Below are 113,593 nucleotides of genomic sequence, written 5' to 3'. Positions count from 1 at the left end.
GGCTCGACCGTGCGGCTCGGCCTCGGTGCCAGCCAGATCGCACAGGCCGCCAGCACAAAACCGCCCGCGATGATGAACATGATCTGATTGGTGGCCAGCATCACGCTCTGGCTGGTGATGAGCTGATCGAGCGCCGACAGCGCCGCATCGGGACTCATGCCCGACTGCTGCAGTCCGTGCAGCACCTCGCCGCTGGCATCGCTCAAACCCACCAGATCCGCATGCTTGCGCGTCGTGCCGTTCTCCCAGGCCGTGTTGACCACGGAGACCGCGGCCGCACCCGAGAGGGTGCGCAGAAAGTTCATCAGGCCGGCGGCGTTGTCCATCTCCTGCGGCTCCACGCTGGCCAGCGCCAGCCCGGTGGTCGGTATGAAGAAGAACGGCAGACCCAGCCCCATGAACATCAGCGGCAGGGCGATGTCCCAATAGCCCATGTCCGTCGTGGCGAACGCGCGCCAGCAGGTGATCACGCCCATCCAGAACACGCCGCCAAAGATCAGCCGACGCGGGTCCACCCGGGCCGCCAGCCCCGCGGCGGCCGGCGCCACAAACAGCGCGAACAGCCCCGTCCAGGCCGTGACCAGACCCGCCAGCGTGGCCGTGTAGCCCATGAAGCTCTGCAGCCACAGCGGCGTGAGCACATTGACGGCAAAGAAGGCCGCAAATGCCAGACTGATGGTCAGCACGGCCATGGAAAAGCCGCGGTGCCTGAAGACGCGCAAATCCACGATCGGGTGCTCGGCATGCAGCTCCCAGATCATGAAGGCCGCAAAGCCCACCACGGCCACCACGGCCAGCACCACGATCATGGGCGAGGCAAACCAGTCCAGGTTCTTGCCTTCGTCCAGCATCAGCTGCAGCGAACCCACCCAGACGATGAGCAACATCAGGCCCACGGTGTCTATGGGGTTCTTGAGCAGCGGCTGCTCGTAGCGCCTGACCAGATGCCAGACCGCAAACGCGCAGACCAGGGCCACCGGGATGTTGATCAGAAAGATCCAGTGCCAGGTGTACTCGTCGCAGATCCAGCCGCCCACGATGGGGCCCAGCACGGGCGCGATCAGCGTGGTCATGGACCACAGGCCGATGGCCGCGGGCGCCATGCGCGGCGGAAAGATACGCAGCAGCAGCGACTGGGACAGCGGCATCAGTGGGCCGCCGGCCAGACCCTGCAAGATGCGCGCAAACACCAGCATGCCCAGCGAATTGGCCAGGCCGCACAGCAGCGATGCCAGACCGAACAAGCCCATGGCCGTGGCAAACACGCGCACCGCACCGAAGCGCGCCGCCAGCCAGCCGGTCAGCGGCACGGTGATGGCCTCGGCCACCGCATAGCTGGTGATGACCCAGGTACCCTGGCTGGTGGTCGCGCCCAGGTTGCCGGCAATGCTGGGCACGGAGACATTGGCCACCGTCATGTCCAGCACGGCCATGAAATTGGCCGCGGCCAGCACCAGGGCCGCCAGCCACAGCGTGCCCCCCGTCAGCGGCACCATGCCAGCGGCCATGGGCACGGCAGGCGCATCGGCCGCCGTGGCCGCACTTGCGTTGTGATCGCTCATGAGACGCTCACTGCGCGGCCGTGGTCGCCACGCCGGCTGCGTCGGCAGGGCCGCTGCGGGTGTCCACCGTCACCTGCATGGACAGGCCCACGCGCAGCGGGTTCCTGGCCAGCTCGGCGGCATCGAGCTGAATGCGCACTGGCAGGCGCTGCACCACCTTGATCCAGTTGCCCGTGGCGTTCTGCGCGGGAATGGCCGCAAACGCCGATCCGGAGCCGCCGCTGAAGCCCACCACAGTGCCGCTGTACTTCACATCGCTGCCGTACAGATCGGACTGCAGCTGCACGCGCTGGCCCACGCGCACCTTGCCCAGCTGGCCTTCCTTGAAGTTGGCATCCACATAGATCTGCTGCACCGGCACCACCGTCATCAAGGGCGCGCCGGCCTGCACGCGCTGCCCGATCTGCACGCTGCGCCTGGCCACCACGCCATCGACGGGAGCGCGCACCGTGCTGCGATCCAGATCGACCTGAGCCTGATCGCGGCGCGCCTGCGCCAGCTGCACCTCGGGATTGGTTTCGGCATCCGCGCCCTCGATCAAGGTGGCGTTGACCTGCTTGGCGCCCACGGCGGCTTCGCGGTTGGCCCTGGCCTGTGCCTGCGCGGCCACGGCCGATGCCAGCTGCGCCTTGGCTGCGGCAAAAGCGTTCTGCGCCTGCGTCAGCTCCTCGCCCGAGACCGAACCGCTCTTGGCCAGGGCCTGGCGCCGCTGCAGGTCGATGGTGGCACGTTCCATATCGGCCTCGGCCGCCGACAACTGCGCGGCCGCGCGCTTTTCGTCGGCCTCGCGCGCCGTCACTTGGGCCTTGAGGCCGCCATCATTGGCCACATAGCCCTTGACGCGGCGCGTGGCACGGGCCAGCTCGGCCTCGGCCTGGGCCAGTGCCAGCCTGGCGTCCGTGGGATCGATGCGCACCAGCACATCGCCTTGCTTCACGGCCTGGGTGTCCCTGACCAGCACCTCCAGCACCGTGCCGCCTATGGAGGGCGTGACCTGCGCCACCTCGGCCGCCGCATAGGCGTTATCGGTGGAGACGAAGCGGGAGGCATGCAGCCACCAATAGGCGCCGGCAACCGCACCGCCAAGCAGCACCACGCCAGCCAGCCCGGCCAGCAACCGGTTGCGGCGCTGTTCGCGCGCAGCGGGATTCGCGCTCACGGAAGAAGCGTTTTCAGTCATACAAAAAAACCTCGGAAATATTCATGGGAGTCACGCAAACAAGACTGCAATCACAGCCTGCCTGCTGAGGCAGTCGTCTTGCCCGAACCTGTTTTGCGCAAGTCGTGATTCAGTTCTGGAAAGTGGCTCAGGCCTTTGGCGTGGCCGCAGCAAGGGCGCCGGCTGACTCGCTCCAGCCGCCGCCCAGTGCGCGATGCAGACTGATATCGAGCGTCAGCGCACGCGACTGCACATCGACCAGCTGGCGCACGCTGGCCAGCAACTGGTCTTCAGCCGACAGCACATCGAGATAGCGCGCCAGCCCGCCCTCATAGCGGTTGCGCGCCACGCGATGCGCCTCGGTCGCGGCCGTCACGGCCTGCTGCATGACCGTCATCTGCTGCTGCAGAGCTCGCTGGCTGACGGCGTTGTCCGCCACCTCCTGCAAGGCCCGGTTGAGCGTGCTGCGGTACTGGGCCACCGCCTCGTCATAACGGGCACGCGCTGCCCCCAGTTGCGAGCGCAAGCGGCCGCCATTGAAGATCGGCAGGCTGACGGCCGGGCCCAGGCTGGCGATGCCGGAGCCGCTGCGGCTCAGCATGTCCAGGCCCAGCGACTGCACGCCGACAAAGGCGCTGAGATTCACATCGGGATAGAACTCGGCCTGCTGCGATGCCACGCGCGACTCCAGCGCCTGTGCCTGCAGGCGGGCCGCCACCACATCGGGGCGACGGCCCAGCAGATGCGCCGGCAACTGCTCGGGCAAGGCCCATTGCTGCTGCCACGGCGATTGCAGGCGCCCGGCATCGAGCACGATGGCAGCACCACGATCGGGCGCGGCTCCGATCAGCGCAGCAATGCTGTTGCGCTGCAACGCGACCTGCTCCTGCACCTGCGCCAGCTCGGCCTGCGCGGCTGCCAGACGCGCCTTGGCGCTGTGCACGCTGCCCTGGTTTTCGAGCCCGTTGGCATAGCGCTGCTCAAACAACTCGGCCGTGGTCCGGCGCACCTGCACCGATTGCTCCAGCGTCTGCGCATTGGCGGCCAGGCGCAGCAGCTGCGCATAGGCCAGGGCCACATTGCTGGACAGCAAGAGACGCGCCTGGGCTGCATCGGCCTCGCGCGCTGCCAGCTCGCCGGCAGCGGCGGCCACGGCTGCGCGCTGCTTGCCCCACAGATCCAGCGACCAGCTCAGGTCCAGCGTGGCGCGGCCGTAGTCATTCATGCCGCGCGGCGCGAAGGCCTCTGGCGTCAGATGGTTGTAGCTGAGCTTGTCCTCGCTGACCGAGGCGCGGGCAGAAAGCTGCGGCGCCGAAGCTGCTTCGCTCACACCCAGCATGGCCCTGGCCTGCTGCACGCGGGCTGCGGCGGCCGCCATATCGGGAGCGCCCTCCAGAGCCTCGGCGATCAGCTGATCGAGCTGTGCGTCGCCATAGCGCAGCCACCATTGCTGGGTGGGCCAGTCCATGGGCGGGACATGGCTTGCAGCCTGCAGAGTCTCGGGCACGGGCTGCGCCAATACGGCCTTGCCCTCCCATTCGGGAATCTGGGCACAGGCTGCCAGAACCGCCGGCAAGCCCAGAACCCACCAGCCATGGCGCCCGCGCCGAATCCTCTGCGGCGCGGCGGCTATGCATTGAGTCATGAAATACTTTAATAATAAACTGTACGGTACAGTATATATTTCCAGCGTTTGAGATCGCAAGCGCTACACTGAAAGACATCACAACCGCCCCAGGACATTTCGCCCCATGCGCACCAAAACGGAAGAAAAGCGACAAGCCATCATTGACGTTGCAGCGGCCACCTTTGGCGAACTGGGCTTCGAGCGCACTTCCATGTCCGAGATCTGCACGCGGCTGGGCGGCTCCAAGGCCACGCTCTACAACTACTTCCCGTCCAAGGAAGCGCTGTTTCTGGAGGTGATGTTCCAGGCCTCCGAGGCCGACTTCCAGAACACCATGCTGGCGCTGCAGACCGGCAATGACGATGCGGCGCAGACGCTGTGCAACTTTGGCCAGCGTTTCCTGGGTCTGCTGTATTCGCCGGAGGTGATGGCCGTGCGCCGCCTGCTGGTTTCCGAAGGCGGGCGCGCCAATATCGGCCAACGCTGCTGGGACATGGGGCCGGCGCGCGGCAATGCTGCCATCAACGCCTTTTTACAGCAGGGCATAGAGCGCAGCCTGCTGCGCCGCGCCGATACCGAGGTCATGCGCCATCATCTGCTGGCGCTGCTGGAGGCCGAGCTGCTGCCGCGCTTCATGTTCCAGCACCTGCCCGCCCCTACTGCGCAGGAGATTGTCCTGTGCACCGAGCGCGCCGTGGATGCCTTCATGCGGGTCTATGGCACATCGGGTGAGACGCAGGACAAGAGCGACTCTATAAGAAAATCCTTATAACCCTCATAACGATGTCTGGACATACGATTTGCGCCAGCGCCGTATAGAATCAATCACCGGGCCCAAGTTTTTTGAGGTCCGGTTTTTTTTGCCTGCTGCATGCCGGCACCGCCAAAAACCGGGCTCCAAGCCAAGCGCCTATCCTTGAAAATTGAGGTGGGTGAGATTCCCGCCGTGACCTTTTCCGGAGCTTGGAACCATGGAAATCTTCGACTACGACAACATTCTTCTGCTGCCCCGCATGTGCCGCGTGGAAAGCCGTTCGGAATGTGACACCAGCGTCGTGCTGGGCAACCGCAGCTTCAAGCTGCCTGTGGTGCCCGCCAACATGAAGACGGTGGTGGACGAGAAGATCTGCACTTATCTGGCACAAAACGGTTTCTTCTATGTGATGCACCGTTTTGACATCGACAACGTGGCCTTCACCAAGGACATGCAGTCCAAGGGACTGTTTGCCTCCATCTCTCTGGGTGTCAAGCAGCCGGACTACGAGACGGTGGACCGTTTCGTGGCCGACGGCATCTGCCCCGAATACATCACCATCGACATTGCCCACGGCCATGCCGAGAGCGTGAAGAACATGATTGCCTACATCAAGGCCAAGATCCCTGCGGCCTTTGTGATTGCCGGCAACGTCGCCACGCCCGAGGCCGTGATCGACCTCGAAAACTGGGGTGCGGACGCAACCAAGGTCGGCGTGGGTCCCGGCAAGGTTTGCATCACCAAGCTCAAGACCGGCTTCGGCACGGGCGGCTGGCAGCTGTCGGCGCTCAAGTGGTGCGCCCGCGTGGCGACCAAGCCCATCATTGCCGACGGCGGCATCCGCAGCCACGGCGACATCGCCAAGAGCATCCGTTTCGGTGCCACCATGGTGATGATTGGCTCCCTGTTTGCGGGCCATGAAGAATCGCCCGGCAAGACCGTGGAAGTGGACGGCCAACTGTTCAAGGAATACTACGGCTCGGCCTCCGACTTCAACAAGGGCGAGTACAAGCATGTGGAAGGCAAGCGCATTCTGGAGCCCGTCAAGGGCCCGCTGATGAATACGCTGGTCGAGATGCAGCAGGACGTGCAGTCCTCCATCAGCTACGCAGGCGGCACCAAGCTCATGGACATCCGCAAGGTCAACTACGTCATCCTCGGCGGCGACAACGCCGGCGAGCATCTGCTGATGTAGGCCGTAAAGCGCGACTCACCAGCGCGAAGGTGAACCTCCAAAAAAAGCATCAAGGGCAGCTCAGGCTGCCCTTGTTGTTTTCAGCTGTCCCTTTTTCTGCATCCTGCGCGCACAACTGATCTGTGATCATGGCCGCGATTGCGGCCTTCACCAGGGCTTAGCATGTCGTCATTCATAAAAGCTCCAGGGAAACAACGCCATGAACACATTGAAGATCGCAGTTCTGGGCACGGGCATGATGGGCCTGCCCATGGCCCGCCGCCTGGCCCAGGCCGGCCATGAGGTCCACGTCTGGAACCGCACGCGCGCCAAGGCCGAGCCGCTGGCTGCCGATGGCGCGAGCATCCACGACAGCGCGGCAGATGCCGTGCGCGGTGTGGACTTCGCCGTGAGCCTGCTGGAGAGCGGCGCCATCGTGGGCGAAGTGCTGTTCACGCTGGGGGTTGCCGACGCCATGCCCAAGGGCTCGCTGTTCATCGACATGGCCTCCATCCAGCCACGCGAAGCGCGTGAACATGCCGGCAAGCTTGCCGCGCTGGGCCTGCGGCATCTGGATGCCCCCGTCTCGGGCGGCACGCTGGGTGCGCAAGCCGGCACCCTGGCCATCATGGCCGGTGGCGAGGCTGCGGATTTCGAACATGCCCTGCCTGTCTTTGCCGCGCTGGGCCGTGCCACCCATGTGGGCCCGCACGGCGCAGGCCAGCTCGCGAAACTGGCCAACCAGATGATCGTGGGCATCACCATCGGTGCCGTGGCCGAAGCCCTGCTGCTGGCCGAACGCGGCGGTGCCGACCCTGCCAAGGTGCGTGAAGCCATCTCCGGCGGCTTTGCCGACAGCCGCATCCTGCAAGTGCATGGCGAACGCATGGTCAAGCACGACTTTGCGCCACGTGGGCGCATGACGGTGCAGCTCAAGGACATGCGCAACGCCATCGCCACGGCCGAGGAAGTCGGCTTTGACGCGCCCATCACCGGCCTGCTGGAGCAGCTCTATGCCGAGGGCGTGAAAAACGGCCTGGGCGACCTGGATCAGGCGGGCCTGTTCGTGGAATTGCAACGCCGCAACGCACTGGATTAAAAAAACCCGCGGGTTTTCCTGCAAGCCCTCCAGAATTAGCGCATAATTGCGGTCTCGCTTGCAGCGCAGGCGTTGTGTGGGGCTCTTAGCTCAGCTGGTAGAGCAGCGGACTCTTAATCCGTTGGTCGAGTGTTCGAATCACTCAGGGCCCACCAAATTTCTTCAGTCTGATTCTTCAGATTGATCCTCCGGATTTACTCCGGCGGGCTCTTAGCTCAGTTGGTAGAGCAGCGGACTCTTAATCCGTTGGTCGAGTGTTCGAATCACTCAGGGCCCACCAAAAATTTCTTCAGTCTGATTCTTCAGGTTGATCCTCCGGTTTATCCGGCGGGCTCTTAGCTCAGTTGGTAGAGCAGCGGACTCTTAATCCGTTGGTCGAGTGTTCGAATCACTCAGGGCCCACCAAAAATTTATTCGGTCTGATTCTTCAGATTGATCCTCCGGTTTATCCGGCGGGCTCTTAGCTCAGTTGGTAGAGCAGCGGACTCTTAATCCGTTGGTCGAGTGTTCGAATCACTCAGGGCCCACCACAATTCAAAAGCCAAAGTTCTCAGGAACTTTGGCTTTTTTCTTGGCCGCGCCCAAGCGCCGCCGAATCTGCAAAAGCATGGGCGCCGACACCGGAGCCGCGCCATATCAGGCATCATGCAGGCATCCCCGGGCAGTATTTGCCCACCCAAGACTCACTATGCAAAACGACCTCTCCACGTTCTGGCGCGGACCGCGTTGGACTCTGGCCATGCTGCTTGCCATTCTCGGCATGCTCGGCCCGTTCTCGGTTGACACCTATATTCCCGCCTTCTCGGGCATTGCCAAGGCATTGGGCGCAACCCCCGTAGAAATGCAGCAGACCCTGTCTGCCTACCTGCTGGGCTTTGCCTTCATGAACCTGTTTCATGGCGCCCTGGCCGACAGCTTCGGACGCCGCCCCGTCATCCTCTGGGGACTGGTGATGTTCACCATCGCCTCGGCCGGCTGCGCGCTGTCGCAAAACATCACCCAGCTGGTGATCTTCCGCACGCTGCAGGGCCTATCCACCGGCGCCGGCATCGTGGTCTCGCGCGCCATCGTGCGCGACATATTTCCGCCGACCCAGGCCCAGGGCGTGATGGCGCAGATCACCATCTTCTTCGGCGTGGCGCCGGCGCTGGCTCCCGTGATTGGCGGCTGGCTGTTCGTGCACCTGAGCTGGCAGGCCGTGTTCTGGTTCCTGAGCATCGTGGGCGTGCTGCTCTGGCTCATCAACGCCAAGTTTCTGCCCGAATCGCTGCCGCCACAAAAACGCCAGCCCTTCCAGTTCAGACCGCTGATGCAGGGCTATGGCATCTTGCTCACCGATCCGCGCTTTCTGCTGCTGGCCCTGGCCAGCGGCATTCCGTTCAACGGCATGTTTCTCTATCTGCTGTCGGCACCGGCTTTTCTGGGCGATATCTTGCAGCTGGAGCCCACGCAGTTCTTCTGGTTCTTCATCGCCACCATCGGTGGCATCATGGCCGGCAGCTGGACCAGCGGACGCCTGGCCGGACGCATCCCGCCCAAGCGCCAGATCCGCCACGGCTTTCTGGTGATGTGCGTGACCTCCATCATCAATCTGGTGGCCAATCTGATCTGGCCCGCCCATGTGAGCTGGGCCTTGATTCCCATCAGCCTGTTCGCCTACGGCTGGGCGCTGATGGTGCCCGTGGTGACGCTGCTGGTGCTGGACATCCACCCTGCGCGGCGCGGCCTGGCCTCCTCGCTGCAGGCTGTGGTGGGCTCGGTGGCCAACGGCTTTGTGGCCGGCGTGATTGCACCGCTGGTCATGCATTCGGCCGCACTGCTGGCCACGGGCTCGATTCTGATGATGCTGATCGGTCTGGTCGCCTGGATCTATCTGCACCACCGCTGGCCGGACATCGGCCGCCATGCCTCCGAGCATTAAAAAAGGAGCTGCTACCGCACGTCATTCATAGACTTCAGATTGGAAAGTATCTGAAATCCTTGAATGACATGCGCCAGCAGCTCTCTTTTCAAGAGCTATCCCAGCCCTGCACGGGCAACAAAAAGCCGGCTTCAAGAGCCGGCTTTTTTCATGCTTCGGGCCGTAGCCCGAATCAGCGATCAACGCTCGTCGCGACGCGGTGCGCGGGGCTTGCGCTCGAAGCTGCGCTCACCACCACGTTCGCCATGGGGCTGATAAGGCTTGCCGGCACCCTGACCAAAGGCAGGACGACGATCGCCGCCGCCGAAGCCGCGCGATTCACCACCACGAAAGCCACCTTCGCGGGGAGCACCGGCATGAGCGCCTTCACGGCCACCGCCAAAGCTCTTGCGACCGAAATCGCCGCCTTCACGGCGCTGGGCACCACCACCGAAGCCGCCACGCGATTCGCCGCCGCCGAAGCTGCGCTCTTGACGCTCGCCACCACGGAAACCGCCGCGATCGCCACCAAAGCTGCCGCGATCATCACGACGCTCGAAGCTGCGCTCTTGACGCTCGCCACCGAAGCTGGGGCGGCCACCGCCGAAGCCGCGATCACCACCACGGTCGCCGCCGCGATCGGCAAAGCGATCACCGCGAGGTGCACCAAAACCGGCGCGATCGCCACCGAAACGGTCACCGCCACGGTCGCCACCGAAACCACCGCGATCATTGCCACGGCCGCCGCCGAAGCTGCCGAAGCCGGACTTGCGGCCGTAGCCTTCGCCATCGCGACGACCACCGAAGCCACCGCGACCACCGGCGCCGCCGCCACGACGACCGTCACGCTCGCCAGAGGCGGGGAAACGCTGCTGGGGTTCCATGCCGGGAATGGTCTCGGCCTTGAACTGCTGGCGGGTATAGCCTTCGATGTCGAACACGCGGCGACGGTCGCGGAATTCCGCAAACGTCACGGCCACGCCTTCGCGGCCCGCACGACCGGTACGACCGATACGGTGGGTGTAGTCTTCAGCCTTCATCGGCAGGCCGTAGTTGAAGACGTGGGTGATGGTGGGCACGTCGATACCGCGAGCAGCCACATCGGTGGCCACCAGGATCTGCACCTGGCCGTTGCGCAGCGCCATCAGGCGGCGGTTGCGCAGGCCCTGGCTCAGAGCACCGTGCAGGGCCACGGCAGAGAAACCGTCCTGCTGCAGATCGTTGGCCAGACCGTCACATTCCACCTGGGTGGACGCAAACACGATGGCCTGGTTGATGCTGCTGTCACGCAGCCAGTGGTCCAGCAGCTTGCGCTTGTGCTGCATGTTGTCGGCCCAGAACAGTGCCTGCTTGATGTTGGCGTGCTTCTCCTGGGGCGTGGCAATCGTGATCTTCTTCACGTTGGCGCCGCCGTCATGCATCACGCGCATGGCCAGTTGCTGAATGCGGGGAGCAAACGTGGCGCTGAACATCATGGTCTGCTTGCGCTCGGCCGTCAGCTGGTTGACTTCGGCCAGATCGTCGGAGAAGCCCAGGTCCAGCATGCGGTCGGCTTCGTCGACCACCAGGAACTGCACCTTGTCCAGCTTGATCTGCATGGAGCGCTGCAGGTCCAGCAGACGGCCGGGAGTGGCCACCACCAGATCGGCGTTCTGCAGCTTGGCGATTTGCAGCTGGTAAGGAATGCCGCCCACCACGTTGGCGATGCGGATGCCGCGGCAGTGCTTGACCAGCTCGATGGCGTCATGCGCCACCTGCTGGGCCAGCTCACGCGTGGGGCACAGCACCAGGGCGCCGGGCACGGCGGCCTTGAAGTTGCGGGCGTTGGTGGGGTCCTTGCGCTTGTTGCGCTTGGGAGCGGGCTCGCCCTTGGCCGCAGCTTCGGCGCACAGGCGCTCGAATTCAGCCTTGGCGGCCGCATCGGCCACGGCACGCTGCTTGATCAGGGTGTGCAGCACGGGCAGCAGGAAGGCGGCAGTCTTGCCGGAGCCGGTCTGGCTGGAGACCATCAGGTCGATGAAGCCGTCGGCATCGGCACCTTCGCCCATGGCCAGGGGAATCGCTTGCAGCTGCACAGCGGTAGGCTGGGTATAGCCCAGGTCGGTCACGGCCTGGATCAGTTCGGGGGCCAGACCCAGTTCTACAAAGCCATTGGGTTCGTCGGCGGCTTGGGTTTCTTCGACAGCGGCGTCTTCCGCGTCCATGTCGGCCAGCATGGCGTCCAGACGGGAATCGAGTTCGGGAGAAGACAAAGCAATATCAGCAGCGGCCACTTGGCCCTGCTCCAGGGAGTTTTCTGTCATGAATAGCTCACGCAAAAAGCGACGCAGTCAGCGTGCTGCTCGCTTCTTTGACGGTTGGTTATCAACATCCACCGTCAGACTTTGACTGGCCCGTTCGCAAAACGGGGCAGATGGGTGTTATGGCTTGTCGTGTCGGCGCTGGGCAGGCCGTTGCACGCAAGTAAGAACCCGGTGTGTGATGGAGATGCGCAAAAATTACCCATTGATCGGGTAAGCAGTGCATTGTCGCATGTACCGGGTTTTCCCGCAAGTGGCAGGGCTATACCGACCCGCCACCGCACCATCAGACGCTGAGCAGTTGCTGGCGGTAATGCTGCAGCTCGTCGATGGACTCGTGCACATCGGCCAGGGCCGTGTGGCGCTGCGCCTTCTTGAAGGAGGTATAGGCCTCGGGCTTCCAGCGCTTGGCCAGCTCCTTGAGCGTGCTCACGTCGATATTTCGATAGTGAAAGAAATTATTGAGCTTGGGCATGTAGCGCTCCATGAAGCGCCTGTCCTGACCAATGCTGTTGCCGCACAGCGGCGTCTTGCCCTTGGGCACGTATTTGCCCAGAAAGGCAATCAGCGCGGCCTCCGCCTCGGCTTCGCTGATGGTCGAAGCCTTGACCTTGTCGATCAGGCCGCTTTTTCCATGCGTGCCCTTGTTCCAGGCATCCATGCCGCCCAGCAGCTCGTCGGACTGATGAATGGCGAATACCGGGCCTTCGACGCGAATCTGCAGATCGGAGCTGCTGACCACCACGGCAATCTCGATGATGCGGTCGCGGTCGGGGTTCAGCCCCGTCATTTCGCAGTCCAGCCACACCATATTGAGATCGGATTTGGGCAGAACCGGTGGGGTAGCGGCCACGGGGGCGGCGCTGACGGAATTCGTACAGGAAGCTTCAGACATGGCGCAAATTGTCGCCTACACTGCCAATACATGGCTTCCAGACTAGATTTCACATTGGCACTTTCGCTGCTGTTTGCGACGGCCGTGGCCCTGCAATGGCTGCTGCGCGTGTGGCTTGTTTCGCGCCAGGTGCGCCATGTGGCCACCCACCGCGGCGCCGTGCCACCGGCATTTGCCCATCGCATCAGCCTGTCCGCCCATCAGAAGGCGGCCGACTACACGCTGGCCAAGGCCAGGGTGTCGCTGGTCGACATCACGCTGTCGGCCGCCGTGCTGCTGTGCTGGACGCTGCTGGGCGGGCTGGACTGGCTCAACCGCTGGCTGCTGGAATTCATCAGCCCCGGCCTGTGGCAGCAGCTGGCGCTGCTTGCCAGCTTTGCCGTGATCTCGGCGCTGATCGAGCTTCCCCTGTCGCTCTATCAGACCTTCAAACTGGAGCAGCGCTTTGGCTTCAACCAGATGACGCCAGGCCTGTGGCTGGCCGATCTGCTCAAGTCGACGCTGGTGGGCGCCATCATCGGCCTGCCGCTGGCGGCCCTGATTCTCTGGCTCATGGGCGGGGCCGGCCCGCTGTGGTGGCTCTGGGCATGGGGCGCCTGGACGGCTTTCAATCTGCTGCTGATGTGGATTTTCCCCAGCTTTATTGCACCGCTGTTCAACAAATTCGAGCCGCTGGCCGATGAAAGCCTCAAGAGCCGGGTGACCCGGCTGATGGAGCGCTGCGGCTTTGCGGCCAAGGGACTGTTCGTGATGGACGGAAGCCGCCGCTCGGCGCATGCCAACGCCTATTTCACGGGTTTCGGCAATTCCAAGCGCGTGGTGTTCTTTGACACCCTGCTCAGGCAGCTCAGCCCCGGCGAAGTCGAAGCCGTGCTGGCTCACGAGCTGGGCCACTTCAAGCACAAGCACATCAGCAAGCGCATGGTCCTGATGCTCGGCGTCTCGCTGCTGGGCTTTGCGCTGCTGGGCTGGCTCAGCCAGCAACTCTGGTTCTACACGGGACTCGGAGTCTCTGTGCTGCTGGGTCCGAACATCGGCGTGGCTGCCGAAAACAATGCGCTGGCCCTGCTGCTGTTCATGCTGGCGGTGCCGGTGTTCAGCTTCTTCGTCACGCCGCTGATGTCCGCCATGTCGCGCCGCGACGAGTTCGAGGCCGATGCCTATGCCATGCAGCAGGCCGATGGTGCACAACTGGCTTCGGCACTGCTCAAGCTTTACGAGGACAATGCCTCCACACTCACGCCAGACCCATGGTATGTGAGCTTTTACTATTCGCACCCTCCTGCCGTGGATCGCCTGGCGCGCATGCCGGCTCCTGCAGGCAGCTTGTAACACCACAACGATTTCAGACATGAGCACACCCACACTGCAACAGAAAGACTGGTCCCAACTCAAGCGCAGCGCCCTGAACACAGAGCAAGTGCAAGAGCAGTTGGCAACCCTTGAGGGCTGGGAGCTGCTGGCCGGCAACGCGGCCATCAGCAAGACCTTCCGTTTCGTGAATTTCTACGAAACCATGGCCTTTGTGAACGCGCTGGCCCTGGTTGCCCATCAGCAGGACCACCACCCCGATCTGGAGGTGGGCTACAACCGCTGCAAGGTCAGCCTCAACACCCATGATGTGGGCGGCATCTCCGAGACCGACATCGACTGCGCACGCCGCATCGAAGCACTGCTGAATCCGGCCTGATCCTTATGGCCAAACAAGGACGGCGCCCAGGCGCCCAAGCAACAGGCGACACCCAGACAGGCCTGGTGGTCGCCAGCTATGGCCGCCACTGCGTGGTCGAGACCCCGGACGGCGAGCGCCGCATCTGCCACCCGCGCGGCAAGAAAAGCCAGGCCGTGGTGGGCGACCATGTGCAATGGCTGGCTCCCCCACCCGGCCAGGGCGATGAGGGCACGATCGAAAAAATCGTGGAGCGCCGCAACGTCTTCTATCGCCAGGATGACATTCGCACCAAGACCTTTGCCGCCAACCTGGACCAGCTCCTGATTCTGATAGCCGCCGAGCCGGTATTCAGCGAAGTGCAGCTCGCCCGCGCGCTGATCGCCGCCGAAGCCGCACACATCAAGCCCATCATTGCGCTCAACAAGATGGACCTGGAAGAGCCCTTCCTGCGCGCCTGGCAGCGGCTGGAGCCTTACCGGACCATGCGCGATGCCGCGAACGCTGCACCGCACTACATGGTGCTGCCGCTGTCGCTGGAAGATGCAGACGACGAGGATCGCGACGCCATCATCGGTCTGCTGCAAGGCAAGACCACACTGGTCCTCGGTCCTTCGGGCGTAGGCAAGAGCACCTTGATCAACTTGCTGCTGCCCGACGCCAGGGTGGCGACCAACGAAATCTCGCAGGCGCTGAACACCGGCAAGCACACCACCACCAGCACCACCTTGTACTGGGTGGATGAGGCACGCACCACCGCCATCATCGACTCGCCAGGATTTCAGGAATTCGGCCTCTATCACATTGCCGCCACGCAACTGGCCGCCTGCATGCCCGACATCGGCGCGCTGGCGGACCAGTGCAAGTTCTACAACTGCACCCATCTGCATGAGCCTGGCTGCGCCGTCATGGCCCAGGTTGAAGCGCAGGACAGCCCCCACTCCATCAGTGCCAACCGCTACCGGATCTATGGCGAGCTGTTCGATGAACTGAGTCAGGAGCCCCGCTACTGAGCGCGAGGCCAGCCAAGCCGGAGGGCCGCGCCATATGAGAGCAATTTCAGCGTTTGCCACGCAGCCATTCCGAGCCCGATGAGCGCCGGCACGAGTGCTCCGCCTCCGGGATTGGCTGCCGGCCACAACCCGGTGTTCACGTCATGAAGCCCAGAGTTTTACAGCCCTGTTTGCAAGCCGCCCTCGCCGTCGCGCTATATGCAGGCATGAGCCTGGCCTGGGCCCAGGACACGGACTCCGCCCCCAGCTGGGAGGACGAGCCACCCACGCTGTCTCGCTGGATCGAAGAAGGCTACAAGGCCGAGCTGAGCCGGCAGCCATGGCGCGCAGCGCAGCGCTATTGCGCGGCAGCACGCTATGGCAGCCTCGAAGCCCAATACCGGCTGGGCCGGCTGCTGTTGCTGGGGCGAGGCTTGACTCCCGACCCTGCCACGGGCACGACGCTGCTGGCCCTGGCCGCCCAGCGCGGCCATGAGAAAGCCCGCTTGCTGCTGGCCGGCAAGCTCCCCGGCGACCGGCTGCCCGACTGCCTGACCCAGGGCGATGCGCCCGCACAGGAGTTTCTGGAGGCCAGCCAGGAGGCCGTCCCCCACGAGGTGGTAGCCAGCTATGTGAGCAGTCTGCCCAGGGAGAAGCGACGCATGGCCGAACTGGTGCAGCGCCTCGCGCCACGCTTCTCGATTGATCCGCGGCTGGCACTGGCCATTGTGCGTTCGGAGTCGAATTTCGAGGCGCAGGCGCTGTCGCCGCGCAATGCTCAGGGCCTCATGCAGCTCATTCCCGAGACGGCCGAGCGTTTTGGCGTGCGCGATGCCTGGAATCCCGAGCAGAACGTGCGTGGCGGCCTGGCCTACCTGCGCTGGCTGCTGGAGCGCTTCGAGGGCGATGTGGCACTGGTATCGGCAGCCTACAACGCGGGCGAGAGAACCGTGCAACAGTATGGCGGTGTGCCTCCTTATGCGGAGACGCGTGAATATGTGCGACGCATACTCAGCTTCTATCGCGCCAAGCACCACGAGCGCCCGGCTCGCTGATGGAACCTTGAACAGTGCCCGGCATGCCCGTCGCACCTGAGCCACCTTGGTATGTGGCACTGCGCAACACAGGACTTCTATGACCCGCTGCGGCTTGAGCGCTCATGCACCAAGCTGCTGCCACACGGAAGGCGATGTCCGGGTGCTCACCCGAGCAGACGAGCAAAGGTCAGCAAGGCCAGCAGCAGCAGCCAGACCACGACCGATCGCCAGACCAGCCCCACCACACTGCGCAAATGAGCCATTTCCGGCTCTCGCCCCGGAGTGACATCGCTGCCCGTCCACTGCGCATCGTCGCCCTCTTCGCCGTCAGCCGCATCGCGGCGGCGCAAGGCCTCCCCCCCCAGGCGTACATTGATGGCACCCGCAGTGGCAGCCAGAATCACGCCATCGTTGTCATTGGGAAAGCGCTGGGCATAGACGCGCCAGTTGTCTATGGCCTCCTCAAAGCTGCCCACCATGGCAAAGGACAGCGCCGTCAGCCGCGCCGGCAGCCAATCGATCACATACCAGGCCTTGGCTGCGGCAGACTGCAAACGCTCGCTGGTCGGTGCCCGAAGACCTTCCGCCCCCTTGCGCGACCAGGCACGCGACAGATATTCAGCCATGCGGTAGAGAATGGCACCCAGCGGTCCCAGCCCCAGAGCCGAGAGAATCGAAAACCAGAACAGCACGCCAAACACATGACGGTGTGCTGCCAGCACCGAGTACTCGATGACATGGCGCACTACTTCGCTGCGTGGCACCTCGCTGGCATCGACCTGCTGCCAGTCGGCCAGGGCCTGACGAGCGGCAAATTCATCACCGGCATCGAGCGCATCGCGAATCCGCGTAAAGTGGTGGCTGAACTGGCGAAAACCCAGCGTGACATAGAGCACCGCGACATTCCACAGCATGGCTGCAGGCCAGCCTATGAACTCCATCAGCGCCCAGAATATGCCCAACACGATAACGCTGGGCAGCAGCACGGCCATCGCCCAGGCAAGCCAGCCATGGAGGGGCTTGCCCGCATCAAAGTTGCTGCGCACGGTCACGGTCCAGGCGCGATAACCGGCCTGTACCAGATTGGATCGGGCCAGCGGGCGCGCCTGTTCCAGCAGCAGTGCGATCAGGATGGCAAAAAAGCTCATTGCTTCATCATAGCTGCGCTGTTTGTCGACTTGTTACAACTGCTGTCTCAAGCCGCCAAAAAACGGTAAAGATTGCGCAACATGCCCGCTGTCGCGCCCCAGATATAGCGCTGCTGCTCACCATCCTGATAAGGCATGGCAAACCATTCGCGATCCACCCCCTGCCACAGCATGGCATGACGTTCATGATGCGCGGGATTGAGCAGATAGGACAGGGGAACCTCAAACAGATCGGCCACCTCTCCCGGATTGGGGAAATAACTGGCCTGCGGATGGACCAGCGCCACCACAGGGGTGATGTGAAACGCCGTCCCCGTCACGTAAATGGGCAAGCGACCCAGCACCTCGACATTCTTCGGAGCCAGTCCCACTTCCTCATGCGCCTCGCGCAATGCCGTGGCCTCGGCCGAAACATCCTGCGGGTCACGCTTACCGCCCGGAAAAGCCACCTGACCCGAGTGTGTGGACAGCCTGGCCGAGCGCACGGTCAGCAACACGGTGGGCTGCTCACGCATGACGATGGGCACGAGCACGGCCGCATCGGAAGGCTGCCTGGCCGTGATGCGCTTTTCCTGCATGGCCTCGGGCAGCCACTGCGGTGGCTGGGCAAAGCGCGTGCGCAGAGCCTGCGGCGTCTGAGCAGCCAGCGGCACAGCCGGCAACTGGCTATCAATGCCCAGAAGGCGAGCCTTGCGCGGATCAACAATGCCCACCACGGGGAGCGAAGAATTATCAGATGCAGGCATGTATGTGTTCGGCCAAACCCCAAAGCAAGAATCACGAACCAAGGCAGACATAAAAAAAGCCGCCACAGCGAACTGTAGCGGCTTTTACGGAATCACTTCCGATGCGTGTATTACTCGGCTGCAACAGCAGTCTTGTTAACACGCTGGGGCAGCTTTTCCTTGATACGAGCAGACTTGCCGCTACGCTCACGCAGGTAGTACAGCTTGGCACGGCGCACATCACCGCGACGCTTGACTTCGATCTTGGCGATCAGAGGAGAGTAGGTCTGGAACGTACGTTCCACGCCTTCACCGCTGGAGATCTTGCGCACTGTGAAGCCGCTGTTCAGGCCGCGATTACGCTTGGCAATCACCACGCCTTCGTAAGCCTGCACGCGCTTACGGTTACCTTCCACCACGTTCACGCTCACGATGACGGTGTCACCGGGGGCGAATTCGGGGATGGTCTTGTTCAGGCGAGCGATTTCTTCTTGCTCGAGGGTCTGGATCAGATTCATGATTTAGTCCACCTTGATCTTGTCCGCGCCAGAATTGGCAAGCGCCGGGATTGGCGCTATTGCTGCATTACAAGAACAGCCCGAAAGCTGTCCCGCTATTTCCTTGCAGCGGCCGGATAGAGGATCAAAGAACCTGCAATTATAGCTTGGACGCTGTTTTTGCCAAAAAACCCTCATCCTTGGCATTGAGCAGCCCCTGTTCGCGGGCCTGCTCTATCAACTCGGGCCTGTGCTCGGCCGTAATGCGCAAGCGCTGATCGCGACGCCAGCGCTCGATATTGGAGTGATGGCCGGAGAGCAGCGCGGCTGGCACCTCCTGGTCATTCCAGACTTCTGGGCGAGTGTAGTGGGGGCAGTCCAGCAAACCGTCAAGCGCAGGATTGAAGCTGTCCTGCTGAAAGCTGCCCTCATCGTTAAGCACACCGGGCTGCAGACGCGCCAAAGAGTCCAGCAGCACCATGGCTGCCAGCTCGCCGCCCGAAAGGACAAAGTCACCCAGACTCAGTTGATGAGTGACGTTTCTATCAATGAAACGCTGGTCAATGCCCTCATAACGGCCGCAGAGCAGCACCGCCCCCCGGCTTTCGGCCCAATCGGCCACCACGGCATGCTTGAGGGTCGTACCTATGGGTGAGAACAACACCACAGGAGCAGGCTCCGCCTGTTCCTGTGCATCGACTTCGGCGCGTGCCGAGCGAATCGCTTCGAGGCAGCGCTGCAGCGGCTCGGCCATCATCACCATGCCGGGGCCTCCGCCAAATGGACGATCATCCACACGGCGGTAATTGCCTTCGGCCCAGTCACGCGGATTCCACAGATGCACTGCCACCTGGCCCGAGCTGTAGGCACGGCGCGTCACCCCGCTCTCAAGAAATGGAGCGAACAGCTCAGGAAACAGCGTAATAATGTCGAAACGCATTGATATAAAAGCGATTTAAGCTACAAACCAAATAGCAAAAAAAGCATTCCAGTTCAATAATCGGGCTGCCAGTCGGCCACGATCTTCTTGCCGGCCAGATCCACCGAATCCACATAGGCATCGACAAAGGGTATCAGACGCTCCTGCTCCTTGCCGTCCTGTTCATAGCCCAGCACCAGAACGGTCTGCGGGCCGGTGGCCATCAAGTCCTTGACCACCCCCAGGGTCACACCTTCGCGGTTGACCACGTTCAGCCCCATCAGATCCACCCAGTAGAACTCACCATCCTCGGTCTTGGGGAAATGCTCGCGCGCCACAAAGACGCGGGCACCGCGCAGAGCCTCGGCGGCGTTGCGGTCGGCGACTTCAAGCGAGGTTGCCACGATGGTGTCGGCATGGAAGCGGGCCTGCTTGACGGGCAGCACCACGGTACCCGTGAAATGCTTGGCACCTTTCTCGGCAGGCTGCAAAAACCAGTCCTTGGCGGCAAACAGGGCCTCTGGGGCGCTGCTGAAGGCATGCACCTTGAACCAGCCCTTGATTCCCCAGGCATCGGCAATGCGACCGACTTCAATGGCATCAGCAGGCAAGCTCGTGGCTTGAAGAACAGGCATGTGGCTCATGGGATCAGCAGAAAATGCAGAATTTCAATAAAAAACGGGTCCCGTCAGGCAAGCCAACGGAACCCGCTTTGGTAAAGGTGCCTAGAGAGCGACCGCCTAAATTAGGCAGCAACCTTCTTTGCAGCTTCCTTGATCAGGCGTTCAGCCGTATCGGAAGTTTGAGCACCAACGCTCTTCCAGTAGTTCACGCGGTCCAGAGCCAGACGCAGGCCTTCTTCGGCGCCACGAGCGCTAGGGTTGTAGAAACCCAGACGTTCGATGAAAGCACCGTCGCGACGCACGCGCTTGTCAGCTGCAACGATGTTGTAGAAAGGACGAGCCTTAGAGCCGCCGCGGGAGAGACGAATAACAACCATGATGTTTCCTTCGGGTGGTTACAGCCAGTGCCATCAAAAATTTGACCAGCTGCGCAGGTTTTCTTACAGCGTTTGAGACACGCGACATGACCACCCGGCCAGCGACACGCCGTAAAACCGGAAATTATATCGAGTTCTGTCAAATCTGCCTATAGCAGCGGCAAATGAGCATGGTCGGCACAGAGGACTTCCTGAAAATGAAGCGCAATTGCCCTGAGCCCCATAATTGACGCGAAGGGAATAATGGACGGGTTCTTTCGTTTTCTGCCCGCGCACCAGACCATGAACCAATTTGTTCCCGCCACCACCCCGGCCCCTCGCCCCAAAAACAAGACGATTGCCTCCTGGCTGGCCTTGATCGGCGGACCGCTGGGGCTGCATCGCTTCTACCTGCACGGCCTTGGGGACTGGCTGGGCTGGCTGCTGCCCATTCCCACTGCACTTGGCATCTACGGCATCGAGCGCGTGCAGCAGTTGGGGCAGGACGACAGGCTGAGCTGGCTGCTGATCCCCCTGCTCGGCTTCACGATAGCAGGCTGCGCCCTGCGCGCCATCCTTTACGGCCTGATGGAGCAAGGAAACTGGAACCGGCTCTTCAATCCATGGATGGATGCCGACGCGCCTGCAGGGCGCACCCAATGGACCACGATTTTTGCCGTAAGCCTGTCCCTGATGCTGGGTGCCACCGTGCTGATGGCCAGCATCGCCTACAGCTTCCAACACTACTTTGAATATCAGGTCGAAGAGGCGCGCAAGATTTCACAGTAGCTGCAGCTCTCCGAACCAGGGAGCTCTCACCCACTCCGAAGCGGCTTCGGCCTCGCCGCTTTTGTAAGCAAAAGTCTAATTTTTCACCTACTGGGCGCAAAGCAGCGCCTGCCGATTCCACAGAACTCACAATGCCCAACTGACGAACTTCTTGCAAAGACTGCATCCAAGCAGTTTTCGCACTACAACGGCTTTGCTGCACCAGTCCGAAGAGGTCTTATGTCTGCAACCAACGAAAAGTCTGCCAGATCCGAAGTGCATGGGCAAAATGCCTTTCCAGCTGCCACCAGCCTGGTGGGCGTGTACGGAGAACAGCTTTTCCGCATTCTTGAGCAAACCAGCAGCGGCTATGTGTTGCTGGATGCTCAGAACCGGGCACAACGCTGGAATGATGGTTATCTGCAGATATTCCCCTGGCTGGCTTCCACCCTCAAAGTAGGCATACCTCTGCAAGCCGCTCTGCAAGCTGCCGCAACAGCAGCCCCGGCCAACGCTGCACCAGCCCTGAACCATATCGCCGAAAGTCATCAAGCCCTGATTGCGCGCCAGCAAGCCAATGCCCAGTTTCAGCTGCCCAATGGACGCAAGCTCAATCTGTCGGCTCACGCCCTATCGGCCAATTACACCGTGCTCGCCTGCAAGGAACTGCTGCCTCATGGCAACGAGGCAGAAAGCCTTTCCTTCTTCGATGTGCTGACCAATCTGCCCAACCGGCGCCTGCTGCTGGACAGGCTGTCCCAAGCCATGATCCAGTCCGAGCGCACGGGCTGGCGCGGCGCATTGCTGACCATAGACATGGAGCCGGTGGCGGGCCCGGCCGCCAGCACGGGAGACAGCCAGTCCTGCCTGGCTCCGCACATCGCACAGCGCCTGCTCGGCTGCGTACGCTCCTGCGATACCGTGGCCAGACTGGATGCCGCGCACTTCGTCATCATGGTCTCGGATCTGTCCCCGGATATCGAAATGACCACGGTGCTGGTGGAACGTCTTGGAGAGCGTCTGCAGGAAAGCCTGAACGGCAGCTACCAGCTCGGCCACAAAAGCGTGATGCTGGAGGCCAATATAGGCGCCACCCTGTTCGGCCCGCACTCCCGCTCCGCCACCGAGTTGCTGCAGCAGGCAGAGGTCGCCATGTACCGTCTGCGCGATGAAGAGGCTCGCGGCCTGCACTTCTTCAGCCCCGAGCAGCAGGTTCCGGCCAACGACCGCAGCCGCATGGAGCATGATCTGCGGGAAGCCCTGCGCCTCGGCCAGTTCGAGCTGCATTACCAGGCCCAGTATTCCGCCAGCGGCGAAGTCAACGGCTTGGAGGCCCTGCTGCGCTGGCGTCATCCCAGGCGAGGTCTGGTACCCCCGAGCATCTTCCTGTCCGTGGCAGAAGAGACCGACATCATCGTTGCGCTTGGCCGCTGGAGCATTCAAGCCGCCTGTGAACAATTGGCCAGATGGAAAGCCGAGCCGCAACTGGACAGGCTGCCCATCTGCGTCAACATCAGCGCCAAACAGCTTCGGCAAGCGGACCTGGCCGAGCAAGTGCAGAGCATTCTCAGCCAGACAGGGGCCGATCCTGCATTGCTGCTGTTGGAACTTTCCGCCCAGACCCTGAGTCCTCTGGATGCGGATAGCGCGAGCAGCCTCAAGCGCATCGGCGCCATGGGTGTGCGGCTGTCACTCGACAATTTTGGTGGCAGCTCCAATATGCAGGAAGCGCTGCAGCAGCTCCCCCTGAACCAGCTCAAGCTCTCGCATTCCCTGGTGCAGCGCCTGGGCCCCAACAATGCCGCCGAGGCCGCCGTACAGGCAGCCATCGCGCTGGCTGCCCGCCATCAGATGACGATCGTCGGCGCAGGGGTGGAGACCCTGGAGCAGCGTGCCCTGCTGGCGCAGCATGGCTGCGAGCATTTCATGGGCTATCTGCTCAGCCCCCCAGCTCCGGTCAGCCAGCTCAAATCCCTGATGCAGCGGCAGGCCATGCTCGGTCTGCAGGAGGCTGCAGCTTGACCTCCATGTTTCAGCCATGAAAAAAGGCTTCGCAACGCGAAGCCTTTTTTCCATTAAGCCCTTGATCGACAAGCAGTTACAGCTATCAATCAAGGAGTGCACAAACTCAATACAGTTGCAGGCTGACCCAGTAGGCAATGGATGCCACAAAGGCGCTGGCCGGAATCGTCAGAATCCATGCCCAGACGATATTGCCTGCAACGCCCCAGCGCACGGCACTCGCGCGCTGCGTGGAACCCACGCCCACGATGGCACCGGTAATGGTGTGCGTGGTCGAGACCGGAACGCCCAGGAAGGTGGCAAAGAACAGAGTCAGAGCACCACCGGATTCGGCGCAGAAGCCACCGACAGGTTTGAGCTTGGTGATCTTCTGGCCCATGGTCTTGACGATGCGCCAGCCACCAAACATGGTACCCAGGCCGATGGCCAGGTAGCAGCTGACGATGGTCCACATGGGAGGCTCGGCATCACCGGCATTGGCATATCCCGTGGCAATCAGCAGCAACCAGATGATACCGATGGTCTTTTGCGCATCGTTGCCGCCGTGACCCAGGCTGTAGGCACCGGCAGAAACCAATTGCAGACGGCGGAACCACTTGTCCACGCGATTGGGACTGGCACGACGGAAAATCCAGGCCACCAGAACCATCATCAGCGAGCCCAGCAGAAAGCCCAGCACGGGAGAGACGAAGATGAAGGCCACCGTCTTCCAGATGCCGCTGGCGATCAGCGCACCTGCACCGGCCTTGGCAATCACCGCACCCACGATACCGCCAATCAGGGCATGCGAGGAGCTGCTGGGAATGCCGTAGATCCAGGTGATGACGTTCCAGGTGATGGCACCCACCAGAGCGCCGAACACGACATGAGTGTCAACAATGCCCGGCTGAACAATACCCTTGCCCACGGTTGCCGCCACACTGAGGTGGAAGACAAAAACCGCGACAACGTTGAAGAACGCGGCAAATGCCACGGCCTGAGTAGGCTTGAGAACCCCCGTGGAAACCACGGTGGCAATCGAATTGGCAGCGTCGTGAAAGCCGTTCATGAAATCGAACAGCAAGGCGAGCACCACCAGCAAAATCACAACCCAGAGGGCTGCCTGTACCGGCTCCATGATCGGGCTCCAGCGAGAATCAGGAATTCTCGAGGACGATGCCCTCGATCAGGTTCGCCACGTCTTCGCAGCGGTCCGTGATGGTTTCCAGCAGCTCATAGATGGCCTTGAGCTTGATCACCTCACGCACATCGGGCTCTTCACGGAACAGCTTGCTCATGGCCGCGCGCATCACGCGGTCGGCATCGCCTTCCAGGCGGTCGATCTCGTCGCAGGTCTTGCTCGCGGCGTCCACAATCGTGGGATCCGAGAGACGGTCCAGCAGCTTGACGGCATCACGCAGACGCTCACAGCAACGCACGCACAGATCGGTCAGACGTGTGATTTCGTCTGTCATGTGACGCACGTCATACAGGGCCATGGTCTCGGCCGAGTCCTGAATCAGGTCGGCCACGTCGTCCATGGTGTTGATCAGCGAGTGGATATGCTCGCGATCCAGGGGCGTGATGAAGGTCTTGTGCAGCAGCTTGGTGACATCATGGGTCACACGGTCGGCTGCGCGCTCGGCGTTGTCCACATCGGCGTTGTATTTTTCGCGCAGATGGGGATCGTTGTAATTTGCAACGAGTTGCGAGAAGGCATGAGCTGCTTCAACGATGCGGTCCGCATGTTGATTGAACATCTCGAAAAAATTGCCTTCGCGCGGCAATAGCTTGCCAAACAGCATGAATGCTCCTTACCGGGGAAAAGAAACCAGGCGACTCACTGCAAAAAAAGTGCATGGTTCCCGGCTTAAACGGGGCGGAGTTTACTCTTGAGTCATTGTGCGTTTCAGCGCGTCTTCAAGACACCCCTTCGGGCACCACGAAAAATAAAATACAAGCTCTTCGCCATGCTAGGCGCTGTCACAAAGCCAGTGATTCCTCCAGACAACACCGGAGAGCAGCAATCCGCCCACCCAACGCGCCGACTCCTTGAGCATGTCACTGAGCCACGCGAAAACGTTCCAAATACTTCTTTTTGTAATAAGCAAATTCTAGTCAATGACAAAAAAGAATTAAAAGGAACTAAAAAGAAATAAATAAAACAATCAAAGAGCCATGAAAAACGTCATTTTTTTGTCATTTTCTTGAATTTAAAGGGAATTAGGGTTCACCCTTGACTGCAGCAGAGCGTCACGGCGAGATAGCGCACGGCGATCGAAAGCGCCGGCAGTCTCGTCGGGGCTTACTCTCCCAGGTAAGCCGCACGCACGCGCGGATCGCTCAGCAAGGTCTGGCCCGGCCCCGTCATGGTGATGATGCCGGACTCCATGACATAGCCTCGATCGGCCAGCGCCAGCGCGCGACTGGCGTTCTGCTCCACCAGCACCATGGTCACGCCCAGCGCATAGACATCGCTGACCACCTCGAAGATCTTGTCCACCATGATGGGCGACAAACCCATGGACGGCTCATCCAGCAGCAGCACCTTGGGCTGACTCATGAGCGCGCGGGCCATGGCCAGCATCTGCTGCTCGCCCCCGGACATGGTGCCTGCCAGCTGATCCTTGCGCTCCTTCAGGCGCGGAAAGATGCCGAACATGCGCTCGATATCCGTCTGTATGCCAGCCTTGTCCTTGCGCGTGTAGGCCCCCATGAGCAGGTTTTCGGTAATCGTCATGCGTGCGAACACACCGCGCCCCTCGGGCACCATGACCAGGCCTTCGGCCACCAGATCCCAGGCACCCTTGCCCTTGATGCTTTGGCCCAGATAGAGAATTTCGCCATCGGCAATCGGCAGACCCCGCGTGACAGCCTTCATGGTCGTGGTTTTGCCCGCACCGTTGGAGCCGATCAGCGACACCAGTTCACCCTGATGCACCTGAAAATCCACGCCCTTGACAGCCTGAATACCGCCATAGCCCACCTTCAGGCCCTTCACCTGCAGCAATACCGGGGCTGTGGATTTGGAGGCCTGCGCCTGTTCCAGCACTTGATCCTGCATCTTCAATGGCCTCCCGTGCCCAGATAGGCTTCAATCACTTTTTCATTCTTCTGCACTTCGGCCGGCGTGCCTTCGGCAATCGGCTTGCCATAGTCCAGCACCGTCACGCGGTCGCACAGGCCCATGACCAGCTTCACATCATGCTCGATGAGCAGGATGGTGCGGTGGTCGTTGCGAATGCGGTCGATCAGCTCACGCAGCTGCAGCTTCTCGGTCGCGTTCATGCCGGCGGCCGGCTCATCCAGCGCAATCAGCTGCGGGTCCGTCGCCAATGCACGGGCAATCTCCAGGCGGCGCTGGTCGCCATAGGACAAGGTGCGCGCCTTGAAGTCCGCATATTTGCCGATACCGACATAGTCGAGCAGCTCACGGGAGCGGGCGCGAATTGCGGCCTCCTCGGCCTTGAAGCCCTTGGTGCGAAACACCGCACCAAGCAGACCGGAATGCGTGCGCACATGACGCCCGACCATGACGTTCTCCAGTGCCGTCATCTCGGCAAACAGCCGGATGTTCTGGAAAGTCCGTGCAATGCCGGCCCTGGCCACCTTGTGCACCGCCGTCGGCTCATAGGGCTTTCCGGCCAGCTCGAATTTGCCGGTGTCGGGCGTATAGAGGCCGGTGATCACGTTGAAAAATGTGGTCTTGCCTGCGCCATTGGGGCCGATCAGGCCATAGACCTGGCCTCTATCAATCTTCATGCTCACACCGGACAGTGCCTGCAAACCGCCAAAGCGCTTGGAGATGTCCGAGACATGAAGGACCGCTGAAGTCGTGCTCTCTGCCATATCAGTTCACATTCCTTGTCTGTGCAGTCATCAGGACTGACGGTCCAGGCTTTTGGCATGCTCGGGCGTGGGCCAGAGGCCGCGCGGACGCATCAGCATGATGACGATCATGGCCAGGGCAATCAGCAACTGACGCAGGATGGACGCGTCGAGGCGTCCATCGGTCATCTGCTGCAGCGGCCCGGCCACATAGCGCAGCACCTCGGGCAGGGCCGAGAGCAGCACGGCCCCCAGAATCACGCCGGGAATATGGCCCAGGCCGCCGAGCACGACCATGGCCACAATCATCACGGACTCCATGAGGCTGAAGGACTCGGGCGATACAAAGCCCTGGAAGGCACCGAACATGGAACCTGCCACACCGCCGAACGAAGCGCCCATGCCGAAGGCCAGCAGCTTCATATTGCGCACATTGATACCCATGGCCTTGGCGGCGATTTCATCCTCGCGAATCGCCATCCAGGCGCGGCCTATGCGCGAATCCTGCAAGCGGTAGCAGATCACGATGGTGGCCAGCACCAGCACCAGAAACAGGTAGTAGTACAGCGTGACGGAAGCGATGTCGTAGCCGAAGATCTCATGACGCTTGGCCAGGTCGAAGCCGAAGATCTTGACCGAGTCGATCTGGCCAATGCCCTTGGGGCCGTTGGTGATGTTGACTGGCTGGTCCAGGTTGTTCAGGAAGATGCGGATGATCTCGCCGAAGCCCAGTGTCACGATGGCCAGGTAATCACCGCGCAGCCGCAGCACCGGTAGGCCCAGCAGCACACCCGTACAGGCGGCCAGCAGCATTCCTAGCGGAATCACCAACCAGATCGAGGTGTGCAGTCCGTTGGGAAACATGGCCACAAAGCCTTCGAAGGTCTCGGCCAGATGCGGCGATGCCATGAGCGCAAACATATAGGCGCCCACGGCATAGAAGGCCACGTAGCCCAGATCCAGCAGGCCTGCGTAGCCGACCACGATGTTCAGGCCCAGCGCCAGCATCACGTAGAGCAGAGCCAGATCGGCGATGCGCACCCAGGCGTTGCCGAAATACTGCAGGATCAGCGGCAGCACCAGCAGGCCTATGCCGCCCAGAATCCAGTGGAGTGTCTTGTTGTTCTTCATGGGCACTCCTCAGGCACGGTCCGCCACACGCTCACCCAGCAGGCCCGAAGGGCGCAGCGTCAGGATGATGATGAGCACGATGAAGGCAAAGATGTCGGTGTACTGGCTGCCCAGCACGCCCCCCGTCAGGTCACCGATATAGCCGGACCCGATGGACTCGATCAGCCCCAGCAGCAGACCTCCCACCACGGCACCGGCCAGATTGCCGATGCCGCCGAAAACGGCGGCCGTGAAGGCCTTGAGACCCGGCAGAAAGCCCATGGTGTGATGGGCCGTGCCATAGTTGGAGGCGTACATGATGCCGGCAATCGCGGCCAGCACGGCACCGATGATGAAGGTCGCGGAAATCACCATGTCGGGCTTGACGCCCATCAGCGCCGCCACACGCGGATTCTCTGCCGTGGCCCGCATGGCGCGCCCCAGCCTGGTGTAGTTGACCAGATACATCAGCGTGGCAAGTGCAATCGCCGTGACCACCAGCACCAGAATCTGCGTGGGCGTGATCACCGCCGTGCCGATTTCATAGGGCGTGGACGACAGCAGTGTGGGATAAGCCTTGTAATTGGGCTTCCATATGATCATGGCCAGGCTCTGCAGCAGGATGGAGACACCGATGGCCGTGATCAGCGGCGCCAGACGCGGGCTGTTGCGCAGCGGCCGATAGGCCACCTTCTCGATCACGAAGTTCAGCGATGCGGCCACCACGCAGGCGATGATGGCGGCTATCAAAAGCATGAGCCAGCCCGGCAGATAGGGCATGGCCTCCTGCATCAGGCCGATGCAGCTCCAACTGGTCAAAGCCCCCACCATCAGCACCTCGCCATGCGCGAAGTTGATCAGCTGAATGATGCCGTACACCATGGTGTAGCCCAGGGCTATCAAGGCGTACATGCTGCCTAACACCAGACCATTGATGATCTGCTGCAGCAAGATATCCATAAGCGCGCTCCCCTTCCCTCGATCCAAGACGGAGACACTGCGAGCCTCTCATCCCGAACGACGGAGCCAGCGATGCCATGGTTCCCCTTCTGCAGTCCGCCGCTTTGTGGGCCGCTTGTCGCAAAAGAGTGAATCGATTCTAGGGAGCTGTTTTCAGGACTCAGGGCCGGGGTTTCCCGTGCGCAGACTCAAAATGCTGCATCGCAACAATTTCATCGGCAATGCAAGTCCAATAAATACAGGCACTTAGTCATGTGCTGCCACTCAATCTAGCGAAAAACCCTGAAAACACCGCAAAAAATGCAGCATTCAACTAGTGCCAGTCTTGCAACACCTGGGCAACTCGCTCTTTACAAGCCTGCCGGCTCGTCATCTTCCGCACGAGCAGCGTCGTTGAGCGCCTTGAGCTCCGCCAGTTTCTGGCCGATCTTGATTTCCAGCCCGCGCGCCACGGGCTGGTAGAAGCCCGGATCTTCCATTCCTTCAGGCAGATAGCGCTCGCCCGCCGCAAAGCCGCCCTCCTCGCTGTGGGCATAGCGGTAGTCCCGGCCATAGTCCAGCTGCTTCATCAGCTTGGTAGGTGCATTGCGCAGATGCAGCGGCACAGGCCTTGTAGTGTCTCCCTTCACAAAGGCCTTGGCCTTGTTGTAGGCCATGTAGCCGGCATTGCTCTTGGGCGCGACGGCCAGGTAGATCACTGCCTGAGCCAGGGCCAGTTCGCCCTCGGGGCTACCCAGGCGTTCATAAGTCGCAGCGGCATCGTTGCACATCTGCATGGCACGCGGGTCGGCAAGTCCTATGTCTTCCCATGCCATGCGCACGATGCGGCGCGCCAGATAGCGCGGGTCGGCACCGCCATCCAGCATGCGGCAAAACCAGTAAAGCGCCGCATCGGGGTCCGAGCCGCGCACGGATTTGTGCAGGGCGCTGATGGTGTCGTAGAACTGCTCGCCGCCCTTGTCATAGCGGCGCATGCGTTCGCCCAGCACCTTGAGCAGCCAGGCATCGGTGATGCTCTGCACCCCGGCCTGCTCGGCCGTGATGGACAGGGTCTCCAGCGTGTTCAGCAAGCGCCGTGCATCGCCGTCGGCATAAGCAATCAGGCGCTCCAGCGCTTCGTCCTCGATCGCAGGAATCGCCTGGATGGCCTGGGCCTTGGCCACAATCTGCTTCAAGTCGTCCGGAGTCAGGCTTTGCAGCACATAGACCGCCGCCCGCGAAAGCAGGGCCGAGTTGACCTCGAACGAGGGGTTTTCCGTGGTCGCTCCGATGAAGGTGAACAGCCCGCTTTCCACATGGGGCAAGAAAGCGTCCTGCTGGCTTTTGTTGAAGCGGTGCACCTCATCCACAAACACGATGGTGCGCTGCTGCAGCAGTCCGCTCTGGGCGGCCTGCGCCTGCTCCACGGCCTCGCGGATGTCCTTGACGCCGCCCAGCACGGCGCTGATGGAGATGAACTGCGCATCAAAGGCATCGGCCATCAGGCGCGCAATCGTGGTCTTGCCCACCCCCGGCGGGCCCCAGAGTATGCAGCTATGCGGGCGACCCGACTCGAAGGCCAGGCGCAACGGCATGCCCTCTCCCAACACATGTTGCTGGCCGATGACTTCGGCCAGAGTGTGCGGCCGCAGGCGCTCGGCCAGGGGCTGATGAGGAATGGCTGAAGATGAGGAGTTGTTGTGCGTAACCATGACCCCTCAAGTATCCAACTCTCCGGCCAGTTGCGCATCCAAATGGGTTGGGGCTGTTTGCACACCGAAGGCAGTCAATACTTATCCACCTTAACCCTTGCATCCTTATCAGAATTTTTCATAAGAGAAAATAGCGTTTCAACGGATTCAATCTCTCCATTAACGAGGCCACCCCTCGCCCCATGGAGGTACTGCCCCCATCCGGCCTGCCAAAAACCAGGCCAGCCAGGCTTGGCAGCGCGCTTAGATTCATTGCGGGCCGCCTCATCTGCGCCGCGCAATGCCTGTGCCTGATAGGGCTACCGCCATCAGCCAGAAATCAATCGAAAGCATCCGCAACTTTCCTTGGCTCCACACTGCTACAGGGCGTGCCAGCGCTGCACGTCTGAGTCTACGCGTATGAAAAAACTCAAGACCTGGGACATTTTTGCCCTCGGTTTCATGACCTTTGCCCTGTTCCTCGGGGCCGGCAACATCATCTTTCCACCCATGGTGGGCCTGGCAGCCGGTGAAAACCTGCTCGGCGCCTCGACCGGCTTTCTGCTGACGGGTGTCGGTCTGCCCCTTCTCGGCGTAGTCGCTCTCGCACGTGTGGGTGGCGGCCTGGACACCTTGACCAGCCCCATAGGCCGCATTGCCGGCCTGGTGCTGGCCGTGGCCATCTATCTGACCATCGGCCCTCTGTTTGCGACGCCGCGCACGGCCACCGTATCCTTCGAGATGGGTCTGGCTCCCTTTGTCGGCAACACACCTGCCATGCTGCTGGCCTTCACCATCGCTTACTTTGTGGCGGTGGCGCTGCTGTCGCTGTTCCCCGGCAAGCTCATGGACAACGTGGGCAAGATCATCACGCCCGTGCTTATTCTGGCGCTTGCCGTGCTCGGCGGCTCCGCCGTGCTGGCCCCTGTGGATGGATACAGTCTCAGCACCGAGGCCTATGCCACGCAGGCGGCCGCCTTTTCCGAAGGCTTTCTGCAGGGCTATCAGACCATGGACGCCCTGGCCTCGCTGATCTTCGGCATCGTCATCGTCAACGCGATCAAGGCTGCCGGCGTGAGCGACAGCAAGCTGCACACCCGATATTGCATCTACGCCGGCATCATTGCCGCGACCTGCCTGGGCCTGGTCTATGTCTCGCTGATGTATCTGGGCGCCACCAACAGCCAACTGGCTGCCAACGCCACCACCGGTGTGCAGATTCTCACAGCCTTTGTACAGCAAACCTTTGGCCCCGCAGGCCTGTGGCTGCTCGCCATCGTCATCATGCTGGCCTGCCTGACCACCGGCGTGGGCCTGATCACGGCCTGCAGCAGCTTCTTCAGTGAGCTGACCGGCATCTCCTACCGCACCATGGTCATCGGCCTGTCGGTCTTCAGTGCAGCCGTAGCCAACCAGGGCCTGGCCCAGCTGATCGCCGTGGCCGTGCCCGTGCTTGTGGGGCTGTATCCCGTGGCCATCGCCCTGATCGCCCTGAGCCTGCTGCATCGCTGGAATCAGCCATCGCGCGTCTACATCCCCGCGATGGGCACCGCCCTGGTCTTCGGCCTGTTTGACGCTGCCAAGGCTGCCAAGCTTGATGCACTGGTGCCCGCCTGGCTGGACAAGCTGCCCGGCGCCGCCCTGGGCATGGGCTGGGTCGCCCCAGTGGTCGGCGTGCTGGTGATTGCAGGCCTGCTGGACTTCGCCATCGGCAACAAGCAAAGTGCCGCAAACGCCACGCGCGCCTGATCACAACAGTCCCCACCAAAGCGCAGCTGGCTGCGCTCCACTCACAAGGGCTCAAACCCGATTCCTGCATAAAAAGGCCTGCGGACACAATCCGCAGGCCTTTTTTGCTGATGCGCGCCGCGATCTTTACTGCTTGAGCACATCGGCCCCCTTGGGCACCGTGAAGTGGAAGGTCGATGCCGGCAGCGAAGCCTGGGTTTGCAGGCCCTTGAACTGCATCAGCGAGCGCTGGCCAAAGCTGTCCTCGATATCCAGCGCAGCCAGCTTGCCTTCGGGTGTGAAGCCTATGCGCACGCTCTTGAGCTGACCGCCTTTCTGCCTGGGGCTGGCCAGCACCCATTCCAGGCCATCGGCGTCAGGCTGGTTGCCCAGCTCGAAATCGGCCTTCAAGGCCTTGAGGTCGGTGGCCGATGTCAGGATGGCCGCCGGTGTGCTGCCCAGCACCTGGGCCTGGGCACGCTCCGTCACCTGATTCAGGTCGGCGTCGTACAGCCACAGCGTCTTGCCGTCGGCCACGATGAGCTGCTCAAAAGGCTTGGTGTAGTTGAAACGGAACTTGCCGGGGCGCTGGAATTCGAAGCTGCCGCTGGACACCTTGGTACGCGCCTCCTGCCCGGACTTGGGTGGCGAGGTCACGGACTGGGTGAAGTCGGCCTTGCCCGCCTGGGCATTCTTCATGAAGGACTCAAGGCTTTTCAGACCATCAGCCATTGCAGCACTTGCACTGCCAGCTATCAAAATTGCAGTCAAAAGACGTTTCATGACTCTCTCTCTTGTGCGTGGCTCACTCGCTGCGGGCCGGAACTAGAACATCGCGCTGCCCACTGGATGTGAGCGAGCTGACCAGACCGGCCTTTTCCATCTGCTCGAGCAGATTGGCCGAGCGGTTGTAGCCGATACGCAGTTTGCGCTGAACGTAGGAAATGCTGGCCTTGCGGTCTTTCAGCACGATTTCTACCGCCTGATCGTAGAGCTCGTCCTTTTCGCCGCCGCCTTCGCCATCGTCATCACCACCCTCGCCATCGACAGAGCCGCCTTCCAGGATGCCTTCGATGTAGTCGGGCTCCCCCTGCTCCTTGAGATAGCTGACCACACGATGCACCTCGTCGTCGGAGACAAAAGCGCCATGCACACGGATCGGCAGGCCGGTACCGCTGGCCATGTACAGCATGTCGCCCATGCCCAGCAGGGTCTCGGCCCCCATCTGATCCAGCACGGTGCGGCTGTCGATCTTGCTGGAGACCTGGAAGGCAATACGCGTCGGAATATTGGCCTTGATCAGGCCGGTGATCACGTCCACGCTGGGGCGCTGGGTCGCAAGAATCAGATGAATGCCGGCCGCACGCGCCTTTTGCGCAAGGCGGGCGATGAGCTCTTCGATCTTCTTGCCCACCACCATCATCAGATCGGCCAGCTCGTCGATCACGATGACGACGTGCGGCAGGCGCTGCAGCGGCTCGGGCTCCTCGGGCGTCAGGCTGAAGGGGTTGGGAATCGACTCCTCGCGCGCCTTGGCCTCGTCGATCTTGCTGTTGTAGCCAGCCAGATTGCGCACACCGAGCTTGCTCATGAGCTTGTAGCGGCGCTCCATCTCGGCCACGCACCAGTTCAGACCGTTGGCCGCCTGCTTCATGTCGGTGACCACAGGGCACAGCAGATGGGGAATGCCTTCATAGACCGACATTTCCAGCATCTTGGGATCGATCATGAGCAGACGCACATCGCGCGCCTCTGCCTTGTAGAGCAGAGACAGAATCATGGCGTTGATACCCACGGACTTGCCCGAGCCGGTCGTGCCGGCCACCAGCACATGGGGCATCTTGGCCAGATCGGCCACCACGGGGTTGCCCACGATGTCCTTGCCCAGCCCCATGGTCAGCAGGCTCTTGGCGTCGTGGTAGACCTGCGAGCCCAGAACTTCGGACAAACGGATCGACTGGCGCTTGGCATTGGGCAGCTCGAGCGCCATGAAGTTCTTGCCGGGAATGGTCTCTATCACGCGAATCGACACCAGGGACAGCGAACGCGCCAGGTCCTTGGCCAGATTGACGATCTGCGAGCCCTTGACGCCCGTGGCAGGTTCAATCTCATAGCGAGTGATCACAGGACCGGGCATGGCCGCAACCACCCGCACTTCCACGCCAAAGTCCTTGAGGCGCTTTTCAATCAGCCGGCTGGTCATCTCCAGTGTCTCGGCAGACACCAGTTCCTGGCGCTGCTGGGCCTGGTCCAGCAGATCCACCTGCGGCAGCTTGCTGTCCGGATGATCGGTGAACAGCGGCTTCTGGCGCTCCTTCACAACCCGGGCGCTGGGCTGGCTGGCCTCCTGCAGCACTGGCTCGATAATCTGCACAGGCTGATGCACCGGTGCAGCAATCGCACCTTCTGTGCGGTCAAACACCACTTCCTCGCGTTCGCGGGCCGCTCTCTTGCCGACAGAGACATCCTTGGCAATTTCACGACGCTCGCGGCCAAACTGCACCATGCCGTCCAGGCGCGCGCCCAGGCCTTCCGCCAGCTTGCCCCAGGAAAAGCCGAACACCATGGCCGCGCCCAGCACGAACAGGCAGATGCCGATCAGGCCCGAGCCGGCAAAGCCCAGCCATTTGAGGGCGTTGAAGCCCATCATGTAACCAAACACGCCGCCAGCGGGGCCCGGCAGCAGGTTCTCGAAACGGTACAGACGCGTCCATTCCAGCGCGCAGCTGGCAATCATCAGAATGGCCAGACCGCCCCAGAACAGAAAGCGGCGGCGCCACAGCGGCATCAGTGCCAGAGGGCTGCCGTCCTTGTTCACCCCGCCACGCATCCAGCGCACCAGCGATGTCACCCAGGTCTGCACGGCGGCCAGCACCAGCCACCAGATGGACATGCCGAAGCCGAAGTAGCAGGCATCGGCCAGCCAGGCACCCACACGGCCCATCCAGTTGTGCACAAACGGCTTTTGCCCGGCGCCCGAAGTGGACCAGGCTGCGTCTTGCGGCGAGTAGGTGAACATGGCCATGAGCCAGAACACCAGCGCCAGCAGGCCGATCAACAGCAAAACCTCCTGACTGAAGCGAATCACTCCATAGCGCGGAGTCGCAGCGCGGGATTTTGATTTGCTGGAAGAAGACGCGTTCGAAGCGTTCAATGTGTATGTCATACGCAGGCGCAAGCTTACCTTAGGCCCTTATCCAAGCGGTGCATTCGGCCAAGACGATCGCTCAGCGTAATGCAAGCACATGCAACAAAACTGCCATACGGCAGCCGGATTCGCTTCATCACTATCATTTTTAACAATTCCGGTGATTAAAAACAGCTGCACGCGCAGACCTTGATCCGGAGCGATACTCCCACATCTTCCCAATGTTTTCATGACCGCGCGCCGGCTGTCGGCCTGCTTTTTTCAGAGTTCCGCTCCATGTCCTCTACCAAACACGCACAAGTTCTCATCCTCGGCTCCGGCCCTGCCGGCTATACCGCAGCCGTATACGCGGCCCGTGCCAACCTCAAGCCCCTGCTGATTACCGGCATGGCCCAGGGCGGCCAGTTGATGACCACCACCGAAGTGGACAACTGGCCTGCCGACGTCATGGGCGTGCAGGGCCCCGAGTTGATGCAGCGTTTTCAGGAACATGCCGAGCGCTTCAAGACCGAAATCGTTTTCGACCACATCAACCAGGTTGACCTCTCCAAGCGCCCCTTCACCCTGACCGGCGACAGCGGCGTCTACACCTGCGACTCGCTGATCATCGCCACCGGCGCATCGGCCAAGTACCTGGGCCTGCCTTCCGAGGAAGCCTTCATGGGCCGCGGTGTCTCCGCCTGCGCCACCTGCGACGGCTTCTTCTATCGCGAGCAGCCCGTCTGCGTGATCGGCGGCGGCAACACGGCCGTGGAAGAGGCCCTGTATCTGTCCAATATCGCCAGCAAGGTCACCCTGGTGCACCGCCGCGACAAGTTCAAGGCAGAGCCCATCCTCGTGGACAAGCTGATGGACAAGGTCAAGGAAGGCAAGATCGAGCTCAAGACCCACTTCACCCTAGATGAAGTGCTGGGCGACCAGAGCGGCGTGACCGGCATCCGCATCAAGAGCACGCAGGATGGCCACACGGAAGAGGTCAAGCTGCAAGGCGCCTTCATCGCCATCGGTCACCACCCCAACACCGACATCTTCCAGGGCCAGCTGGAGCTGGAAAACGGCTACATCGTCACTCAAGGCGGCCTCAAGGGCTTTGCCACACAGACCAGCGTGCCCGGCGTGTTCGCCGCCGGCGACTGCCAGGATCATGTCTACCGCCAGGCCATCACCAGCGCCGGCACCGGCTGCATGGCGGCCCTGGACGCCCAGCGCTTCCTGGAACAGGAATCCTGATGACGCCAAGGCGCTTCGGCGTTTGAGCGATTGTTAGCGCATGTTCGGCGCAAAAGCCCTTGGGTTTGGCCAGTTTTGGCCGGCACCAGGGGCTTTTTTGCGAAAACGCTATAATCGCAGACTTTGCTGAATTCCAGGTTCGCGCTTTACCGTGCTTCGGGACTTCCGCAATCGGGCTACCGCCACCCATTACAAACTGGCGAGGTGAGGTTGTCGGCACCTCCTGCTTCTGCAGGATTCCAGAGCCGGCGGCCGATTCAACTATCGGAGTGTCCCAATGGCACGCGTATGTGAAGTTACGGGCAAGAAGCCCATGGTGGGCAACAATGTTTCCCACGCCAACAACAAGACCAAGCGTCGTTTCCTCCCCAACCTGCAATACCGCCGCTTCTGGGTGGAGAGCGAAAACCGTTGGGTGCGCCTGCGCGTTTCCAGCGCTGCTCTGCGCCTGATCGACAAGAACGGTATCGACTCCGTGCTCGCAGACATGCGCGCTCGTGGCCAAGCTTAATTTCCTGAAGGAGAAACACCATGGCTGCTAAAGGCGGACGCGAAAAGATCAAGCTGGCTTCCACTGCTGGTACCGGTCACTTCTACACAACGACCAAGAACAAGAAGACGATGCCTGAAAAGATGTCGATCATCAAGTTCGACCCCAAGGCTCGCAAGCACGTCGAGTACAAGGAAACCAAGCTGAAGTAATTCGGCCTGTTTCTTGAAAAACCGCCTCACGCAAGTGCAGGCGGTTTTTTCATGCCTTTGCGACTCCTGTCGCGGCGCGAGAGCTGACGCAGCGACCCTCCCTATACTTGGCAGTTTGCAACGAACAGGGATGGATCACATGAATCACAGGACGCTGAGCACATTGCTTTTTTCGCTTGCCGTGTCGCCAGCCGTCTTCGGCCAGACCTTCATCTGCCCCACGGGCCCCGGCCCCGGCCAGCGCCAGGTCGGCATGACAGGCGGCTCACCGGGTCTGGCCTCGGTGCCCGTCTGCGAGCAGTTCAGCTCCGCGCCCGCCGCCACCCAACGCGCCGAACCGTCGCCCGCCGATGCCTTGGGCGGTCTGGCGCGCAGCCAGCTGGAGCTGCTGCGCGAGGGGCAGGAGCTGATCAAGGAAGGACAGAGAATTGCACAAGACCCGCAGTATCAGAAACTGCGCAAGGGCTACTGGATGTTCTCGCATGACGAGAAAAACCCGCGCTCCGGTCTTGAATGTGCGGCGATCTTTGGCAGCATGTCCGGTGCCGTTCAGCTTTCCGGCCCCACGGCCAAGCACAACGGTGCCCTGCTGACCTTTCTGGGCATGGACATTCCCCAGCCCGCCAGCCCGCGCAAGATCAGAACCACGCTGACCCAGAACCAGGACCGGCCCCAGGAGGTCGGCGCCATCAACTACACCATGTCCAATGGCAAATGGGGAGCCATCGTCTATGCGCTGGGCGGCCCCGAAGCACTGGTCAAGGAGCTTGGGGAAGAGGAAGAAGCCCGCTTCAAGGTCTCTGTGGAAGGCAAGGAGGTCATCAGCACCTTCTACAAGGAAGGCGGCAAGGCCCGTGAATTTCTGAGCAAGTGCATGGCCGGTCAGCCGACGAAGTAAAGGACCCCGGCCAGCGCTAGCTGCGCGGACTCTGCCCCAGTTGCCGGCAGGCCATCGCGCCCAGATCCTGCATCGCCCTCTCCATGAGTTCGTTGACCGGATGGGTGCAGGCCAGGCGCATGCAGTGCTCATACCTGCCGGAGTTGGAAAACATGCTGCCCGGCGCAATACGTATGCCGCGCGCCAGGGCTGCCGTGAACAGGTCCGATGTGGACATCTGCGCGGGGAACTCCAGCCACAGGCACAGGCCGCCGCCTGGCAGGCTCATGCGCGTGCCCAGCGGGAAATGACGTGCAACCAGTCTGGCCATGGCCTCGCGCTGTCGCTTGAGCTGCTGCCTGAGCTTTTCCAGACTGCGCTGATGGGTGGGTGACCCCAGCACCTCGGACACGACCAGTTGCCCCAGCGTCTGGGTATTGCGGCTTTGTGCAAATTTCAGCATCTGGATGCGGCCATGCCATTGGCCGCCATTCATCCAGCCCTGGCGCAGGCCCGGCGCCAGACTTTTGTTGAAGGCCTGGCAATAGATCACATGCCCGGATACGCTGTCCCAGGCCTTGAGCGGCTTCACCGGCAGTCCTTCGACAAATAGACCGTAGGAGTCGTCCTCGATCAGCGCCGCCCCATGGGCTGCACACAGGGCCACGAGTCTGGCCTTTTTCTCGTCCGGCATGCGCGCGCCCAGCGGCATCTGCAGATCCGGCACCACCACCACGGCCTTCAGGCGCGGCTGGGTCTGAAAAGCCAGCTCCAGCGCCTCGATGGACATGCCGGTGCGCGGGCTGCAGGGAATCTCCAGCGTTTTCAGCTGCAAGGACTCCACTACCTGCAGCAGGCCGTAATAGGTTGGCGATTCGACGGCCACCATGTCCCCGGGTGATGCCACGGCAGCCAGCGCCAGACTCACCGCTTCGGAATTGCCGGTGGTTGCCAGCACATCGGCAGGTGCAACACGGATACCGGAGGCCAGCGCCCGTCTGGCCATGGCCTGCTGAAACAGCGGATGATTGCCCTGATTGGCCAGCAGAGAGCGCCCCTGCGAGAGCAGCGTCGGATGCTCGCGCAGCAGCCTGGTGACGGTCTTGTTCAGATAGTGATGATCGAACAAGGAGGCAGGCGGCGTGCAGCCACCGATGTCCATATAGACCTCGGCCTGACGGCCGCGCTCGAGCAGCAGAGAAATATGCTCGTTGATGCCCACGAAATGCGCATGCGCGCCGGGAGACAGCGGCTGGCTCAGGTCCGGTTCGCTGGTCAGAGGAATATCGCCCGTCATCGTCGCGCACACGAAGTAGCCCACGCGAGGCCTGGCCTCCAGACAACCCTGCGCTTCCAGAAAACGCAGCACCTGCAAGGCCGTCGAGAGACTGATGTCATGCCGCGCCATCAGCTCGCGCACCGACGGCATGCGCTCCCCGGGCTTCAGGCTCCCCAGCTCCATGGCCTTGCTGTAGTGCGCGGCCAGCCGTTGATACAGCGGCAGCAGCACATCGCCTGTCGCATGATCGGCAGGCTGTGATTCGGAGGTAGTGGAAGTCAGCATGATGACAAAAACGCAGGACCGGACAGGCATCATGCCAGCAAGCCCTGTTCTGCAACAGATACAGATTGTCAGCAAACATACCGGAACAGATGCACCGAAATCCACGCTGCTACGCCTGCACGGAACGCTTGCTGTACCTGTTCTGCCAAGCCGTGCTTCCCTACGCTTGAGGGCCTGAATCAAAGACCTCCAGCCACCATGTCACAGCCGAACTTCCCCTCGAAAATACATAGCCTCAACAGCGACCAAGCTGCATCGCTGCTGTTTGAACCAGGCAGCGAACTGTTCTGCCAACAAGGGCCGCTGCGTCTGGCCATCGGGCCGCTGAGCTTTACCGACAATCACTTCGGTCAGGTCATGGTGCTGCAAACCGGGCAAAGCTGGCGTTGCCCCAGTCGCACCTGGGTGCAGCTGAGCACGCCGGCAGGTGCGGCCTGGATTCAATATCCGGCGGCACGGATACAGCAAAGCCGGGCAGCGCAGCGGCTTGAAGAGGGAAAAGGCCTGAGCTTCGCGCTTGCCAGAATCTGGCAGCAGCTTGGCAAGCTCGGCCTCAGACGTGGGCAGCGCGCAGCTTGACGGAGAAATCCTTGAGTGCCGCAATGCCGCTGGCCTCGGCGCGCTGGCACCAGGCCTGCAGTTGACCGGTCAGTTGCTCGCGACTCAGGCTGGTGTTGAGCCACAGCTGACGCAGCTCTTCGCGCATGACCAGCATCTGGTCAATCACCGGGTGCGCAGCGCGCGCCTGCGCCAGTTGGCTCTGGGCACGCTCGGGCACCTTGTCGGCATCGCGGTGCAGCCAGCGTTGCACGCCCTTGAGCAGGGAAACATCCGACTTCTGTGCCTGCTTCTGCTTGAGCAGGTCCAGCTCGTGCTGAACCGCCGTGCGCACGCCGCGCGCATAACGGGCCATAACCTCGTAGCGATTGGCAATGATGGCTTCCAGCGTCAGCTCGTCGGCCACAGGCTTGACGGCGCCCATGCGCAGGCGCGGCGGGGTTTTCTTGACCTTGGCCCAGCCCAGCTTCTGCATAAGGCTGATATAGACCCAGCCGATATCGAACTCGTAGGGCTTGACGGAGAACTTGGCCGAAGTGGGAAAGGTATGGTGGTTGTTGTGCAGCTCTTCGCCGCCGATGATGAGGCCCCAGGGCACCAGATTGGTGGAGGCATCCGTCGCCTCGTAGTTGCGATAGCCCCAGAAATGCCCCACGCCGTTGACCACGCCCGCAGCCCAGAATGGAATCCAGACCATCTGCACGGCCCAGATCGACAGGCCGATCACGCCGAACAGCGCCACATTGAGGATGAGCATCAGCGAGGGGCCCATCACCGAATGGCGGTAGACATTGCGCTCCATCCAGTCATCGGGCGTGCCGTGACCGTATTTCCTGAGCGTTTCCTCGTTCCTGGCCTCGGCACGGTACAGCTCGGCACCTTCACGCATCACCTTGCCCAGGCCGCGCGTCTGCGGGCTGTGCGGGTCATCTGCGGTCTCGCACTTGGCGTGGTGCTTGCGGTGGATGGCTACCCATTCCTTGGTCACCATGCCCGTGCCCAGCCAGAGCCAGAAGCGGAAGAAATGCGAGGGAACAGGCCCCAGATCCAGTGCCCGATGCGCCTGGCTGCGGTGCAGATAGATGGTGACACCCGCAATCGTGAAGTGGGTGGTGATCAGGGTGTAGAGCAGCAATTGCCACCACGTCAGATCCCACAGGCCATTGGCCATCCAATCCACGACGGCATTCCAGATCGAGGCTATATCCAGCGACATAAATAACAAAGCCTTTGGCAAAAAACCGCGCCCACTCGATAAGCACGGTCGTGCCATTTTATGTGAGCCGCCGACCGGTCTGTTGTCGATTCCCCGACAGCAGATACCGGATTTGCACCGAAGTTACGCCTTTTTCACCCAAACAGCGGCGAAAAACCCGTCTGTCTCGTGCTGATGTGGCCACAGACGCAGATAGCGTCGACCCTCGTCACCGCCGCTGCAAAGCTTGTCGCCGTCGGCAATCTTGAGCTGCTCAAGCACCTCGCCCGCGTCCATCGGAACGAACTCGGGGTGAGCGGCGCTGAAGGCTTCGGCAATGGCCTCGTTTTCCTCTGGCAGGATGGAGCAGGTGGCATAGATCAGACGGCCGCCGGCCTTGACCAGGCGCGCGCTGCTTTCCAGGATGGCTGCCTGTTTCTGCGTCAGCTCCTGCACGGCCTTGACGCTCTGGCGCCACTTGAGGTCGGGATTGCGGCGCAGCGTACCCAGGCCCGAGCAGGGAGCATCGACCAGCACGCGGTCGATCTTGCCGGCCAGGCGCTTGACGCGCTCGTCGCGCTCGTGGGCAATCGCGGCAGGGTGGACATTGGAAAGACCCGAACGCGCCAGACGAGGCTTGAGCGCATCCAGGCGATGACCCGAGACGTCGAAGGCATACAGGCGGCCGGTGTTGCGCATGGCCGCGCCAATGGCCAGGGTCTTGCCGCCGGCGCCAGCGCAAAAGTCCACCACCATTTCGCCACGCTTGGCATCCAGCATCAGTGCCAGCAGTTGCGAGCCTTCGTCCTGCACTTCGATGGCGCCGCGGTTGAAGGCATCAATCTTGGCCAGCGCAGGCTTGCCGTCCACACGCAGACCGATGGGCGAGAACGGCGTGGGCTCGGCCTTGATGCCGGCTTTTTCCAGTTCCTTGCGCAGATCGGAGCGCTTGTCGTTGAGCGTGTTGACACGCAGGTCCAATGGAGCTGCCTGCTCCATGCTGGCGGCCAGTGCCCAGAATCCATCGCCCAGCTGGGCCTTGAGCGGCTCGACCAGCCATTCGGGCAGATTGTGACGGTGCGCCTCCATCAGCTCTTCGGGCTTGACGCCGTCGCAGGCAGCCAGCCACTTGAGTTCCTGGGGCGTCAGCGCGGCCTTGATAAAGGTCTCGCTGTCCTGGCCGTCCTTGTTCTTGACCTTGCCTTCCTTCTTGGCCTGCTCGCGCAGCACGGCGGCAAAGCCCAGGATGGCCAGCCGGCGCTCACGTGCGCCGCTGCCCGAATGCGCCAGCGCTTCGAACAGCAGCTTCTTGCGCAGCACGGTGTAGACGGTTTCGGCCAGGGTGGCGCGCTCGCGCGGGCCCAGATAGCGGTTTTCGCGGAAAAAGCGGGACACCACGGCATCGGCCGGGTGTTCAAATGTCAGGGCGCGCTTGACGAGTTCAGAGCAAGCGTCGAGAAGGGCTTTGGGATGCATGGGCGCAATTGTCCCACTCTCGCCCTGGCCCTGGCTGGCACCAGAAATCTATGAGGCCGGCCTGCTCCAAACGATTCATAGTAAAAACAGGCTTCAGCCCTTTTCCTTCAAGCATTTACAGCTCATCTTTTTAAAGCATCATGTCCGACCACGATCTGCCTGCACTCATCACCACCGAGCCCGGTCTCTACGAACACTACAAAGGCATGCGCTATGAAGTCATAGGCACGGTGCGCCACAGCGAGACGCTGGAGCCCATGACGCTATACCGCGCGCTTTATGGCGAGCGTGGCCTGTGGGTGCGCCCGGCCGCCATGTTCAACGAGACGGTGGTAATCGACGGCGTGGAGCGGCCACGCTTTCGCCGCCTGCCCGCCGAGGAGCAGAAATCAGCATAAAGACAGGCTCTATCGCTTACCTATAAAGAAATAGAAGCTATCAAATCTGATCAAGCCTTGATCAGATTGAGCACGGCTTGCGGATAGATGATGTGCTCCTGCACCAGCACGCGTGCAGCCAGCAGCTCGGCCGTGTCACCCTGCAGCACGGGCACCACGGCCTGCTCCAGGATGGGGCCCACGTCGAGCTCGGCCGTCACGCGGTGCACGGTGCAGCCCGCAAACTTGCAGCCCGCATCGATCGCTCTCTGATGGGTGTGCAGACCGGTGAAGGCCGGCAGCAGCGAGGGATGGATGTTGATCAGCCGGCCCTCATAGTGCGCAACAAAGCCTGGCGTGAGAATGCGCATGAAGCCGGCCAGCACCACCAGATCAGGCGCATGGCGATCGATGACCTGCGTCAGCTCGGCATCAAAGGCCTCGCGGCTGTCGAACTGCTTGTGATCCAGAACCTCGGTGGCGATGCCGTTGTCCCGCGCGAACACCAGGCCCTTGGCCTCGGCCTTGTTGCTCACCACGGCGCTCACGCGGGCGTTGTACTGCTTTGCCCAGTTCTGCTGCTGGGATGCACGCACAATGGCAGCCATGTTCGAGCCGCCGCCCGAGATGAGGATCACGATGTTTTTCATGGGCGGCGATTGTCGCATTGACGGACAAACCCTATCGGGTTTGCACCAGTTCCTGTGCGCTGCCCTAAGACTTTCGAGGAGACCCCATGCCGTTTGACCCACGCAACACCCCTTTGAGCGCCATCGAAGCCCGCGTTCTGGCCACGCTGATGGAAAAGGCCCGCACCGTGCCCGACAGCTATCCGCTCACGCTCAACAGCCTGGTCACGGGCTGCAACCAGAAGTCCAGCCGCGACCCGGTGATGGAGGTCAGCGAGGGCGAGGCCCAGGAGGCACTGGACAGCCTGCGCCTCAAGACCCTGTCGGTGCAGATCAGCAGCGTGCGCTCCACGCGCTGGGAGCACAACTTCCCGCGCGGCATTGGCGTGCCCGACCAGTCGGCCGTGCTGCTGGCCCTGCTGATGCTGCGCGGCCCCCAGACCGCTGGCGAGCTGCGCATCAACTCCGAGCGCTGGCACCGCTTTGCCGACATCTCCTCGGTCGAAGCCTTTCTCGACGAACTGCGCGAGCGCAGCGAGGAAAAAGGCGGTCCGCTGGTCGTGCAACTGCCGCGCGCCCCCGGTGCCCGCGAACAGCGCTGGGCCCATCTGCTTTGCGGCCCGGTGGATGTCAACGCCCTGGCAAGCACCAGCAGCGCCAGCACAGGCGGCAATGCATCGGCCCTGCAGCAGCGTGTGGATGCGCTCGAAACCGAAGTCGCCCAGTTGCGCGCCACCGTGCAGATGCTGTGCGAATCGCTGGGCGTGGAACCGCCTGCAACCCCGGCTGAATGAATCCCGACAGAAACTGATAGCTGCCAGCGTTCATCCAATAATCGCTGGCGGCCTGTTTCATTACAAACGACCCGCCAGTGCCAAAAACTGGCGCACGCCAAGCAAAGGAAGGCCGGCACAGCCGCTCAGGAGGTGCTCATCCCTGGGGTTTCCCGCCATTTGTCGCAACCCGGACAGCCAGAAAAAGAACGTGCGTGCTACAAATCTCCAGCATTTGCAGGAGACAACGCATGGACTTGGCATTCACCCCTGAAGAACAGGCTTTTCGCGAAGAGATCCGCAGTTGGGTGCGGGCAAATCTGCCCGAGGATATTGCGCACAAGGTGCGCAACGATCTGCACCTGACGCGCGAGGACATGCAGCGCTGGGCCAAGATTCTGGGCAAAAAAGGCTGGCTCGGCTACGGCTGGCCCAAGGAATTCGGCGGCCCCGGCTGGAGCGCCGTACAAAAGCATTTGTTCGAGGAAGAATGCGCACTCGCCGGCACGCCGCGCATCGTGCCCTTCGGCCCCGTGATGGTGGCGCCGGTCATCATGGCCTATGGCACACCAGAGCAGCATCGGCGCTTTCTGCCCGGCATCGCCAGCGGCGAAGTCTGGTGGAGCCAGGGCTATTCCGAACCGGGCTCGGGCTCGGACCTGGCCAGCGTCAAGACCCGCGCCGAACGCGTGGGCGACAAATACATCGTCAACGGCCAGAAGACCTGGACCACGCTGGGCCAGTACGGCGAGTGGATCTTCTGCCTGGTGCGCACCAGCAACGAGGGCAAGCCCCAGACCGGCATCAGCTTCCTGCTGGTCGACATGAAGTCGCCGGGCGTGACCGTGCGCCCCATCAAGCTGCTGGACGGCTCGCACGAGGTCAACGAGGTCTTTTTCGACAATGTGCAAGTGCCTGCCGACCAGCTGATCGGCGAGGAAAACAAGGGCTGGACCTATGCCAAGCACCTGCTCAGCCACGAGCGCACGAATATCGCCGATGTGAACCGTGCCAAGCGCGAGCTGGAGCGCCTCAAGCGCATCGCCAAGACCGAAGGTGTCTGGGAAGACCAGCGCTTTCGCGATCAGATCGCCCTGCTGGAGATCGATGTGATCGCGCTGGAAATGCTGGTGCTGCGCGTGCTCTCGGCGATGAAGTCGGGCAAGAACCCGCTGGACATCGCCGGTCTGCTCAAGATCAAAGGCAGCGAGATTCAGCAGCGCTACTCCGAGCTGATGATGCTGGCCGCAGGCCCTTATGCCCTGCCCTATATCCAGGAAGCCATGGAAGCCGGCTACCAGGGCGATTTTCCTGGCGACGTGCTGGGCAATGCGCCGCTGGCCGCGACCTACTTCAATATGCGCAAGACCACCATCTATGGCGGCTCCAACGAGGTGCAGCGAAACATCGTCGCGCAGACGGTGCTGGGCTGATTCGGAACTGGCGGCAGCGCGGATATTTCGCTTGCGCGAACTCGCACTGCTCCCCCGCGCCCCCTCCGGGAGGGGGTTCTTGCTAGAGCTTCGCTGAATGTGATGGTGCGCAAAGCGCACTCGCTTCAGCAGCAGGAGACAAATATGGATTTCGATTTTTCCGACGACCAGCAGCAACTGCGCGATGCCGTGGCCCGCTGGGTGGACAAGGGCTATACCTTCGAGCGCCGCCAGAGCATTGCCAAGCAGGGCGGCTTCTCGCGCGAGGTCTGGAACGAACTGGCCGAACTGGGCCTGACGGCCCTCACGGTGCCCGAGCAATATGGCGGCCTGGGCCAGGGCGCGGTTGATGTGATGGTGGTCATGGAGGAGCTGGGCCGCGGTCTGGTGATGGAGCCGCTGACCCAGGCTTTTGTGGCTTCCGCCCTGCTCGGACAGTTCGGCGACGAAGCCGTCAAGCAAACCTGGCTGCCCCGTATCGCCAGCGGTGAAAAGCTGGTGGTGCTCGCATCGCAGGAGCGCAAAGCGCGCTACCAGATTGATGTTTGCGCGGCAAAAGCTTCCAAATCCGGCGATGGCTATACGGTAGATGCTAGAAAAAACATTGTTCCTGCAGGCGACCAGGCCGACGCCTTCATCGTGCCGGCACAGCTTGACGGCAAGATTGCGCTCTTCCTCGTCGAGAACGGCCGCGAGGGTGTGAGCAGCAAACCCTATGCCACCCAGGACGAAGGGCGCGCGGCCGACCTGGTCTGCCATGCCGCATCGGCCACCCTGATCACTACCAACGGCGTGGCAGCCCTCACCCTTGCACAGGACGTGGCCAATGCCGCGCTGTGCGCCGAAGGTGTGGGCGTGATGGAACAGACGCTCAAGCTCACGACCGAGTACATGAACCAGCGCAAGCAGTTCGGCGTGGTGATCTCCAGCTTCCAGGCCCTGCGCCACCGCGTGGCCGACATGAAGATGCAGCTGGAGCTGGCCCGCTCCATGAGCTACTACGGCACGCTCAAGCTGGTGGCGCCTGCCGAGGAGCGCCATGTCGCCATCGCCCGCGCCAAGGTGCAGCTGGGTCAGTCCATGCGGTATGTGGGCCAGCAGGCCGTGCAACTGCATGGCGGCATCGGCGTGACGGACGAATATGTGGGCAGCCACTACTTCAAGCGCCTGACCCAGATGGAGATGACGGGTGGCGACACCTTGCACCACCTGGGCACGGTATCGGCCCATATGCAGGACAGCGCTGGCGTCTTTGCCTAAAAGCCTGCATCAACATTCATCAAAATCACGGCAACTGCATTCAATCCAAAACTAAAAGTCAACAGCACGCTTCGGCGTGCTGTTTTGCTTCCTGCATGCACTATGGACCCTGCCGCTCTTCCTATGATTCTTGCGCCATTCACAAGAATCATAGGAGACATGCATGAGCAAGCAAGACAGCGAAAAGTATCTGCTGGAGTCCATCCGCCTGGCCATGGGCAATGTCAAGGGCCGCGAATCCGCGACCTGGCCTTTCGGTGCCGTGCTGGTGCGTGACGGCAAGGTCCTGGCGCGCGCCGTCAACCAGGTCGATGATCTGTGCGACCCCACGGCCCACGCCGAGATGCAGGCCCTGCGCATTGCCGCCAAGGCCCTGGGCAGCACGGATCTGTCCGGCTCGGTCATGTATGCCAGCGGCTATCCCTGCTCCATGTGCCACACCGCCATGCTGCTGGCCGGCGTGAAGCAGGTGTACTTCGCCTACTCCAACGAAGACGGCGAGCCCTACGACCTGTCGGCTGCACGCGGCTATGAGGAGCTGGCTCGCCCCGAAGGCCGGCGCGAACTGCCCGTCATCAGCCACCGCGTGCGCGATGCCGGCGAGGACCTGTACCAGGCCTGGCAAAAGGCCGTGGACGAAGATCGTGCCACGGTCTAGCCAGCACTGGCTCCAGCCGCCATCATGAACAAAGCCCTGAATGACGAGTTCAGGGCTTTTGCATTCTGGAGGACCTCAGGTCAGCAGATAGTCCACCGGCTTGAGCGGCGCCGGAACCTGGGGGTCGCCCAGCGACTGGCTGAGGCTGATCTCGATGCTGCGGCAGATGCTGTCCAGTGCCAGGTCGTTGCTTTCCATGCCGAATGGCTCTTCCAGCTCGTCACCCAGCACATCGAGACCGTAGAAGGTATAGGCCACGATGGCTACGACAAACGGCGTCATGAAGCCCGTGATGTCCACCAGGCCGAACGGCAGCAAAAAGCAGTACAGATGGGCCGTGCGGTGCAGCAGCAAGGTGTAGGAAAACGGAATCGGCGTATTGCGGATGCGCTCGCAGGAGGCAGCGGCCGTCGTGAAGCCATTGAGGGTGCGGTCCAGCTCCACGGCCAGGCAGGGGTCTATGCGCTGGTCGCGCACACACTGGCCCAGATCCTTGCCCATGGCCAGCATCAGCGCATCGGTGCGCTGATTCAGCGGCAGCAGTTGCAGGCGCTGCCACTCGGCATGAGTCAGCCACTGCTGGGCCGCCACATCGTCCTTGAGGCTGCGCAGCTGGGCCCGCAGCACATGAGAAAAAGCCACGGCCCGGTGCACCATGCGCACCCGCACATCGCTGGCCCGCTGGCGCGGGTCTATGGGGTGATCGAGCTCGATCAGACTCAGGCACTGGCGGGCCAGCGTGCGTGCATAGATCACGATCTCGCCCCAGAGCTTGCGTCCTTCCCAGTAGCGCGCATACGCGGTGTTGTTGCGAAAGCCCAGAAAAATCGCCAGCGGCAGGCCGATCAGGGTGAACGGAATCGGCGTGATGGGGATCTTTGTGTGGAACAGCGTGCCATGCGCCACGGTGACTATGATGGCCAGCACAATATTGACGGCAAGCACGCCTTTGATGCGTTGCAGCACCGAGCCCCGGACAATCCACAGCAGCTTGAAGCCCGACGGGCGATCTCTGACGATCATGAAAACGAGAAATAAGGTCTAAACCCGAATTCAATCACAAGCATCCGGGGATTTCAGCCAGCGCCGAGAACTCCCACTGCGGCAGTAGGCAGCCAGGGCCGCGCCAGCACGCTCCATGCGGCATCTGCTGCACATGGGCAGCGCCCCCGACATAGGGCTCCCCCTACAGCCAGCATAAGAAAAGCCCCGCATTGCGGGGCTTGGGCGGCGATAGGGGCTCAGGCGGCCTGCAGGCTGCCAGCACTCACGCGCTGCGCTAGGCGCAGGCGGCTGATGAAGCCGATCTGGCGCAGGGCTTCGGCAAACTCCTGCTCGGTGCCGCGCTCAGTGCGCGAGGCCAGTTCGGCAAACAGGCCGGCGCGCGTGTAGTGGCGCACGCAGGCGATGAAGGGAAAGCCATGGCGCGTGCGATAGGCCTGGTTCAGCTCGGCCAGGCGCTCGCCCTGCTCCTGCGCCAGATCCCCCAGGCCCGCGCTTTGCTGCTCCTGCTGGGAGTCAACGGTCAGCGTGCCGGAGCGCACGGCGCTGGCCGACAGCTCGGGGTGACCACAGAGAAAGTGCAGGGTCTGCTCACGTGGGCTGCCATGCACGGCGGCCAGCATGGCCTGGTGCAGTGCGTCCAGGCTGGCAAAGGGGCGCTGCTGCGCGGCTGCCTCGGCCACCCAGGAGGCGTATTCAAAAACCTCGCCGAGCGCGGCCGCAAAGTCTGCGTGCGTCATGACGTTGAGCTCGTCGAGCGTGGGGATGGAGGAGATAGTGGTGCTAGTCATGGGGCCAGTGTAGGAAGCGCGTTTCCCGCCTCACAGTGCTGGCTTGTTATAGCCCGTATAGCAGCCGGCTACGTCGATGCCGTCAGCACCTGCGAGGCCTGATTGAGCAGAGCGCGCAGCCAGATATGGGAGGCATCCCGATGCCGGGACGAATGCCAGAGCTGGTAGAAGCGCATGACGCGGTTGCCCATGGGCAGAGGCACCATGGCCAGCGGCAGCCGCCTTGCGTGATAGGCCGCGAAATGGCGGCTGGTGGTCAGCAGCAGATCGGTGCCCGCCAGCAAGTCCGGAGCCAGCGAGAAATGCGAGCATTGCACGCGGCCGTCACGGCTCACGCGCATAGTGCCCAGACTGCTCTCCACCACGCCGCGCTGATCGGGCGAGTAAGGCGTGAACACCACATGCGCGGCCTGCAGATAGTGCTCGGCCGTAAGCCGACCCGGCTGCGCCAGAGGATGCTTCTCGTCGAGCAGGCAGACCACCTCGTCCTCGAGCAGCGTGGACATGTGCAAATGCTCGGGCGGGCTCGGCCAGTTGCCGATGACGATATCCACCTCGCCGCTTTGCAGGGCCTGCTCGTAGTCGAAGTTCTGGCCCAGCGGCAGCAGGACCAGCCTCGCGCCCGGTGCTTGCGCACGCATGAGCTGGACCACACGCGCCATGAAGGGCGGTGCCAGATAGTCGGGCATGGCGATGGTGAAGCGCAGTTGCGTGGTCTCGGCCACAAATTCCTTGCCGACGCTCAGCAAACCGTCGATCAGCCCCAGCGCCGCACGTGCCTGCTCCACAACCTGGAGTGCACGCGCCGTCGGCACCATGCGGTTCTTGTCGCGCACCAGCAGCGGGTCGTTGAAGATGGCCCGCAATCGCCGCAGCGCCGCGCTGATGGCCGGCTGTGACTGATTGAGGCGTATTGCCGCGCGCGACACGCTTTTTTCGCTGATCAGGGTGCACAGCACGCGCAGCAAATAGGTATCGAACGGTTCTTCGCTGCGAGACACGTGTTTTCCCTAGAGATATGCATTTTGCTATGCGGCTCATAGCAGGCGCTTAGTTTCGCATATCGCCACAAGTCGCGACCATGCAAGTGTCCGCAAACCCAACAACAAATTTCCGAGACAAGGACTTGCCATGAGTGCTCACCATGTGCCGATCAGCGGCACTGCTGCGTCCGTCGATCAGGTCGACGCCACCTACTCCAAGATTTCCTGGCGCCTGCTGCCCTTTCTGGGCGTGCTGTGGGTGCTGGCCTGGCTGGACCGCGTCAACATCGGCTTCGCCAAGCTGCAGATGCTCGACGACCTGAAGTTCAGCGAAGCCGTCTACGGCCTGGGCGCCGGCATCTTCTTCATCGGCTACTTCCTGTTCGAAGTGCCCTCCAACATGCTGCTGCAGAAGATAGGCGCCAAGAAGACGGTGATGCGCATCACCATAGGCTGGGGGCTGATCTGCATCTTGCAGGCCTGGGTGACGACACCGACCCAGTTCTACATCCTGCGCTTTCTGATGGGCGTGTTCGAGGCTGGCTTCTACCCCGGCATCATCCTCTACCTGACCTACTGGTATCCGTCCAAACGCCGCGCCAAGGCCTTCGGAACCTTCATGTCGGCCTCGGCCATCGCCGGCGTCATCGGCGGCCCTCTGGCCGGCGGCATCATGACCTGGGCCGCAGGCGCACACGGCATGCACGGCTGGCAGTGGCTGTTCATCATCGAAGGCATCCCCTCGGTGCTGGCCGGCATCTTTGCCTACTTCTACATGACCGACCGCCCCGAGGAAGCCAGATGGCTCACCGACACGGACCGCGCCGTCGTGCGCCAGCAGCTCGAGATCGACCAGAAGGCCCAGGGCGAGCGCCACAGCGACTGGCGCACCCTGTTCGGCAACCCCATGGTGTGGCTGCTGATCGCCGTGTTCTTCTGCCTGCTGTGCGCCAACTCCACGCTGACCTTCTGGATTCCCACCGTGATCCGCGAAGCGGGCTTCACCTCGCCCATGGAGGTGGGCTGGATCGCCGGTGCAGCCTATCTGCTCGGCGCGGCCGGCATGATCATCAACGGTCGCCATTCCGACCACCGTGGCGAGGTGCGCTGGCACTTCGCGGGCTCGGTCCTGCTGGGCGCCGTGGGCATGCTGGCCCTGGCCGTCACCATGGGCATGGACAGCATCCCCGTGCTCGTGGCGCTGACGGCCATGGTCCTGGCACTGGTGGGCACCATGAGCGCGATCCCCGTGTTCTGGCAGATGCCCAATATGCTGCTCAGCGGCGGCGCTGCCGCAGTGGGCGTGGCGCTGATCAACTCGGTGGCCAATCTGGCCGGCTTCGGTGCCCCCTATCTGATGGGCGTGATCAAGGCCTCCACCGGCAAGGTCGCTCCGGGCCTGTACCTGGTGGCCATCGTGGAAGCCCTGGCAGCCGTTCTCGCCATCGCCTTCGTCGCCCGCATCCAGCGCCGCAAGAACGCCTGAAGGAGTCATCCCGCATGCACCCCACACCCACACCCACACCCACACCGACCCCGTCGCGCCGACAGTTCGCACTCTCGGGCCTCGTGCTCGGCGCCTCGGCCCTGACGGGCGCACACGGCGCGCTGGCCGCCGACACACACCCGGCAGCGCCGGCCCAGGCCACCGGCCCCATCGTGCTGCATGGTGTCAGCCCGCGCCTGACCATGCATGCCGTGGACACCTTCCATGGCTCTGCAGCCACGGGCTTGCGCATCGACTTTTCGCGCTTCGACGGCGAAACCTATGTGCCGATACGCAGCTTTGTCGTGAACGCCAACGGCCGGGCCGACGAGCCGCTGCTGATCGACGACAGCTACCGCAGCGGGCGCTACGAAATGCTGCTGCACGTGGACGAGTACTTTGCTGCCAAGGGCGCCAAGCTGCCGCGCCCGGCCTTTCTGTCCAAGGTGCCGGTGCGCTTCCAGATCGTGAACACGGCAGAGCGCATCCATCTGCCCATCCAGTTCGGCCCCTGGAGCTACACCTATTCGCGCGGCAGCTGAGCCGGCATATCCGCGTTCTATCGCAACCCATCGAAAGACCACTATGGCAGGCATCAGCACCCATGTACTCAACCTCACCACCGGTCGCCCCATAGCCGGCATGCGGGTGGAACTCTACGACGTGGCGCAGACCCCGGCGCAGCGTCTGAACAGCACCCGTACCAATGCCGATGGCCGCACCGACGCCCCCATGCTGCCCGCCACCGCGGCCCGCACCGGGGACTTCGAGCTGCGCTTTTACACAGGCGAGCATTTCAAGGAGCCCACGGCGCTGTCGGAAGAAGTGCTGGTGCGCTTTTCCATCTTCGACGCGGCCCAGCACTACCACGTGCCCATGCTGTGTTCGCCGTGGTTCTTCAACACCTACCGCGGCAGCTGATTTTTTACCAAGGAGAACGACTCGATGAACAACGAAAACGACAGCGGCAAATACCTGCTTGAGTCCATACGCCTGGCCATGGGCAATGTCAAGGGCCGCCAGCAGCCCACCTGGCCCTTCGGCGCCGTGCTGGTCAGGGACGGCCAGGTACTTGCCCGCGCCGTCAACCAGGTCGACGAGCTCTGCGACCCCTCGGCCCACGCCGAGATGCAGGCTCTGCGCATGGGCGCCAAGGCCCAGGGCAGCACCGATCTGTCGGGGGCCGTCATGTATGCCAGCGGCTACCCCTGCTCCATGTGCTATACGGCCATGCTGCTGGCCGGCGTGAAGCAGGTGTATTTCGCCTACTCCAACGAAGACGGCGAGCCCTACGACCTGTCGGCCGCGCGCGGCTATGTGGAACTGGCCAAGCCCGAAGATCAGCGCGAGATGGCCCTAATCGGCCAGCGCGTGCGCGACACGGGCGAAGACCTCTACGAGGCCTGGCAAAAAGCCGTCTCCGCCACCGTCTGAACGCGTTTCTGTCCTCTTGCTCCTGCCCCGCGGCGTCAGCCCGGGGCTTTTTTATGCCCTAGCTGCGCCAGCGCGATCCACGCGGCACATGGGCCACGAGAAACTCCATCTGGTCGGCCAGAATGCGGCGGTTTCTCAGGATGAAGTCCTCCCACAGCGTGGGCGTGTAGGGGGTGTAGAGCAAGGGCATGCGGGCCTGCTCCGGCGTTCTGGCCCCCTTGCGGTGGTTGCAGGCGCGGCAGGCCGTGACCAGATTCATCCAGCTGTGCTGCCCGCCGGTGCTCACGGGAACAATGTGCTCGCGCGTGAGATCGCTCTCATGGAAGCGCCGCCCGCAATAGGCGCAGACGCAGCGGTCACGAGCAAAGAGCTTGCCATTGGTCAGACCCGGCAGCAGCTCATGCGGGTTGATGTTCGGCATGCCCTTGGTGCCGATGATGGAGTTGATGTGAATGACTGACTGCTTGCCGGTCACCGCATTGTGGCCACCGCGAAAGCAGGCGATTTCGACACCGGCTTCCCAGCGCACATCTTCTGCTGCGTAATGCAGCGCCGCCTGCTCCAGCGTTACCCAGGACTGCGGCAGCCCCTGGGCTGTCAGCTTCAAGACTTTCACAACCAGCCTCCATACAGTCAAACATCGACCACGGAAAACGGACAAGCGTCTTGGCGCTTTTGCGCACAATCGTGCAGCCTGCACAGCTGCCTGATTTGAAGCAATATACTCTGAAACTATGTCAAATTGACGGCTTGTGTCGCATGCATCGGCGCCAGTTGCTACAAATAACAAAGCAGCCCATGAAGATTTTTCGCGGTATCAATCATCCCGGCCTGGCTCCGGCCTGCGCTGTGACCATTGGCAATTTTGATGGTGTACACCGGGGACATCAAGCCATGCTGGGCCTGCTCAAGGCCGAGGCGGCACAGCGCGGCATTCCCAGCTGCGCCATGACCTTCGAGCCGCACCCGCGCGACTACTTTGCCAAGAAGTTGGGCAAGCCTGAGCTGGCGCCGGCCCGCGTGGGCACGCTGCGTGACAAGCTCAGCCAGCTCGAGGTCTGCGGCGTCGATCAGGTCGTGATCCTGCCCTTCAACCAGGCCTTGGCCAGCCAAAGTCCCGAGGACTTCATTCAGGACGTGCTGATCTCGGGCCTGGGCGCCAAATACGTGCTGGTGGGCGACGACTTCCGCTTTGGCTCCAAGCGCGCCGGCGATTACGCCATGCTGGACAACGCCGGCCAGGCCCTGGGCTTTGATGTGGCCCGCATGAACAGCTATGAAGTCCATGGGCTGCGCGTCTCCAGCACGGCCGTGCGCGAGGCCCTGGCCGCCGGCGACATGCAGCAGGCCGCCAAGCTGCTGGGCCACCCCTACCGCATCTCGGGCCATGTGGTGCATGGCCGCAAGCTGGGCCGCAAGCTGGCCGAATCAATGAGCGGAGCCGAGGACGGCTTTCGCACGCTGAATCTGCGTTTCGACCACTGGAAACCTGCCGCCAGCGGCATTTTTGCCGTGCTGGTGCATGGGCTGACGGACCAACCGCTGCAGGGCGTGGCCAACCTGGGCGTGCGCCCCTCGCTGGACCCCAACGACATCAACGGCGGGCGGGTGCTGCTGGAGACCCACTGTTTCGATTGGCCCGCTCAACTGGGTGGAGAAGGTGCCTACGGTAAAATCATCCGCGTGGAACTTCTGCACAAACTGCACGACGAGCTGAAGTATGACAGTCTCGATGCCCTGACGGTCGGCATCGCCAAGGACTGCGATGACGCGCGCGCGTTTTTCGCCTCGGCCCACATACCGTCTCACACCTCGTCGCACACAGAGACCCGTCGCCAGACCACGCGCGACCGAATTTGAAGCTCGCTGCTCGCACGTCCCAGGCGCAGCAGCGCACTGGCGCTCACCTCACCATTCACGCCCAGGCAGAACTGCCCGGGCATTGCATTGCCTTCAAGGTTTCCCATGTCTGATTCGAAGTCCAACAAGCCCGAAGCGTCCGCTTACCGCGCCACGCTGAACATGCCCGACACCCCTTTCCCCATGCGCGGCGACCTGCCCAAGCGCGAGCCCGCCTGGGCCAAGGAATGGGACGACAAGGGCATCTACAAGAAGCTGCGCGACGCCCGCAGCGGCGCACCCAAGTTCATCCTGCACGACGGCCCTCCTTACGCCAACGGCAAGCTGCACATCGGCCATGCGGTGAACAAGATCCTCAAGGACATGATCGTCAAGAGCCGCCAGCTCGAAGGCTTCGACGCGCTCTACGCACCGGGCTGGGACTGCCATGGTCTGCCCATCGAGAATGCCATCGAGAAGCTGCATGGCCGCAATCTGCCGCGCGACGAGATGCAGGCCAAGAGCCGCGCCTTTGCCGCCGAGCAGATCGAGCAGCAGATGGTGGACTTCAAGCGCCTGGGCGTGCTCGGCGACTGGGATCACCCCTACAAGACCATGAACTACGCCAACGAGGCCGCCGAGCTGCGTGCCTTGAAGAAGGTGATGGAGCGTGGCTTTGTCTACCGCGGCCTCAAGCCCGTGTACTGGTGCTTTGACTGCGCCTCCTCGCTGGCCGAGTTCGAGATCGAATACGCCGACAAGCAAAGTCAGACCCTGGACGTGATGTTCCCCGCTGCCGAGCCGGCCAAGCTGGCCGCAGCATTCGGCCTGGACAAGCTCGACAAGGAAGCCTTCATCGTCATCTGGACGACGACAGCCTGGACCATCCCTGCCAACCAGGCGCTCAACGTCAACCCTGACCTGGAATACAGCCTGGTGGAGACCGAGCGCGGCCTGCTGATCGTGGCCTCCGCTCTGGTCGAGAAATGCCTGGCCCGCTGGAAGCTCGAAGGCCGCGTACTCGCCACCGCCAAGGGCGAGAAGCTCGACCACATGCCCTTCAAGCACCCTCTGGCCCATGTGGACAAGGGCTTTGACCGCATCTCGCCCGTCTACCTGGCCGAATACGCCACCGCCGACGACGGTACCGGCATCGTGCACTCGGCCCCTGCCTATGGCGTGGACGACTTCAACAGCTGCATGTCCAACGGCATGGACTACAAGCAGATCCTGAACCCCGTGCAGGGCAACGGCGTGTACGCAGCCGATCTGCCCATGTTCGGCGGCCAGCATATCTGGAAGGCCGTGCCCGTCATCCTCGACGCCCTGAAGGTCGCGGGCCGCCTGATGGACACCACCACCATCAGCCACAGCTATCCGCACTGCTGGCGCCACAAGACGCCCGTCATCTACCGCGCCGCCGCCCAGTGGTTCATCCGCATGGACGAAGGCGAAGGCGTGTTCACCGATCCCGCGCAAAAGCCCGAGAAGACCCTGCGCCAGATCGCGCTGGACGCCATCGAGCAAACCAACTTCTACCCGCAAAACGGTCAGGACCGCCTGCGCGCGATGATCGCCGGCCGTCCCGACTGGTGCATCTCGCGCCAGCGCTCGTGGGGCGTGCCCATCCCCTTCTTCCTGCATGTGGACACGGGCGCCCTGCACCCGCGCACCATGGAGATCATCGATCAGGCAGCGGCCATGATCGAGCAAGGCGGCATCGAGGCCTGGAGCCGCGTCAGCACCGAAGACATCCTGGGCGCCGAGGAAGCCAAGCACTACACCAAGAGCACCGACATTCTGGAAGTCTGGTTCGACTCGGGCTCCACCTTCTGGCATGTGCTGCGCGGCACCCATCCCGAGCACCACCACGACAAGGGCCCCGAGGCCGACCTGTACCTGGAAGGCCACGACCAGCATCGCGGCTGGTTCCACAGCTCGCTGCTGCTGGCGTCGGCCATCTTCGGCCGCGCGCCCTACCGCGGCCTGCTGACCCACGGCTTCACCGTGGACGGCCAGGGCAAGAAGATGTCCAAGTCGCTGGGCAACACCGTGGCCCCGCAGGACGTGTCCAGCAAGATGGGCGCGGAAATCATCCGCCTGTGGGTGGCCTCGACCGACTACTCGGGCGACCTGGGGATTGACGACAAGATCCTGGCCCGCGTGGTGGACGCCTATCGCCGCATCCGCAACACGCTGCGCTTCCTGCTGGCCAACACCAGCGACTTCGATGCGAGCAAGGATGCCGTGGCCTACGGCGAGATGCTGGAGATCGACCAGTTCGCGCTGGCCCGCTCGGCCCAGCTGCAGCAGGAAATCCTGGCCCACTACAAGGTCTACGAGTTCCACCCCGTCGTCGCCAAGATCCAGCTGTTCTGCTCCGAAGACCTGGGCGGCTTCTACCTGGACGTGCTCAAGGACCGCCTCTACACCAGCGCCCCCAAGAGCCTGGCACGCCGCTCGGCCCAGACCGCGCTCTACCAGATCACCCAGGCGCTGCTGCGCTGGATGTCGCCCTTCCTGTCCTTCACGGCCGAGGAAGCCTGGAAGATCGTGGGCCACAGCGAATCCATCTTCCTGGAGAAGTTCACCGAGCTGCCCGCCGGCGACGAAGGCCTGCTGGCCAAGTGGACGCGCCTGTGCGAGATCCGCAACCTGGTCAACAAGGACATCGAAGTGGTGCGCACCACTGGCGCCGTGGGCTCGTCCCTGCAGGCCGAAGTCACGCTCACGGCCGAGCCCGAGGACCTGGCCCTGCTGCAAAGCCTCAAGGACGATCTGAAGTTCGTCTTCATCACCTCGGCAGCGACTGCCGTGGCCGGCGATGCCCTGACCACCACCGTGAAGGCCAGCGAGCACGCCAAGTGCGAGCGCTGCTGGCACTACCGCGAAGACGTGGGCGTGAACCCCGAGCACCCCTCGATCTGCGGCCGCTGCGACAGCAATCTGCACGGCACGGGCGAAGTCCGCACCAAGGCTTGATCCATCAGAAAGTGAGCTGCCAGCGCATGCTGGCAGCCATTTTCAGCATTGAATAATGCTGAAATCCTTTTGAATCAAGTGCTAACCGCTATCAAAGAACCTTAGCAAAGAGCTGCCATGAGCAACACCCAGACCTCCTCCGCAGGCCTTGGCCGTATCTGGCCCTGGCTGCTGTGGGCGCTTGTCATCATCGGCGTGGATCAGGTCACCAAGCAGATGATTCTGAGTCACTACCAGTATGGGGACTGGACTCCCATCACCGGCTTCTTCAACATCGTGCGCGCGCACAACACGGGCGCTGCCTTCTCCTTCCTCGCGGGCGGCAGCGGCTGGCAGCGCTGGCTGTTCGTGGCCATAGGCGCAATTGCCACCGTGCTCATCGTCTGGCAGCTGCGCAAGCATCCCGGCGAGAAGATGTTCTGCCTGTCGCTGTCCAGCATTCTGGGCGGAGCCATCGGCAATGTGGTGGACCGCCTGCAGCACGGCTATGTGGTGGACTTTCTGGACTTCTACTGGGGCAGCAGCCATTTCCCGGCCTTCAACGTGGCCGATATGGGCATCACGCTAGGCGCCATACTGCTGATCCTGGATGAGTTCTTGCGCGCAAAACGCGCCAAGAACCAGAGCGTGTAAGCGCCAGCCGCTTTCCATCGGCAAGGCCCAAGGCCCGCTGTCTCTCTAGCAGACAGCGGGCCTTGCTCATTCCGCCCCGCTCCGGCCGGATTCGGCCGGCTCATAGGCGGGCTCGGCAGCACCTTCAGGCATATCGCGCTGAATATGGCTGCCCGCAGACAAGGTGATGCCGCCCCGGACCACGGACTGAACCAGCGTGATGTGCGTCAGCAGTTCCTGCTCGGCCATCTGCTGCGCCTGCCGCTGATCGATCCATGCAATCTGCGCCGGCCCGAGCAGCGTGGAGATGGACAGCAATACCGCCACCACCCATTGCCAGATGCGCAGCGGCCGCCTGGGCTTGCCGCGCCGCAAATGCCACAGCCCACAGCCGCCATGGCTGCCAGCAACATCAAAAGAAAGCTCACTGCAGCAGCACCGGACATGGCAGGAATCATGAACCCACCTTTTTAATAGCGTCGAACGCAATACAGATATACGGGAAACTCGGTCAGCTCTGAAATCTCATCCGTAGAAACGATGTTTCGAATAATTCGTTTTTGTTCTATTGTGTTCCTTATTCCGCACTTATTTGTGCGTGAAGAGTGAGGCATCCGGGCAGACCGACCTCACTCAGGGGTATATTAGGTCGCTCCTTCGCGGGCAGAACATGAAGCATTTATTGAATCTTTTAGCAGCCATTGCCCTGTTGATCTGGGGCTCTCAGATGGTTCGCACCGGCGTTCTGCAGGTCTTCGGCGCAAACCTGCGCAATATTCTCGCCCGCAGCATGAGCAACCGTTTCTCGGCAGCGCTTTCCGGCATGGGCGTCACGGCCCTGGTGCAATCAAGTACGGCCACCTCGCTGATGACCTCGTCCTTTGTAGGCCAGGGTCTGATCACCCTGCCCTCGGCCCTGGCCGTGATGCGCGGTGCCGATGTCGGAACGGCTCTGATGGCCGTGCTGTTCTCCACCGACCTTTCCTGGCTGTCGCCGCTGTTCATCTTTGTCGGCGTGGTGCTCTATATCTCGCGCAAGGACTCCAAGCCCGGTCGTATCGGCCGCGTGCTCATCGGCCTGGGCCTGATGCTGCTGGCCCTGCGCCTGGTGGTGGAAGCCACCGAGCCCCTGCTGCAGGCCCCTGCCGTGCGCACCCTGCTGGCCTCGGTCAGCAGCGATCTGTTCATGGAATTGCTGCTGGGCGCGGTACTGGCCGTGCTGGCCTACTCCAGCCTGGCCGTGGTGCTGCTGATTGCGGCCATGGCCAGCTCCGGCGCCATTCCGCTGGATGTGGCTCTGGGCCTGACCCTGGGCGCCAATCTGGGCAGCGGTCTGGTCGCGGCGCTCACCACCGCCAAATCGGCGGTAGAGGAGCGCCAGGTCACCATAGGCAATCTGCTGTTCAAGATCATGGGCGTGGCCATCGTCGCGCCCTTTATCGGGCTGTGGTCGCAGTACGCCCAGCCTTATCTGCCCAGCGCCGGCCAGAACGTGGTGATGTTCCATCTGGCGTTCAATGTCTTCAACAGCCTGTGCTTCATCGGCCTGACCCAGCTCGTGGCCCACTGGGTGACCGCCTTGCTGCCCAAGCCCGAGGAAGAAAGTGCGGCCAAGCTGCTGCGCCCACGCCACCTGGACCCCTCGGCCCTGTCCACCCCTTCACTGGCCATAACCTGTGCCGTGCGCGAGTCATTGCATCAGGCCGACGTGATTGAGTCCATGCTGATCGGCCTGCAAAAAGTGGCTGAAACCGACGATGCCAAGCTCTCCGAGGAAGTGCGTCACCTGGAAGGCACGGTGGACGATCTGTACTCGGCCATCAAGTACTACATGACCAAGATCTCGCGCGCCGAACTCGACGAACGCGAAGGTCAGCGCTGGACGGAAATCATCAGCTTCACCATCAATATGGAGCAGATCGGCGACATCATCGAGCGCGTGCTGCTGGATCTGGAAGACAAGAAGATCAAGAAGGGCCGCCAGTTCTCGGCTGCCGGAAAACAGGAAATTCACGAGCTGACCCAGCATCTGCTGGACAATCTGCGCCTGGCCATGAGCGTCTTCCTCAACGGCAATGTGCGCGAGGCGCAAAAGCTGCTTGAGGAAAAAGCGCGCTTTCGCGATCTGGAGCTGGCCTACTCGGCCACCCACCTGGAGCGCCTGTCCCAGCACACGGTCTCAAGCATAGAGACCAGCTCCCTGCATATCGACATGATCAGCGACCTCAAGCGCATCAACTCGCTGCTGTGCTCGGTGGCCTACCCGATTCTCGAGCAGGCCGGAGCCCTGGCACCCAGCCGGCTCAAGTCCACCGCACTGGAGAACCAGCGCTAGCTGCTCTGCCGCCCTACCAGCCCATGTAGGCGGCAAGCACCAGGGAGGCCTCGGGGGTGAAACGCCCCTGCAGCATCCAGCCCTGGACCTCGGTCCGCTCCAGCCGCTCGAAACGCTGTACCTCGCCATCCTGATTCACAGGCTGCAGCGCATCGGGCACCAGGGCCGAAAACCAGTCTATGCGCTCGACCATATAACCCTGTCCCTCTGCTTCGTCGCTGGGTCTGGCGAACATCACATTTCCGCCGTGCCGAAGCTCGCCGAGTTCTGCCACATGCAGACCGGCCTCCTCCCAGGTTTCACGCGCCAGCGCCTCGGCCAGACCATCTGCCGCCGAGACCATGCCGCCCATCAAGGTATCCCACATGCCGGGGTTGTTGGCCTTGTCCTCCGAGCGCTGCTGCACCCAGATCGAGCCATCCGCGCAAACGCCCACCAGATGCACGGCTCTGGTGGCAATGCCCAGCGGCCGCACAGCACCGCGCTCGACGGTGGCCAGTTGCCGACCATCGGCATTGCAGACCGCCAGTTGTTCGTTGCGCCAGGCACCGGCAAGACCGGCGCTGCGCATGGCCTGTGCCAGCCGATTCAGATTGTCCGTCGCCCCGCCCCGGCCTTCCAGGCGCCATTGCCCGGCCAGCAGCCTCAGCGCTATTCCGTGCGCTGCCAGCAGGTCGGGCCCCAGCTTGCGCGCAAAATCTTCCTCGATACTGCCGACCTGTTGATCATCGATGCACAGCGGCTGGCGCGGGCGCAGAGGCTGCCTGCTGGCCATGGCCTGCTGTGACTGCAGCCATTGCTGCTGGAGCGACGTGGTTTGCTGCTTCATGAAAAATCTCCCTGGCCTGCATTGTGCTCAGCTTCGCAAAACGGGAAGGCTTGCATCACTATTGATGGTCGCCAGTTTGCCGGCAACAGCCGCTGCCACACCGCGCTGAAGATCCGGAGGCCAGTTGCCGCGCGTTACAGTGACAACCCATGAATTCCCCCCTGAAACCCACCACGGTCGCCATGCTCAGCCTGGCTCCGGCACTGTGGGCCGGCAATGCCATCGTGGGCCGCCTCGCTCACGATCTGATCTCGCCCTTTGCACTCAACTTCCTGCGCTGGTGCATCGCCTTTGTGCTGCTGCTGCCGCTGGCATGGCGGGTGCTGCGCAAGGACAGTCCGATCTGGCCGCTGTGGCGGCAGTACATGCTGCTGGGGCTGCTGGGCATAGGCTGCTACAACGCATTGCTGTACTTGGCACTCAAGACCTCGACCCCGCTGAATGTGACGCTGGTGAGCTCCAGCATGCCGGTGTGGATGCTGGCCATAGGTCGGCTATGCTGGGGTATTCGTGTCAGCCGCCGGCAGATGGGCGGCGCCCTGCTGTCCGTGCTGGGTGTGGCGGTGGTAATGTCGCGCGGCGATTGGCAGACGCTGCTTGCTCTGCGCTTTGTGCCCGGCGACCTGTTCATGGTGCTGGCGACGATTGCCTGGGCCTTCTACACCTGGCTGCTGTCGCGCAGCACCGGCCCCCAGGAAGTGAAGTCGCACTGGGCCAGCTTTCTGCTCGCACAGATCGTTTTCGGCCTGCTCTGGTCCGGCCTTTTCACGGGCGGCGAAGCCTTGCTGGGCGAGTTCCGCCTGGTGCCGGGCTGGCCGCTGCTGGGCAGCCTGCTGTTCATCGCCGTGGGCCCGGCCATTCTGGCCTACCGCTTCTGGGGCATGGGCGTGCAGCGCTCCACGCCCGCCATTGCGGGCTTTTTCGGCAATCTGATTCCGCTGTTCACGGCCCTGCTGTCGATTCCCGTGCTCGGCGAAACCCCGCACCTCTACCACGCGCTTGCGTTTGCGCTGATCGTGACCGGCATCGTCGTGTCATCCCGCAAATAAACGGCTGCCCACCCAGACAAAAGCCCCGCATTGCGGGGCTTTTGTCGTTTCAGCACTCGATCACGGATCAGTAAGTGCCGGGATACAGGCCGCCGTCGGGCAGGATGTTCTGGCCCGTCATATAGCCGGCCTGGCGGCTGCACAGGAAGGCACAGATGGCGCCGAACTCTTCGGCCGTACCAAAGCGCTTGGCGGGGATCTGGGCAGCCTGGGCCTGGCGCACGGCATCCAGGTCCTGACCGGTCTTGTTGGCCGCCGCCTGATGGGTTGCCACCAGACGGTCGGTGTCGAACTTGCCGGGCAGTATGCTGTTGATGGTCACGCCCTTGGCGGCAATGCCCGAACGCGCCAGACCAGCCACAAAGCCCGTCAGACCGCTGCGCGCGCCGTTGGACAGGCCCAGGATGTCGATGGGCGCCTTCACCGCGCTCGAGGTGATGTTGACGATGCGACCGAAGCCGCGCTCGGCCATGCCATCCACCGTAGCCTTGATCAGCTCGATAGGGGTCAGCATATTGGCGTCCACCGCCTTGATCCAGGCCTCACGATCCCAGGTACGGAAGTCGCCAGGAGGCGGGCCACCGGCGTTGGTCACGACGATGTCGTAGTCCTTGCCCGGGCCGCCGGCGGCTTCGAACACTGCCGCGCGGCCTTCTGGCGTGGTGATGTCTGCAGCGACACCGATGACCTTGATCTGAGGAGCAATGGCTTGCAGCTTCTGCACGGCCAGCTGCAATGCCTCGGCGTTTCTGGCGTTGATGACCAGATTCACTCCCTCTTCGGCCAGAGCCTTGGCGCAGCCAAAACCCAGCCCCTTGCTGGCGCCGCAGACCAGAGCCCAGCGCCCGGCGATACCAAAGTCCATGTCAGTGTCCTTTCACACAGTTTCCAAGCCGGACAAACTGCCCGACGCTATCAAAATCAATAACTGCTAGAGCTTTATCAGAAAGCGCTGGCATCCAATGTCATGCTCAATGACTGCGACCATGAAACAGCTTGTGGTGCAGCCTGCGCAGCGACCACCAGACGCCCAGTGCCACAACCGGAATGGCCACGGCCGCCGTCGACTCGGGCGACCAGGGCCAGCCCAGCTTCTGCCCGCCCTTGGCCAGATAGCTGATCAGGCCGGTGATGTAGTAGGTGATGGCCGCGACCGACAGGCCTTCCACCGTGGACTGCAACTTGAGTTGGGTGCCCTGGCGGTCGTTCATCGTGCCCAGCAGCTGCTGGCTGCTTTGCTGCTGCTCGATCTCGACACGCGTGCGCAACAGACTGCTGACACGGGATACTCGCTCGGACAGCGCATTCTGGCGGCGTGTCGCCCATTCGCAGGTGGCACGCGCAGGTGTAAGTCGCCGGTCCATGAATTCACGGATGGTCTGAATGCCATCCACCCGCGTCTCCTGAATTTCCTGAATACGCCTATCTACCAGCTCGAAATAGGCGGAACTGGCCGAAAAGCGCGAATGCGTGGCCGCATATTCGCTCTCCACCTGCCCGGCCAAGCGGGTCAGTCGGTCCAGCAGCGCCGGTTCGGTGTCGCGGTCGGCAGCGCGGATGGCATTGGCCAGCTCGGCCAGTTCACGCTCGGCCGTGGCCAGCACGGCTGCTGCCTTGCGTGCGGCTGGCAAACCCAGCAACGCCGCCATGCGATAGGTTTCGATCTCCAGCACACGCTGCACCAGACGGCCCAGGCGGCGCGGAGACAGATCGGCGCCCGCAAGCAGCAACATTCGCGAGAAACCATCGGGGTGAATCGCAAAGTCGGTATAGATGGCCCCCGCACCGCCGGAGACGCGCGAGCCGACCAGGGTATCGGCCTGCAACATATGACGCATCAGATACTGCGGGTCCACATCCTGCTCGTTCAGCGCCCACAGGTGCAGGCTGCTCAGGCACTGCCCTGGCAGGGTTGCCAGCCAGTCGCGCGGAACGGCGTCGATGGCTGTCTCGGGCTCGCGCACATCGGCCACGCCGGCTTGGGCCATGGGCGTGGTGAAGGTCCAGGCCACGAACTCGGTGTGCTGCTCCCAACGCAGGCGAAATGCCCCCAGGTCGATCAGCACATGGGTGGTTGCCGCATCGGGCAGAGGGCGATGGTGGTTGCGCAGCAGGGCCGCCACATGCTCGCGGCTGGCTTCACGCTGTGCCGCATCGGTGAGCATCACGATATGCGTGATGGCCAGAGGGGCCTGCATGATTTCCGCAGGACGGGCATGAATTTCGTTGTGCAGCAAGACCCGCTGAGGGTGCTGCGCGGGCAATAAAGACAAGGCCATGCAATCTTTCGAATAACTGCAGCTATTTTGCCGCCCTAATCCATAGTCCCCGAAACAAAGGTCCTCATATAAAAAAAGCGGCCCCAGAAGGGCCGCTTTAACGATGATCAGCGATCAGGTTGACGATCAGTCTTCCACGAAAGCTTCTTCACGCTTGTTCTTCACTGCAGGCATCAGCACGATCACCAGCAGCACCACGGCGGCAGCCAGCAGGCAGGCGGAGATGGGACGCGTCACGAACACGGACCAGTCACCACGCGACAGCAGCAGGGCTCGACGCAGGTTTTCTTCCATCATCGGGCCCAGGATGAAGCCCAGCAGCAAAGGAGCAGGTTCGGTACCCAGCTTGTGGAACACATAGCCGATGAAGCCGAAGATACCGACCATCCACACGTCCCAGACGTTGTTGTTGGTACCGTACACGCCGATCGCGCAGAACAGCACGATGGACGGGAACAGCCAGCGATAAGGCACGGTCAGCAGCTTGATCCAGACGCCGATCAGCGGCAGGTTCAAGATGATCAGCATCAGGTTGCCAATCCACATGGAGGCGATCAGACCCCAGAACAGTTCGGGGTTGCTGGTCATCACCTGAGGACCGGGCTGGATGTTGTGGATAGTCATGGCACCCACCATCAGCGCCATCACGGCGTTGGGAGGAATACCCAGGGTCAGCAGAGGAATGAACGATGTCTGAGAGCCGGCGTTGTTGGCGGATTCAGGAGCGCACACACCACGGATATTGCCTTGACCGAAAGGAACTTCGCCGGGCTTCAGCTTGGTCTTCTTTTCGATGGTGTAGGCAGCGAAGGCCGACAGCATGGCACCGCCACCGGGCAAGATACCCAGGGCCGAACCCAGAGCCGTACCGCGCAGCATGGCTGGCAGCATGCGCTTGAAGTCTTCGCTTGTGGGCAGCAGACCCGTCACCTTGGCAGCGAACACTTCACGCTCGTCGTCGGGCTTGGACAGGTTGGCAATGATTTCGCCGTAGCCGAACACACCCATGGCGATCACGACGAAGTCGATGCCGTCGGTCAGTTCAGGAATGTCGAAGCTGTAACGAGCCACACCGGAGTTCACGTCGGTACCGACCATGCCCAGCAGCAGACCCAGCACGATCATGGCGATCGCCTTGAGCAGCGAACCGGAAGCCAGCACCACGGCACCGATCAGACCCAGGGTCATCAGCGAGAAGTATTCAGCGGGGCCGAACTTGAAAGCCACTTCGGTCAGGGGTGGAGCGAAGGCAGCCAGGATGACGGTGCCCACGCAGCCTGCGAAGAAGGAGCCGATACCGGCCGCTGCCAGCGCAGGGCCTGCTCGACCTTTTCGCGCCATCTGGTAGCCGTCGATCACGGTCACCACCGACGAGGATTCACCTGGCAGGTTCACCAAAATGGCAGTGGTGGAGCCACCGTACTGGGCGCCGTAGTAGATACCGGCCAGCATGATCAGCGCCGCCACGGGAGGCAGAGCGTAAGTGGCGGGCAGCAGCATGGCGATGGTCGCCACGGGGCCAATGCCGGGCAGCACGCCGATCAGCGTACCGAGCAAACAGCCCACAAAGCAGTAGATCAGGTTCTGGAACGTGAAAGCCACGCCAAAACCCGTCGACAAGTTCTGAATCAGATCCATGGACGATGCTCCTGATTAGCCTGCAATGAAGCTAGGCCACACGGGGAACTGCAGATTCAGCGCCCACACGAAAGCGAAATAGCTACCCACTGCCAGCACGGTGGCCAGGATTGCTGTTTCCTTGAAGTTGAAACTATGACCGCCCAGGCTGGCGATGAAGACCAGCGCATAGATAGCGATGATCAGACCGAACTGAGGGATACCCACAGCAGGCACGCCCACCAACAAGATGCCGAAGGCAAAGTTGGCTGCCAGGATGAAGAACACCTGCCTCCAGGCCCACTTGCCGATCTTGTCACCACCTTCGGGGCCCTTGGTCAGGCCGCCGACGCAGATGGCTGCACCCAGGATGGCCATGAGCACACCCAGGATCAGAGGGAAGTAACCTGGCCCCATACGGGCGCCGGTGCCAATGGTGTAGTTGGACGCGCCGATCGCAAATGCGAGACCGACGGCCAAGAACATCAGACCGGAGAAAAAGTCTTTTTGGCTCTTGATTTTCACAAAACGTCTCCTTACGGAAATCACGACTTGGCGATTCTCGTTTCATAGAAATGCCAAATTGATGTGGATTCCACCTACAGAGGGCATACCCTAATGCCGACGCTTTGTACACATTTACCGCATTCAACCCAGGCCAATGCCGGCCTGCACTTGCTACACCAACCAAGAAGCAAGCACTAGCACCCGAACTTTCAGATTTCGCTCATCAGCGGCGTGCAGGCCAGCACCTCGGGCAAGGTGGTCACGCCCTCGGCAACGCGCAAAGCCCCGGCCAGGCGCAGAGGGCGCATGCCGTCCTGCACGGCCTGACGGCGCAGAACGTCCATGGACGGGGCATCGTGAATCTGCTTCTTGAGGGCCTCGGTCACCATCAGCAACTCGTACAGACCCATGCGGCCGCGGTAGCCTGTCATGCGGCAGTCCTCACAACCCACGGGCTTGTAGGGCTGGTAACTGCCGGTCAGTTTCCAGGGCTTGACCGATTCGGCCAGATCCTCGGGCTTTGCGTCTTCATCGCGCACCTTGCAGCTGGAGCACAGCGTACGCACCAGACGCTGGGCCAGCACGCCCAGCAAGGTGGCGTTGATCAGATAGGAGGGCACGCCCAGCTCCATCAGGCGGCTGACGGCGCTGGGGGCATCATTGGTATGCAGCGTGGAGAAGACCAGGTGGCCGGTCAGTGCAGCCTGCACCGCCATCTCGGCAGTGGCCAGATCGCGAATCTCGCCCACCATGATGATGTCCGGGTCCTGACGCATCAGCGCACGCAGGCCTTCGGTGAAGCCGAAGTCGAGCTGGGGTTGAACCTGGGTCTGATTGAAGCTGGGCTCGATCATTTCGATGGGGTCTTCCACCGTGCTGACATTGACCTCCTCGGTCGCCACACGCTTGAGCGTGGAGTACAGCGTGGTGGTCTTGCCCGAGCCCGTGGGGCCGGTGACCAGGATGATGCCGTGCGGGCGCTTGACCAGGTCTTCCCAGCGCTGCGCGTCATGGGCACTGAAGCCCAGCGCATCCAGGTTCTTGACCGTGTTCTCCGGGTCGAAGATGCGCATCACCATCTTCTCGCCAAAAGCCGTGGGCAAGGTGGACAAGCGCATTTCCACTTCCTCGCCGCGCGGGTTGCGCGTCTTGATGCGGCCATCCAGCGGCCGGCGCTTTTCCACCACATCCATGCGCCCCAGCAACTTGACGCGCGCCACCATGGCATTCAGCACGCCCATGGGCATCTGGTAGACCGGATGCAGCACGCCGTCGATGCGAAAGCGGATCACGCCCTGCTCGCGCCTGGGCTCCAGATGAATGTCGCTGGCCCGCTGGTCGAAGGCATACTGCCACAGCCAGTCCACCACGCGCACCACGCCCTGGTCGTTGGCATCGAGCTGCTTGTTGCTTTTGCCCAGCTCCACCAGCTGTTCAAAACTGGCGCCGCCGGTCGCTCCACCGGCTTTCTCTGCCGCACGCACGGACTTGGCCAGGGCGAAGAACTCTGCCGTATAGCGCTTGATATCCTGCGGATTGGCCACCACGCAGCGCACGCTGCGGCGTGCCTGCCGCTCCACCTCGCTCACCCAGTCGCTGATGAAGGGCTCGGCCGTGGCAATCACCACCTCCTTGGCGGTCACCTGCACGGGCAGTACCTTGTGGCGCTCGGCATAGCTGGCGCTCATGACCTCACCCACGCGGCCCACATCCACACGCAGCGGATCGATGCGCAGATAGGCCAGACCGCTGCGCTGTGCCAGATACTGGGTCAGGGTCTCCAGATCCAGCGGCTGACGCGTCTGGGCGCCGACAACACCTACATTGGCAAGCCGCACCAGCGGCAGTTGCGCGCTCTCTGCGGCCGAGCAGCGCGCAATCGTGCGCTCGGCCTCCTGCGCCGTGATCACAGCGTCTTCCTGCAACCATTGCACCAGCTTGCGCCAGTCCAGCGGTCCCTGGTATTGAGCAGGCTTGATGGACTGTGGCAGAAGGGATTCAGTCAATGACATGGGCGGCAGTGGCAATAAAACTGCCTTGACTGTACCGCCATCGGCCCGCGCTTCTGACTAGGACGATACAAAGCAGGCGAACGATGGCATTCATCTCTGATGCAGCTCAGGCATATTCGTCCAGCAGTCCGCCCAGGCCGCCCTGGCCCGGATTGTCGCGACTTCTGCTCTGCATCTGCTCATCCTGCTTTTGCTGGACTGCCTCGGTCCCGCGCTGGGCAGCCTGCTGGGCTTGCTGTGCCTGCTGGTTCTGCAATGCCTCTATCTGGGCCTGCAACATCTGGATCTTGGTCTGCAGCAGTTGCGCCTGCTGCTCCTTGGTTTTGGCATCAGCGTCGCTGTTGGCAACTTCCTTGAGTTCGTTGGTGGCATCCTTGATCTGCTTTTGCAACTGCTGGATACGCGATGCAATGCCGCTCCCCGAAGTGACTGAACCGGCAGAACTGGAGGAGATGGCACTGATCGTCATGTCCACATCATCGGCAGAAAACCACCACCATCAATGCCGACACAATCACTTTACTCAGGCTTTGCAATTACACGGCAGCGCCCCGTCCGATGCGGCTGACTTTGGCTTTGGCCGTCTTGCTGCCTGCCTCTGCATCGCGTGCAGGCACAAATACCTTGGCCCAGCGGGTGGTGTTCAGGTCCCAACGGGCCTGCACCTGGTCACAGGCCAGATCCAGCTCCGCGCCCTGAAGCACGCGCGGCGTGCGCTGGGCCAGCACCACGGTATTGCCTTCGCGCGTGGGCCGAAAAGCCCAGAGCGCGTCCTCGCCAAAGGCCTGGGCCATCTGATCCAGGCTTTTGTCAAAGCTTGAGGAGCGACCAAAGAGGTTGACGGTCATGATGCCGTCCTCGGTCAGAAGATTGCGGCAATCGGCATAGAACTCTGCGCTGTCGAGCACGGGAGCCGCAGCCTCATGGTCATAGAGGTCGACTGCCAGTGCATCGACCGTGCCCTGCCATTCGGGCTTTTTGATTTCCTGGGCTGCATCGGCCAGCACCACCTGCAGCGTGCTGCTGTCAGGCGGCAGCTTGAACCAGCTGCGGCACACGGCCAGGACCTGAGGGTTCAGCTCGACCGCCGTGGTCTTCATGCGCAGCTTCTTGTGACAGAACTTGGTGATGGCGGCCGCTCCCAGACCCAGTTGCATGGCATGCATCCCGGGCACTTCGGCAGGCTCGGCAAACAGCAGCCAGCCCATCATGCGCTGCACATACTCCAGGTCGATATCAAAAGGATCGCGAATACGCATGGAGCCCTGGACCCAGGGCGTGCCCAGATGCAGATAGCGGATATCGCCGTCGTCGGAGACGCTGACTTCGGGCAGCTCCTGCACGCTGGCCACATTCTTGTCTTGCGCGGATTTGGCACCGCCACGGGTTTTACGGATCACGTTTCACACCAATCTTCAAAGCAGGCCATGGGCCGCCAGCGCATGGCGCCAGGCCTGCAGTTTTCTATCGAACGACCAGCCGGCATTGGCCGGGCTGGTGGATGGCAGCTTGAGGGCGATCAGCCCCAGTGCCTCTGTCTGACGGGCATGCTTGTAGCTCTCGCCGCCGTTGTGCAACGCCAGTTGCAGATCAGGGCAGCGCTGACACAGTCCGGCAAAGTCGTTGACCTGGGCAGCGCGAATGGAGCTATCCAGACTGCCTTCGCGCTCGCAGCTCGCATACACATCCCACAGACCCAGTCCGCGTGCCAGCAGCCATTCGCAGCGGCCCGCGTAATCACTACGTGGCGGCTGCAGGAGCTGGGGCCACAAGGCCTGCAGCAGCGGCCAGAACTGGTTTTGCGGATGGGCGTAGTACTGGGCCTGCTGCAGCGACTTCATGCCCGGAAAGCTGCCCAGAACCAGCGCACGCGTGCGCTCATCGGCCACGGCTGCCAGCCCCTGCCAGCGCAGGCCAGTCTCTGTTGGAGTGGCAGAAGAATCCTCGGTCATGCTCTATTGTCGCCCAGCCATCATCATCCTGGATCTTGGGCTGACATTCAAAAAGATGAGCATGAGCCTCTTTGCCTGCAAAGGATAGCTACTGCCCCATCTACGGCAGTGCCGGCAGCCCTTTGAGCGCCTTACGTGCATTGGCCGTGCAGACCTGCGCCAGCTGCTCAATGTCCATGCCGCGCAGCCGCGCGATCTCCGCCGCAATGCGCGGCAGCTCGGCGGAGCTGTTGCGCCCCTGGGGCTGGCCGGCCGCACGCTGTTCAGCCGTGGTGTAGAGCCAGTGCGGCGGAATATCGGGAGCATCGGTTTCCAGAACCAGCGCCTCCAGCGGCAAGCTGGCCGCCAGCTCACGCAGCTTGAGCGCGCGCTCATAGGTGATGGCACCGCCAAAGCCCAGCTTGAAGCCCATATCGATGAAGGCCTGCGCCTGCTGGGCGCTGCCGTTGAACGCATGGGCAATGCCACCCACAACCCTGTGCTGACGCAAGGTCTTGAGCAGACGATCGCTGCTCTTGCGCACATGCAGGATGACGGGCAGCTCGAATTCACGTGCCAGCCGGATCTGCTGCTCGTAGAACCAGATCTGGCGCTGCTCGTCCAGTCCGGGGACAAAAAAGTCGAGACCGATTTCGCCCACCGCCACCAGTTGCGGGTCGCCGCGCTGCTGATGCAGCAGCTCGCGCAGCGCCGCGATATCGGACTCCTGCGCGCCGGGCGTGTAGAGCGGATGAATGCCCAGCGCATAGCTGTCGCCATGGCGATGGGCAAGCGCAATCACATCCTGCCAGTGGCTGCGCTGTACGGCAGGAATGACCAGATGCGTGACGCCTGCGGCCTGCGCAGCGGCGCGCACGGCATCTCTGTCAGGTGCGAACTCGGGCGCATCCAGATGGCAATGAGTATCTATCCAGGTTGGCATCCACACATCATGCATCGGCTGGGCTGCTTGCGCAGCCCGGCCTCGGCCGATGACACGTCAAGTGACTACAGACAGTTTCCTGCCTTGTCCTACGATTCACATATTGAAACAAATAAAACATTAAGCAACTTTACCCCCTACCCTGCGCGACCGGCCAAAGGAGCAAGTTATGACGGGACTTCTGCAAAGCACGCTCTGGCAACGCCTGAGCCAAAGTCATCAGCGCGCCGACATGCAGGGCAAGCTGGCCGCGCTGGATCAGGTGCAGGCCGTGATCGAATTCGATCTGCAAGGTCATGTGCTGACGGCCAATGACAACTTTCTGCGCACCATGGGCTATAGCCCCGAACAGATCATCGGCCAGCATCACCGCATGTTCGTCGATGAGGAAACCCGCGGCTCTGTCGAGTACGCCCAGTTCTGGCAGCGCCTGGCAGCGGGTCTGCACGACAGCGGACGCTACCGCCGCATCAACAGCCAGGGCGAGGACGTGTGGCTGCAGGCCAGCTACAACCCGATCTTCGACAGCCAGGGCCAGCCGCGCAAAGTCATCAAGTACGCCACCGACATCACCGAGCAGCAGCAGCACGAAGACGATGCCCGCGGCCAGCTCCAGGCCATTGCCAAGGTACAGGCCATCATCGAGTTCGATCTGAACGGCAACATCCTCACGGCCAACGATCTGTTCCTGCAGACCATGGGCTACTCCCTCGCCGAAGTCGTGGGCAGGCACCACAGCATGTTCGTCCAGCCGCACGAGCGCCAGTCCCCGGCCTATCAGCATTTCTGGCACAAGCTGGCCCTGGGCCATCATGATGCCGGCCAGTACCTGCGCATAGGCAAGGCCGGTCGCCAGGTCTGGATCGAAGCCAGCTACAACCCCATACTCGACGCCGAAGGCCGCCCCTTCAAGGTTGTCAAGTTCGCTACCAACATCACGCGCCGCGTGACCGCAGCCCAAACCCTGCGTGCCACGGTGGAAGGTCTGACCGAAAGCGCCAACCATGCGCGCCAGGCCAACGAGCTGGCCCAGGACGCCTGCAGCGTGGCCGAGGCCGGCGGCCGCACCGTGCAGGATGTGGTGACCACCATGGAATCCATCAGCGCCAGCTCGCGCAAGATCAGCGACATCATCGGCATGATGGACTCCATCGCCTTCCAGACCAATCTGCTGGCGCTCAACGCCGCCGTGGAAGCGGCCCGCGCCGGCGACCAGGGGCGCGGCTTTGCCGTGGTGGCCAATGAGGTGCGCCAGCTGGCCCAGCACAGCGCCGAAGCCGCCAAGGAGATCAAGCAGCTGATCCAGACCTCCGTCACCCAGGTCACCCAGGGGGTGAACCAGGTGCGCGAGGCCGGCACCACCATGGCCGAGATCGTGAACTCCTCGCGCCAGGTCACGCAGATCATGGGCGAGGTGGTGCAGACCTCGCTGGCCCAGTCCGCCAGGCTGCGCGAGGTCACCGACGATCTGACGGCGCAGGATGTTTCGGCCAATCCAGGCTCGGTCAAGCCGCGCCCTGCCGTGCCGCTGCAGGCTTCGGCCCGCGAGCAGGCCACGATCGCCATCCGGAACGCGGCAGTCGGCGCTTATTGAAACAGGAAAAGCGCCCCAGGCACTTCATGAAAAAGGCCCGGCGCTGCAAAGGCAGCGACCGGGCCTTTGCCCGTCGGCAGGCAGGAGGTCAGGCCAGCTGTCCCTGCCCCAGCCTGACCATGCGATCGCAACGCGCTGCCAGTCCTTCGTCATGAGTGACCATCACAAACGCCGTGCCATGGCTGCGCGCCAGCTCCAGCATCAGCGCAAACACCGTATCGGCCGTGCCGCGATCCAGATTGCCCGTGGGCTCGTCGGCCAGCACGCAGGCCGGACGCGTAACCAGGGCACGTGCAATGGCCACGCGCTGACGCTCGCCGCCCGACAACTCGGCCGGGCGATGCGCCATGCGCTGGCCCAGGCCCACGGCGCGCAGCATCTCGGCCGCGCGATCCATGCAGTCCTCCTTGGCATCGCGGCGAATGCGCAGCGGCATGGCCACATTCTCCTGGGCCGAGAACTCGGCCAGCAGATGATGGAACTGGTAGATAAAGCCCAGATGCTGGTTGCGCAGCGCGCCCTGCTTTTGCGGGCTGAGCTGGTGCAAGGGCTGGCCCATGAGGCTGACGCTGCCGGTGGAGGGAGCATCCAGCCCGCCCAGCAAGTGCAGCAAGGTGGACTTGCCCGAACCCGAGGCGCCGACAATCGCCAGTGTCTCGCCCGCCTGAACCTGCAGATCCACGCCCTGCAGCACGGTCACATCCAGCTTGCCTTCGGCAAAGCGCTTGGTCAGGCCGCGTGCCTCCAGCACGCTCTGGCCCATCACAACATCATTCATAACGCAGTGCCTCCGCAGGGTTCACGCGGCTGGCACGCCAGCTGGGGTAAATCGTGGCCACAAAAGAAAGAATCAGGGAAATCACGGCGATCGGCACGATGTCCGTGGACTGCGGCTCGCTGGGCATCTTGCTGATCAGGTAGATGTCCTTGGGCAGGAAGTTGGCATGCAGCGCCTGCTCTATGGCCGGCACGATGACGTCGATATTGAAGGCAATCGCCAGCCCCAGCGCCAGACCGGCCAAGGTACCGATGACGCCGACCATGGCTCCCTGCACCATGAAGATGCCCATGATGGACGAGGGCGAGGCCCCCAGGGTACGCAGGATGGCAATATCGGCACGCTTGTCCTGCACGCTCATCACCAGGGTGGACACCAGATTGAAAGCCGCCACGGCCACGATCAGGGTCAGGATGATGAACATCATGCGTTTTTCGAGCTGCACGGCGGCAAACCAGGTCTTGTTCTGCTGCGTCCAGTCACGAATGAACAAACGGTCCGTCAAGGTGTCAGCGAGTTCATGCGCCACGCGCGGGGCCTCGTGCAAATCCTTGAGCTTGAGGCGAATGCCGGTCGGCCCTTCCAGGCGGAAGATGCGCTGGGCATCCTCGTAATGCATCATCACCAGCGCCGAGTCATATTCGTAGTGACCGGAATCGAAGGTGCCGGCCACCGTCATCTGCTTCATGCGCGGCAGCACGCCGGCCGGAGTGACCTGTCCGCTGGGAGCGATCAGCGTGATCACATCGCCTTCGCTCACACCGAGATTGCGCGCCAGCTCGATGCCAAGAACCACCTTGAACTCGCCAGGCACCAGACGCTTGAGCACCTCGCCGCTGGTGGCCGCCAGATCCGTCACCTCGCCCTCACGCGCCGGATCGATACCGCGCACCAAGGCGCCTTTCATATCCTCGCCGCGCGCCAGCAAGGCCTGAGCTGCCACAAAAGGCGCGGCCCCCACCACATCGGGGTTGGCTCTGGCCTCGCGCATGGTGCGCTCCACATCAGGCAGAGGCGCGCCCTGCGGGGCGTAGATTTCCACATGGGAGACGACGCTGAGCATGCGATCCCGCACTTCCTTCTGGAAGCCGTTCATCACGCTCAGCACAATGATCAGCGCCGCCACGCCCAGCGCAATGCCAAGCATGGAGACACCCGAGATAAAGGAGATGAAGCCATTGCGGCGTGTGGCGCGTCCTGCACGGGTATAGCGCCAGCCCACGGCCAGTTCGTAGGGAAATTGCATGTTGTCAGCATTGTGGCATTGCCGGCAATGCCCTGCCGGCGGCGCCAGCCTTATGCGATCTGGCTGCCCGCCGCCCCTCTATCGGGGCGGCCTGCTGCGCCCTATGCGCGGCAGGTCCGCGTATTGCGCCTGCTGCTCCAGCGTCACCGCATGGGCCTGAAGCTTGGCCAGCAGGCCGTCAAACAAGGCCAGCTCTTCATCGCTGAGGACGGACACGATGTCGGCATGAATCTTGACCATCTCGGGCAGGATAAGGCCGTACATGTGCCGCCCCTCATCGGTCAGATACATGGCCACGCGCCGACGGTCTCCATCCAGAGGTTTGCGCAGCACCCAGCCTTTTTCCTCCAGGCCACTGAGCGCCCGAGAGGTGCGCGCCCTGTCCAACTGCACCTTCTGTGCCAGCTCGGAGGACAGCAAACCCTCCTCGGTCGCCAGCGTCGCCATCACCCCCCATTCGCGGCGCGTCAGGCCGAAGCGGGCCTCGCACATGCGCATGGCCATGCCGCCCGCCACGCCAAAAAAGCGGCTGATGCGAAACAACAGCATCTGCTGAATGGAGGTGGGTTGTCGGGTATTCACGGGGATGAGTTGATTAGATCAATTGTGGATGTCACTTCTACAGTGGGCATTCCCAATACAGAGACAAAGGGGAGTGCTGGGGATTTTCGCAAATGCCGGCTCTTCCCTCAGACAAGAGAGTGATTCCATGGCTCGCCTGACTGCACCCCGCCGCCTTCTTCAAACCAGCCTGGCTCTGCTGCTGGGCTGCACCGCCTTCGCCTCCCAGGCCCAATCTGCCGATGGCGCAGCCGTCGCCGCCTGGCCTCACAAGCCGGTTCGGCTGATAGCCGCCTTCGCTCCCGGAGGGGCTGTGGACCTACTGGCGCGCGGCGTCGGAGAAGTGCTTCAGCGCGAAACCAAACAGCCCTTCGTTGTTGAAAACCGCATCGGCGCCGGCGGCAACATAGGAGCCGACTACGTCGCCAAGGCCTCCGCGGACGGATACACCATGCTGTTCGGCCTGGACACGAGCTTCACGGTCAACCCGCTGATCTACAAAAGCATGCCGTTCAAAAATGGCGACCTGCGTCCCGTCATGGTGTTCGCCTCGCAAGGCATGCTGATGGCTGTCAGTCCCAAGACAAATATCAAGACGCTGGAGCAGTTCATCGCCCGCGGCAAGGACAAGGGACTGACGCTGGGGTCCGCCGGCTATGGAACCCCCGGCCATCTGGCCTCCAGCATCCTGACTTACGCCACCGGGGCCAAGGTGAACCACGTACCCTACAAAGGCAATGCACCTGCCACGCTGGCCATGCTCTCGGGCGAAGTGGATGGCGGCGTCATCAGCTCCACCGCCATGCTGCCCCATGTGAGTTCCGCCAAGATCACCCCGCTGGCGGTAACCACTGCCCAGCGCAACCCCTTGCTGCCGGAAGTCCCGTCGGTGGCCGAACTGGGACACAAGGAGCTACAGCAGGAAGTGCTTTTCGCTGCCTGGGTACCCAGCAGCACACCCGAGCCGCTGGTGCAGAAAATCCAGGTCCAGTTCGAGAAGGCAATGAAGGATGGCACTTTGCGTGAACGCATGCGTGTCAACGACATGGTCTACGAAGGGCTGACAGGCGATGCGGCCGTCAAGCGCATTCAGGCCCTGGCCGACCGCTACCGGGTTCTGGCCCAGGCCACCGGCATGAAGATGGAATGAGCGCTTGCGCCAGCCATCAGCCCCATGACAACGACCCGCATTTCATGACTCGCCCCAACATCATCTTTATCGTCGCCGACGATCTCGGTTATGCCGATCTGGGCTGCTACGGCGGCCGCGATGCCGAGTTTGGCCCGGTATCCCCGGTGCTCGACCGCCTGGCGGCCAACGGCCTCAGGCTCACCCAGGGCTATGCCAATTCACCCGTGTGCTCGCCCACGCGTTTTGCCCTGGCCACGGCCCGCTATCAATACCGCTTGCGCGGCGCGGCCGAGGAGCCCATCAACAGCAAGACGCGCGGCACGCCGCTGGGCGCCAAGCTGGGCCTGCCGCCCGAAATCCCCACCGTTGCCTCGCTGCTCAAGGGCGCGGGCTATCGCACGGCACTGATAGGCAAATGGCATCTGGGCTACCCTCCCCACTTCGGCCCGCTGCGCTCGGGCTACGAGGAATACTTCGGTCCCATGTCGGGCGGCGTGGATTACTTCACCCATCTGAGCAGCTCGGGCCAGCACGATCTGTGGGTGGGCGAAGAGGAGCATCACGACGAAGGCTATCTGACCGACCTGCTGTCCCAGCGCAGCGTGGACTTCGTCAACCGCATGAGCGAGGGCAACGCCCCCTTCTTCCTGAGCCTTCACTACACGGCCCCGCACTGGCCCTGGGAAACCCGTGATGACCGTGAGACTGCCGAGCAGTTGGGGGCGGGCATCACGCATCTGGCGGGCGGCAATATTCACCAGTACCGCCGCATGATTCATCACATGGATGAAGGCATAGGCTGGATCGTCGAAGCCCTGCGCAAGAACGGCCAACTGGACAACACGCTGATCGTCTTCACCAGCGATAACGGCGGCGAGCGCTTCTCGGACAGCTGGCCTCTCGTGGGCGGCAAGATGGACCTGACCGAAGGCGGCATCCGCGTGCCCTGGATCGCCCACTGGCCTGCCGTGATCGCGGCCCGTCGCAGCAGCGCCCAACAATGCATGAGCATGGATTGGTCGGCCACGGTGCTGGATGCAGCCGGTGTGAGCGCCGATCCGGACTACCCGCTGGACGGCGTCTCCATCTTGCCCGTGCTGCGCACCGACGGTGCGGAGTTTGCCCGGCCTCTGTACTGGCGCATGCTCTACCGCAACCAGCGTGCGCTGCGCGAAGGCGAATGGAAATACCTGCGCGTGGAAGACAACGAATACCTGTTCAATCTGGCACAGGACGAACGCGAGCGTGCCAATCTGGCCGGACAGCACCCCGAGCGCCTGCAGGCCATGCGACAGCGCTGGGACGACTGGAATGCCAGCATGCCCGCCATTGCCGATGATGCGAGTTACAGCCTGGTCTACACCCTGAAAAATATGCCGGCGAGGTGACAAAGCACCCCGCACCATGCCCGGGCGGCGGCCATGCCCGACAATAGCGCCCATGTCTTTGACCGCGCCTTTGCTGCCTGCCGCCCAAGCCTTGGGCACAGGCGCCTCTGAAATCATTGTTGCCTATGCCAGCGGCCCTGCCGACATTCCCCAGGCATGGGACGGTTTGCAACTCCCTCACCTGCAGGCCTTGCTGGCAACGCTGGCCCCGACCACGCTGGTGCAGGGCGACGAGATGGACTTCTCCCCCCCGCATGAACGAGCCCTGGCCCGCAGCATGCAGCTGCCCGATACACCCGGGCTGATTCCCTGGGCAGCGCTGGCGGCCGGAGACAGCAGCCAGGCCTGTGCCTTCATCACTCCCTGCCACTGGCATATCACGCCGGACCAGGTCCACCAGACCGACCCGGCCAGCGCGCCACTGGACGAAGACGAATCCCGCCAGCTGCTGGCGCTGATCGCGCCCTGGTTCAGCGACGACGGCATCACGCTGGAATATCTGCGCACCGACCTCTGGCTGGCACGCGGGGCGGCCTTCAAGGACCTGGCTACCGCCTCGATGGACCGGGCACTGGGTCGCGACGTGCGCCCCTGGATGCCCGAGCCCATCCAGGGTGCCATCATCCAGCGTCTGCAGACCGAGCTGCAGATGCTGCTCTACACCCATGTCTTCAACGACCAGCGTGCAGCACGCGGTCTACCGCCCATCAACTCCTTCTGGGTACATGGCACGGGAAGCCTGAGCAGCCTGCCCGCAGCGAACCCTGCCGCAGTCTGTATCGATGATCTGCGCCACACCGCGCTGCAGGGCAATGTGCAAGGCTGGAAAAAAGCCTGGCAGGCGCTGGACAGCGGCCTGATCGCCGAGCTGCAGCAGCGGGCCGCCCGGGGCGAGCCCGTCAAGCTCACGCTCTGCGGCGAGCGCAATGCCGTGCAATGGCAAAGCCAGCCACGTGGCCTGATGGACAAGATCAAGAGTGTTTTTGGCACGAAACGCTTACCTGACCTGCGAGAGATGCTATGAAAATAATCCCCAGGTCCATTCCCGACGGCAGTGTCTCTGCACTGCTGCAGGCCAAGATTCATCCCTTGCTGGCCCAGCTCTATGCAGCGCGAGGCGTCTGCTCGGCCGACGAATTGGACGATGCCCCGGCGCGCCTGCTACCGCCCTCGGGCCTGCGCGGCATCGATGCTGCCGTGCAACTACTGGCCGATGCCATCACCGCGCAAAAGCGCCTGTGCATCGTCGCCGACTATGACTGCGATGGCGCCACGGCCTGCGCCGTGGGCCTGCGCGGCCTGCGCATGCTGGGCGCGGCTCATGCCGACTATCTGGTGCCCGACCGCGTGGTCGACGGCTATGGCCTGACGGCCCCCATCTCGCGCCGAGTCAAGGAGACCGGTGCCGACATGCTGATCACCGTGGACAACGGCATTGCCAGCGTCGAAGGCGTGGCCGTGGCCAAGGAGCTGGGCATGTCGGTCGTGGTGACCGACCACCATCTGCCCGGCGACCACCTGCCGCTGGCCGATGCCATCGTCAACCCCAACCAGCCCGGCTGCGAGTTCGCGAGCAAATCCATGGCCGGCGTGGGAGTCATGTTCTATGTGCTGCTGGCCCTGCGCACCGAGCTGCGCAATCGCGGCCGCTTTGACCGCCACAACCAGCCCCGTCTCGAGCAATTGCTGCCTCTGGTAGCACTGGGCACAGTGGCCGACGTGGTCAAGCTCGATGCCAACAACCGCCGCCTGGTGGCACTGGGTCTCAAGCAGATTCGCAAAGGCGTCATGCAGCCCGGCATACGCGCGCTGTTCGAGGCATCGGGCCGCCGCTTCGACATGGCCACCACCATCGACTTCGGCTTTGCCCTGGGCCCGCGCATCAATGCCGCCGGTCGTCTGGCAGACATGACCATAGGCATCGAGTGCCTGACCACGGAAGATGTCAGCCGCGCCGACAATCTGGCACGCATGCTGGACAGCATCAACCGCGAGCGCCGCGAGATCGAAGTCAGCATGCGCGAGCATGCCCTGCTCATGGCCGAAGGCCTTTGCGAGGACGGCATGACGCCGCCGCCTGCCATCAGCGTGTTCGACCCCGACTTTCACGAGGGCGTGGTCGGTGTAGTGGCCTCGCGCATCAAGGACAAGCTGCACCGGCCCACGTTTGTGTTTGCAGCCAGCGGCGCCCCGGGCAAGGAGCATGAGCTCAAGGGCTCGGGCCGCTCCATTCCAGGCTTTCACCTGCGCGATGCGCTGGATCTGGTCAGCAAGCGCCACCCCGGTCTGATACTGCGTTTTGGCGGCCACGCCATGGCAGCAGGCTGCACCATCGCGGAAGCGCACTTTGACGAGTTCGAAAAGGCTTTTGCCCAGGTCGCCAGGGAATGGCTGGATGCCGCCACGCTGACGCGCAGGCTGGAGACCGATGGCCCGCTGTCGCCCCAATGGCTGGACACCGGCCTGATCGAACAAATGCAGCTGGCCGTCTGGGGCCAGGGCTTTGCCGCGCCGACTTTCAGCGAAGAGCTGGAAATCACCTCGCAGCGCCTGGTCGGCGAAAAGCATCTGAAGCTGGAGCTGCTGCACCATGGCTCCAAGATCGACGGCATCTGGTTCAACCACACCGACCCGCTGCCCGCGCGCACCACCCTGGCCTATCGCCTGGACATCAACGAATGGCGCGGCGAGCGCAAGGTGCAGTTTCTCGTGGAAGCCGCGCAGGACTTCGAGGGCGGTGCCGGCAACATGGGCTTCTGATCCTCGCCCCAGCCAGGACCGCCGCCACAGCAAACGTGGCGGCTGTCCATTTCACGCTGTGCCCGACACTTAGAACTGCTCCCAGCTATCGTCCTCCGCAGTGCTTGCAAGGGACTGCTCCTTGGACCTGGACGCTACCGGCCTGGGAGCTGCAACGGCAGGATGAGCGGCCGGGTTGAGCGCCTTGATCGTCGCTAGCGGCTTTGGGAGCACTGCGGACACGGTCGTGAAAGCCTCGGCATTGCGTCCCAGCTTGAAGACAGAGACCACTTCGGCCAGGCGACGCGCCTGCTCCTGCATGGACAGCGCCGCCGCACTGGACTCCTCCACCAGCGCTGCGTTCTGCTGCGTCATCTGGTCCAGATTGCTCACAGCCTGATTGACCTGATTGATGCCGTCGCGCTGCTCGGTGGACGAGGCCGTGATCTCGCCGATCAGATCGCTGACGCGGCGCACGCTGGCCACGATCTCGCTCATGCTCTGGCCCGCCAGCTCCACCTGCTGCGAGCCCGACTGCACATTGTCCACGCTGGTGGTGATGAGCTGCTTGATCTCCTTGGCCGCCTCGGCGCTGCGCTGCGCCAGGCTGCGCACCTCGCCCGCCACCACGGCAAAACCTCGGCCCTGCTCGCCAGCGCGTGCTGCCTCCACGGCCGCATTCAGGGCCAGGATGTTGGTCTGGAAGGCAATGGAGTCGATCACGCCGATGATGTCGGCAATCTTGCGGCTGCTGTCGGTGATCTGGCCCATGCTCTGCACCACCTGCTGCACCACACGACCGCCTTGCTCGGCGGCCTGGGCGGCTGTCGATGCCAGCTGATTGGCCTGACGCGCAGTGTCGGCAGACTGAGTAACGGTGGCCGTCAGCTCTTCCATGCTGGCTGCGGTTTCCTCGAGATTGGCCGCAGTCTGCTCGGTGCGGGCCGACAGGTCCTGGTTGCCCGTGGCAATCTGGCCCGAGGCCGAAGAGACGGATTCCACGCCCGAGCGCACCTGGCCGACGACGGAGCGCAAGCGCTCGGCCATGGCGTTCAGGGACTTGAGCAGACGGCCCAGTTCGTCATGACGGTCATTGCGCACCGTTGCCGTCAAATCGCCGGCAGCGATGGAGTCGGCCAGAGTTACCGCCTCATTCAACGGAGCGATGATCGAGCGCAGGATCAGAGCCGCCATCGCCAGCCCCAGCAGAACGATCAGGCCGCAGACCAGACCGATAGCCACATAGGCCTGAGATTGGCTTGCTTCGCCATCGGCAACCGCACGTTGGCTGCGTTGCTCCTGCAACTGCACAAACTTGCGCTGCGCATCCACGTAGACCTTGGCGTTGGGACGCAGCTGTTTTTCAACCAGATCGAAGGCCGCCGCAAAATCATTGTCCTTGCGCGCGGTCTGCACGGCTGCATTGCTCTCAAGCGTCACGCGCCTGCGCTCGGCGACCTCGTCCAGCACCTTGCGCGATTCATCGTCAGTGACCAGTTCGTTGAGCTTTTTCTGCAGCTCGGTGATATGCGCAATCCCGTCACTCATCAGCTTGCGCTGCTGCTCCACCAGGTTTTCCTCGGAGGAAATGGCCGCGACGATGGAGCGATCCACACTTTGCTCGGTCAGATGACGCCACTCGCTGGCAATGTTGGCTGCCATTCGGGTACGCGTGGCCTCCTTGGAGATGCTCACGTACACGCGGTCCAGATAGATCAGGCTGCCTGCAGACACCAGCAGCAAGCCCGCCAGCAAGCCAATCACCAAAGCCCACAGCTTTTGTGACACAGAGAACTGATTCAATTTCATTTTTTATCCATCTCAATAGATCAAGCAACACCGTGGCAGCCTTAACGAATTCAGAAACTCACAAGCGCTGTAGCCAATCCTTAATCGGCATACTGGCGGGAGATTTGAGCTTTGTTACAAGCTACGACCGCAATAGCGCTCGTGTTATGACACAAATCATGATTGCGTACAGCCGCCTACAATCAAGCCGTGCCCAAAACCTATCTGAACGCCGATCTGCACTGCCACTCCGTCGTCTCCGACGGCACTCTGACGCCCGAGCAACTGGCTCTGCGTGCTGCCGAGCGAGGGGTTGAGCTCTGGGCGCTGACCGATCACGACGAGGTCGGCGGCCAGCACCGGGCAGCAGCCGCAGCCAGGTCAGCAGGGCTGGACTATCTGACAGGCACTGAAATTTCCGTCAGCTTCTCGGGCAGCGGCGTACATATCGTGGGCCTGGGCTTTGACGCCGATAACGCAGCGCTGACCCAAGGCCTGTACGACACTCGCAACGGTCGCGGCCCACGCGCCCGCGAAATGGCCAGGCAACTGGAACTGGCCGGCATTCCCGGCGCCTATGAAGGAGCACTGCGCCATGCAGGCAACCCCGAGCTGATCTCGCGCACCCACTTCGCGCGCTTTCTCGTGGAGAGCGGAGTCTGCAGCGACACCTATGAAGTCTTCAAACGCTATCTGACAGAAGGCAAACCCGGTTATGTCGCCCATGTCTGGGCGAATCTGGAGGACGCCGTGCGCTGGATCGTGGATGCCGGCGGCGTGGCCGTGATTGCCCACCCGGCACGTTACGACTTGAGCCATAACGAGGAATATGCGCTGTTTTCCAAGTTCAAGGAACTCGGCGGCCAGGGCGTGGAGGTCGTGACCGGCAGCCACCGTCCGCACGAATATGCGATCTATGCCGATCTGGCCCTGGAATTCGGCCTGGCCGCATCGCGCGGCAGCGACTTTCACAGCCCCGATGAATCGCAGATAGACCTGGGGAAGCTGCCCTATCTGCCCAGTCAGCTCACTCCCGTCTGGGAGCTGCTGCAGGACCGCATACAGCGTGCATAAATCACAGAGAGAGATTGCATGACCACCGTTTTTGAAGTCTATCCAGAGAACCCGCAACCCCGCATCATCAAGCAGGCGGCGGACATGCTGCGCAAGGGTGCCATTCTTGCCGTACCCACCGATTCCAGCTATGCCCTGGTCTGCCACCTGGACGACAAGAACGCCGTGGACCGCATGCGCCGCATCCGGCAGATCAACGACAAGCACCACCTCACGCTGCTGTGCCGCGACCTGTCCGAGCTGGCCAACTATGCCCGCGTGGACAACCGCCAGTACCGCTTGCTCAAGCTGGCAACGCCAGGCCCCTACACCTTTATTCTTGAAGCCAGCAAGGAAGTGCCCAAGCGCCTGAGCCACCCTTCGCGCAAGACCATCGGCCTGCGCGTGCCGGATCGCAAAGGTCTGCAACTGCTGCTGGAAGAACTGGGCGAGCCCTTGCTGGCCACCACCTTGATTGCGCCCGGCGAGACCGAGCCGCTCAATGATGCCGAGTCGATTCTGGAGCGCTTCCCCCATGAGCTGGACGCCGTGGTCGACTCCGGTGCCTGCCCGCAGCAACCCACCACGGTGCTGGACCTCACGCCCATGGCCTTGAACAATCCCCCCGTCGTGGTGCGCCAGGGCATGGGCGGCCTGAAAGACATAGGCCTTCAGCCCGAATAGGCGCGGCCTCATGCAGGAACAGCAGCTGCCGCAAGACTTTGTTCAGCGCCACTGGCCCTGGCTCATCGTCTCTTTGTGCGCTTACTCCTTGGTCGTGGCGCTGGTGTTTCGGCAGACATCCCAGCTATGGACGGTCTATGCCCTCGCGACCCTCTGGACGGCATGGACGATTCGGGCTTATGCGGGAGGCAAGTCATTCCATGTCTCGCCAGGGCTGTCGGCACAGGCCGATGACTCCATACTGCGCCGCAGAGTCCTGCTGGGAACGGCTATCTGCCTCCATTTCGGCTTTACCGTCGTGGCCATTTACGGCTATCTGCACGAAGCTCGCTGAATCAAAGCTCTTCATAGGCCAGCTCGCGGGCACGAGCTGGACGCGCCTGCGCGGCCCCGGCTCCGCGCGGAGCCGGCATGGCAGAAGGAGCCAGACAAGGTGACTCATCGTCATCGAGTTTGAAGGCCCCCACCGCCTGCTGCAGATCCTGCGTGCGCGCATTGAGCGCAGCAGCGGCTTGCGTGGCCTGCATGACCAGGGCGGCATTTTCCTGATTGGTGCTGTCCATGTGAGCCACGGCCGTATTCACATGGGCGATGCCCTCGCTTTGCTGCTGCAGCGCACCGGAGATTTCGCTCAGCAGACCTGTGACCTGACCTACGGACTGCATGATTTCCTTCATGGTGCTGCCGGCCTGGCCCACCAGGCCAGAGCCGCTTTCCACCTGAGTCACGCTGGCCGTGATCAGCTCCTTGATCTGTTTGGCCGCTTCGGCACTGCGCTGCGCCAGCGAGCGCACCTCGCTGGCCACCACGGCAAAGCCACGCCCCTGCTCTCCGGCACGGGCCGCTTCCACGGCCGCATTGAGGGCCAGGATATTGGTCTGGAAGGCGATGCCTTCAATGACCTGAATGATGTCCACAATCTTGCGCGAGCTGCCGCTGATGGCATCCATGGTGTGAACGACCTGGTCCACCACATCACCGCCACGTCCGGCCGTGGCCGATGCAGTGACTGCCAGAGAGCTGGCCGAATGAGCGCGCTCTGCGTTCTGGCGCACGGTGACGGTGAGCTGCTCCATGCTGGCTGCGGTTTCGGTCAGCGCGCTGACCTGCTGCTCGGTGCGGCTGGAGAGGTTGATGTTGCCCGCATCGATTTCATAGGCCGAAACGGCCAGCGAATCGGTGGACTGCTTGATGCGCCCCACCAACTCGGTCAGCGTGTCTTCCATGGTGCTCAGCGCGGTCAGAAGACGACCGAACTCGCCTTCGGCATTCGAAGAGAACTCCTTGCTCAAATCACCTGCTGCCACGGTCTCGGCAATCAGGATGGCTTCCTGCAATGGCGCCACGATGCGGCGGCGCAGGCTGATCCAGGACCAGGTGCAGGAAATGCAGACCCAGGCGCCCAGTGCCAGCAGCCACCAGCGCGAACGCTCGACCTCCGCCATCAAGTTCTGCGACTGCTGCGCCGTGAGCGATCCCGCCTTGAGCACCTCCAGCACATCAGACATCGCTGACCAGGCAATTCCCATCAAAGCCAGGACAAAAACACTGATGCTGACAAATGCAATCACCAGTCGCTTGCTTACCGTCATATTGATCCCCTTGCCCTGTCCTGCCGAACGCCGTGTTATGTATTGATTTCGTCAACCCGCACAAAACCTGTTCCGCTGTGCAGGCAGCAACCACGGATTTGCGCGAGTTGCATTTTGCAACATCTGGTTTACCACACAACTATGTGCAACCCGTATTTCTGCAACAGCAAACGGCTTGTCCCGGTACAAGACAGCAGCTTGGCGCGGCGTCTGAGACAATCAGTGCGTGGAACTCACCGAACTCATACAAACCGTACTGATTTATGCACTGCCCGTGCTGTTCGCCATCACCATTCATGAGGCGGCGCACGGCTATGCTGCGCGTCACTTTGGCGACAACACCGCAGCCATGATGGGTCGCATCACGCTCAACCCCATCAAGCATATCGACCCCATCGGCACCATCTTGATGCCGCTGCTGCTGTATTTCGCTACCTCGGGCGCGTTTCTTTTCGGCTATGCCAAGCCCGTGCCCGTGCGCTTTGACCATCTGCGCCACCCCAAGCGCGACATGATCTGGGTAGCGCTGGCCGGCCCTGCCTCCAATTTCGTGCAGGCCGTGTTCTGGGGCCTGCTGCTGATCGTCTTGGTAGGCACAGGTCTGCACGAGCGCTTTTTCCTAGAGATGTGCCGCGCCGGCATTCTGGTCAACCTGGTGATGTGGGCTTTCAATCTCTTTCCGCTGCCGCCTCTGGACGGTGGCCGCATTCTGGTCGGTCTGCTGCCCTGGAAACAGGCGCAACTGGTGGCGCGTGTCGAGCCCTATGGCTTTTTCATCGTCATGGCACTGGTGATTGCCGGCGTGGTCGGCAGCTACTGGCTGCGCCCGTTGATGAGCCTGGGCTACTCGGCCATCGATCTGATCCTCTACCCCTTCATGGCCTTGCTGCGCTGAACCCAGCGCCTGGTCTGCTACTGATATCTGTTGTTGATCCCTATGAGCACCACTCGTTTTCTGACCGGCATCACCCCCAGCGGAACCCCACACCTGGGCAACTACGCAGGCATGATGCGCCCCGCCATCGAAGCCAGTCGCGACAAGAATGTGGAGAACTTCTACTTTCTGGCCGACTACCACGCGCTCATCAAGTGCCAGGACCCCGAGCGCGTGCAGCGCTCGACCATCGAAATCGCCGCCAGTTGGCTGGCCGCTGGTCTCGACCCCGAGCATGTGACCTTCTACCGCCAGTCGGACATCCCCGAGATTCCGGAGCTGACCTGGTTCCTGACCTGCGTGACTGGCAAGGGCCTGCTCAACCGCGCCCACGCCTACAAGGCGGCGGTGGACAAGAACAATGCATCCGGCAGCGAACCTGACGACGGCGTGACCGCCGGTCTCTTCATGTACCCCGTGCTCATGGGTGCCGACATTCTGATCTTCAACGCCAACAAGGTTCCTGTGGGCCGCGATCAGGTGCAACACCTGGAGATGGCACGTGACATGGCGTCGAGCTTCAACCACATCTACGGCGGCGAGTACTTCACGCTGCCTGAGGCCGTGGTGGAGGAGTCCGTCGCCACCCTGCCCGGCCTTGACGGCCGCAAGATGAGCAAGAGCTACAACAACACGATTCCGCTGTTTGCGCCACGTGAACAACTCAGGAAGCTCATCAACAGCATCACCACCGACTCGCGCGCCCCCGGCGAGGCCAAGGAAGTCGAAGGCTCCGCCCTGTTCCAGATCTATCAAGGCTTTGCCAGCGAAGAGGAAAGTGCCGCCCTGCGCCAGCAATATGCCGAAGGCATTGCCTGGGGCGATGCCAAGCAGATCCTGTTCGAGCGCATCGACCGTGAAATCGCCCCCATGCGCGAGCGTTATGAATACCTGATTGCCCACCCGGCAGAGCTGGAAGAGATTCTTCAGGCGGGTGCCATCAAGGCACGCAAGCTGGCGACTCCTTTGCTGCAGCAACTGCGCGGCGCCGTCGGCATCCGCAACCTGGCGCAAGCCAGCAAGGCCAAGACCAAGGCTGCCAAGACTGCACTGCCCCAGTTCAAGCAGTATCGCGAATCCGATGGCCAGTTCTACTTCAAGCTGGTGGCCGCTGACGGTCAGCTGCTGCTGCAAAGCCTGGGCTTTACCGCCCCCAAGGAAGCGGGGCAGAACATCGCCCGGTTGCAGCGCGAAGGCGCGACGGCTCTGGCCGCCATCAAGCCGTGCCTGCAGACACTGGATGGTGTCAGCGATGACCTGGTGATCCAGGCTCTGGAACAACTGCGTGAGGCGGCCGAGCAATAGCTCCTCGCTGCCCGATGGACGCTGCCTCCGAATTCAAAGGACAGCGTGGATGTAATCCTTCGCACTAAAGGAACTACCGATGCGTATTGCTGCTCTGGATGACGATCCGCTACAACTGGAACTGTTGCAACAAGTCGCGACGGAAGCCGGACATAGCTGTCACTCTTACCTCAAGGGGGCCGCCCTGCAGCAAGCCCTGCGCCGCGAAAGCTTCGATTTGCTGCTGATTGACTGGGAGCTGCCCGATAGCAGCGGTCCGGATATCGTGCGCTGGGTGCGCGAGCAGATCAGCAAGGAAGTGCCGGTCATCTTCGTGACCCACCGCAGCGAAGAGGCCGACATTGTCGAAGGCCTGGCCAGCGGCGCCGATGACTTCATGATCAAGCCCATACGTGCGGGCGAGCTGCGTGCTCGCATCTCCGCCCTGCTGCGCCGCGCCTATCCGCTGACCGCACAAAGCGTGCTGGACTTCGGCCCCTACCGCTTTCTCACCACCACCAATGGCATAGAGATGGACGGCCAGCCCGTGGAGGTTACGCACCGTGAATACACTCTGGCACTGACGCTGTTCCAGAACCAGGGCCGTTTGCTCTCGCGCGATCATCTGCGCGAAGTCGTCTGGGGCCACAACGCCGAGGTGCAGTCGCGCTCGCTGGACACCCATGTCTCGCGCCTGCGCAATCTGCTGAACCTGCGCGCCGGTCAGCCCTATGCCATTTCAGCCGTTTATGGCTATGGTTACCGCCTGGATGTCCCCGAAGCTGCGCAGCCCGCAGCCCCAGCTGCCTGAGTTCGGCAGCCCCATAACCTAGCTTTAAAAATGCCTGATTTACGTCAAAACCTCTTTTCCGTCCACTCCCCGATGCCCATTCTTAGTGCAGGCATGTTGTGGGTGGCGTTTGGAGGGATGACGGCAACAGGTCTGGCCCATGCCCAGATCACTCCCCGCGGCAACGATGTCATTGCCCACCGCGTGGTGACTGGAGATACGCTGGAGATGCTGGCAGCACGCTATCTGGGCGACCACAAGCGCTGGACAGCGCTGCAAAGTCACAACAAGGTGGAAAACCCCCTGCGCCTGCGCCCCGGTTCGGTGCTGGAAATTCCCACGCGTCTGTTGCGCGCCGCGATGGCTTCGGTGGTGTTTGTGCAAGGCGATGTGCAAAGCACACGCTCTGCGAGCCATCTCGCAGACTCCGTCAACGCGCCGCCTCAGCCCGTGCAAAAAGGCCAGCTGCTGCAGGAAGGCGATTCGCTCCAGGTTCCGGCCAACGCCTTTGTCTCCGTGCGCCTGGCAGATGGCTCACTGGTGCGCGTGCAGTCCGAATCCGATGTCGAGCTGCGCCAGATGCGCCGCAAAGGCCGAGCCGGCAGTCTGCAGTCCATCATCGATCTGCGCGAGGGCGCAATTGAAGCAAAAGTGTCCAGGCAAGCCAATGGCGAGCGCCGCTTCGAGGTGCGCACCCCGGCGGCCTCGACCAGCGTGCGCGGCACCCAGTTTCTGGTGATGAGTGATGACGAGGGCCGCACGGCTGCTGCCGTCGACGAAGGCTCGGTCGCCGTGCAGACGGGCCAGCCCTCAGCCTTGCTCAGGCCAGGTCAAGGTCTGTCCGTCTCCGCAAACGGCCAGATCGGCAAGCCCACAACCATGCTGGGCGCTCCCGATATTTCGGCCTGGCCCGCTCTTGTCGAAGACGCCAACTGGGTCAGCCTGCCCCTGCCAGCCATGGCTGGTGCCGTGCGCTACCAAGTGCTGCTCGCTCAGGACAAGGAGCTGACCCAGATCGTGCGCGGCGGCATGTTCACAAGGTCACCAGCACGCCTGACGGGTGTCGAAGACGGCAGCTACATTGCGGCCATTCGCGCCATTGACGCCAACGGCATTCCTGGCAAACGCAGCCTGCAAGTGTTGCGCGTCAAAGCTCATCCGGTGCCGCCGCTCTATGAGTCTCCAGCACCTGAAGCCACCATCGGACAGGGCCAGCACGGCCTGCAATGCACCCAGGTAGCGGAAGCCTCGGCCTACCGCATCCAGGTAGCCACCGCCGACGGCAGCTTTGCCCAGCCGCTGATCGACGCCAACGACCTCAAGGACTGCGCCCTGCCTGCCAGTGCGCTGGCCAAGCTGCCTGTCGGCGAATATATGTGGCGCGTAGGCAGCATCCGTAAGCTCGGCAACGGCCAGCCGGATGCGGGTCCTTTCGCAGCCCCGCAAAAGATGAAACTGGCCCTGGCACCCAAATCGCCCGAGCTGGAGATCGGCGGCGCGCCCGGCGAAGGCAGCAGCCATATTCACTGGGCAGGTGAAGAGGGTCAACGCTACCGTATCGTGGTGGCCAGCGACGCCGGTTTCACTGCGCCCCTGATCGACACCTGGATAACCCAGCCTCAGTGGAGCACGCAGGATCTGCCCCCTGGCACCTACTATCTGCAGATGCAGGTCGAGGATGCCAACGGCCTGCGCAGCAATCTCTCTGTCGCGCGCCAATTCCAGACCGGCAACTGGGTGACCTCGTCCGAGGGGCAGGCGCTGACTTCCGGCGACGGTTCACGCCTGATGCGCCAGTAAAAACCATAGCTACCAGCGCTTGAATTCCATGAAGCTTCATAGGATTCATATCTTGATCACTTATATGACAAGCGCTGGAAGCTATTTTTTTATGAGCTTCTCACCGAGTCACCCACATGGTTGAAGCGCCCAACCTGCGTAAAAACCGCTTGCAGGACCTGCGCCTGAGCTGGCTGCTGCTCAGCGCTTTCCTGCTCGGCATGACCTGGTGGCTCAGCGGCCCGGGGCAGCTGGCACGTTTCAACGGCATTATTCAGGACACCTCGGCCTGGCTTCACCAGCGTCCAGCCTCGCCCGATGTTGTCATCGTGGCCATCGACGATGACAGCATCGACAGCATAGGCCGCTGGCCCTGGCGGCGTGCACTGCACGCCGCCGTGCTGGAGCGCATCACTCAAGGACAGCCCCGCGCCATCGGCATGGATGTGGTCTTCAGCGAGGAAGACTGGGACTACCCCGGCGACGATCTGCTGCTGCAACGAGCACTGCAAAAAAGCGGCAACGTAGTGCTGCCCGTCACGCGCGCCGCGCAAAGCGCCGCCACCGCCCCTTTACAGAGCCTTGCCAGCGAGGCTGCTGCTCTGGGGCACACCCAGATGCCTGTGGATGCCGACGGCGTGGTGCGACGCTTTTATGCGCAGGAAGGCAAGGCCGGCCAGCTCTGGTGGCATATGGCGCTGAGCCTGCACTGCGTGGGCCAGACCACCCGACCCTGCCAACCATCTGCCCCACCTCCAGCAGACTCGGTTGCAGCCAACTCCTGGCAAAAGCTGCAGCCCCAGTTCATCGCTTTTGCCCGGGCCTCGCGGGACCGCCAGAACAGCCCGGGCTCGCCGTTCACCACCTACTCCTATATCGACATCCTGCGCGGCAATATCCCAGCGGTCGCTTTTCGCGGCAAATACGTGCTGATTGGAGCCACTGCCGCTGGTCTTGGCGAAAAATTCACGGCCCCCATCGGCTTTGATGCGCGCCTGATCTCGAATGTGGAGATGCTGGGCCATGTGCTCAACGGCATCCTTGAGGACACACATCTGGAGCCAGCCACTGCCACGCTCAACCGCAGCCTCAATGTGCTGCCCGTGCTGCTGGGCCTGCTGGCTCTGGCCTGGCTCGGCCCTTCTGGCGGGCTGATTTCAAGCATCCTGCTGGCCTTGCTCAGTCTGTCGATAGCCGGTTTGGCGCCGCGTTGGGGTCATGTACAGACAGCCCCCGCGGCGGCACTGCTGGGCCTGTCGCTTGCCTACCCGCTCTGGAGCTGGCTGCGCCTGCGCGCCGCCACACGCTTTCTGGCGCTGGAGCTGCGCGATCTGCAAGGCCAGGGCCTGCCCGCCCCCTCGCTCAAGAGCGACGCACTCGATCAGCGGATCGACGCTGTGGAGCAAGCCTCGCGCCAGCTGCGCGCATTGCATCACTTTGTCAGCGAAAGCCTGCGCCAGCTGCCCTCGGCCACTTTTGTCTGCGACCGCGAAGGGCTGCTGCTGCTTGCCAACACGGCCGCGCACCGCTATATCGAAAGCCTGGAGCACAAACTCCAGCAAGGTGACGATCTGGTCGCCCTGCTCCACGGCCTGAACAGCGCCAGCAGCGACGGCGGCCGCGCTGCCAGCAGCACGCCACTGCTCACGCACAGTGCATTGCAGCAAGCCACTCTGTCACGCCAGAGCGAAGGGCGCGACACCCAGGGCCGCCATCTGATGCTGCTGAGCCAGAGCTTCGAGGCACCGCCCACCTCGGGCTGGCTCATCACCCTGGTCGATATCAGCGACCTGCGCAGCGCACAGGCCCAGCGCGACCAGGCCATGCAGTTCATCTCCCACGATATCCGTGCACCGATAGGCTCCATCATCACCTTGCTGGAGATGCAGCGCACAGGCAAGCGCATCGATTCGCAAGATGCACTGTTTGACCGCATTGAGGGCTATGCCCAGTCGTCTCTTCAGCTGGCAGACGATTTTGTGCATCTGGCCAGAGCCCAGCAGCAGCAATACCGCAGCGAAGTCCTGGACCTGGGCCTGCTGGCGGATCAGGCCGTCTCGGATTGCTGGACCCTTGCCCAGCAGCAGAACATGCAACTGGTATTCCAGCTGCCGGATGCCGAAGCCTGCGTGCATGGCGACCCCGGCCTGCTGCACCGCGCCGTCATCAACCTGTTGAGCAATGCCATCAAATACGGCAAGCCACAGACTGGGGATGGCGGTGCCCAAGTGGAAGTCGCCGTTGTCGAGCAAGACAGCCAATGGGGCATCGCCGTGCGCGATCACGGCTCAGGCATGGACGAGGCATCGCTGGCCAGACTCAGCCAGCCCTTCGAGCGCCTGCAGCAACACCAGCGCATGGATGGCGTGGGCCTGGGCCTGGCCTTCACGCGCACCGTGGCACAGCGTCATGGCGGCAGCCTGCAGATAAGCAGCCAGCTGGGCCAAGGCAGCAGCTTCACCTTGCTGATACCCAAAGCCTGAGCCCAGAAACGAAAAAGCCTCAGAACTTTTCAGTTCTGAGGCTTGACGTTTTGTGGTGCGGCTGGCAGGAATCGAACCCACGACCCCTTGGTTCGTAGCCAAGTACTCTATCCAGCTGAGCTACAGCCGCAACAGGGTTGTATTCTAGCAGTGCAAAAACGGCTCTCGGACCAAATCGACAACTTTTTCACGTTCATGCAAAGAAAAAGCCTGCCATCAATGAAGACGGCAGGCTTTCATGCAGCTTGGTAGGGCGTGGCGGACTTGAACCGACGACCAAAGGATTATGAGTCTCAACCAACATCCCGCAATAGGTCAGCTTTGTCTGCAAATTCAACAGCTTAGAGCTTCTAAGTTCCGCAATAACCCAGCATCGTCCCTCTATGTGGTTGACTACTCGTTGACACTGGCTTCAAGGTTGGGCTCGGTTCAGAGGCGTAGGAGAAGGGAACGGGTAGGCGTTCTCAGGAAGGCTTTGCAAGCGCTGCTCAGTCTCCGCTGACACCATCTTGATTAGCCCACACTGCGTACCTGCATAGCTGTGGAAATAAGGCTGGATCAGCTTAAAGCCCCGGTCATCGCCAGACTGAAAGTAACGAAAAATCCAGTACGCAACAAGATCGGCCAACTGAATTAGACGTGATGCCTTTGAATCCAGAAAGAGCGGAACTTCAGCGAAATTCCTCAACTTTCCATTCGTATGACCTTGATGTTTAAAAAAATGTGAAAGTGTTTGAAGCTTTTCCTCATATGAGGTCTTATCGAAGATGACAAGCCCACGTTGAGGATTCTTTTTCAAATACATGGAAGCCAAGTACTTATCAAACTCAGACGACACATTCTCAAAAGACTTACTCAGAATTTGGTCTTGGTGCAGCAATGATTTCTCAATTACTGAAGCAAAAACTCGGACCTTTAACTGAGGATTAGAAAGCAGTGCCAAGATATCAACCACTGCTTGAACTCGATCTGCGGGGGGAATGCCATGCCACATTTCCTTCCCAGCACGCATCACCGCGCCATGAAATTCAACAGCGCTCGGATTCTCCGCATTAAACCGAGTCGCAATTGGATCAATTGCTGACTCTAGCCAGTGTGTTTGTCTCTCAAAGACACTAAACCCAGCAAGCACGAAGAAATTCGAGCTAGGGTCATGCGAGTGCCCAGACTCATCAAGGTAAAGAAGATACACAAGAGACCTTTTGGACAAACAAAAACGGACCGCAATTGCGATCCGTCAATAGAAGGTAAGCCGGGTGGAACAATCGTCCAACGCACCGTAACAAGGACAGCACTCCCGACTAGGGAACAAATGTTATCTTAGGTCACTTTTCTTGTCAAGTGCTCCAGCAGAAAGGTTTGCCCAGCCTTCCACTCGCCGTGGAGGCAGCCCCGGGAGATGCTTAACGGCCTTCGGCCTACATCCCCCGGCGTTGCCGGTAGCGTGAGTCGTTGCAGGAGCGTCAAGAGCTTTCGCGGCATAAACGGTTTCCTCCCCGCATGCGGGTCCCCTCCATTTATTCCACGGTCTCTTGACACTCCTTCAACGAAAGACAACCTCAACGATTAACGTGGCAGGCTAGATGCACCAAGCTCAGGTCTCTCAAATCATGGATGTGCGCCGAAAGACGAATTTGGCGAAGTGAGGCCCCTCTCAAGAGCTAATAGTCCTAAAAAAGCCCACTACTTATAAGGTGCTGTGACCTTAAAACCCAATCTTTCGTCTTTCGGGGGCTTTTGTGCATCGCTCCCCATGGCATTTCGTCTTTCGCCGCGGTGAGCGGCATGCTGCGAGCGAAAGCGCAAGAGTTAAGCATGATGGTCTAATACTTAGATCAGTACATCGCTTGGAACATTGAGATGAAAACTGAACCTCAGCTCGATCCATATCTCAATCAATTCTTGAACCTCCTGGCTCAGGACATCGCTCAACATCCAGGAGCTGCTCAACCCATCGCCCCCAGCATGGCACTGCGCAGCCTGGCACTAATTGACGGTGTCGAAATTGACATAGATAAGCCATTGCCAGCGACTGACGAGTGAGCCGACCTTGATATGTCCGCAGTGGCGGACACCTAGCAAGGACTCGCCAGCAAGTGCGCAAGAATTTCGCACGCGAAAATTCATCGGCACACTTCTAGCTGCAGATCGCCTACCACCTCACGCCTTTTGGAATTGCAGGATCAGAAACAGCGTTGTTGCGCTGCGTGCGGAGGATCGCGACAACCTAGCACCAAAGATCCCAGAACGCGCATCACTGTCCTTGCGCTCGTCCAGGCCTCCCAAGAACACGATTTCGCCCCAATCAGCACTTAGTGATGTGGTGAACTCGCGCTTGAGCAGCGTGGGACTATCGATGTTGGAAGTCTTGGTGATAGCAAAGCTTGAAACTGTCTGGGTGACATCCGCAGCGATGCGCTCACCCTGGACATTGGGCTTAACGTCGAGTACCAGGCCCGATGTACGGTATTGCACCGCTTGAACCGGATTGCCCTTTGGGTCTGTAGTGAACTGGCTCAGCACAGGCACTTCCTGCCCAACCGTAAGGCGTCCACTTTTGCCACTAACGATCCGTAAGCTAGAAGTGTCCAGCACTGAAAAGCGGCTGTCCTGGCTAACGATAGAAAGCACCGCCTCTAGCGTTCCTGTCTTGATGTTGGCTAAGGGCTGCATGGTGTTCGTGCGCTCGCCAATGCTCACTGTGAGCCTGTCACCAAGCAAACGGAGCGCGCCAAAAAACCCAGCCCCATCATCATCGCTGCTGCTGTACTCCACAACAGTGGCCTTCACAACTACCTCAGCCAAGGGGCGATCAAACTGATCAATGAGGCTTCTGGCCAGGGCCAGCCGATTGGGTTCCCCCATGAGCAGCAGGCCATCATCACCGGCTGCAACGACAGAGCCACTGCGGCCCAACAGCGGTGTCAATACCTTGTGGATCTCTGCCGCAGGTCGATACACAGGACGGAGGTAATAAGCATGCTCAGATACACCCTTGGCATCCATGCTGGCCTGAACCACATCGGCTATGTCTTTGCTCGACTTCAACTCTTCGGGCAGCAAGGAAGATAGCCCTGGCTGTGCGCTGCCCTTTGGCATGAACATATTGACGCCTGCCTGCTGGACGCGCTCGATCCCCTTGGAACTTAAATAGGCATCAAGCACTGACCTAAACGTCTCCGGCATCGCATCCTTGTAATGGATCGACACAGCGACCTGCTTGATGCTTTCGTCCAGCATGTAAGGCTCTTTGAGGATCTCGCCGTAGACAACGGCAATGACACTAACCAAAGGCGTCTTATCCAAGGCTAGGCTGACTGGCCGCGCTGCCGCAGGCTCTGTAGCTTGCACGGTCAGGCTGGAAGCGATAGAGACCAGTGCAACACCGATGAATTGCCACACTTTCACTGCATTGCTCCTCGTGGAATAGACACCTCACCAGATGGCACTCGGGCCACCGTTCCCTCCTGGGTTGTCTTCCAGGAATGCGCGATTTCACGGCGGCCATCCGGGAGCACCACAAGCAAGGCATCGCTTCGGCGGATTACGCCAAGAGCAACAGGTAATGCCTGCACAGCTGGCGCGCTGGCCACTATGGGCTTGTCCTCGAAATGAAAATAGATTGAGGTGCCGATGACGCCTAGCGCAAGGCCGGCAAGCCAAGCTCCGCGAGCAGCGATTTTTGCCAGTTGAATTTTGGTCATGTGGCGTCCTTTTAGGTGCCAAGGTGAAAGCAAACAATAGAGTCCTTGGCCTTCGCCAAGTACGAGCTGGCGCGTCGAGTACGCTTTGTAGAAATCCGAGCCTCGAAAGAAGTCCCGATCAGCCAACATGGCTCTTGGCTGAGAGCCGTACCTAACCAACGCAAAGTGGATCTTTGGCAGCTTGAGCTTGATTCCGAGCCACGCTAGGCCTGGCACATTGAAGCGGTCAAAGCGGCGGCACACGACCAGGTATTCGACCAAACCATCCCTTATTTGCTTGTCAAGCATTGCGTGCGACTGGCTGATAAACATGATGTCCCAGCCCAGTTTGCGAGCATGCAGGAACCAGTCGATCACGTCCTTGCGATCGGCGTCGCGGTAGTTTCTGGCGTTGAGGATCGCACCGCATTCATCCAGGATGAGCAAGCCGTTCTTGGTCTCATCAGAAGTAGGATTACCCACCCCCAAAGCATCAAGGTCTGCGCGCGTTGGCAGGTCTGGAATCCGGTATGCCCGACATCTGGCTTCATCAAACCATGGAGGCAAAACAGCATCCACAAAAAGATCCACATTGCTGGCAACGATGCGGCCTGCACGCAATGCATCGAATGCTTTTTTTACTGCCCAAAGCGTCTTACCGCCGCCTAGCTTGCCTGTGACGTTGTAGACGGGCATCAGGCCTCCGCAGCGGGTGCAATGACATGCTCAAGCTGCCAGCGATAGAGATAGACCGCCACATCAGCTGAGAGCATTGCTGCCACACAGACTTCAAAGTTGCTTGGCAGCGCGAGATTGATCCCGATGTATAGCCATTCAAAGAGACCTCCAGATGGCAACGAATACACCAGAGTGCCAACGAGCAGCTTGATGCCAGCCCACAGTGCGATGACCACTGCCGAATAGATGGCGATTAACGCTGTAGTTACAGCTGCTTTCCTGCCCAGCCAAGCAGTCAGAAGCCCCACCACGCCAACAAAGAAGGAGTTCAGAAATCCAAAGAGATTTGTCATATCAGTCCCCTACCGGAGCGACCTGCTCAGAAGATAAGAAGCGACGCCAGATGTACCAAAGCGTCCAGCAGTAAAGGCCCCACTCTTCAAGCGTGCGGATCATCTGAATGAACTCGTTGCCGCAGACGTCAATTTGCAGTTCAAAGCTCTCAAAAAACTTCAGATCAGGGTTACGGCAAGCTGCAGCGGGAAGGCCAAAACGCAGTGATCCAAAGATGGCGCTCCATGCCACTTCAGCTGGGTTCTTGGCAGCTTCATCAATGGTCCTGCGAAGCTTGTCCCCTCCTCCTGAAAGTGCCTCTTTTGCGGTCGTGAAGTCCACTGACTTGCCAGCAAAGCCACCGTCATCAATACGGCATGCAACTTGACCTGAAGCACCGCAGCTTCCGCCACCTGAGGGCGCACCTCCCGTGCCACCCGAGCCACCATCCCCTCCAGGGTTTTCAGAGCCATCGGAGCCGTCTCCCCCTGAACTACCTGGAACAGTCTCTACACCTTCCAGCGTAGGTTTGCCTTGTCCTGCGCCGTTGGGGTTGAGGTCAATGGTTTGCTTGTCTCCGTTGGATTTATTGACGGTGATGCTCTCGGGGGCCTTCCCGTCACCATGAAAGGTGTAGTTGCCCTCGCTTGACTCGACCGAAAGCTCACCACGACCGGTGCCTGAAACCTCAATGGCCACTTGGCCGCAGTTAGAGTTTTTTGGATCCTTCTGCCACCCCGTAGAGGTGTAGAGCACTTCACAGGGCGTGTTGTTGGGCTTGGTTGTGGGTTGTGTGGAATCGCGCTCGCAAAGCCCATTCACCAATTTTTTGTATCCGGGGTCACAGGGAAAATCGTCAAAGGTCTGCCATACGGCAACCCAGCGAAGCGTTCCATTGATGCTGTACTGCCCGCAAGACGCTGCCGTTGTGACGCCCTCCGGTCTTTTGGAGTCCAAGTTGCTAGAGCCGCAGTTCGTTGCCGTTGTACCTGTGGTGCCCAGATCGATGACATAGAAATTAAGCTGCCGGTTCTTTGTGGAACTCTTGTATTGCCCAAATCCTGCCCCGCCGAGGGCTTTGACAATGTCTCCTATGCTGCCATTTCCTGGGAGAGATGGCAGCGATTCTGCGAGGTCATAACTGGCCTTGGGTTGAGGCTGCTTATCGCCACTAGCTACCGCGTCGTCATACTTTCTGGTATCTGGATTCTTGAATACGCTGCTGTCGGCTGAATCGAGCCAAATCATTGGGCCATCCACCAATGCGATGTCGGCCGGTGCATCGGCTGGAGCAGGGTCTTCAGGATTCGTGAAGTAGACACCAAGCAGGCCAGCGCCCAACCAAGCATGCACCTCTGCAGCACCGATACGATACAGCGCACTTTCGCCAAAACGCTGGACGACAAATCTGGAGACAGTTGATGTGACAGGGGCCGCTGTTCTGAAGAGGACGGACAGTCCCCCGAATAGCAATGGATTGGCCGTCACCAACATCGGGGCAAGCGCGATGTTCATGGCGAGCAAGCACAACAGGCCTTTACGAACAATGGTGTGATGGGAACGCCTCATGGCAAAGATGTCGGGTAACTTTCGCGTGCGAAAAATAGAGTGAGCTGCCAGTTCCGGACCTAGCAGCTCAGTCACGCCCTATCAGGCCGAAGCACCCTTACGTACCCAGCGCCAAGCAAAGGCCACGCCAAAGACCAAAGCCAACAGCGGGCCGATCTTCGCGAAGGTTGTGCCGATACCGCTAATGATTGCGCTGATGAAGGTGTCGAGGACGGTGTCCAACGTGGATTCGCTCTGGGCCATAGCCGGGCCAGCTGCAGCCAACATGACAGCCACTGTGATGCGCTGGTGGTTTCGAGCAGCGATGGCACGCAGGGTTTGCAGTTTTTCTTTCATGTGATTTCCTATTCGGGATCAGTTAAATCGCCTAACAATTTGCGCAGCCAAGTCCAGGCGAACCCGGCTGAGAAACCAAGAGCCCAGGCGATAAAAAGGGCTCCTGTAATCTTTTTCAGTGTGGTTAGATCAAAGCTCATGGCCCCCGACTCCTGAGCCTGCTCGGAAACCAAGGGCGAAGCAGCTGACGCCAGCGAAGCTCAGTAGTGATGCATGGATCTGCTTCAGCCACGGGGTCACGGCCTCGATGAATTTGAGGATTTGCTCAATCTGATCAGGGTTCATGCCTAAACTCTTCGCAGTGCAGCAGTTGTCAACGATTGGTTCCGTTAAGCAGCCTTCGCGGCAGGCGAGGCAGCAGGCTTGGTCTGGGCATGTTCGATAGGACGTGCACTGATCACAACCTCCTTCGATTCGCGGCCATTGCTGACGCGCTCGATTTCCAGCTCACACATGAAGGGCACTGGAATGTGCTGCATGCGGAACACTGCATCCGCATCGGGCATCTTCCATTCCTCCATGGCGATGCCGGCCTTAAAGTTTTCGCCCTGCTTGTTGTGGCGATCGTCCATCTTGACCTCGGCAAACAGCGCTCCGCTGTTGATGCCTTCCTTGTTGACGAAGCCTTTGAAGGCCTTCATGCCAACGACCTTAATAATGAGTGCCATTGCGGCTCCTTTCGATGGGTGGCAGCTCGTACCAGTCGGGCATGGACACTGGGCCGAGCTTGATTACCCGCGTCCTGGTTTTGAGTTGCACGACGTTGCTTTTGATAGCGATGTCACAGCCCATGGCGAGGAGCTCACGGCGGTGACGGTAGAAGGTGGCGCGGCTCAGCTTGGTGGTCAGATCGTCTCCGGCCTGCCACATGCGATAGGTGGACAACACAGCCTTGGGCAACAGAGAAAAGTCATCTGCTTCGGCACTTCCACGGGTGAACACTTCGGAGAGCCGCTCAAATTCGTGCTCCAATTGCTTCATGTCGAAGCCTCCCAGGTAGTGGCAACCCATGTTGTGCAGCTTGGTCGCCTTGAAAGTCAGTTCCACACGCACAAGGCCCACGGCATCACACCAGTTCGCCAGGGTGTGGACATAGGGGTTCGTAATGCCCTTTTCGTAGTCCTTGACGGCCCCTTGCTCGATGCCCTCTGCATCGGGCACCTTGCCCGCGTGACGGCGCAGCTCAGGGCCTTTGAGGTAGGCCTTGAGGTAGTGCGAACGCGAACCACGACCGAAGTCCACGGTCTCGCCATCGCCATAGGTACCGGTCTTCATCCGGCTGGCCTGCTGGCTCTGCAGGTAGCGCATGTAGGCATAGGCGTCTTCTTTGCTGCCGGTGGCAAAGTTGCAAGTCATGTCAATGCGTGTGACCACCGCACCCGTCCAGACACTGCGAGGCTCAGCCTTGAAGCACGTCCAGTACTTATCACCCTCCGTAAACGGGGGAAGGTCATGGCGTTGCAGCAGGCCGTTGATGATCTCCAGGCATTGCAGGAAGGTGTAGCCGAAAAGGTTGTCAGGTCGCCCCCACTTGGAGACGTTGCCCTCAAACCAAACGGTCTCGCCATCGCAGCGAATGAACACCGCTGATTCGTGACTGCCTTCGATGCGTGCCTTCTTAAGCGTGACGGTTTCGACCTCGCCATGCTTGTCGATACGCATGACCGCGCCATCAGAGACTTTAGGCAGGTCGTTGCGGTAGTGCCGCTGATAGATGGACAGCCAGTCAGTAAAGCCGACCATCTGCACCTGAGTGGGTTGGTATGTTCGCCACTCGGCACGCGTGGAAATGTCCACGACATTGCTCAATTCCGACGCCGAAGAGGCCGCGCCAGAACTAGTAAAAGTCTCACCGGTGAGACTAGATTGACGTGTTACAGGCACGTCAATCTCTCCTGGCCCCTGACGGGGCTTGCGCGTCGCGCTTCGCTTGCGGCGCACAAGCCCCGTCGAGAGCTCCAACGCACACGCAGGAACCTTCCTCGCCGCACAGACGAACCTGACGATATGGAACCGTAAAGCGGCCACTTTCCGGGTGCACTGCATGCACGGTCCAAAACTCTTCACCACCCGGCGTGGTCCAGGCATAACAGATCTGCGCACAATACAACACGCCCCGTCGCATAACCTGAACATGCTGGGCGTGTAACGTATGACCGAGCTGTGCGGCATCGTGACACCTGCGAGCGTGCTCTGCGTGGGTGTATGGATGACCAATCATGTTTGGTGTACCTCACCCATGAAGCTTGTCGTCTTCACAGCTTGAACTCCAGAGCTCGCTCAGCCGCTTTGAGCCGGACAGCTTCAACGTTGATAAAGACACGTCGCCCGACTGTGATCTGGGGCCAGTAGCCCCTCTCTGCTTGCGCCGTCAAGACGCCTAAAGGAAGACCAATCGCTTTCGCAAACGACTCACGGGTCATCAATGGAACTGAGGTCAACCCAGCATCAGTAGGTAGATGTAGACTCATATGCATTAGCTCGAAACGTGCATTTTATGCACTTTTCATGCATATTAAACACCATTCCAAAAGGAGTCAACATGTCTACACGCGACGTCGAAGAGGCTTCCCCAGATGTGCTTGATGGCTACGCCCAGACTTGGTCGAAAAGGGCCGAAGAGCTGAGAGACCGATTGGTCTACCTTGCAGCAGATCTGGCCCCATCTAGAGCAAGGTATGAGTACCTTGAATCCAGAACCGCCATCGCTGCAACAAAGTGGAAAAACGTATTCCTGAGCAGGCAAATGCCGACTAACGAAATGCTGCTAGCGATCTGCCATTACCGGTCTCCATACGCTCATTGGCTGATGACAGGAGATACAGGAGGCATCGACATAGGGCGAGCCCCGTCCTCTGAAATGTGGGAAAAATTTGAGACGGACAGAGAGTGGGAAAGGAGGAAGCGTGGCGCTAAAGAAAAGTGAATCCGGATGGCTTGTCGACCTTCAACCTGGGGGACGAGGCGCAAAGCGTTTCCGGAAGACATTCACTACAAAAGCAGAAGCACTCGCGTGGGAAGCGTGGCTTAAAACACAAGTTCTCCAAGATGCGGAATGGCAACCTGAAAAGAAAGATCTCAGACGCCTGAGCGAGCTTATCGACCTCTGGTACACACACCATGGCTCTGGGCTGAAAGCAGCAGCCAACACCTATGGGCGACTTAAGCGTGCCTGCGAAGCGATGGGCAACCCTATTGCAGACCGCTTCACCGTGAACACCTTCGCGACGTATCGCACGCAGCGCCTGGAGGCCGGTATTGCGCCCAACAGCGTGAATCGAGAGCACGCCTACCTGCGCTCGGTCTTCAATGAATTACGTCGTCTGGGTCACTGGAAAAAGGACAATCCTTTAGGTGAGCTGCGCCAGTTCAAGATCGAAGAGCGCGAACTATCGTTTCTCACGAACGAGCAAATTCAGGCCTTGATCCCCGCGCTTGTTGAAGGCCGAAACAGGCATGCCGCTCTGGTCGCAAAAATTTGCCTGTCCACTGGCGCACGCTGGGGTGAAGCTGAAAGCCTTGAAATCCAGCATCTCAGAAATGGGCAACTTCAATTTGCGGGCACCAAGTCCGGAAAAGTGCGGGCTTTGCCAATTTCACCGGAGCTTTCAGACGAACTCAAAGCACACTACGACCCTAAAGAGACAGGGCACAGATTGTTTGCGCCCTGCTACTCCGCCTTCAGAGAGGGCGTCGAGCGGGCCAATATTCGACTGCAAGAAGGTCAGCTTACTCATGTCTTGCGCCATACCTTTGCGTCGCACTTCATGATGAATGGCGGAAATATTCTGGTTTTGCAACGCAGCCTGGGGCACGCCAACCTCACGATGACCATGCGCTATGCCCATTTAGCGCCCGACCATTTGCTAGAAGTCGTGAAGCTCAACCCTTTGTCTACGTTGACACTTGGTTGACAGCCCCAACGAAAAACGGGCTACGATTTCTCGTAACCCGTTGAATTATTGGTAGGGCGTGGCGGACTTGAACCGACGACCAAAGGATTATGAGTCCTCTGCTCTAACCAACTGAGCTAACGCCCCAACACTGACAACAGCCGTGGCTGCCACCAGAAAAACTTCGCCATTGTAGGGCCTAACGCTTGTGACTCAGAGCATTGCTCACCAGTTTGGATGTGATATCGACAATCTGGATCATCTTGTCGTAGTGCATGCGCGTGGGGCCGATCACCCCCAAGGTACCAACCACCTTGCCGTCGAGCTCATAGGGAGCACTCACTACAGACAAATCTTCAAACGGCACGGTCTGGCTCTCGCCGCCGATGTAAATGCGTACGCCATCAGCCTGATTGGAGAAGTCCAGCAACCTAAGGATTTGCGTTTTCTGCTCGAACAGGTCGAAAGCGCGGCGCAGATTGCCCATATCGCTGGAAAAATCGCTCACGGACAGCAGATTGCGCTCGCCGGCGATCACCACATCCTCGCGATCATGGTTGCTCATGACCTCAGTGCCTACATTCACCGCTGCCTGCATGAGGCTGGCAACCTGGCCCCGCAATTGCTCCACCTCGGTTTGCAGCCGCGTGCGCACCTCCTCCATTGTCAAACCGGCGTAATGGTGATTGAGGAAATTCGAGGCTTCTATCAGTTGCGAGGACTCGTAATCCACATCCGTGAAGATCACGCGGTTTTGCACATCGCCTTCGGGCGAGACGATGATGACCAGAAAGCGCCGCTCCGACAGGCGCACGAACTCGATATGCTTGAAGACGGAGCTGCGACGCGGCACCATGACCACACCCACGAACTGGGAGAGGTTGGACAGCAGATTGGCCGCATTGGCAATTACCTTCTGCGGCTGTTCAGGCATCAGGCCGGGCGTTACAAGATCGCAGCGGTCCACAGTCAGCATGGTGTCGACAAACAGGCGGTATCCCCTGGCTGTCGGCACGCGGCCTGCCGATGTGTGAGGGCTGATGATCAGACCCATCTCTTCCAGGTCGGCCATCACATTGCGTATGGTGGCAGGCGACAATTCAAGCCCGGATGCACGTGAAAGAGTGCGCGAGCCGACTGGTTGACCGTCAGCGATGTAACGCTCGATCAGCGCTTTGAGCAATAACTTGGCACGTTCGTCGAGCATGATTTCATTTTAATGATGTAATTTCCCAGATGACATCCACGTTCCACCATATTGCCCTGATCGGCAAGTACCACACACCCGCAGCAGGCGTTCCGTCCGATGCAGCCAGCGAAGCGCTGCAACGGATTGCCGGTTACGTGCGCAGCCTGGGTTGTGAGGTGATTCTGGATACCCAGTCCGCCATCTATGCGGGCCTGCCCGATTACCCGAGCATGGACGTTGACGGTCTGGGCAGGCATTGCGACCTCGGCCTGGTGGTGGGCGGCGACGGCACCATGCTGGGCGTGTGCCGCCATCTGGCGCGCTATGGCACGCCGCTGGTCGGCATCAACCAGGGCCGCCTGGGGTTTGTCACCGATATCGCCCTGGATGAATTCGAAGCCTCCATCACGCCCATACTGCAGGGCGAGTACGAGGAAGACGAACGCACCCTGATGAATGCTCGCGTCATGCGCGACGGCCAGTGCGTGTTTGAAGCCCAAGCCATGAATGATGTGGTGGTCAACCGTGGCTCGACCTCGGGCATGGTGGAGCTGCGCATCGAGGTCGGCGGCAGCTTTGTCTCCAACCAGCGCGCGGACGGCTTGATCGTGGCCACCCCCACTGGCTCCACCGCCTACGCGCTCTCGGCCGGCGGCCCCATGCTGCACCCCTCGATTCCGGCCTGGGTGATGGTGCCCATCGCGCCGCACAACCTCTCCAACCGCCCCATCGTGCTCTCCGACGCTCAGGAAGTGACTATCGAGGTGGTGGGCGGCCGAGGCGACGCCAGCGCGAACTTCGACATGCAGTCACTGAAATCGCTGCAGCATGGTGACCGCATCCTGGTGACGCGCGCCGATCACAGCGTGCACTTTCTGCACCCCAAGGGCTGGAATTACTTCGACACCCTGCGCAAAAAACTGGGCTGGAACGAGGGAGGCGTCTGACCATGGCCTTGAAGCGCATCGTCCTGCGGGACTTTGTGATTGTCCAGTCACTCGATCTGGACTGGCAGACCGGCTTCACGGTGCTTACCGGCGAAACCGGGGCCGGCAAATCCATCATGCTCGACGCTCTGCAACTGGTGCTGGGCGCACGAGCCGATGCACAGGTGGTGCGCGAAGGCTGCCCTCAGGCCGATATTTGCGCAGAGTTCGATTGCCCATCTCATCTTCATGAATGGCTGGAAGAGTCGGGTTTTGCGCAGGAGCAGGATTTGCTGCTGCGCCGCGTCATCGACAGTCTGGGCCGCAGCCGCGCCTGGATCAACGGCTCTCCCGCCACGGCCACGCAGCTGCGCCATCTGGGCGATCAGCTGATCGACATTCACGGCCAGCATGCCTGGCAAAGCCTGACCCGCCCGGATGCAGCACGCGCCATGCTGGATACCTACGGAGGCATTGAAACGGCCCAGCTCAAATCGCTTTGGCTGGACTGGCGCCAGAACCATCAGGCACTGGAGCAGGCGCTCTCGGCCCAGGACAATCTGCAACGCGAACGGGAGCGCCTGCAATGGCAGATTTCCGAGCTGGACAAGCTGTCGCCGCGCGCCGAAGAGTGGGATGAGCTCAATGCCCAGCACACACGTCTGTCACACGCGCAGACCTTGATGGACTCGGCCCAGTCCTGCCTGCAACTGCTGGAGGATGACGATTCGGGAGCGGCCACCCCATTGGGCAGGGCCCACCACCTGCTGCAGGACCAGGAGCATCTTGAGCCTGAGTTTCAGAGCATTGCCGACGTACTGGGCTCCTGTGTGGCCCAGTTGCACGATGCCCGTCACTCGCTGCAGGCCTATCTGCGCCGCGCCGATCTGGATCCCGAGCTGCTGGCCGATCTCGATGAACGCCTGTCGCTGTGGATGCAACTGGCGCGCCGCTACAAGCGCACACCCGAGGACTTGCCCGCCCTGCTCGAAGGCTGGAAACAGGAGCTGCACCAGCTGGATGCTGCCGTCGATGTGGAGGGGCTGCGCGCCAAAGAGCAAGCCGCCCACCTCAGGTATCAGGCCGAGGCGCGCAAAATCTCGCAGCAGCGCACCCTGGCAGCACCACGCCTGTCACGCGCCATCACCCAGTCCATGCAAAGTCTGGGCATGAAGGGCGGCCGTTTCGAAGTGCAGCTGGAACATGCCGATGCCGCCAGTCCTGCGGGCACGGACAGCATCACTTTTCTGGTTGCAGGCCATACCGGCGCCACGCCCAAACCCGTTGCCAAGGTGGCATCGGGCGGCGAGTTGTCGCGCATCTCGCTGGCCATTGCCGTGACCACCAGCGAACTGGGCCAGGCCGGGACCCTGATCTTTGACGAGGTGGACTCCGGCGTGGGCGGAGCCGTGGCCGAAACCGTGGGCCGCCTCATGCACTCGCTCGGCGATTCACGCCAGGTGCTGGCCGTCACTCACCTGCCCCAGGTCGCTGCCTACGCAGACCAGCACTACCGGGTGACCAAGCGCCCCAAGTCCAACACCACCATCAGCAGCGTGGATCCGCTGACTGGCGAGGAGCGCGAGATGGAAATGGCCCGCATGCTGGGCGGCGAGCACCTGTCCGAAGCAACCATGGCCCATGCCAGAGAAATGCTGGCCATGGCAAGATTGCCTGCAAAGCAGGCGGCAAACAGCGCCCAGCGTTCATCGGGCACCCAGGCCCGAAGTGCCAAGGCCAGCACTACAGCACGCAAAAGCAGCAAAGTCAGAGGAGTTTGAAATCATGTCCATGGAGATTGTTCTGATCAGCGGCATGTCCGGATCGGGCAAATCCGTTGCGCTGCATGCGCTGGAGGATGCTGGCTACTACTGCGTCGACAACCTGCCCCCGGAACTGCTGCAGTCCTTTGTGGAGCTCAAGCTCAATCATCAGGACGAGAAAGTGGCCATTGCCATGGATGCACGCAGCGCCAAGGGCCTGCCTCAGCTGCCTGAGCAGCTGCATCGCCTCAAAAAGCAGGGGCTGATGCCGCGCATGATTTTTCTCGATGCCGACAGCAGCACCCTGATCAGGCGCTTTTCGGAAACCCGCAGGCGCCATCCTCTGTCCCCCGGCTCCCTGACGAACGAGCGCCAGGCACTGGAGCTCGATATCGAAAAGGAGCGAGAGCTGCTGGGCCTGCTACGCGACCGCTCCATCGTCATCGACACCGGCGACCTCAAGTCGGCGCAGCTGCAAAGCTATATCAAGCAGATCATCGAAGCACCCACAGGGCAGATGACGCTGATGTTCCAGTCCTTTGGGTTCAAGCACAGCATGCCTACAGACTCTGACTATGTGTTTGATGTGCGCATGCTGCCCAATCCCTTCTACGACAAGGAACTGCGTGCCTTGACGGGCCTGGACAAGCCGGTTGCCGACTATCTGGGCGCCTTGCCCGAGGTGCAGCAGATGCAGCTGGATATACAGCAGTTCCTCGAACGCTGGCTGCCGCTGCTGGCCAGAGACCACCGCAGCTATGTCACCGTGGGCATAGGCTGCACGGGCGGGCAGCACCGCTCGGTCTTTCTCGTCGAGGCCCTCGCCAGGCACTTCGAGAAGCAGTGGCCCACCGTACGCCGCCACCGCTCACTGGATTTTCGCGACAAGTTCATCCAGGTCTCTCAGCAGTTTCTGGCCCCGGACGCCATCCACCCGATCAGCTGACCCGCATGCTCAGCCCTCAGACGTCAGCCATGCAGGTGCTGCTGCTCGAAGACGACCCAGCCATTGCAAGAACGATTTGCTACGCTCTGGAGCGCGAGGGCATTGCCGTCACCCACAGTCTGCTGATCGCCGATGCGCGTCAGCAATGGAGCAGGACAGCGTTTGATGTGCTGCTCATGGACGTAGGCCTGCCCGACGGCAACGGCCTGGACTGGTGCCGCGAGCTGCGCTCTGCCGGCTCCATTGTTCCGGTGCTGGTGCTCAGTGCCAGAGGCGAGGAGATGGACAAGGTTCTGGGCCTGGAGCTGGGCGCGGACGACTACCTGACCAAGCCCTTCAGCCCGCGCGAGCTGCTGGCGCGCACCCGCGCCCTGCTGCGCCGCTCCAGGCAATTCCAGCCTGTAGCGCCCGCCCAGCTTACAAGAGCACTTCAAATAGATGAGCAAGGGCAGCGTGCCCTGATCCACAGCAAGGCGCTGGATCTGACCAGGCGCGAATATCAGCTGCTGCAGAGTCTGGTCAACGCGGCAGGCCGCATCCTGAGCCGCGACGCCTTGCTGGAGCAAATCTGGGGGCTGGACAGCGAGAGCACGGACCGCACGGTGGATACCCATATCAAGACCCTGCGCGCCAAACTGCGCGAGCGTTTGCCCGATCAGGAGCTCATCGTCACCCACCGCGGTCTGGGCTATAGCCTGAACCAGCCCGGATAGCCGGTATGCGTCTGGGCCTGCGTCTCTTCTTCGCCTTCTTCCTGATCAACGGTCTGGCCGCCTTTTTCGTACTGCGCGTCTTCATGGTGGAGATCAAGCCCAGCGTGCGCAAGGTGACCGAGGACACGCTGGTGGAGACCGCCTATGCGCTTGCCACGCTGGCCAGTGCCGACATGGAAAAAGGCCGGCTGCAAGCCGGTGCGGACAGCACGTTTGCCGCTCAGCTGCTGGGCTACACACAAAAGCCGATACAGGCCTGGATCTGGGACACGCGCAAGACCACGCTGGATCTGCGCATCACCGTCACCGACGCCCGGGGCACGGTGCTGTTCGACTCCCTGGGCAGGGACCAGGGCGCCGACTACTCGCGCTGGCGCGATGTCTATCTGACGCTGCGCGGTGAATATGGCGCACGCACCACGCGAGCCGTCAAGGAGGACGAATCCAGCAGCGTCATGTATGTCTCCGCGCCCATCATGGTGGACGGCAGGATTGCCGGGGTGCTGACCACCTCCAAGCCTTCCAGCTCGGTACAGAAAATCGTCGACAGCGCGGAGCAGAAGATTCTGCGCGGCGGCCTGCTGTTTGTGCTGCTGTCCGCCGCCGTGGGCTGTGCGGTCACCTGGTGGTTTGTGCTTCACGTACGCCGGCTGCGCAACTATGCACAACAGGTGCAGGCCCCCACGCTCAACGAGTCTGCCCACCCCGCTCAGACCTCTGCCCCTGCTTCCATACCCGACATGCCCGGCGAGCTGGGCGAGCTGGCACAGGCCATGGACAATATGCGCAAGCGCCTGGAGGGGCGCGACTATATCGAGGGCTATGTGCGCGCCCTGACCCACGAACTCAAAAGCCCGGTTGCCGCCATACGCGGCGCGGGCGAGTTGCTGCAGGAAGAGCTGCCGCCCCAGGACCGGGCCATGTTTGCCGGACAGGTGGTGGACCAGAGCCTGCGTCTGCAGAATCTGATCGACCAGCTGCTCCAGCTCAGCCGCCTCGAGCAGCGCCAGCAACTGGACACCAGTCATGGCTGCAGCCTGATGGAATGTGCCCGGCAAGCCATGGCTGCGCTGCAAAGCCATGCCGAGCAACGCGGCATGGCCCTGCACCTGAGCGGTGTGGACAGCAGCGGCCCCTGGGAGGCCGGCCTGGTCACCCTGGCCATCAGCAATCTGCTGCAGAACGCCCTGGATTTCTCTGCAGAGAACAGCGTGATCGAGCTTGAGCTGGCCCCGCACCGCATCACCGTCAGCGATCAGGGTCCGGGCGTGGCCGAGCCCTTGCTGGCCCGCCTGGGCGAGCGCTTCTTCACGACCCCCAGACCTAACGGAGAGCGCAGCGGCACCGGGCTGGGCCTGTCCATTGTCACTCGCATCATGCATCTTCATGGCGGCAGCATGCAGGTCCGAAATCGCCACCCCGGCCTCGCCGTGACACTGGATTTTGCTCCCGGAAGCTGAGCAGCCAAGGCTTTCGAGCAGGACTTCACACCCGCTTCACAGACTTCATTGCGCCCACACAGTCGCTGCCGACACTGCGTCCTGAAACCCCTCATTCAGGAGCACGCATGAAAAACCGACTGCTGTTCAAGACAGTCTCACTGCTGATCGTTCTGGCCTTGCTCATGGCCGGCCTGTCCATGATTCAGGATGTGGTGAAAGACCGCATCCGCAACCGCGACTACGCCGTGCAAAGCGTGGTCTCCAGCCTGGCCGGCACGCAGACGCTGATCGGCCCGGCCCTGGTGCAGAACTGCACGGAAACCACCAGCACGACCAATGGCAAGAAAATCGAGTACAGCACCCGCGAATTCCAGCGCATGCTGCTGCCCGACACGCTCAACCACGATGCCAACGCCAAAATGGAAGAGCGCTCACGCGGCCTGCACCACATCAACACCTATGTGCTGCACGACCAGATCTCGGCCGGTTTTGCCAATGCCGCGCAGTATGCGGAGCTGCCCAAACCCAGCGAGCCCAACGCCGTGGTGCGCTGCAAGAAAGTCTTTGCGGCATTCGCGCTCAGCGACCCCCGCGGCATCCGCAGTGCGACGCTGCAGGCCAACGGCCAGGATCTGGCGGTCGAGTCCGGCACTCCGCTGGAGCGCTACGGCAAGGGCATCCAGGCGGAAATTGACTCCAGCCTGCTGAAAAAAGGCGAAGCCCTGAATCTGGAACTCAAGCTGCAGTTGCTGGGCACGGAGCAGCTCGCCTTCAGCCCCATCGCCACGGAAAGCAAGGTCACGCTGACGGCCGACTGGCCTCATCCCTCGTTTGGCGGCAGCTTTCTACCCAGCCGACGCGAAGTGACGGACAGCGGCTTCACCGCCAGCTGGGAGCTGTCCTCGCTGGCCACCTCTGCCAGCACGGCCTTTACCCGCCAGCAACGTCTTTGCAGCCCTGGCTACTGGGGCAGCTCGGAAACCTATGCCGCCTCTGCAGCCCGCGGCCATGACGACAGCGGCCCCTGCCTCGAAACCATGGACACGGAGTTCGTCAACCCCGTCAATGTCTACTCGCTGAGCGAGCGTGCCACCAAGTACGGCATTCTTTTTGTGATCCTGACCTTTGTCGCGGTCGGCCTGTTCGAAGTCATGAAAAAGCTGCGCGTTCACCCCGTGCAATACCTGCTGGTCGGCTCGGCCTTGTGCAGCTTCTTCCTGTTGCTGATCAGCCTGTCCGAACACCTGGGCTTTGCCACGGCCTATGCGATTGCGGCCAGCTCCTG

106 protein-coding genes and 6 tRNA genes (2 of these 112 running past the window's edge) are annotated in these 113,593 nt (G+C 61.6%); 56 read left to right on the top strand and 56 right to left on the bottom strand.

The genetic code is table 11. The annotated features are described in order from the left end of the window. The 3 genes from AAIL67_RS05345 to AAIL67_RS05335 form a co-directional block, all read right to left on the bottom strand. On the bottom strand, positions 1–1,562 hold the 5' portion of the coding sequence (locus AAIL67_RS05345) for a DHA2 family efflux MFS transporter permease subunit (RefSeq protein WP_343483517.1). It extends 19 nt beyond the left edge of the window; only the first 1,562 of its 1,581 coding nucleotides appear in the window; its start codon is at positions 1,560–1,562; the stop codon falls past the left edge of the window. Between the two features lie 7 nt (positions 1,563–1,569). Beyond that, the gene (locus AAIL67_RS05340) at positions 1,570–2,742 is read right to left on the bottom strand and encodes an HlyD family secretion protein (protein WP_343483516.1); all 1,173 of its coding nucleotides are present in this window, start codon (positions 2,740–2,742) and stop codon (positions 1,570–1,572) included. Between the two features lie 127 nt (positions 2,743–2,869). After that, positions 2,870–4,366, bottom strand: a complete 1,497-nt coding sequence (locus AAIL67_RS05335) for an efflux transporter outer membrane subunit (RefSeq protein WP_224649929.1) — start codon at positions 4,364–4,366, stop codon at positions 2,870–2,872. 106 nt (positions 4,367–4,472) lie between these two features. On the opposite strand from AAIL67_RS05335, the gene AAIL67_RS05330 reads away from it, so the two are divergent. The 8 genes from AAIL67_RS05330 to AAIL67_RS05295 all read left to right on the top strand — a co-directional run bounded on the left by AAIL67_RS05330 (position 4,473) and on the right by AAIL67_RS05295 (position 9,296). Continuing rightward, a complete protein-coding gene (locus AAIL67_RS05330; RefSeq protein ID WP_343483515.1) occupies positions 4,473–5,120 on the top strand; it encodes a TetR/AcrR family transcriptional regulator in 648 nt (215 codons plus the stop codon). A gap of 199 nt (positions 5,121–5,319) precedes the next feature. Next, positions 5,320–6,297, top strand: a complete 978-nt coding sequence (locus tag AAIL67_RS05325; RefSeq protein WP_012837214.1) for a GMP reductase — start codon at positions 5,320–5,322, stop codon at positions 6,295–6,297. A gap of 199 nt (positions 6,298–6,496) precedes the next feature. Next, the gene (locus AAIL67_RS05320) at positions 6,497–7,375 is read left to right on the top strand and encodes an NAD(P)-dependent oxidoreductase (protein WP_224649925.1); all 879 of its coding nucleotides are present in this window, start codon (positions 6,497–6,499) and stop codon (positions 7,373–7,375) included. Positions 7,376–7,454: 79 nt separating this feature from the next. Next, positions 7,455–7,530, top strand: a tRNA-Lys gene (locus AAIL67_RS05315). A gap of 49 nt (positions 7,531–7,579) precedes the next feature. After that, positions 7,580–7,655 (top strand) — tRNA-Lys (locus AAIL67_RS05310). A 49-nt stretch (positions 7,656–7,704) separates the two neighbouring features. Then, a tRNA-Lys gene (locus AAIL67_RS05305) sits at positions 7,705–7,780 on the top strand. Between the two features lie 49 nt (positions 7,781–7,829). Further along, positions 7,830–7,905, top strand: a tRNA-Lys gene (locus tag AAIL67_RS05300). 158 nt (positions 7,906–8,063) lie between these two features. Continuing rightward, positions 8,064–9,296, top strand: coding sequence for a multidrug effflux MFS transporter (locus tag AAIL67_RS05295; RefSeq protein WP_343483514.1), 1,233 nt, complete (start codon positions 8,064–8,066; stop codon positions 9,294–9,296). Between the two features lie 179 nt (positions 9,297–9,475). On the opposite strand, the gene AAIL67_RS05290 is transcribed toward AAIL67_RS05295, so the two are convergent. Next, positions 9,476–11,578, bottom strand: coding sequence for a DEAD/DEAH box helicase (locus tag AAIL67_RS05290; protein WP_003067821.1), 2,103 nt, complete (start codon positions 11,576–11,578; stop codon positions 9,476–9,478). Positions 11,579–11,861: 283 nt separating this feature from the next. Beyond that, on the bottom strand, positions 11,862–12,386 hold the full coding sequence (gene orn, locus AAIL67_RS05285) for an oligoribonuclease (RefSeq protein ID WP_003076776.1): 525 nt from the start codon (positions 12,384–12,386) through the stop codon (positions 11,862–11,864). A 114-nt stretch (positions 12,387–12,500) separates the two neighbouring features. On the opposite strand from orn, the gene AAIL67_RS05280 reads away from it, so the two are divergent. From AAIL67_RS05280 to AAIL67_RS05265, 4 genes are all read left to right on the top strand, one after another. After that, a complete protein-coding gene (locus AAIL67_RS05280) occupies positions 12,501–13,802 on the top strand; it encodes a M48 family metallopeptidase (RefSeq protein WP_343483513.1) in 1,302 nt (433 codons plus the stop codon). Positions 13,803–13,821: 19 nt separating this feature from the next. Then, the gene (locus tag AAIL67_RS05275; protein WP_343483512.1) at positions 13,822–14,160 is read left to right on the top strand and encodes a 4a-hydroxytetrahydrobiopterin dehydratase; all 339 of its coding nucleotides are present in this window, start codon (positions 13,822–13,824) and stop codon (positions 14,158–14,160) included. Between the two features lie 5 nt (positions 14,161–14,165). Next, positions 14,166–15,152 (top strand): ribosome small subunit-dependent GTPase A, encoded by a 987-nt coding sequence (gene rsgA / locus AAIL67_RS05270; RefSeq protein ID WP_052052615.1) that lies wholly within the window; start codon positions 14,166–14,168, stop codon positions 15,150–15,152. A gap of 170 nt (positions 15,153–15,322) precedes the next feature. Beyond that, positions 15,323–16,186 (top strand): transglycosylase SLT domain-containing protein, encoded by an 864-nt coding sequence (locus AAIL67_RS05265; RefSeq protein ID WP_343483511.1) that lies wholly within the window; start codon positions 15,323–15,325, stop codon positions 16,184–16,186. 146 nt (positions 16,187–16,332) lie between these two features. Here the strand turns inward: AAIL67_RS05265 and AAIL67_RS05260 are convergent, their stop codons facing one another. The 6 genes from AAIL67_RS05260 to rpsP all read right to left on the bottom strand — a co-directional run bounded on the left by AAIL67_RS05260 (position 16,333) and on the right by rpsP (position 20,457). Further along, positions 16,333–17,316 (bottom strand): CobD/CbiB family protein, encoded by a 984-nt coding sequence (locus AAIL67_RS05260; RefSeq protein ID WP_034356562.1) that lies wholly within the window; start codon positions 17,314–17,316, stop codon positions 16,333–16,335. Between the two features lie 47 nt (positions 17,317–17,363). Further along, positions 17,364–18,062 carry a CoA pyrophosphatase gene (locus tag AAIL67_RS05255; RefSeq protein ID WP_034356559.1) on the bottom strand — a complete coding sequence of 233 codons (699 nt, stop codon included), beginning with the start codon at positions 18,060–18,062 and terminating at the stop codon, positions 17,364–17,366. 110 nt (positions 18,063–18,172) lie between these two features. Further along, complete coding sequence (gene rplS, locus AAIL67_RS05250) at positions 18,173–18,559, bottom strand: 50S ribosomal protein L19 (RefSeq protein WP_343483510.1); 387 nt, start codon at positions 18,557–18,559, stop codon at positions 18,173–18,175. Between the two features lie 139 nt (positions 18,560–18,698). Beyond that, entirely contained in the window at positions 18,699–19,478 is a 780-nt protein-coding gene (gene trmD, locus AAIL67_RS05245; RefSeq protein WP_034389325.1) for a tRNA (guanosine(37)-N1)-methyltransferase TrmD, read from the bottom strand. Positions 19,479–19,531: 53 nt separating this feature from the next. Then, positions 19,532–20,101 carry a ribosome maturation factor RimM gene (gene rimM / locus AAIL67_RS05240; protein ID WP_003067842.1) on the bottom strand — a complete coding sequence of 190 codons (570 nt, stop codon included), beginning with the start codon at positions 20,099–20,101 and terminating at the stop codon, positions 19,532–19,534. A 101-nt stretch (positions 20,102–20,202) separates the two neighbouring features. Next, positions 20,203–20,457: a 30S ribosomal protein S16 gene (rpsP, locus tag AAIL67_RS05235; RefSeq protein WP_003058210.1), complete on the bottom strand. Its 255-nt coding sequence runs from the start codon at positions 20,455–20,457 to the stop codon at positions 20,203–20,205. 282 nt (positions 20,458–20,739) lie between these two features. On the opposite strand from rpsP, the gene AAIL67_RS05230 reads away from it, so the two are divergent. Continuing rightward, positions 20,740–21,225 (top strand): NINE protein, encoded by a 486-nt coding sequence (locus tag AAIL67_RS05230; protein WP_224649920.1) that lies wholly within the window; start codon positions 20,740–20,742, stop codon positions 21,223–21,225. 219 nt (positions 21,226–21,444) lie between these two features. Next, positions 21,445–23,226 carry a bifunctional diguanylate cyclase/phosphodiesterase gene (locus AAIL67_RS05225; RefSeq protein WP_224649918.1) on the top strand — a complete coding sequence of 594 codons (1,782 nt, stop codon included), beginning with the start codon at positions 21,445–21,447 and terminating at the stop codon, positions 23,224–23,226. A gap of 106 nt (positions 23,227–23,332) precedes the next feature. Here the strand turns inward: AAIL67_RS05225 and AAIL67_RS05220 are convergent, their stop codons facing one another. From AAIL67_RS05220 to AAIL67_RS05190, 7 genes are all read right to left on the bottom strand, one after another. Continuing rightward, on the bottom strand, positions 23,333–24,343 hold the full coding sequence (locus tag AAIL67_RS05220; RefSeq protein ID WP_003067849.1) for an inorganic phosphate transporter: 1,011 nt from the start codon (positions 24,341–24,343) through the stop codon (positions 23,333–23,335). 19 nt (positions 24,344–24,362) lie between these two features. Beyond that, positions 24,363–25,010 (bottom strand): DUF47 domain-containing protein, encoded by a 648-nt coding sequence (locus AAIL67_RS05215; protein ID WP_003067851.1) that lies wholly within the window; start codon positions 25,008–25,010, stop codon positions 24,363–24,365. Positions 25,011–25,510: 500 nt separating this feature from the next. After that, positions 25,511–26,269 carry an ABC transporter ATP-binding protein gene (locus tag AAIL67_RS05210; RefSeq protein ID WP_034356547.1) on the bottom strand — a complete coding sequence of 253 codons (759 nt, stop codon included), beginning with the start codon at positions 26,267–26,269 and terminating at the stop codon, positions 25,511–25,513. Positions 26,270–26,271: 2 nt separating this feature from the next. After that, positions 26,272–27,054: an ABC transporter ATP-binding protein gene (locus tag AAIL67_RS05205; protein ID WP_003067855.1), complete on the bottom strand. Its 783-nt coding sequence runs from the start codon at positions 27,052–27,054 to the stop codon at positions 26,272–26,274. 30 nt (positions 27,055–27,084) lie between these two features. Further along, a complete protein-coding gene (locus AAIL67_RS05200; RefSeq protein ID WP_003067856.1) occupies positions 27,085–28,164 on the bottom strand; it encodes an ABC transporter ATP-binding protein in 1,080 nt (359 codons plus the stop codon). A gap of 9 nt (positions 28,165–28,173) precedes the next feature. Then, positions 28,174–29,103, bottom strand: coding sequence for a branched-chain amino acid ABC transporter permease (locus AAIL67_RS05195; protein WP_343483509.1), 930 nt, complete (start codon positions 29,101–29,103; stop codon positions 28,174–28,176). A gap of 350 nt (positions 29,104–29,453) precedes the next feature. Next, positions 29,454–30,794, bottom strand: a complete 1,341-nt coding sequence (locus AAIL67_RS05190) for a replication-associated recombination protein A (protein ID WP_034356539.1) — start codon at positions 30,792–30,794, stop codon at positions 29,454–29,456. 399 nt (positions 30,795–31,193) lie between these two features. Here AAIL67_RS05190 and brnQ point away from each other — a divergent pair, with 399 nt between their 5' ends. Beyond that, positions 31,194–32,522 (top strand): branched-chain amino acid transport system II carrier protein, encoded by a 1,329-nt coding sequence (gene brnQ, locus AAIL67_RS05185; RefSeq protein ID WP_343483508.1) that lies wholly within the window; start codon positions 31,194–31,196, stop codon positions 32,520–32,522. A gap of 126 nt (positions 32,523–32,648) precedes the next feature. Here the strand turns inward: brnQ and lolA are convergent, their stop codons facing one another. Both lolA and AAIL67_RS05175 read right to left on the bottom strand, forming a co-directional pair. Continuing rightward, complete coding sequence (gene lolA, locus AAIL67_RS05180; protein WP_012837199.1) at positions 32,649–33,284, bottom strand: outer membrane lipoprotein chaperone LolA; 636 nt, start codon at positions 33,282–33,284, stop codon at positions 32,649–32,651. 22 nt (positions 33,285–33,306) lie between these two features. Next, positions 33,307–35,667 carry a DNA translocase FtsK gene (locus AAIL67_RS05175; protein ID WP_034356532.1) on the bottom strand — a complete coding sequence of 787 codons (2,361 nt, stop codon included), beginning with the start codon at positions 35,665–35,667 and terminating at the stop codon, positions 33,307–33,309. A gap of 258 nt (positions 35,668–35,925) precedes the next feature. On the opposite strand from AAIL67_RS05175, the gene trxB reads away from it, so the two are divergent. The 4 genes from trxB (at position 35,926) to AAIL67_RS05155 (ending at position 38,479) form a co-directional block, all read left to right on the top strand. Beyond that, a complete protein-coding gene (gene trxB / locus AAIL67_RS05170; RefSeq protein ID WP_043003440.1) occupies positions 35,926–36,879 on the top strand; it encodes a thioredoxin-disulfide reductase in 954 nt (317 codons plus the stop codon). A gap of 277 nt (positions 36,880–37,156) precedes the next feature. Then, positions 37,157–37,390 carry a 50S ribosomal protein L28 gene (gene rpmB / locus AAIL67_RS05165; protein ID WP_003058229.1) on the top strand — a complete coding sequence of 78 codons (234 nt, stop codon included), beginning with the start codon at positions 37,157–37,159 and terminating at the stop codon, positions 37,388–37,390. 20 nt (positions 37,391–37,410) lie between these two features. Beyond that, entirely contained in the window at positions 37,411–37,581 is a 171-nt protein-coding gene (gene rpmG, locus AAIL67_RS05160) for a 50S ribosomal protein L33 (protein WP_003058233.1), read from the top strand. A 139-nt stretch (positions 37,582–37,720) separates the two neighbouring features. Next, positions 37,721–38,479, top strand: a complete 759-nt coding sequence (locus AAIL67_RS05155) for a hypothetical protein (RefSeq protein WP_034356590.1) — start codon at positions 37,721–37,723, stop codon at positions 38,477–38,479. 16 nt (positions 38,480–38,495) lie between these two features. Here AAIL67_RS05155 and AAIL67_RS05150 read toward each other — a convergent pair whose 3' ends face one another. After that, a complete protein-coding gene (locus AAIL67_RS05150; protein ID WP_343483550.1) occupies positions 38,496–39,920 on the bottom strand; it encodes a PLP-dependent aminotransferase family protein in 1,425 nt (474 codons plus the stop codon). A gap of 300 nt (positions 39,921–40,220) precedes the next feature. Between AAIL67_RS05150 and AAIL67_RS05145 the strand changes: the two genes are divergently transcribed. Next, complete coding sequence (locus AAIL67_RS05145) at positions 40,221–40,601, top strand: hypothetical protein (protein ID WP_224649912.1); 381 nt, start codon at positions 40,221–40,223, stop codon at positions 40,599–40,601. Here the strand turns inward: AAIL67_RS05145 and AAIL67_RS05140 are convergent. Both AAIL67_RS05140 and AAIL67_RS05135 read right to left on the bottom strand, forming a co-directional pair. Next, entirely contained in the window at positions 40,576–41,796 is a 1,221-nt protein-coding gene (locus AAIL67_RS05140; protein ID WP_343483507.1) for a fatty acid desaturase, read from the bottom strand. The two genes, AAIL67_RS05145 and AAIL67_RS05140, sit on opposite strands and share 26 nt — an antisense overlap. 123 nt (positions 41,797–41,919) lie before the next feature. After that, positions 41,920–43,251: an RsmB/NOP family class I SAM-dependent RNA methyltransferase gene (locus AAIL67_RS05135; protein ID WP_034356523.1), complete on the bottom strand. Its 1,332-nt coding sequence runs from the start codon at positions 43,249–43,251 to the stop codon at positions 41,920–41,922. A gap of 140 nt (positions 43,252–43,391) precedes the next feature. Here AAIL67_RS05135 and AAIL67_RS05130 point away from each other — a divergent pair, with 140 nt between their 5' ends. Next, positions 43,392–43,649: a DUF1653 domain-containing protein gene (locus AAIL67_RS05130; RefSeq protein ID WP_034356520.1), complete on the top strand. Its 258-nt coding sequence runs from the start codon at positions 43,392–43,394 to the stop codon at positions 43,647–43,649. Positions 43,650–43,699: 50 nt separating this feature from the next. Here the strand turns inward: AAIL67_RS05130 and purN are convergent, their stop codons facing one another. Then, complete coding sequence (gene purN, locus AAIL67_RS05125) at positions 43,700–44,278, bottom strand: phosphoribosylglycinamide formyltransferase (RefSeq protein ID WP_034356517.1); 579 nt, start codon at positions 44,276–44,278, stop codon at positions 43,700–43,702. A gap of 86 nt (positions 44,279–44,364) precedes the next feature. On the opposite strand from purN, the gene AAIL67_RS05120 reads away from it, so the two are divergent. The 4 genes from AAIL67_RS05120 to AAIL67_RS05105 all read left to right on the top strand — a co-directional run bounded on the left by AAIL67_RS05120 (position 44,365) and on the right by AAIL67_RS05105 (position 48,381). Beyond that, a complete protein-coding gene (locus AAIL67_RS05120; protein ID WP_034356514.1) occupies positions 44,365–45,051 on the top strand; it encodes a YceH family protein in 687 nt (228 codons plus the stop codon). A 230-nt stretch (positions 45,052–45,281) separates the two neighbouring features. Next, complete coding sequence (locus tag AAIL67_RS05115) at positions 45,282–46,463, top strand: acyl-CoA dehydrogenase family protein (RefSeq protein ID WP_343483506.1); 1,182 nt, start codon at positions 45,282–45,284, stop codon at positions 46,461–46,463. Between the two features lie 144 nt (positions 46,464–46,607). After that, on the top strand, positions 46,608–47,723 hold the full coding sequence (locus AAIL67_RS05110) for an acyl-CoA dehydrogenase family protein (protein WP_063662071.1): 1,116 nt from the start codon (positions 46,608–46,610) through the stop codon (positions 47,721–47,723). 163 nt (positions 47,724–47,886) lie between these two features. Then, positions 47,887–48,381: a nucleoside deaminase gene (locus AAIL67_RS05105; protein WP_003067888.1), complete on the top strand. Its 495-nt coding sequence runs from the start codon at positions 47,887–47,889 to the stop codon at positions 48,379–48,381. A 75-nt stretch (positions 48,382–48,456) separates the two neighbouring features. Here AAIL67_RS05105 and AAIL67_RS05100 read toward each other — a convergent pair whose 3' ends face one another. From AAIL67_RS05100 to AAIL67_RS05090, 3 genes are all read right to left on the bottom strand, one after another. Further along, entirely contained in the window at positions 48,457–49,404 is a 948-nt protein-coding gene (locus tag AAIL67_RS05100) for a bestrophin family protein (RefSeq protein WP_034378593.1), read from the bottom strand. A 218-nt stretch (positions 49,405–49,622) separates the two neighbouring features. After that, positions 49,623–50,174 carry a 2-oxo-4-hydroxy-4-carboxy-5-ureidoimidazoline decarboxylase gene (gene uraD, locus AAIL67_RS05095; protein WP_343483505.1) on the bottom strand — a complete coding sequence of 184 codons (552 nt, stop codon included), beginning with the start codon at positions 50,172–50,174 and terminating at the stop codon, positions 49,623–49,625. A gap of 68 nt (positions 50,175–50,242) precedes the next feature. After that, entirely contained in the window at positions 50,243–51,175 is a 933-nt protein-coding gene (locus AAIL67_RS05090) for a LysR family transcriptional regulator (protein WP_343483504.1), read from the bottom strand. Positions 51,176–51,305: 130 nt separating this feature from the next. On the opposite strand from AAIL67_RS05090, the gene AAIL67_RS05085 reads away from it, so the two are divergent. From AAIL67_RS05085 to AAIL67_RS05070, 4 genes are read left to right on the top strand one after another with little or no spacing between them, the layout of a single operon-like run. Continuing rightward, positions 51,306–52,643 (top strand): MFS transporter, encoded by a 1,338-nt coding sequence (locus AAIL67_RS05085; protein WP_343483503.1) that lies wholly within the window; start codon positions 51,306–51,308, stop codon positions 52,641–52,643. A 14-nt stretch (positions 52,644–52,657) separates the two neighbouring features. Further along, complete coding sequence (locus AAIL67_RS05080) at positions 52,658–53,185, top strand: hydroxyisourate hydrolase (protein ID WP_343483502.1); 528 nt, start codon at positions 52,658–52,660, stop codon at positions 53,183–53,185. 43 nt (positions 53,186–53,228) lie between these two features. After that, a complete protein-coding gene (gene uraH / locus AAIL67_RS05075; protein ID WP_343483501.1) occupies positions 53,229–53,564 on the top strand; it encodes a hydroxyisourate hydrolase in 336 nt (111 codons plus the stop codon). A 24-nt stretch (positions 53,565–53,588) separates the two neighbouring features. Next, on the top strand, positions 53,589–54,077 hold the full coding sequence (locus AAIL67_RS05070) for a nucleoside deaminase (RefSeq protein ID WP_343483500.1): 489 nt from the start codon (positions 53,589–53,591) through the stop codon (positions 54,075–54,077). 58 nt (positions 54,078–54,135) lie between these two features. On the opposite strand, the gene AAIL67_RS05065 is transcribed toward AAIL67_RS05070, so the two are convergent. Further along, positions 54,136–54,693 carry an HNH endonuclease gene (locus AAIL67_RS05065; RefSeq protein WP_003066139.1) on the bottom strand — a complete coding sequence of 186 codons (558 nt, stop codon included), beginning with the start codon at positions 54,691–54,693 and terminating at the stop codon, positions 54,136–54,138. Positions 54,694–54,875: 182 nt separating this feature from the next. Here AAIL67_RS05065 and AAIL67_RS05060 point away from each other — a divergent pair, with 182 nt between their 5' ends. From AAIL67_RS05060 to lspA, 3 genes are all read left to right on the top strand, one after another. Beyond that, complete coding sequence (locus tag AAIL67_RS05060; protein WP_034356484.1) at positions 54,876–55,937, top strand: bifunctional riboflavin kinase/FAD synthetase; 1,062 nt, start codon at positions 54,876–54,878, stop codon at positions 55,935–55,937. Positions 55,938–56,042: 105 nt separating this feature from the next. Next, on the top strand, positions 56,043–58,898 hold the full coding sequence (gene ileS, locus AAIL67_RS05055) for an isoleucine--tRNA ligase (RefSeq protein ID WP_343483499.1): 2,856 nt from the start codon (positions 56,043–56,045) through the stop codon (positions 58,896–58,898). A 117-nt stretch (positions 58,899–59,015) separates the two neighbouring features. Beyond that, a complete protein-coding gene (lspA, locus tag AAIL67_RS05050; RefSeq protein ID WP_063661720.1) occupies positions 59,016–59,531 on the top strand; it encodes a signal peptidase II in 516 nt (171 codons plus the stop codon). 66 nt (positions 59,532–59,597) lie between these two features. On the opposite strand, the gene AAIL67_RS05045 is transcribed toward lspA, so the two are convergent. After that, positions 59,598–59,885, bottom strand: a complete 288-nt coding sequence (locus tag AAIL67_RS05045; RefSeq protein WP_063661722.1) for a hypothetical protein — start codon at positions 59,883–59,885, stop codon at positions 59,598–59,600. A gap of 295 nt (positions 59,886–60,180) precedes the next feature. Here AAIL67_RS05045 and AAIL67_RS05040 point away from each other — a divergent pair, with 295 nt between their 5' ends. Continuing rightward, on the top strand, positions 60,181–61,845 hold the full coding sequence (locus AAIL67_RS05040) for a Na/Pi cotransporter family protein (protein ID WP_034356476.1): 1,665 nt from the start codon (positions 60,181–60,183) through the stop codon (positions 61,843–61,845). 13 nt (positions 61,846–61,858) lie between these two features. Here the strand turns inward: AAIL67_RS05040 and AAIL67_RS05035 are convergent, their stop codons facing one another. Continuing rightward, the gene (locus AAIL67_RS05035) at positions 61,859–62,674 is read right to left on the bottom strand and encodes a DUF4743 domain-containing protein (protein WP_045838398.1); all 816 of its coding nucleotides are present in this window, start codon (positions 62,672–62,674) and stop codon (positions 61,859–61,861) included. A gap of 149 nt (positions 62,675–62,823) precedes the next feature. Here AAIL67_RS05035 and AAIL67_RS05030 point away from each other — a divergent pair, with 149 nt between their 5' ends. Further along, positions 62,824–63,723, top strand: coding sequence for a DMT family transporter (locus tag AAIL67_RS05030; protein WP_045838399.1), 900 nt, complete (start codon positions 62,824–62,826; stop codon positions 63,721–63,723). Positions 63,724–63,790: 67 nt separating this feature from the next. On the opposite strand, the gene AAIL67_RS05025 is transcribed toward AAIL67_RS05030, so the two are convergent. From AAIL67_RS05025 to AAIL67_RS04985, 9 genes are all read right to left on the bottom strand, one after another. After that, the gene (locus AAIL67_RS05025) at positions 63,791–64,588 is read right to left on the bottom strand and encodes an SDR family oxidoreductase (protein ID WP_034378582.1); all 798 of its coding nucleotides are present in this window, start codon (positions 64,586–64,588) and stop codon (positions 63,791–63,793) included. A gap of 106 nt (positions 64,589–64,694) precedes the next feature. Further along, positions 64,695–66,002, bottom strand: a complete 1,308-nt coding sequence (locus AAIL67_RS05020; protein ID WP_034378581.1) for a DUF3422 domain-containing protein — start codon at positions 66,000–66,002, stop codon at positions 64,695–64,697. 126 nt (positions 66,003–66,128) lie between these two features. Continuing rightward, positions 66,129–67,640, bottom strand: a complete 1,512-nt coding sequence (locus tag AAIL67_RS05015; RefSeq protein WP_003066124.1) for a tripartite tricarboxylate transporter permease — start codon at positions 67,638–67,640, stop codon at positions 66,129–66,131. Positions 67,641–67,655: 15 nt separating this feature from the next. After that, positions 67,656–68,144, bottom strand: a complete 489-nt coding sequence (locus tag AAIL67_RS05010) for a tripartite tricarboxylate transporter TctB family protein (protein ID WP_003066123.1) — start codon at positions 68,142–68,144, stop codon at positions 67,656–67,658. Positions 68,145–68,335: 191 nt separating this feature from the next. Continuing rightward, positions 68,336–70,138 carry a GspE/PulE family protein gene (locus AAIL67_RS05005; RefSeq protein ID WP_034356460.1) on the bottom strand — a complete coding sequence of 601 codons (1,803 nt, stop codon included), beginning with the start codon at positions 70,136–70,138 and terminating at the stop codon, positions 68,336–68,338. Between the two features lie 106 nt (positions 70,139–70,244). Next, the gene (locus AAIL67_RS05000; protein ID WP_343483498.1) at positions 70,245–70,607 is read right to left on the bottom strand and encodes a FlxA-like family protein; all 363 of its coding nucleotides are present in this window, start codon (positions 70,605–70,607) and stop codon (positions 70,245–70,247) included. A 67-nt stretch (positions 70,608–70,674) separates the two neighbouring features. After that, positions 70,675–71,538, bottom strand: coding sequence for a hypothetical protein (locus tag AAIL67_RS04995; RefSeq protein WP_063661729.1), 864 nt, complete (start codon positions 71,536–71,538; stop codon positions 70,675–70,677). 15 nt (positions 71,539–71,553) lie between these two features. Next, on the bottom strand, positions 71,554–72,090 hold the full coding sequence (locus tag AAIL67_RS04990; RefSeq protein WP_343483497.1) for a DNA-deoxyinosine glycosylase: 537 nt from the start codon (positions 72,088–72,090) through the stop codon (positions 71,554–71,556). Positions 72,091–72,190: 100 nt separating this feature from the next. Then, entirely contained in the window at positions 72,191–73,012 is an 822-nt protein-coding gene (locus AAIL67_RS04985; RefSeq protein WP_343483496.1) for a TatD family hydrolase, read from the bottom strand. Between the two features lie 169 nt (positions 73,013–73,181). Between AAIL67_RS04985 and AAIL67_RS04980 the strand changes: the two genes are divergently transcribed. After that, entirely contained in the window at positions 73,182–74,606 is a 1,425-nt protein-coding gene (locus AAIL67_RS04980; RefSeq protein ID WP_034378577.1) for a methyl-accepting chemotaxis protein, read from the top strand. A gap of 88 nt (positions 74,607–74,694) precedes the next feature. Here the strand turns inward: AAIL67_RS04980 and lolD are convergent, their stop codons facing one another. The 3 genes from lolD to AAIL67_RS04965 form a co-directional block, all read right to left on the bottom strand. Next, complete coding sequence (lolD, locus tag AAIL67_RS04975; protein ID WP_003066112.1) at positions 74,695–75,384, bottom strand: lipoprotein-releasing ABC transporter ATP-binding protein LolD; 690 nt, start codon at positions 75,382–75,384, stop codon at positions 74,695–74,697. Then, on the bottom strand, positions 75,377–76,630 hold the full coding sequence (locus AAIL67_RS04970) for a lipoprotein-releasing ABC transporter permease subunit (protein WP_003066109.1): 1,254 nt from the start codon (positions 76,628–76,630) through the stop codon (positions 75,377–75,379). Before AAIL67_RS04970 ends, lolD begins: the two co-directional genes overlap by 8 nt. A 78-nt stretch (positions 76,631–76,708) precedes the next feature. After that, positions 76,709–77,179 (bottom strand): MarR family transcriptional regulator, encoded by a 471-nt coding sequence (locus AAIL67_RS04965; protein ID WP_063661739.1) that lies wholly within the window; start codon positions 77,177–77,179, stop codon positions 76,709–76,711. A 160-nt stretch (positions 77,180–77,339) separates the two neighbouring features. On the opposite strand from AAIL67_RS04965, the gene AAIL67_RS04960 reads away from it, so the two are divergent. The 4 genes from AAIL67_RS04960 to recJ are packed head-to-tail and all read left to right on the top strand — an operon-like array spanning position 77,340 to position 82,471. Beyond that, on the top strand, positions 77,340–78,341 hold the full coding sequence (locus AAIL67_RS04960) for a tripartite tricarboxylate transporter substrate binding protein (RefSeq protein ID WP_253232509.1): 1,002 nt from the start codon (positions 77,340–77,342) through the stop codon (positions 78,339–78,341). After that, a complete protein-coding gene (locus AAIL67_RS04955) occupies positions 78,338–79,711 on the top strand; it encodes a sulfatase-like hydrolase/transferase (RefSeq protein WP_343483495.1) in 1,374 nt (457 codons plus the stop codon). Before AAIL67_RS04960 ends, AAIL67_RS04955 begins: the two co-directional genes overlap by 4 nt. Positions 79,712–79,763: 52 nt before the next feature. Continuing rightward, positions 79,764–80,735, top strand: a complete 972-nt coding sequence (locus AAIL67_RS04950; protein WP_343483494.1) for a phosphoglycerate mutase — start codon at positions 79,764–79,766, stop codon at positions 80,733–80,735. Then, on the top strand, positions 80,732–82,471 hold the full coding sequence (recJ, locus tag AAIL67_RS04945; RefSeq protein WP_063661745.1) for a single-stranded-DNA-specific exonuclease RecJ: 1,740 nt from the start codon (positions 80,732–80,734) through the stop codon (positions 82,469–82,471). Before AAIL67_RS04950 ends, recJ begins: the two co-directional genes overlap by 4 nt. Positions 82,472–82,540: 69 nt before the next feature. Here recJ and AAIL67_RS04940 read toward each other — a convergent pair whose 3' ends face one another. Further along, a complete protein-coding gene (locus AAIL67_RS04940) occupies positions 82,541–84,259 on the bottom strand; it encodes a methyl-accepting chemotaxis protein (RefSeq protein ID WP_343483493.1) in 1,719 nt (572 codons plus the stop codon). A 189-nt stretch (positions 84,260–84,448) separates the two neighbouring features. Here AAIL67_RS04940 and AAIL67_RS04935 point away from each other — a divergent pair, with 189 nt between their 5' ends. Genes AAIL67_RS04935 through AAIL67_RS04925 form a run of 3 tightly spaced genes read left to right on the top strand, consistent with a single transcriptional unit; the run spans position 84,449 to position 86,309 of the window. Then, positions 84,449–85,312 (top strand): 3',5'-nucleoside bisphosphate phosphatase, encoded by an 864-nt coding sequence (locus AAIL67_RS04935; RefSeq protein WP_343483492.1) that lies wholly within the window; start codon positions 84,449–84,451, stop codon positions 85,310–85,312. Positions 85,313–85,330: 18 nt separating this feature from the next. Beyond that, complete coding sequence (locus tag AAIL67_RS04930; RefSeq protein WP_003066094.1) at positions 85,331–85,975, top strand: L-threonylcarbamoyladenylate synthase; 645 nt, start codon at positions 85,331–85,333, stop codon at positions 85,973–85,975. A gap of 10 nt (positions 85,976–85,985) precedes the next feature. Further along, positions 85,986–86,309, top strand: coding sequence for a hypothetical protein (locus AAIL67_RS04925; RefSeq protein ID WP_343483491.1), 324 nt, complete (start codon positions 85,986–85,988; stop codon positions 86,307–86,309). A gap of 1 nt (position 86,310) precedes the next feature. Here AAIL67_RS04925 and AAIL67_RS04920 read toward each other — a convergent pair whose 3' ends face one another. Beyond that, positions 86,311–87,567, bottom strand: a complete 1,257-nt coding sequence (locus AAIL67_RS04920) for a methyl-accepting chemotaxis protein (RefSeq protein ID WP_034381733.1) — start codon at positions 87,565–87,567, stop codon at positions 86,311–86,313. 226 nt (positions 87,568–87,793) lie between these two features. Here AAIL67_RS04920 and AAIL67_RS04915 point away from each other — a divergent pair, with 226 nt between their 5' ends. From AAIL67_RS04915 to AAIL67_RS04895, 5 genes are all read left to right on the top strand, one after another. After that, a complete protein-coding gene (locus tag AAIL67_RS04915) occupies positions 87,794–88,462 on the top strand; it encodes a site-2 protease family protein (RefSeq protein WP_003066089.1) in 669 nt (222 codons plus the stop codon). Between the two features lie 42 nt (positions 88,463–88,504). Continuing rightward, positions 88,505–89,806 carry a tryptophan--tRNA ligase gene (locus tag AAIL67_RS04910; protein WP_034357651.1) on the top strand — a complete coding sequence of 434 codons (1,302 nt, stop codon included), beginning with the start codon at positions 88,505–88,507 and terminating at the stop codon, positions 89,804–89,806. A 79-nt stretch (positions 89,807–89,885) separates the two neighbouring features. Further along, positions 89,886–90,596, top strand: coding sequence for a response regulator transcription factor (locus AAIL67_RS04905; RefSeq protein ID WP_034357649.1), 711 nt, complete (start codon positions 89,886–89,888; stop codon positions 90,594–90,596). 72 nt (positions 90,597–90,668) lie between these two features. Further along, the gene (locus tag AAIL67_RS04900; protein WP_063661751.1) at positions 90,669–92,375 is read left to right on the top strand and encodes a FecR domain-containing protein; all 1,707 of its coding nucleotides are present in this window, start codon (positions 90,669–90,671) and stop codon (positions 92,373–92,375) included. A 116-nt stretch (positions 92,376–92,491) separates the two neighbouring features. Next, positions 92,492–94,837 (top strand): CHASE2 domain-containing protein, encoded by a 2,346-nt coding sequence (locus AAIL67_RS04895; RefSeq protein WP_063661753.1) that lies wholly within the window; start codon positions 92,492–92,494, stop codon positions 94,835–94,837. Between the two features lie 53 nt (positions 94,838–94,890). Here AAIL67_RS04895 and AAIL67_RS04890 read toward each other — a convergent pair. After that, a tRNA-Arg gene (locus AAIL67_RS04890) sits at positions 94,891–94,967 on the bottom strand. Positions 94,968–95,249: 282 nt separating this feature from the next. Next, on the bottom strand, positions 95,250–96,029 hold the full coding sequence (locus tag AAIL67_RS04885; RefSeq protein ID WP_343483490.1) for a DUF3800 domain-containing protein: 780 nt from the start codon (positions 96,027–96,029) through the stop codon (positions 95,250–95,252). A 668-nt stretch (positions 96,030–96,697) separates the two neighbouring features. On the opposite strand from AAIL67_RS04885, the gene AAIL67_RS04880 reads away from it, so the two are divergent. Continuing rightward, positions 96,698–96,880: a type II toxin-antitoxin system PrlF family antitoxin gene (locus AAIL67_RS04880; RefSeq protein WP_343483489.1), complete on the top strand. Its 183-nt coding sequence runs from the start codon at positions 96,698–96,700 to the stop codon at positions 96,878–96,880. Positions 96,881–96,997: 117 nt separating this feature from the next. Here the strand turns inward: AAIL67_RS04880 and AAIL67_RS04875 are convergent, their stop codons facing one another. The 8 genes from AAIL67_RS04875 to AAIL67_RS04840 all read right to left on the bottom strand — a co-directional run bounded on the left by AAIL67_RS04875 (position 96,998) and on the right by AAIL67_RS04840 (position 103,233). Beyond that, positions 96,998–98,245, bottom strand: a complete 1,248-nt coding sequence (locus AAIL67_RS04875) for a hypothetical protein (RefSeq protein WP_343483488.1) — start codon at positions 98,243–98,245, stop codon at positions 96,998–97,000. Then, entirely contained in the window at positions 98,242–99,216 is a 975-nt protein-coding gene (locus AAIL67_RS04870; protein WP_343483487.1) for a zonular occludens toxin domain-containing protein, read from the bottom strand. Before AAIL67_RS04870 ends, AAIL67_RS04875 begins: the two co-directional genes overlap by 4 nt. Next, positions 99,216–99,551, bottom strand: a complete 336-nt coding sequence (locus AAIL67_RS04865; RefSeq protein WP_053283707.1) for a DUF5455 family protein — start codon at positions 99,549–99,551, stop codon at positions 99,216–99,218. Before AAIL67_RS04865 ends, AAIL67_RS04870 begins: the two co-directional genes overlap by 1 nt. Position 99,552: 1 nt before the next feature. Next, positions 99,553–101,175 carry a hypothetical protein gene (locus AAIL67_RS04860; RefSeq protein ID WP_343483486.1) on the bottom strand — a complete coding sequence of 541 codons (1,623 nt, stop codon included), beginning with the start codon at positions 101,173–101,175 and terminating at the stop codon, positions 99,553–99,555. A 6-nt stretch (positions 101,176–101,181) separates the two neighbouring features. Then, positions 101,182–101,436, bottom strand: a complete 255-nt coding sequence (locus AAIL67_RS04855; RefSeq protein ID WP_343483485.1) for a hypothetical protein — start codon at positions 101,434–101,436, stop codon at positions 101,182–101,184. 8 nt (positions 101,437–101,444) lie between these two features. Next, on the bottom strand, positions 101,445–101,576 hold the full coding sequence (locus AAIL67_RS04850) for a hypothetical protein (protein WP_343483484.1): 132 nt from the start codon (positions 101,574–101,576) through the stop codon (positions 101,445–101,447). A 189-nt stretch (positions 101,577–101,765) separates the two neighbouring features. Then, positions 101,766–102,104, bottom strand: coding sequence for a hypothetical protein (locus AAIL67_RS04845; protein ID WP_343483483.1), 339 nt, complete (start codon positions 102,102–102,104; stop codon positions 101,766–101,768). Beyond that, a complete protein-coding gene (locus AAIL67_RS04840; RefSeq protein ID WP_343483482.1) occupies positions 102,088–103,233 on the bottom strand; it encodes a phage/plasmid replication protein, II/X family in 1,146 nt (381 codons plus the stop codon). Before AAIL67_RS04840 ends, AAIL67_RS04845 begins: the two co-directional genes overlap by 17 nt. A gap of 745 nt (positions 103,234–103,978) precedes the next feature. Here AAIL67_RS04840 and AAIL67_RS04835 point away from each other — a divergent pair. Next, a complete protein-coding gene (locus AAIL67_RS04835; RefSeq protein WP_343483481.1) occupies positions 103,979–104,362 on the top strand; it encodes a hypothetical protein in 384 nt (127 codons plus the stop codon). Further along, positions 104,343–105,350, top strand: a complete 1,008-nt coding sequence (locus tag AAIL67_RS04830; protein ID WP_343483480.1) for a tyrosine-type recombinase/integrase — start codon at positions 104,343–104,345, stop codon at positions 105,348–105,350. Before AAIL67_RS04835 ends, AAIL67_RS04830 begins: the two co-directional genes overlap by 20 nt. A 49-nt stretch (positions 105,351–105,399) precedes the next feature. Here AAIL67_RS04830 and AAIL67_RS04825 read toward each other — a convergent pair. Both AAIL67_RS04825 and hrcA read right to left on the bottom strand, forming a co-directional pair. Continuing rightward, positions 105,400–105,476: transfer RNA gene (locus tag AAIL67_RS04825), tRNA-Ile, on the bottom strand. Between the two features lie 52 nt (positions 105,477–105,528). Next, positions 105,529–106,536 (bottom strand): heat-inducible transcriptional repressor HrcA, encoded by a 1,008-nt coding sequence (gene hrcA / locus AAIL67_RS04820; protein WP_003066063.1) that lies wholly within the window; start codon positions 106,534–106,536, stop codon positions 105,529–105,531. Positions 106,537–106,565: 29 nt separating this feature from the next. On the opposite strand from hrcA, the gene AAIL67_RS04815 reads away from it, so the two are divergent. The 6 genes from AAIL67_RS04815 to creD form a co-directional block, all read left to right on the top strand. Further along, positions 106,566–107,465 carry an NAD kinase gene (locus AAIL67_RS04815; RefSeq protein ID WP_003066061.1) on the top strand — a complete coding sequence of 300 codons (900 nt, stop codon included), beginning with the start codon at positions 106,566–106,568 and terminating at the stop codon, positions 107,463–107,465. Between the two features lie 2 nt (positions 107,466–107,467). Then, entirely contained in the window at positions 107,468–109,225 is a 1,758-nt protein-coding gene (gene recN, locus AAIL67_RS04810; protein ID WP_063661755.1) for a DNA repair protein RecN, read from the top strand. A 4-nt stretch (positions 109,226–109,229) separates the two neighbouring features. Further along, complete coding sequence (gene rapZ, locus AAIL67_RS04805; protein WP_003066057.1) at positions 109,230–110,153, top strand: RNase adapter RapZ; 924 nt, start codon at positions 109,230–109,232, stop codon at positions 110,151–110,153. 29 nt (positions 110,154–110,182) lie between these two features. Continuing rightward, the gene (locus AAIL67_RS04800) at positions 110,183–110,866 is read left to right on the top strand and encodes a winged helix-turn-helix domain-containing protein (protein WP_224651072.1); all 684 of its coding nucleotides are present in this window, start codon (positions 110,183–110,185) and stop codon (positions 110,864–110,866) included. Positions 110,867–110,871: 5 nt separating this feature from the next. Then, positions 110,872–112,326 (top strand): two-component system sensor histidine kinase CreC, encoded by a 1,455-nt coding sequence (gene creC, locus AAIL67_RS04795; protein WP_343483479.1) that lies wholly within the window; start codon positions 110,872–110,874, stop codon positions 112,324–112,326. A 107-nt stretch (positions 112,327–112,433) separates the two neighbouring features. After that, positions 112,434–113,593, top strand: the 5' portion of a protein-coding gene (creD, locus tag AAIL67_RS04790; protein ID WP_045838415.1) for a cell envelope integrity protein CreD. It continues 265 nt past the right edge of the window; the window shows 1,160 of its 1,425 coding nt (coding positions 1–1,160); the start codon lies at positions 112,434–112,436; the stop codon falls past the right edge of the window.

It is taken from the genome of Comamonas sp. A7-5 (assembly GCF_039581385.1).
Lineage (GTDB): Bacteria > Pseudomonadota > Gammaproteobacteria > Burkholderiales > Burkholderiaceae_C > Comamonas > Comamonas thiooxydans.
This window is presented reverse-complemented; position numbering and strand designations above follow the sequence as displayed.

Excerpts from the sequence above, each read along its gene's own strand:
- AAIL67_RS05340 (WP_343483516.1), bottom strand. The coding sequence starts at position 2,742 with ATGACTGAAAACGCTTCTTCCGTGAGCGCGAATCCCGCTGCGCGCGAA.
- AAIL67_RS05335 (WP_224649929.1), bottom strand. The coding sequence starts at position 4,366 with ATGACTCAATGCATAGCCGCCGCGCCGCAGAGGATTCGGCGCGGGCGC.
- AAIL67_RS05330 (WP_343483515.1), top strand. The coding sequence starts at position 4,473 with ATGCGCACCAAAACGGAAGAAAAGCGACAAGCCATCATTGACGTTGCA.
- AAIL67_RS05325 (WP_012837214.1), top strand. The coding sequence starts at position 5,320 with ATGGAAATCTTCGACTACGACAACATTCTTCTGCTGCCCCGCATGTGC.
- AAIL67_RS05320 (WP_224649925.1), top strand. The coding sequence starts at position 6,497 with ATGAACACATTGAAGATCGCAGTTCTGGGCACGGGCATGATGGGCCTG.
- AAIL67_RS05295 (WP_343483514.1), top strand. The coding sequence starts at position 8,064 with ATGCAAAACGACCTCTCCACGTTCTGGCGCGGACCGCGTTGGACTCTG.
- AAIL67_RS05290 (WP_003067821.1), bottom strand. The coding sequence starts at position 11,578 with ATGACAGAAAACTCCCTGGAGCAGGGCCAAGTGGCCGCTGCTGATATT.
- orn (WP_003076776.1), bottom strand. The coding sequence starts at position 12,386 with ATGGTGTGGCTGGACTGCGAAATGACGGGGCTGAACCCCGACCGCGAC.
- AAIL67_RS05280 (WP_343483513.1), top strand. The coding sequence starts at position 12,501 with ATGGCTTCCAGACTAGATTTCACATTGGCACTTTCGCTGCTGTTTGCG.
- AAIL67_RS05275 (WP_343483512.1), top strand. The coding sequence starts at position 13,822 with ATGAGCACACCCACACTGCAACAGAAAGACTGGTCCCAACTCAAGCGC.
- rsgA (WP_052052615.1), top strand. The coding sequence starts at position 14,166 with ATGGCCAAACAAGGACGGCGCCCAGGCGCCCAAGCAACAGGCGACACC.
- AAIL67_RS05260 (WP_034356562.1), bottom strand. The coding sequence starts at position 17,316 with ATGAGCTTTTTTGCCATCCTGATCGCACTGCTGCTGGAACAGGCGCGC.
- AAIL67_RS05255 (WP_034356559.1), bottom strand. The coding sequence starts at position 18,062 with ATGCCTGCATCTGATAATTCTTCGCTCCCCGTGGTGGGCATTGTTGAT.
- rplS (WP_343483510.1), bottom strand. The coding sequence starts at position 18,559 with ATGAATCTGATCCAGACCCTCGAGCAAGAAGAAATCGCTCGCCTGAAC.
- trmD (WP_034389325.1), bottom strand. The coding sequence starts at position 19,478 with ATGCGTTTCGACATTATTACGCTGTTTCCTGAGCTGTTCGCTCCATTT.
- rimM (WP_003067842.1), bottom strand. The coding sequence starts at position 20,101 with ATGAGCCACATGCCTGTTCTTCAAGCCACGAGCTTGCCTGCTGATGCC.
- rpsP (WP_003058210.1), bottom strand. The coding sequence starts at position 20,457 with ATGGTTGTTATTCGTCTCTCCCGCGGCGGCTCTAAGGCTCGTCCTTTC.
- AAIL67_RS05230 (WP_224649920.1), top strand. The coding sequence starts at position 20,740 with ATGAACCAATTTGTTCCCGCCACCACCCCGGCCCCTCGCCCCAAAAAC.
- AAIL67_RS05225 (WP_224649918.1), top strand. The coding sequence starts at position 21,445 with ATGTCTGCAACCAACGAAAAGTCTGCCAGATCCGAAGTGCATGGGCAA.
- AAIL67_RS05220 (WP_003067849.1), bottom strand. The coding sequence starts at position 24,343 with ATGGAGCCGGTACAGGCAGCCCTCTGGGTTGTGATTTTGCTGGTGGTG.
- AAIL67_RS05215 (WP_003067851.1), bottom strand. The coding sequence starts at position 25,010 with ATGCTGTTTGGCAAGCTATTGCCGCGCGAAGGCAATTTTTTCGAGATG.
- AAIL67_RS05210 (WP_034356547.1), bottom strand. The coding sequence starts at position 26,269 with ATGCAGGATCAAGTGCTGGAACAGGCGCAGGCCTCCAAATCCACAGCC.
- AAIL67_RS05205 (WP_003067855.1), bottom strand. The coding sequence starts at position 27,054 with ATGGCAGAGAGCACGACTTCAGCGGTCCTTCATGTCTCGGACATCTCC.
- AAIL67_RS05200 (WP_003067856.1), bottom strand. The coding sequence starts at position 28,164 with ATGAAGAACAACAAGACACTCCACTGGATTCTGGGCGGCATAGGCCTG.
- AAIL67_RS05195 (WP_343483509.1), bottom strand. The coding sequence starts at position 29,103 with ATGGATATCTTGCTGCAGCAGATCATCAATGGTCTGGTGTTAGGCAGC.
- AAIL67_RS05190 (WP_034356539.1), bottom strand. The coding sequence starts at position 30,794 with ATGGTTACGCACAACAACTCCTCATCTTCAGCCATTCCTCATCAGCCC.
- brnQ (WP_343483508.1), top strand. The coding sequence starts at position 31,194 with ATGAAAAAACTCAAGACCTGGGACATTTTTGCCCTCGGTTTCATGACC.
- lolA (WP_012837199.1), bottom strand. The coding sequence starts at position 33,284 with ATGAAACGTCTTTTGACTGCAATTTTGATAGCTGGCAGTGCAAGTGCT.
- AAIL67_RS05175 (WP_034356532.1), bottom strand. The coding sequence starts at position 35,667 with ATGACATACACATTGAACGCTTCGAACGCGTCTTCTTCCAGCAAATCA.
- trxB (WP_043003440.1), top strand. The coding sequence starts at position 35,926 with ATGTCCTCTACCAAACACGCACAAGTTCTCATCCTCGGCTCCGGCCCT.
- rpmB (WP_003058229.1), top strand. The coding sequence starts at position 37,157 with ATGGCACGCGTATGTGAAGTTACGGGCAAGAAGCCCATGGTGGGCAAC.
- rpmG (WP_003058233.1), top strand. The coding sequence starts at position 37,411 with ATGGCTGCTAAAGGCGGACGCGAAAAGATCAAGCTGGCTTCCACTGCT.
- AAIL67_RS05155 (WP_034356590.1), top strand. The coding sequence starts at position 37,721 with ATGAATCACAGGACGCTGAGCACATTGCTTTTTTCGCTTGCCGTGTCG.
- AAIL67_RS05150 (WP_343483550.1), bottom strand. The coding sequence starts at position 39,920 with ATGGAGCTGGGGAGCCTGAAGCCCGGGGAGCGCATGCCGTCGGTGCGC.
- AAIL67_RS05145 (WP_224649912.1), top strand. The coding sequence starts at position 40,221 with ATGTCACAGCCGAACTTCCCCTCGAAAATACATAGCCTCAACAGCGAC.
- AAIL67_RS05140 (WP_343483507.1), bottom strand. The coding sequence starts at position 41,796 with ATGTCGCTGGATATAGCCTCGATCTGGAATGCCGTCGTGGATTGGATG.
- AAIL67_RS05135 (WP_034356523.1), bottom strand. The coding sequence starts at position 43,251 with ATGCATCCCAAAGCCCTTCTCGACGCTTGCTCTGAACTCGTCAAGCGC.
- AAIL67_RS05130 (WP_034356520.1), top strand. The coding sequence starts at position 43,392 with ATGTCCGACCACGATCTGCCTGCACTCATCACCACCGAGCCCGGTCTC.
- purN (WP_034356517.1), bottom strand. The coding sequence starts at position 44,278 with ATGAAAAACATCGTGATCCTCATCTCGGGCGGCGGCTCGAACATGGCT.
- AAIL67_RS05120 (WP_034356514.1), top strand. The coding sequence starts at position 44,365 with ATGCCGTTTGACCCACGCAACACCCCTTTGAGCGCCATCGAAGCCCGC.
- AAIL67_RS05115 (WP_343483506.1), top strand. The coding sequence starts at position 45,282 with ATGGACTTGGCATTCACCCCTGAAGAACAGGCTTTTCGCGAAGAGATC.
- AAIL67_RS05110 (WP_063662071.1), top strand. The coding sequence starts at position 46,608 with ATGGATTTCGATTTTTCCGACGACCAGCAGCAACTGCGCGATGCCGTG.
- AAIL67_RS05105 (WP_003067888.1), top strand. The coding sequence starts at position 47,887 with ATGAGCAAGCAAGACAGCGAAAAGTATCTGCTGGAGTCCATCCGCCTG.
- AAIL67_RS05100 (WP_034378593.1), bottom strand. The coding sequence starts at position 49,404 with ATGATCGTCAGAGATCGCCCGTCGGGCTTCAAGCTGCTGTGGATTGTC.
- uraD (WP_343483505.1), bottom strand. The coding sequence starts at position 50,174 with ATGACTAGCACCACTATCTCCTCCATCCCCACGCTCGACGAGCTCAAC.
- AAIL67_RS05085 (WP_343483503.1), top strand. The coding sequence starts at position 51,306 with ATGAGTGCTCACCATGTGCCGATCAGCGGCACTGCTGCGTCCGTCGAT.
- AAIL67_RS05080 (WP_343483502.1), top strand. The coding sequence starts at position 52,658 with ATGCACCCCACACCCACACCCACACCCACACCGACCCCGTCGCGCCGA.
- uraH (WP_343483501.1), top strand. The coding sequence starts at position 53,229 with ATGGCAGGCATCAGCACCCATGTACTCAACCTCACCACCGGTCGCCCC.
- AAIL67_RS05070 (WP_343483500.1), top strand. The coding sequence starts at position 53,589 with ATGAACAACGAAAACGACAGCGGCAAATACCTGCTTGAGTCCATACGC.
- AAIL67_RS05060 (WP_034356484.1), top strand. The coding sequence starts at position 54,876 with ATGAAGATTTTTCGCGGTATCAATCATCCCGGCCTGGCTCCGGCCTGC.
- ileS (WP_343483499.1), top strand. The coding sequence starts at position 56,043 with ATGTCTGATTCGAAGTCCAACAAGCCCGAAGCGTCCGCTTACCGCGCC.
- lspA (WP_063661720.1), top strand. The coding sequence starts at position 59,016 with ATGAGCAACACCCAGACCTCCTCCGCAGGCCTTGGCCGTATCTGGCCC.
- AAIL67_RS05040 (WP_034356476.1), top strand. The coding sequence starts at position 60,181 with ATGAAGCATTTATTGAATCTTTTAGCAGCCATTGCCCTGTTGATCTGG.
- AAIL67_RS05035 (WP_045838398.1), bottom strand. The coding sequence starts at position 62,674 with ATGAAGCAGCAAACCACGTCGCTCCAGCAGCAATGGCTGCAGTCACAG.
- AAIL67_RS05030 (WP_045838399.1), top strand. The coding sequence starts at position 62,824 with ATGAATTCCCCCCTGAAACCCACCACGGTCGCCATGCTCAGCCTGGCT.
- AAIL67_RS05025 (WP_034378582.1), bottom strand. The coding sequence starts at position 64,588 with ATGGACTTTGGTATCGCCGGGCGCTGGGCTCTGGTCTGCGGCGCCAGC.
- AAIL67_RS05020 (WP_034378581.1), bottom strand. The coding sequence starts at position 66,002 with ATGGCCTTGTCTTTATTGCCCGCGCAGCACCCTCAGCGGGTCTTGCTG.
- AAIL67_RS05015 (WP_003066124.1), bottom strand. The coding sequence starts at position 67,640 with ATGGATCTGATTCAGAACTTGTCGACGGGTTTTGGCGTGGCTTTCACG.
- AAIL67_RS05005 (WP_034356460.1), bottom strand. The coding sequence starts at position 70,138 with ATGTCATTGACTGAATCCCTTCTGCCACAGTCCATCAAGCCTGCTCAA.
- AAIL67_RS05000 (WP_343483498.1), bottom strand. The coding sequence starts at position 70,607 with ATGACGATCAGTGCCATCTCCTCCAGTTCTGCCGGTTCAGTCACTTCG.
- AAIL67_RS04990 (WP_343483497.1), bottom strand. The coding sequence starts at position 72,090 with ATGACCGAGGATTCTTCTGCCACTCCAACAGAGACTGGCCTGCGCTGG.
- AAIL67_RS04985 (WP_343483496.1), bottom strand. The coding sequence starts at position 73,012 with ATGCCAACCTGGATAGATACTCATTGCCATCTGGATGCGCCCGAGTTC.
- AAIL67_RS04980 (WP_034378577.1), top strand. The coding sequence starts at position 73,182 with ATGACGGGACTTCTGCAAAGCACGCTCTGGCAACGCCTGAGCCAAAGT.
- lolD (WP_003066112.1), bottom strand. The coding sequence starts at position 75,384 with ATGAATGATGTTGTGATGGGCCAGAGCGTGCTGGAGGCACGCGGCCTG.
- AAIL67_RS04970 (WP_003066109.1), bottom strand. The coding sequence starts at position 76,630 with ATGCAATTTCCCTACGAACTGGCCGTGGGCTGGCGCTATACCCGTGCA.
- AAIL67_RS04965 (WP_063661739.1), bottom strand. The coding sequence starts at position 77,179 with ATGCTGTTGTTTCGCATCAGCCGCTTTTTTGGCGTGGCGGGCGGCATG.
- AAIL67_RS04960 (WP_253232509.1), top strand. The coding sequence starts at position 77,340 with ATGGCTCGCCTGACTGCACCCCGCCGCCTTCTTCAAACCAGCCTGGCT.
- AAIL67_RS04955 (WP_343483495.1), top strand. The coding sequence starts at position 78,338 with ATGAGCGCTTGCGCCAGCCATCAGCCCCATGACAACGACCCGCATTTC.
- AAIL67_RS04950 (WP_343483494.1), top strand. The coding sequence starts at position 79,764 with ATGTCTTTGACCGCGCCTTTGCTGCCTGCCGCCCAAGCCTTGGGCACA.
- recJ (WP_063661745.1), top strand. The coding sequence starts at position 80,732 with ATGAAAATAATCCCCAGGTCCATTCCCGACGGCAGTGTCTCTGCACTG.
- AAIL67_RS04940 (WP_343483493.1), bottom strand. The coding sequence starts at position 84,259 with ATGAAATTGAATCAGTTCTCTGTGTCACAAAAGCTGTGGGCTTTGGTG.
- AAIL67_RS04930 (WP_003066094.1), top strand. The coding sequence starts at position 85,331 with ATGACCACCGTTTTTGAAGTCTATCCAGAGAACCCGCAACCCCGCATC.
- AAIL67_RS04925 (WP_343483491.1), top strand. The coding sequence starts at position 85,986 with ATGCAGGAACAGCAGCTGCCGCAAGACTTTGTTCAGCGCCACTGGCCC.
- AAIL67_RS04920 (WP_034381733.1), bottom strand. The coding sequence starts at position 87,567 with ATGACGGTAAGCAAGCGACTGGTGATTGCATTTGTCAGCATCAGTGTT.
- AAIL67_RS04910 (WP_034357651.1), top strand. The coding sequence starts at position 88,505 with ATGAGCACCACTCGTTTTCTGACCGGCATCACCCCCAGCGGAACCCCA.
- AAIL67_RS04905 (WP_034357649.1), top strand. The coding sequence starts at position 89,886 with ATGCGTATTGCTGCTCTGGATGACGATCCGCTACAACTGGAACTGTTG.
- AAIL67_RS04900 (WP_063661751.1), top strand. The coding sequence starts at position 90,669 with ATGCCCATTCTTAGTGCAGGCATGTTGTGGGTGGCGTTTGGAGGGATG.
- AAIL67_RS04895 (WP_063661753.1), top strand. The coding sequence starts at position 92,492 with ATGGTTGAAGCGCCCAACCTGCGTAAAAACCGCTTGCAGGACCTGCGC.
- AAIL67_RS04880 (WP_343483489.1), top strand. The coding sequence starts at position 96,698 with ATGAAAACTGAACCTCAGCTCGATCCATATCTCAATCAATTCTTGAAC.
- AAIL67_RS04870 (WP_343483487.1), bottom strand. The coding sequence starts at position 99,216 with ATGCCCGTCTACAACGTCACAGGCAAGCTAGGCGGCGGTAAGACGCTT.
- AAIL67_RS04865 (WP_053283707.1), bottom strand. The coding sequence starts at position 99,551 with ATGACAAATCTCTTTGGATTTCTGAACTCCTTCTTTGTTGGCGTGGTG.
- AAIL67_RS04855 (WP_343483485.1), bottom strand. The coding sequence starts at position 101,436 with ATGAAAGAAAAACTGCAAACCCTGCGTGCCATCGCTGCTCGAAACCAC.
- AAIL67_RS04850 (WP_343483484.1), bottom strand. The coding sequence starts at position 101,576 with ATGAGCTTTGATCTAACCACACTGAAAAAGATTACAGGAGCCCTTTTT.
- AAIL67_RS04845 (WP_343483483.1), bottom strand. The coding sequence starts at position 102,104 with ATGGCACTCATTATTAAGGTCGTTGGCATGAAGGCCTTCAAAGGCTTC.
- AAIL67_RS04835 (WP_343483481.1), top strand. The coding sequence starts at position 103,979 with ATGTCTACACGCGACGTCGAAGAGGCTTCCCCAGATGTGCTTGATGGC.
- hrcA (WP_003066063.1), bottom strand. The coding sequence starts at position 106,536 with ATGCTCGACGAACGTGCCAAGTTATTGCTCAAAGCGCTGATCGAGCGT.
- AAIL67_RS04815 (WP_003066061.1), top strand. The coding sequence starts at position 106,566 with ATGACATCCACGTTCCACCATATTGCCCTGATCGGCAAGTACCACACA.
- recN (WP_063661755.1), top strand. The coding sequence starts at position 107,468 with ATGGCCTTGAAGCGCATCGTCCTGCGGGACTTTGTGATTGTCCAGTCA.
- rapZ (WP_003066057.1), top strand. The coding sequence starts at position 109,230 with ATGTCCATGGAGATTGTTCTGATCAGCGGCATGTCCGGATCGGGCAAA.
- AAIL67_RS04800 (WP_224651072.1), top strand. The coding sequence starts at position 110,183 with ATGCAGGTGCTGCTGCTCGAAGACGACCCAGCCATTGCAAGAACGATT.
- creC (WP_343483479.1), top strand. The coding sequence starts at position 110,872 with ATGCGTCTGGGCCTGCGTCTCTTCTTCGCCTTCTTCCTGATCAACGGT.